Annotated in this window: 81 protein-coding genes and 3 pseudogenes; 49 read left to right on the plus strand and 35 right to left on the minus strand. The window is 59.4% G+C overall.

The genetic code is table 11. From position 1 onward, the window contains the following. Together J4E53_RS02245 and J4E53_RS02250 are read right to left on the minus strand one after the other, a co-directional pair. Window positions 1–287 (minus strand): annotated as a pseudogene (locus tag J4E53_RS02245) (energy transducer TonB); the annotation flags it as partial. A 325-nt stretch (window positions 288–612) separates the two neighbouring features. Further along, complete coding sequence (locus J4E53_RS02250) at window positions 613–2,952, minus strand: TonB-dependent receptor (RefSeq protein ID WP_060742873.1); 2,340 nt, start codon at window positions 2,950–2,952, stop codon at window positions 613–615. A 155-nt stretch (window positions 2,953–3,107) separates the two neighbouring features. Here J4E53_RS02250 and J4E53_RS02255 point away from each other — a divergent pair, with 155 nt between their 5' ends. Continuing rightward, entirely contained in the window at window positions 3,108–4,052 is a 945-nt protein-coding gene (locus J4E53_RS02255; protein ID WP_103307783.1) for a LysR family transcriptional regulator, read from the plus strand. Between the two features lie 190 nt (window positions 4,053–4,242). Further along, window positions 4,243–5,850, plus strand: coding sequence for an alkaline phosphatase family protein (locus J4E53_RS02260; protein WP_103307784.1), 1,608 nt, complete (start codon window positions 4,243–4,245; stop codon window positions 5,848–5,850). Between the two features lie 72 nt (window positions 5,851–5,922). Here J4E53_RS02260 and J4E53_RS02265 read toward each other — a convergent pair whose 3' ends face one another. Continuing rightward, entirely contained in the window at window positions 5,923–6,828 is a 906-nt protein-coding gene (locus J4E53_RS02265; protein WP_060742876.1) for a TauD/TfdA family dioxygenase, read from the minus strand. A 182-nt stretch (window positions 6,829–7,010) separates the two neighbouring features. On the opposite strand from J4E53_RS02265, the gene J4E53_RS02270 reads away from it, so the two are divergent. After that, window positions 7,011–7,931, plus strand: coding sequence for a LysR family transcriptional regulator (locus J4E53_RS02270; RefSeq protein ID WP_060742877.1), 921 nt, complete (start codon window positions 7,011–7,013; stop codon window positions 7,929–7,931). A gap of 116 nt (window positions 7,932–8,047) precedes the next feature. Here the strand turns inward: J4E53_RS02270 and J4E53_RS02275 are convergent, their stop codons facing one another. Then, window positions 8,048–9,049 (minus strand): ABC transporter substrate-binding protein, encoded by a 1,002-nt coding sequence (locus J4E53_RS02275; RefSeq protein WP_060742878.1) that lies wholly within the window; start codon window positions 9,047–9,049, stop codon window positions 8,048–8,050. A 288-nt stretch (window positions 9,050–9,337) separates the two neighbouring features. On the opposite strand from J4E53_RS02275, the gene J4E53_RS02280 reads away from it, so the two are divergent. From J4E53_RS02280 to J4E53_RS02290, 3 genes are read left to right on the plus strand one after another with little or no spacing between them, the layout of a single operon-like run. Then, window positions 9,338–10,930, plus strand: coding sequence for an ABC transporter permease (locus tag J4E53_RS02280; protein ID WP_103307786.1), 1,593 nt, complete (start codon window positions 9,338–9,340; stop codon window positions 10,928–10,930). After that, the gene (locus tag J4E53_RS02285) at window positions 10,927–11,742 is read left to right on the plus strand and encodes an ABC transporter ATP-binding protein (RefSeq protein WP_103307787.1); all 816 of its coding nucleotides are present in this window, start codon (window positions 10,927–10,929) and stop codon (window positions 11,740–11,742) included. Before J4E53_RS02280 ends, J4E53_RS02285 begins: the two co-directional genes overlap by 4 nt. A 30-nt stretch (window positions 11,743–11,772) precedes the next feature. Beyond that, complete coding sequence (locus tag J4E53_RS02290) at window positions 11,773–13,383, plus strand: arylsulfatase (RefSeq protein WP_103307788.1); 1,611 nt, start codon at window positions 11,773–11,775, stop codon at window positions 13,381–13,383. A gap of 101 nt (window positions 13,384–13,484) precedes the next feature. Here J4E53_RS02290 and J4E53_RS02295 read toward each other — a convergent pair whose 3' ends face one another. Next, entirely contained in the window at window positions 13,485–14,111 is a 627-nt protein-coding gene (locus tag J4E53_RS02295) for a hydrolase (RefSeq protein ID WP_060742882.1), read from the minus strand. A 230-nt stretch (window positions 14,112–14,341) separates the two neighbouring features. Between J4E53_RS02295 and J4E53_RS02300 the strand changes: the two genes are divergently transcribed. Next, entirely contained in the window at window positions 14,342–15,238 is an 897-nt protein-coding gene (locus tag J4E53_RS02300; RefSeq protein ID WP_060742883.1) for a LysR family transcriptional regulator, read from the plus strand. Between the two features lie 282 nt (window positions 15,239–15,520). On the opposite strand, the gene J4E53_RS02305 is transcribed toward J4E53_RS02300, so the two are convergent. Next, window positions 15,521–16,303, minus strand: a complete 783-nt coding sequence (locus J4E53_RS02305) for an EAL domain-containing protein (protein ID WP_103307789.1) — start codon at window positions 16,301–16,303, stop codon at window positions 15,521–15,523. Between the two features lie 195 nt (window positions 16,304–16,498). Here J4E53_RS02305 and J4E53_RS02310 point away from each other — a divergent pair, with 195 nt between their 5' ends. From J4E53_RS02310 to J4E53_RS02320, 3 genes are all read left to right on the plus strand, one after another. Then, entirely contained in the window at window positions 16,499–18,181 is a 1,683-nt protein-coding gene (locus J4E53_RS02310; RefSeq protein WP_103307790.1) for a diguanylate cyclase, read from the plus strand. A 433-nt stretch (window positions 18,182–18,614) separates the two neighbouring features. Then, on the plus strand, window positions 18,615–19,385 hold the full coding sequence (locus tag J4E53_RS02315; protein WP_060742886.1) for an alpha/beta fold hydrolase: 771 nt from the start codon (window positions 18,615–18,617) through the stop codon (window positions 19,383–19,385). 256 nt (window positions 19,386–19,641) lie between these two features. Continuing rightward, entirely contained in the window at window positions 19,642–20,034 is a 393-nt protein-coding gene (locus tag J4E53_RS02320) for an ester cyclase (protein WP_103307854.1), read from the plus strand. Between the two features lie 135 nt (window positions 20,035–20,169). On the opposite strand, the gene treS is transcribed toward J4E53_RS02320, so the two are convergent. Next, window positions 20,170–22,236: a maltose alpha-D-glucosyltransferase gene (treS, locus tag J4E53_RS02325; protein ID WP_103307855.1), complete on the minus strand. Its 2,067-nt coding sequence runs from the start codon at window positions 22,234–22,236 to the stop codon at window positions 20,170–20,172. 446 nt (window positions 22,237–22,682) lie between these two features. On the opposite strand from treS, the gene J4E53_RS02330 reads away from it, so the two are divergent. Further along, on the plus strand, window positions 22,683–23,981 hold the full coding sequence (locus J4E53_RS02330; RefSeq protein WP_103307791.1) for an MFS transporter: 1,299 nt from the start codon (window positions 22,683–22,685) through the stop codon (window positions 23,979–23,981). Window positions 23,982–24,012: 31 nt separating this feature from the next. Then, entirely contained in the window at window positions 24,013–25,668 is a 1,656-nt protein-coding gene (locus J4E53_RS02335) for a N,N-dimethylformamidase beta subunit family domain-containing protein (protein ID WP_103307792.1), read from the plus strand. A 57-nt stretch (window positions 25,669–25,725) separates the two neighbouring features. Here J4E53_RS02335 and J4E53_RS02340 read toward each other — a convergent pair whose 3' ends face one another. After that, the gene (locus tag J4E53_RS02340; RefSeq protein WP_203225768.1) at window positions 25,726–26,703 is read right to left on the minus strand and encodes an AraC family transcriptional regulator; all 978 of its coding nucleotides are present in this window, start codon (window positions 26,701–26,703) and stop codon (window positions 25,726–25,728) included. A 100-nt stretch (window positions 26,704–26,803) separates the two neighbouring features. On the opposite strand from J4E53_RS02340, the gene J4E53_RS02345 reads away from it, so the two are divergent. Beyond that, entirely contained in the window at window positions 26,804–28,051 is a 1,248-nt protein-coding gene (locus tag J4E53_RS02345; protein ID WP_060742889.1) for an MFS transporter, read from the plus strand. Between the two features lie 17 nt (window positions 28,052–28,068). Here J4E53_RS02345 and J4E53_RS02350 read toward each other — a convergent pair whose 3' ends face one another. From J4E53_RS02350 to J4E53_RS02360, 3 genes are read right to left on the minus strand one after another with little or no spacing between them, the layout of a single operon-like run. Further along, the gene (locus J4E53_RS02350) at window positions 28,069–30,033 is read right to left on the minus strand and encodes an FUSC family protein (RefSeq protein ID WP_060742890.1); all 1,965 of its coding nucleotides are present in this window, start codon (window positions 30,031–30,033) and stop codon (window positions 28,069–28,071) included. Further along, entirely contained in the window at window positions 30,033–30,941 is a 909-nt protein-coding gene (locus J4E53_RS02355) for an HlyD family secretion protein (RefSeq protein ID WP_103307793.1), read from the minus strand. The genes J4E53_RS02350 and J4E53_RS02355 overlap by 1 nt, the downstream gene beginning before the upstream one ends. 12 nt (window positions 30,942–30,953) lie before the next feature. Then, window positions 30,954–31,142 (minus strand): DUF1656 domain-containing protein, encoded by a 189-nt coding sequence (locus tag J4E53_RS02360; RefSeq protein WP_060742892.1) that lies wholly within the window; start codon window positions 31,140–31,142, stop codon window positions 30,954–30,956. Between the two features lie 146 nt (window positions 31,143–31,288). On the opposite strand from J4E53_RS02360, the gene J4E53_RS02365 reads away from it, so the two are divergent. Next, entirely contained in the window at window positions 31,289–32,086 is a 798-nt protein-coding gene (locus J4E53_RS02365; protein WP_060742893.1) for a helix-turn-helix domain-containing protein, read from the plus strand. A 186-nt stretch (window positions 32,087–32,272) separates the two neighbouring features. On the opposite strand, the gene J4E53_RS02370 is transcribed toward J4E53_RS02365, so the two are convergent. The 4 genes from J4E53_RS02370 to J4E53_RS02385 form a co-directional block, all read right to left on the minus strand. After that, entirely contained in the window at window positions 32,273–33,562 is a 1,290-nt protein-coding gene (locus tag J4E53_RS02370; RefSeq protein ID WP_060742894.1) for an FAD-binding oxidoreductase, read from the minus strand. After that, complete coding sequence (locus J4E53_RS02375) at window positions 33,559–34,305, minus strand: amino acid ABC transporter ATP-binding protein (RefSeq protein WP_103307794.1); 747 nt, start codon at window positions 34,303–34,305, stop codon at window positions 33,559–33,561. Before J4E53_RS02375 ends, J4E53_RS02370 begins: the two co-directional genes overlap by 4 nt. Then, on the minus strand, window positions 34,302–34,958 hold the full coding sequence (locus J4E53_RS02380) for an amino acid ABC transporter permease (protein ID WP_060742896.1): 657 nt from the start codon (window positions 34,956–34,958) through the stop codon (window positions 34,302–34,304). The genes J4E53_RS02375 and J4E53_RS02380 overlap by 4 nt, the downstream gene beginning before the upstream one ends. A 61-nt stretch (window positions 34,959–35,019) precedes the next feature. After that, window positions 35,020–35,778, minus strand: coding sequence for an ABC transporter substrate-binding protein (locus J4E53_RS02385; protein WP_103307795.1), 759 nt, complete (start codon window positions 35,776–35,778; stop codon window positions 35,020–35,022). A 163-nt stretch (window positions 35,779–35,941) separates the two neighbouring features. Between J4E53_RS02385 and J4E53_RS02390 the strand changes: the two genes are divergently transcribed. Beyond that, complete coding sequence (locus tag J4E53_RS02390; protein WP_103307796.1) at window positions 35,942–36,718, plus strand: IclR family transcriptional regulator; 777 nt, start codon at window positions 35,942–35,944, stop codon at window positions 36,716–36,718. 251 nt (window positions 36,719–36,969) lie between these two features. On the opposite strand, the gene J4E53_RS02395 is transcribed toward J4E53_RS02390, so the two are convergent. Further along, the gene (locus J4E53_RS02395) at window positions 36,970–37,935 is read right to left on the minus strand and encodes a LysR family transcriptional regulator (protein ID WP_103307797.1); all 966 of its coding nucleotides are present in this window, start codon (window positions 37,933–37,935) and stop codon (window positions 36,970–36,972) included. A gap of 294 nt (window positions 37,936–38,229) precedes the next feature. Between J4E53_RS02395 and argH the strand changes: the two genes are divergently transcribed. The 12 genes from argH (at window position 38,230) to J4E53_RS02455 (ending at window position 51,442) form a co-directional block, all read left to right on the plus strand. Then, window positions 38,230–39,657 (plus strand): argininosuccinate lyase, encoded by a 1,428-nt coding sequence (gene argH, locus J4E53_RS02400; RefSeq protein ID WP_103307798.1) that lies wholly within the window; start codon window positions 38,230–38,232, stop codon window positions 39,655–39,657. Window positions 39,658–39,729: 72 nt separating this feature from the next. Next, a complete protein-coding gene (locus tag J4E53_RS02405) occupies window positions 39,730–40,608 on the plus strand; it encodes an amino acid ABC transporter permease (protein WP_060742901.1) in 879 nt (292 codons plus the stop codon). A gap of 10 nt (window positions 40,609–40,618) precedes the next feature. Further along, complete coding sequence (locus tag J4E53_RS02410) at window positions 40,619–41,383, plus strand: amino acid ABC transporter ATP-binding protein (protein WP_008001408.1); 765 nt, start codon at window positions 40,619–40,621, stop codon at window positions 41,381–41,383. A gap of 39 nt (window positions 41,384–41,422) precedes the next feature. Further along, the gene (locus tag J4E53_RS02415; RefSeq protein ID WP_103307799.1) at window positions 41,423–42,247 is read left to right on the plus strand and encodes an ABC transporter substrate-binding protein; all 825 of its coding nucleotides are present in this window, start codon (window positions 41,423–41,425) and stop codon (window positions 42,245–42,247) included. Window positions 42,248–42,391: 144 nt separating this feature from the next. Continuing rightward, the gene (locus tag J4E53_RS02420) at window positions 42,392–43,234 is read left to right on the plus strand and encodes a polysaccharide deacetylase (protein WP_060742903.1); all 843 of its coding nucleotides are present in this window, start codon (window positions 42,392–42,394) and stop codon (window positions 43,232–43,234) included. Then, complete coding sequence (locus J4E53_RS02425; RefSeq protein WP_103307800.1) at window positions 43,227–44,111, plus strand: polysaccharide deacetylase; 885 nt, start codon at window positions 43,227–43,229, stop codon at window positions 44,109–44,111. The genes J4E53_RS02420 and J4E53_RS02425 overlap by 8 nt, the downstream gene beginning before the upstream one ends. Beyond that, window positions 44,111–45,460 carry an MmgE/PrpD family protein gene (locus J4E53_RS02430; RefSeq protein WP_103307801.1) on the plus strand — a complete coding sequence of 450 codons (1,350 nt, stop codon included), beginning with the start codon at window positions 44,111–44,113 and terminating at the stop codon, window positions 45,458–45,460. The genes J4E53_RS02425 and J4E53_RS02430 overlap by 1 nt, the downstream gene beginning before the upstream one ends. Before the next feature lie 69 nt (window positions 45,461–45,529). Next, complete coding sequence (locus J4E53_RS02435) at window positions 45,530–46,708, plus strand: MFS transporter (RefSeq protein ID WP_060742906.1); 1,179 nt, start codon at window positions 45,530–45,532, stop codon at window positions 46,706–46,708. Between the two features lie 319 nt (window positions 46,709–47,027). Next, on the plus strand, window positions 47,028–47,879 hold the full coding sequence (locus J4E53_RS02440; protein ID WP_103307802.1) for a sugar phosphate isomerase/epimerase: 852 nt from the start codon (window positions 47,028–47,030) through the stop codon (window positions 47,877–47,879). Window positions 47,880–47,893: 14 nt separating this feature from the next. Next, window positions 47,894–48,946 (plus strand): isopenicillin N synthase family oxygenase, encoded by a 1,053-nt coding sequence (locus J4E53_RS02445; RefSeq protein WP_103307803.1) that lies wholly within the window; start codon window positions 47,894–47,896, stop codon window positions 48,944–48,946. 74 nt (window positions 48,947–49,020) lie between these two features. Then, window positions 49,021–49,827: an ABC transporter substrate-binding protein gene (locus tag J4E53_RS02450; protein ID WP_371919199.1), complete on the plus strand. Its 807-nt coding sequence runs from the start codon at window positions 49,021–49,023 to the stop codon at window positions 49,825–49,827. A 106-nt stretch (window positions 49,828–49,933) separates the two neighbouring features. Next, window positions 49,934–51,442: an amino acid ABC transporter permease/ATP-binding protein gene (locus tag J4E53_RS02455; protein WP_103307804.1), complete on the plus strand. Its 1,509-nt coding sequence runs from the start codon at window positions 49,934–49,936 to the stop codon at window positions 51,440–51,442. Between the two features lie 83 nt (window positions 51,443–51,525). Here J4E53_RS02455 and J4E53_RS02460 read toward each other — a convergent pair whose 3' ends face one another. Next, a complete protein-coding gene (locus J4E53_RS02460; RefSeq protein WP_060742910.1) occupies window positions 51,526–51,981 on the minus strand; it encodes a MarR family winged helix-turn-helix transcriptional regulator in 456 nt (151 codons plus the stop codon). 59 nt (window positions 51,982–52,040) lie between these two features. Here J4E53_RS02460 and J4E53_RS02465 point away from each other — a divergent pair, with 59 nt between their 5' ends. From J4E53_RS02465 to J4E53_RS02480, 4 genes are all read left to right on the plus strand, one after another. Continuing rightward, window positions 52,041–52,601 carry a PaaI family thioesterase gene (locus tag J4E53_RS02465; protein ID WP_103307805.1) on the plus strand — a complete coding sequence of 187 codons (561 nt, stop codon included), beginning with the start codon at window positions 52,041–52,043 and terminating at the stop codon, window positions 52,599–52,601. Window positions 52,602–52,703: 102 nt separating this feature from the next. Further along, the gene (locus tag J4E53_RS02470) at window positions 52,704–53,708 is read left to right on the plus strand and encodes an aldo/keto reductase (RefSeq protein ID WP_103307806.1); all 1,005 of its coding nucleotides are present in this window, start codon (window positions 52,704–52,706) and stop codon (window positions 53,706–53,708) included. A 120-nt stretch (window positions 53,709–53,828) separates the two neighbouring features. Beyond that, complete coding sequence (locus tag J4E53_RS02475; RefSeq protein ID WP_060742914.1) at window positions 53,829–55,520, plus strand: thiamine pyrophosphate-binding protein; 1,692 nt, start codon at window positions 53,829–53,831, stop codon at window positions 55,518–55,520. A gap of 222 nt (window positions 55,521–55,742) precedes the next feature. Beyond that, a complete protein-coding gene (locus J4E53_RS02480; RefSeq protein WP_060742915.1) occupies window positions 55,743–56,306 on the plus strand; it encodes an NADAR family protein in 564 nt (187 codons plus the stop codon). 347 nt (window positions 56,307–56,653) lie between these two features. On the opposite strand, the gene J4E53_RS02485 is transcribed toward J4E53_RS02480, so the two are convergent. Further along, window positions 56,654–57,568 carry a LysR family transcriptional regulator gene (locus tag J4E53_RS02485; protein WP_081015451.1) on the minus strand — a complete coding sequence of 305 codons (915 nt, stop codon included), beginning with the start codon at window positions 57,566–57,568 and terminating at the stop codon, window positions 56,654–56,656. A gap of 157 nt (window positions 57,569–57,725) precedes the next feature. On the opposite strand from J4E53_RS02485, the gene J4E53_RS02490 reads away from it, so the two are divergent. The 11 genes from J4E53_RS02490 to J4E53_RS02540 all read left to right on the plus strand — a co-directional run bounded on the left by J4E53_RS02490 (window position 57,726) and on the right by J4E53_RS02540 (window position 67,861). Continuing rightward, on the plus strand, window positions 57,726–58,571 hold the full coding sequence (locus tag J4E53_RS02490) for a transporter substrate-binding domain-containing protein (RefSeq protein ID WP_060742917.1): 846 nt from the start codon (window positions 57,726–57,728) through the stop codon (window positions 58,569–58,571). 90 nt (window positions 58,572–58,661) lie between these two features. Beyond that, entirely contained in the window at window positions 58,662–58,967 is a 306-nt protein-coding gene (locus J4E53_RS02495) for a (2Fe-2S)-binding protein (protein WP_060742918.1), read from the plus strand. Continuing rightward, window positions 58,960–60,492, plus strand: coding sequence for an FAD/NAD(P)-binding oxidoreductase (locus tag J4E53_RS02500; protein ID WP_103307807.1), 1,533 nt, complete (start codon window positions 58,960–58,962; stop codon window positions 60,490–60,492). The genes J4E53_RS02495 and J4E53_RS02500 overlap by 8 nt, the downstream gene beginning before the upstream one ends. Continuing rightward, window positions 60,485–61,651, plus strand: a complete 1,167-nt coding sequence (locus J4E53_RS02505; RefSeq protein ID WP_103307808.1) for an FAD-binding oxidoreductase — start codon at window positions 60,485–60,487, stop codon at window positions 61,649–61,651. The genes J4E53_RS02500 and J4E53_RS02505 overlap by 8 nt, the downstream gene beginning before the upstream one ends. Then, the gene (locus J4E53_RS02510) at window positions 61,648–62,361 is read left to right on the plus strand and encodes an ABC transporter permease (protein WP_103307809.1); all 714 of its coding nucleotides are present in this window, start codon (window positions 61,648–61,650) and stop codon (window positions 62,359–62,361) included. The genes J4E53_RS02505 and J4E53_RS02510 overlap by 4 nt, the downstream gene beginning before the upstream one ends. Then, window positions 62,361–63,056, plus strand: a complete 696-nt coding sequence (locus J4E53_RS02515; RefSeq protein WP_103307810.1) for an ABC transporter permease — start codon at window positions 62,361–62,363, stop codon at window positions 63,054–63,056. Before J4E53_RS02510 ends, J4E53_RS02515 begins: the two co-directional genes overlap by 1 nt. A 29-nt stretch (window positions 63,057–63,085) precedes the next feature. Continuing rightward, window positions 63,086–63,892: an ABC transporter ATP-binding protein gene (locus tag J4E53_RS02520; RefSeq protein WP_103307811.1), complete on the plus strand. Its 807-nt coding sequence runs from the start codon at window positions 63,086–63,088 to the stop codon at window positions 63,890–63,892. Window positions 63,893–64,122: 230 nt separating this feature from the next. Beyond that, a complete protein-coding gene (locus tag J4E53_RS02525; protein ID WP_103307812.1) occupies window positions 64,123–64,923 on the plus strand; it encodes an AraC family transcriptional regulator in 801 nt (266 codons plus the stop codon). 57 nt (window positions 64,924–64,980) lie between these two features. Further along, entirely contained in the window at window positions 64,981–66,405 is a 1,425-nt protein-coding gene (locus tag J4E53_RS02530; protein ID WP_103307813.1) for an FAD-binding oxidoreductase, read from the plus strand. Continuing rightward, entirely contained in the window at window positions 66,402–66,743 is a 342-nt protein-coding gene (locus J4E53_RS02535; RefSeq protein WP_072405124.1) for a cupin domain-containing protein, read from the plus strand. The genes J4E53_RS02530 and J4E53_RS02535 overlap by 4 nt, the downstream gene beginning before the upstream one ends. Window positions 66,744–66,787: 44 nt before the next feature. Continuing rightward, complete coding sequence (locus J4E53_RS02540) at window positions 66,788–67,861, plus strand: polyamine ABC transporter substrate-binding protein (protein WP_103307814.1); 1,074 nt, start codon at window positions 66,788–66,790, stop codon at window positions 67,859–67,861. Between the two features lie 56 nt (window positions 67,862–67,917). Here the strand turns inward: J4E53_RS02540 and J4E53_RS02545 are convergent, their stop codons facing one another. Together J4E53_RS02545 and J4E53_RS02550 are read right to left on the minus strand one after the other, a co-directional pair. Then, the gene (locus tag J4E53_RS02545) at window positions 67,918–68,979 is read right to left on the minus strand and encodes an HD-GYP domain-containing protein (RefSeq protein WP_103307815.1); all 1,062 of its coding nucleotides are present in this window, start codon (window positions 68,977–68,979) and stop codon (window positions 67,918–67,920) included. Beyond that, window positions 68,964–71,864, minus strand: a complete 2,901-nt coding sequence (locus J4E53_RS02550) for an ATP-binding protein (protein ID WP_103307816.1) — start codon at window positions 71,862–71,864, stop codon at window positions 68,964–68,966. Before J4E53_RS02550 ends, J4E53_RS02545 begins: the two co-directional genes overlap by 16 nt. A 232-nt stretch (window positions 71,865–72,096) precedes the next feature. Here J4E53_RS02550 and J4E53_RS02555 point away from each other — a divergent pair, with 232 nt between their 5' ends. Together J4E53_RS02555 and J4E53_RS02560 are read left to right on the plus strand one after the other, a co-directional pair. Continuing rightward, window positions 72,097–75,093 (plus strand): PAS domain S-box protein, encoded by a 2,997-nt coding sequence (locus J4E53_RS02555; protein WP_103307817.1) that lies wholly within the window; start codon window positions 72,097–72,099, stop codon window positions 75,091–75,093. Further along, the gene (locus J4E53_RS02560) at window positions 75,090–75,719 is read left to right on the plus strand and encodes a response regulator transcription factor (protein ID WP_060742930.1); all 630 of its coding nucleotides are present in this window, start codon (window positions 75,090–75,092) and stop codon (window positions 75,717–75,719) included. Before J4E53_RS02555 ends, J4E53_RS02560 begins: the two co-directional genes overlap by 4 nt. Window positions 75,720–75,731: 12 nt before the next feature. On the opposite strand, the gene J4E53_RS02565 is transcribed toward J4E53_RS02560, so the two are convergent. The 12 genes and pseudogenes from J4E53_RS02565 to J4E53_RS02615 all read right to left on the minus strand — a co-directional run bounded on the left by J4E53_RS02565 (window position 75,732) and on the right by J4E53_RS02615 (window position 87,204). After that, a complete protein-coding gene (locus tag J4E53_RS02565; protein WP_060742931.1) occupies window positions 75,732–76,808 on the minus strand; it encodes a chemotaxis response regulator protein-glutamate methylesterase in 1,077 nt (358 codons plus the stop codon). After that, complete coding sequence (locus J4E53_RS02570) at window positions 76,808–77,317, minus strand: chemotaxis protein CheD (RefSeq protein ID WP_060742932.1); 510 nt, start codon at window positions 77,315–77,317, stop codon at window positions 76,808–76,810. Before J4E53_RS02570 ends, J4E53_RS02565 begins: the two co-directional genes overlap by 1 nt. Before the next feature lies 1 nt (window position 77,318). Then, window positions 77,319–78,122 (minus strand): protein-glutamate O-methyltransferase CheR, encoded by an 804-nt coding sequence (locus J4E53_RS02575; protein WP_060742933.1) that lies wholly within the window; start codon window positions 78,120–78,122, stop codon window positions 77,319–77,321. After that, window positions 78,119–78,643, minus strand: a complete 525-nt coding sequence (locus tag J4E53_RS02580; protein WP_060742934.1) for a chemotaxis protein CheW — start codon at window positions 78,641–78,643, stop codon at window positions 78,119–78,121. The genes J4E53_RS02575 and J4E53_RS02580 overlap by 4 nt, the downstream gene beginning before the upstream one ends. 74 nt (window positions 78,644–78,717) lie before the next feature. Beyond that, window positions 78,718–79,230, minus strand: coding sequence for a chemotaxis protein CheW (locus J4E53_RS02585; protein WP_060742935.1), 513 nt, complete (start codon window positions 79,228–79,230; stop codon window positions 78,718–78,720). Window positions 79,231–79,233: 3 nt separating this feature from the next. Beyond that, a complete protein-coding gene (locus tag J4E53_RS30935; protein ID WP_371919201.1) occupies window positions 79,234–80,313 on the minus strand; it encodes a methyl-accepting chemotaxis protein in 1,080 nt (359 codons plus the stop codon). 33 nt (window positions 80,314–80,346) lie between these two features. Further along, window positions 80,347–81,624: pseudogene (locus J4E53_RS30940) on the minus strand (methyl-accepting chemotaxis protein); the annotation flags it as partial. A gap of 21 nt (window positions 81,625–81,645) precedes the next feature. Further along, complete coding sequence (locus J4E53_RS02595; protein ID WP_103307818.1) at window positions 81,646–83,775, minus strand: chemotaxis protein CheA; 2,130 nt, start codon at window positions 83,773–83,775, stop codon at window positions 81,646–81,648. 16 nt (window positions 83,776–83,791) lie between these two features. Then, entirely contained in the window at window positions 83,792–84,109 is a 318-nt protein-coding gene (locus J4E53_RS02600; RefSeq protein ID WP_103307819.1) for a lipid asymmetry maintenance protein MlaB, read from the minus strand. A 32-nt stretch (window positions 84,110–84,141) separates the two neighbouring features. Then, window positions 84,142–84,510 (minus strand): response regulator, encoded by a 369-nt coding sequence (locus tag J4E53_RS02605; protein WP_013692986.1) that lies wholly within the window; start codon window positions 84,508–84,510, stop codon window positions 84,142–84,144. Window positions 84,511–84,521: 11 nt separating this feature from the next. Then, window positions 84,522–85,124 (minus strand): annotated as a pseudogene (locus tag J4E53_RS30945) (methyl-accepting chemotaxis protein); the annotation flags it as partial. Between the two features lie 826 nt (window positions 85,125–85,950). Beyond that, window positions 85,951–87,204 (minus strand): HD-GYP domain-containing protein, encoded by a 1,254-nt coding sequence (locus J4E53_RS02615; RefSeq protein WP_103307857.1) that lies wholly within the window; start codon window positions 87,202–87,204, stop codon window positions 85,951–85,953. Between the two features lie 247 nt (window positions 87,205–87,451). Between J4E53_RS02615 and J4E53_RS02620 the strand changes: the two genes are divergently transcribed. Then, complete coding sequence (locus tag J4E53_RS02620) at window positions 87,452–87,574, plus strand: OprD family outer membrane porin (RefSeq protein WP_256587119.1); 123 nt, start codon at window positions 87,452–87,454, stop codon at window positions 87,572–87,574. A gap of 38 nt (window positions 87,575–87,612) precedes the next feature. Here J4E53_RS02620 and J4E53_RS02625 read toward each other — a convergent pair whose 3' ends face one another. Beyond that, entirely contained in the window at window positions 87,613–88,578 is a 966-nt protein-coding gene (locus J4E53_RS02625) for an AraC family transcriptional regulator (RefSeq protein ID WP_177431662.1), read from the minus strand. Between the two features lie 188 nt (window positions 88,579–88,766). Here J4E53_RS02625 and J4E53_RS02630 point away from each other — a divergent pair, with 188 nt between their 5' ends. Further along, entirely contained in the window at window positions 88,767–89,951 is a 1,185-nt protein-coding gene (locus J4E53_RS02630; RefSeq protein ID WP_103307820.1) for an aldo/keto reductase, read from the plus strand. Window positions 89,952–90,198: 247 nt separating this feature from the next. Next, entirely contained in the window at window positions 90,199–90,891 is a 693-nt protein-coding gene (locus tag J4E53_RS02635; protein ID WP_177431663.1) for a hypothetical protein, read from the plus strand. Window positions 90,892–91,184: 293 nt separating this feature from the next. On the opposite strand, the gene J4E53_RS02640 is transcribed toward J4E53_RS02635, so the two are convergent. Further along, window positions 91,185–91,640 carry a hypothetical protein gene (locus J4E53_RS02640; protein WP_060742941.1) on the minus strand — a complete coding sequence of 152 codons (456 nt, stop codon included), beginning with the start codon at window positions 91,638–91,640 and terminating at the stop codon, window positions 91,185–91,187. A gap of 279 nt (window positions 91,641–91,919) precedes the next feature. Here J4E53_RS02640 and J4E53_RS02645 point away from each other — a divergent pair, with 279 nt between their 5' ends. Continuing rightward, complete coding sequence (locus tag J4E53_RS02645; protein WP_103307821.1) at window positions 91,920–92,642, plus strand: hypothetical protein; 723 nt, start codon at window positions 91,920–91,922, stop codon at window positions 92,640–92,642. A gap of 379 nt (window positions 92,643–93,021) precedes the next feature. On the opposite strand, the gene J4E53_RS02650 is transcribed toward J4E53_RS02645, so the two are convergent. Next, on the minus strand, window positions 93,022–93,255 hold the full coding sequence (locus J4E53_RS02650; protein WP_146042590.1) for a hypothetical protein: 234 nt from the start codon (window positions 93,253–93,255) through the stop codon (window positions 93,022–93,024). Between J4E53_RS02650 and J4E53_RS02655 the strand changes: the two genes are divergently transcribed. Beyond that, on the plus strand, window positions 93,221–95,032 hold a 1,812-nt coding region (locus tag J4E53_RS02655; RefSeq protein ID WP_207268101.1), incomplete at its 3' end, for a condensation domain-containing protein. The two genes, J4E53_RS02650 and J4E53_RS02655, sit on opposite strands and share 35 nt — an antisense overlap.

The following is a 95,032-nucleotide window of genomic DNA, read 5'->3' on the forward strand; positions in this document are numbered from 1 at the left end:
GCGGGCTGGGAAAATTCGATGGTCATCGGTGGGATTTCCGGCGGCACAATCGGCAGCACCGGGGTGGGCTTCTGACTCACCCAATAAATCACCGCACCGTGCAGGGCCAATACCAGCAACCCCAGCAGAATCCCTTCGCGCCGACTCGAAAAGCGCTTGGGGGAACGCTGCAAGCGCAGCTGCCCCAACGGCGCACGGTGCGGCCGGCCAAGGTCGACCAACTCACCACCCGGTGCCTGGCGCCATTGCGCCTCGTGTGCACTGGCGGCGGCCTGGACATTGCCCATTGATTCACTCCCTACGGTTTTTGAAACAGAAATCGACAGGCCTGCATGGAAGGCCGTCGAGGGCTAAATGATCGGGGCTAGACGCTTATCCCTTAAAGTAATCTTTGAAGTTATAAATAGATCAAAAATGAATAATTGAAATTCACGCATACGCTAAAGCCGCGGCCCGCGTGGCCTGGCGCCATAACAAGGTTTTTCGATGCTTTTTCAGGCATGCAAAATATTCATTAAAGGCATGGCTTGGCAGGACGGTTCGCGGCAAGGCGACGGCGCTGACGATGCTGCGGGTGACGCGGGTGTTGAACCCGGCCACCTATCCCATGGGCTAGAAGTCATAGCGTCCGGTCACCCCTAGCGTGCGCGGGCTCCCCAGCAGGCCTTCGTAGCCGCCGTTACCGCCGGTCCACAGGGTGGTGTAATAGGTTTTGTCGAAGGCGTTTTTCAGCCACAGCGACACGTCCCACTGCCCCTGCTCATAGTTGCCGCGCAAACCGGTGGACAGGTTGACCACGGCGTAGGCAGGAATCTGTCCGTAGTCGGAATCCTCCACCGTGCCCACGGCCTTGGAGCGGAAGGCATAGCTGCCGGTGACGTAGGGTTCGAAACCGTTATCCAGGTTCCACTTGTACTCGCCGTTGGCATTGGCGATCCACTTCGACGCCCCCACCACTTGGTGCCCGCTCAGGTCGCAGGAAGCCGGCGCCCCTGGGCGCAGACTGACTTCCGGTGGGCACGGCGCGTCCTTGTAGCTCAGGTAACGCACATCGTTGAACGAGCCGTTGAGGTTCAGCGTCAGGCCCTTGATCGGCAGCCAGGTACTTTCCACTTCCACACCGCGCGAGCGCACGGAACCTGCGTTGGTCAGGTACTGCACACGATTGTCCGGATCATAGGCGTTGGTCTGGTAACCGTTGACCTGGGTCCAGAACAGGTTGGCATTGAGCTGCAGGCGCCGGTCCCACAATGTGCTTTTGAAACCCAGCTCGGCGTTGTTGGCGCGCTCGGTGCCGACCAGCAGCGAGTCCGCCCCGGCAGTCGGGGCGGAGCCGACCACGAGGTTGACCCCACCGGACTTCTCGCCGTGGGACAAGGTCGCGTAGCCCAGCAGGTTGTCGTTCAAGCGGTAGCTCAAGTTGAGCAAGCCCGAAGGGCTGGCGCTGTATTGCGTGAGGTCGCCGGAGTCATAGGCGCCGGTGCGGTTACGTCGAGCCGTCGCGGCAGCCCCCGTGACGGCCGCACCGCCCACTGGGCTGTTACGCGTCACCCAGGCGCTTTTTTCTTCATAAGTACCGCGCAAGCCTGCGGTGAAATCCAGGCGTTCGGTAAGGTGCCAGGTGCCTTGGGCGAACAGGGCGAAACTGTCGGTGCGGATGTGCCCGTTACCCACGGTGCTGACGTTGGCCAATGCGCCTGCAGGCGTGCCGTTCCAGATATCCGCCTGGGGTCCGTAGGAGACGAAGGATTTGTTGTCCAGCGAGTTGCCGAAGTAGTAGGCACCCAGCACGTAGTCGAAGAAGCCACCGGTGGGCGATGCCAGGCGAAATTCCTGGGACCACTGCTTGTCTTCCACCGACACGCCGCCGTTATACGATGCCGGCACGTTAAGGCCGTCATCGTTGCGCGGGGTGAAATTCCAGAAGCGATAGGAACTGACCGAAGTCAGGGTGAAATCGCTGGGCAACGTCCAGTTGGCTTCCAGGGAGGTGCCGCCCTGGAACACGGTGACGTGCTGGTCGCTGTCCAGGTTGACCTTGCGATGGGTGCCGTCGACCAGGGTTGCCCCCGCAGCGGCCGCCCGCGACTGGTAGAGGTTGGTGCCATTGATGGTCGGCCCGGTGCTGTACAGCACGCGAGTCCCGGCGCTGGAGTCCTCTTCGTTGTAGTCGCCGATCCAGCGCAGGTTGAACGCTTCGTTGGGCTTGTACAGCAGTTGCCCGCGAAAGCCCTGGCGCGAGCCGCCGTTGAGGTCATGGCCGTCGTATTCGTTCTTGATGTCGCCGTCGCTGCGCGTGCGATAGGCCGAGAAACGCCCCGCCAGTTCATCGGTCAGCGGGCCGGAGATCGTGCCCTTAGTCTGGAAGTAACCGTCCTCGCCCAGCGACGTTTCGATGCTGCGCTCCGGAGTGAAACTCGGCGCACGGGTGCTGATATTGATCACGCCGGCCGTGGTGTTCTTGCCGAACAACGTGCCCTGGGGGCCACGCAGCACCTCGAGCTGTTCGATGTCCATGAGGTCGAACACCGCCATCCCCGGCCGGCCAAGGTACACGTTGTCGATATACAAGCCCACGCTGCCTTCCAGGCCGTCGCTGGCCGGGTTGTTGCCCAGGCCGCGAATCGACACGCTGGACTGCCGCGCGTGCATGTAGGCCACGTTGACACTGGGCACCAGTTGCTGCAAATCCTGAATCCGATAGACCCGCTGGCTTTCCAGGGCCTGGCCGCCGATCACACTCATCGGCGTGGGCACCTCCTGGGCGCTTTCCGTCCGCCGCCGGGCGGTCACCGTGACGGTTTCCAGTTGGCCGCTGGCGCTTTCACCCGAGGGTGCCGGTTCGGCCGCGTGGCTGGGTGTCCAACTGGCACTGCCGGCCAGCAACATGGCCAGGGGCAGGCGTTTGAGCTTCCAGGGAGAGCAAGGTACAGCGGGCTTCAACAGACTCATAAGCGGCTCCGGAACCCGGAAATATCCATCATCAGATATTCCATAAGGTTATTTATTTATGTTTTTACGAACATTTACTGCATAAGAGATAGCCTTTATAAGGAGTCGACCTAATGCATAGCCAATGCATTTCCCCGATATTTTTGATGTGAAAAATGCATATCGATCTGCGCCAACTCCGCCACTTCATCGCCCTTGCCGAACAACGCAGTTTTGTCGCTGCGGCATTGACGGTGAACCTGTCGCAGTCGGCGTTCAGTCGCAGCATCCAGGCCCTGGAGCACAGCGCCGGATGCCAACTGGTGGATCGCGGCCGCAAAGACCTGGCGCCCACCAAACAAGGCCAGGTAATGCTCGAACATGCCCGGCGGCTGGTCAGTGGCGCGCAGCAACTGGCCAACGAGATCAGCCAATTCAATGGTCTGGAAGCCGGCGAATTGCGCTTCGGTTGCGGTCCGGCGCCGGCGGCGGGGTTGATACCACGGGCCATTGGCAGTTTTATCGGGCGCTACCCCAAGGCCCGCGTGCAGTTCCAGGTGGATGACTGGCAAAGCCTGGGCAAGCGCCTGCTCAGCGAAGAATTCGAATTCTTCGTCGCCGACACCCGCCACTTTGAAGCCCACCCGGACTACCACACCTACCGCTTGCGGCCGCGCAAGTGGTATTTCTGCTGCCGCGCCGGCCACCCGCTGGCACAGCAACCCAGCGTGACGGCCGCGCAACTGATGAGTTACCCACTGGCCGTGACCATCCGCCCGCCGAACCTGCGCAAGGTCATCGTCGACCTCAGTGGGCGGCCCGATTACCTGCCCAACGTCGAATGCGAGAACGGCTACAGCCTGATGGGCGTGGTGCTGCGTTCCGACGCCATCGGCATCGTCAGCGCCAACAGTGATGTGCTGCACATGGCTCGCGGCGATTTGGTGTGCCTGACGATCGATGGCCTGGCCGAAGACCTGGAGGAGCGCTACACCCGCTACGGTATCGTCAGCCGTGCGGGGTATCGCTTGTCGCCGTTGGCGGAGGCGATGATCGAGCAGATCAAGCAGATCGATGAGCTGGATAAGGAGGTGTGCGCACTGGAGAACCTCGCTGTGTGAACCGGCGCTTTCGCGAGCAAGCTCGCTCCCACATTTGGAATGCGTACAAATGTGGGAGCGAGCTTGCTCGCGAAAGCGCCGGCAGCAACACCGATGCATTGACTGCATCAAACCCAGTCCCCAAATGCACTTGCCAGCCCACCCTCCGAACGGCGAAAAACCTCACCTCTCCTCCGCTTGGTGAAGCCCTATGCCTGCCCCCCAAACCGTCCGCAACGTGCTGTACATCATGTGCGACCAACTGCGCCGCGATTACCTGTCGTGCTACGGTCACGCCCATCTGCATACACCGAACATCGACCGCCTGGCCGCCACTGGTGTGCGTTTCAGCCGCGCCTATACCCAGGGCACCATCTGCGGCCCCTCGCGCATGTCGGCCTATACCGGGCGCTACGTCAGCAGCCATCAGGTGGCGTGGAACGCGGTGCCGTTGCCCCTGGAAGAACTGACCATCGGCGACTACCTGCGCCCCCACGGCATCCGCACGGCGCTGGTGGGCAAGACCCACGCCACGCCCAACCTGGAGGCCTTGCAGCGGCTGAATATCGACCCCGACAGCGTGCAGGCCGAGCCGCTGAATGAAGTCGGTTTCGACGCCTACTTTCGTCACGATGGCATCTACCCCGACAGCCCGCTGTTCGACGACAAACGCGAGTCCGCGCCCTATACCCATTACCTGCGCGAGCAGGGCTACAGCGGCACCAACCCGTGGCACGAATGGGCGAACGCGGCAGAAGGTGAAAACGGCGAGGTGCTCAGCGGCTGGCACATGCGCAACGCCGGGCGACCCGCGCGAGTCGCCGAGCAGCACTCGGAAACCGTCTACACCACCGACCGCGCCATCGACTTTATCCACGAACAAGCCGAGCGACCGTGGTGCCTGCACCTGTCCTACATCAAGCCGCACTGGCCCTACATCGCCCCGGCGCCCTATCACGCGTTGTACGGCGCCGAGCATATCCAGGCGCCCATACAGCCTGGACAAACCAGCGATCACCCGGTGTATCAAGCGTTCCGCCAGCATCAGGAGAGCCTGAACTTTTCCCGTGACGAGGTGCGGCTCACGGTGATTCCCACCTACATGGGGCTGATCAAACAGATCGACGATCAACTCGGGCGCTTGTTCGATTTTCTGCAAAGCAATGGCCGCTGGGACGACACGTTGATCGTGTTCACCAGCGACCATGGCGACTTTCTCGGCGACCACTTCCTGGGCGAGAAAGAATTTTTGCTGGAGCCTGCGGTGGGCGTGCCGCTGATCGTGCGTGACCCGCGGGCCGCTGCCGATATCAGCCGTGGCACGGTGGACGCACGCCTGGTCGAAACCATCGACGCCCTGCCGACTTTCCTCGACGCCTTGGGCCTGCCCGCTGCCGACCACCGCCTGGAAGGCCGTTCGCTGATCCCGCTGCTGCACGCTCAAGACATCACTTGGCGCCGCTACGCCATCGCCGAATACGACTACGCCTTCCAGGCCCCGGCCCGCGAGCGCCTGGCACAACCCATCGACCGTTGCCGCATGACCATGGTGCGCAGCGAACGCTGGAAGTACTTGGCCTATGACGGCTTTCGTCCGCAGCTGTTCGACCTGGAAAACGACCCGCAGGAACTGCACGACCTGGGCAGCGACCCGGCCTATGCCGAGGTCCGCGAAACCCATCTGGGGTATCTGTTCGAGTGGCTGCGCGGGCTGAAGCGGCGCACCACCATCAGCCACACAGAGATCGATCTGCGTGGCCAACGGTTTCGTTATGGTGAGCCGGAGGCGGAAAAAGTGGTGCAAATCGGCGTTTGGTAAACGACGCGAATCAATGGGGTGAGACTCCTGTGGCGAAGGCCACATTGCCCACACAGTCGAGTCTGCGCCGGCTTAGAGACCCTTGGTGGTCTTGCTCGACTGCCCTTGCACGCCCACCGGCACATCGCCCTTGAGGGTGACCCGGCGCACGATACGCTCCTGGGTACCGTAGTCGTCCACGGCGTAATGTTGAGTGGCGCGGTTGTCCCAGATCGCCACGTCACCGCTCCTCCAGCGCCAGCGCACGGTGTTTTCCAGACGCGTGACGTGGCTTTGCAACAGGTTGAACAGTTGGGTCGAATCCGCCTGCGAATACCCTTTGAGGCGTTTGACGAAATGCCCCAGCAACAGGGTTTTCTCGCCGCTGACCGGGTGCACGCGCACCACCGGGTGTTCGGTTTCGTACACCGTAGACGTGAACACCTTGCGGTATTCCTCGAGCCGCTCTACTGACACATCCGGCTTGATCGCGGCGTAGTCGTATTCGTTGCTGTGCACCGCCCACAGGGTATCGGCCAATGCGCGCAACTCCGCGCTGAGGTCGTTATAGGCACTGGAGGTGTTGGCCCACACGGTGTCACCACCGGACTTGGGCGCCAGCACCGAACGCAGCACCGAGGCTTTTGGGTAGGCGTCGACGAAGGTCACGTCGGTGTGCCAGGAATTGGCGCGCTGGCCGCGCGTACCGTCCAGTTCCATCAGGAACCGCGTACCGTCGCGTACCGGCACCGTCGGGTGGGCAATAGGCTCGCCGAGCAGATGGGCGAAGGCTTCCTGGCTCTGGTCATCGAGGTGGGTCTGGTCGCGGAAGAAGATCACCTTGTGCTGCACCAGCGCCTGCTGGATGGCTTCGACGGTGGCGGCATCCAAGTCACCGGACAATCTGATGCCCCGGATCTCGGCACCGATGCGGCCAGCGACCGGGTGAATGTCCAGTGCCTGGGCAATGGGTTGAACAGCTAATGCGGCGTTGCTCATTGTGGTGACCCTCATGTGCCTGCTGATGGTGGGAACGTTTCCCGGCAACGCTCTATCAATATGCAATTTTGATCTAGCAAATTAACGGATGCATCGTTGACGGAATAAGAGCTTGCATTTAAAACCTCTGCTCCCTTGGTCGCAAATGCCTTCGACCTATTTTTAAAATGCAGGGAAAGCATATGGATCTTCGCCAACTGCGCTATTTCATCGCCCTTAACGAACACCGCAGTTTCGTACGCGCGGCCGACGCCATGGGCATCACCCAGCCAGCGTTCAGCCGCAGTATCCAGGGGCTGGAACAGGAATTCGGCTGCGTACTGGTGGACCGTGGTCACAAGGATCTGCGCCCTACTCCCGAGGGGCAGGTGGTGCTACAACACGCACTGACCCTGGTGCATGGCGCAGCCTTGCTCAGCAGTGAAGTGACACGCATGACCAAGCTCGACGCCGGCGACCTGCGCTTCGGCTGTGGCCCGGCACCCGCCGTGAAGCTGGTGCCCGACGCCGTGGCGCGCTTTATCACCGCCCACCCGAAAATCCGCACTGGTTTCCAGGTGGATAACTGGGAAAAACTCAGCCGCGCCCTGAGCCGCGAAGAGATCGAATTTTTTATCGCCGACATTCGTCAGTTCGAAACCGACCCGAATTTCCAGACCCGCGCGCTGACGCCCAAGCGTGGGGTGTTCTTCTGCCGGCCTGGGCACCCGCTGTTGGCCAAGGACAGCCTGTCGACCAACGACATGTTCGATTACCCACTGGCGGCGCCGCTGATCTCCCAGGGCATTCGCAAACTGCTGGCGAACCTCAGCGGGCGCATGGATTTCTCACCGAGCATCCAGACCGAACATTTCCCGGCGCTGGTCAAGATCGTGCTGCAGTCCAATGCCATCGGCGTGGGCACCGAGGAAGCCTTCGCCGACGACATCGCCCAAGGCACGCTGGTGCTGCTGCACTGGCGCAACCTGCCACAGAACATGGACACCCTGAGCGCCCGCTGCGGCATCGTCAGCCGCACCGGTTCACGCTTGTCGCCAGCGGCGAAGGCGATGATCGAGACGTTGCTGGAGGTGGATCAGCAGGCCATCGGCGTGGCGGTCTGACCGGCCTCTTCGCGAGCCAGCTCGCTCCCACCTCCGACCGCGTTTCGTCAGGATGAATGTAGTCGAATGTGGGAGCGAGCTGGCTCGCGAAAGCGACACCCCGGACACCACCAGACTCAGAGCCCTGCCGAGGCCAGGTTCGGCGCCACCCAATCACTCACCTGGAACGGCCTGCGAATCAGCTTTTCCTTCGACGCCAGGTCGACCGCCCCCTGTAATTTGCCCAGGAACACCGGGTCCAGGGTCGACGGGAAGATCTCGCTGAGGGTCTGGTCTTTCAAGTCATTGGTCAGGATCAGCGGTGGGTAACTGGCCCGCCCCGACACCAGTTGGATGTAGGCCTGCTTGTTGTTGTCATCGGTCAGCCATTGCACCGCTTGCTGCTGGGCCTTGAGCAGCTTGGCCACCGCGTCGGGGTGCTCGTCGACGAACTGTTTGCTGCCCACCAGCACCGCCTGCACGCTGCCGGCGCCACCGAGGTCCTTGGTGGTCAACGCTATTTCCGCCAGCCCCTTGGCTTGCAATGCGGTCAAGTTCGAGCCGCCCCAGGTGGCGTCAATCTGCTTGGCGGCCAAGGCGGCACCGGCTGCGTTGTAATCCAGGTTGATGATTTTCAGATCCTTTTCACTCAAGCCCTGACTGGCCAACGCGGCGTCGAACGACAACTGGCTGGCCGTGCCGCGAAACACTGCGACACGCTTGCCCTTGAGGTCCTGCAAGGTCTTGATACCCGAGCCCGGCACCACGCCGAGGTACTGCTTGATGTCCCGTGCGGTGGCACTGAGCAGACGGGTATCCAGGCCATTGGAGCGACCGATGATCGCGGCCAGATCGCCCAGGTAGGCCAGGTCCACCTGGCCATTGGCGAAGGCTTCGTTGATCACCGGGCCCGCGCCCTTGAAGTAATTCCACTGAATCTTGATGCCCTGGTCGGCAAAGGCTTTCTCGAAGATCTGCTGCTCGCGCAACACATCCGTTATGCCACCGCCACTGTGCTGGCTGCCGGCACTGAGGTCGGGCACGGCAATGCGGATTTCCTTGAGTTCGGCAGCATGCACCAGCCCGGCCAACGCAGTGCCCGCGAACAGAGTGATCAGACGTTTAAAAGGCAATTTCATAAGCGCAGCTCCTTGTGGGCGAGGGTCGCCTGGGGAGCTGAAAGTAGGCACACGCAGAGCAAAACTTTAAATACTATAAATTCACACTTTAATAGCTTTTAGATCTATGCAAGTTAAAACGCTGGCCCCAGAGGACTATGCATGAACAGCATCGAAAATATTCTTCGAATGCATTGGATGCGTGCAGGGCAGAGGCTTTAAATGATTTTTCTTATCCCTCAATCATCTTGATTGCATTTTTATAAGATCAAAATCACATAACGCCATTGGCGACAACGGAGGTCTTCCATGGCCCGAATCTCACTTTTGAGCCTACCGCTCGCGGCCCCCAGCGCCAAGCCGCACTGGCCGGTAATCAATGAACGCCTGCTGCCATGGCTGCTGCCTTTGGCGCTTTTCGCGCTGTGGTGGCTGGGCAGCCGCCATCACTGGATGAGCGAACAGATTCTGCCACCGCCGTCGCTGGTATGGAGCAGCGCGGTGGAACTGGCCGGCGGCGAGCTGTGGAGCCATCTGGCAATCAGCTTGCAACGCCTGTTCTGGGGGCTGCTGGCGGGCATTGGCAGTGGGGCGTTGCTGGGGGCACTACTCGGCTTCAGTGCGCGCGCCGAGCGCCTGGTGTTTCCGACGTTCAGCGCGTTGTCGCAAGTGCCGACGCTGGCCTGGATCCCGTTGTTCATGGTGTTTTTCGGCATCGGCGAGACCCTGAAACTGGTGGTGCTGGTGAAGGCGATCGTGGTGCCCGTGACCCTGCATACCCTGGTGGGCGTACGCGACGCCCAGCCCCATTTACGTGAAGCCGCCCGCGTACTGCGCCTGCCCACCCACCTGTTGATCCGCCGCCTGATCCTGCCCGCCGCACTGCCGGCATTCATGGCCGGCGTACGCCTGGCCCTGGCGGCCGGCTGGACCTCATTGCTGGCGGTGGAGTTGCTGGCCTCCAGCGAAGGCATCGGCTACCTGATGGTCTGGGCGCGCCAACTGTTCATGCTCGATATCGTCTTCGTGTGCATCGTGATCATCGGCGTACTCGGCGTGGTGATGGATCGCGGCATTGGCTGGCTGGACCACAAATGGGTGCACTGGCCGCACCCGGCCACCGCGCAGATTCGACGCGGCCCGCGCTATCAAGGCTGGCAGCGCCTGCAACCGTGGCTGCTGCCCCTGCTGCTGTTGAGTCTGTGGCAGGTGGCGACGCAACAGGCTTGGGTAGACGCAAACATTCTGGTCAGCCCCTGGCTCGTGCTGCACACCACCGTCGCCGGCGCACTGGACGGCAGCCTGAGCGGCGCCTTGGGCACAAGCCTGAAACGCACCCTGGGCGGGTTGCTGCTCGGCGGCGGCCTGGGCTTTGCCATGGGCCTGTGGCTTGGGCTGTCGCGGCGCAGCGAACGGGTGCTGGGACCGACCCTGGCAGCCCTGCGTCAGATCGCGATTTTCGCCTGGGTACCGCTGCTCACCGCCTGGTTTGGTCTGGGTGAATTGGCCAAGTGGGTGTTCATCGCCCTCGCGGCGTTTTTCCCGCTGCTCATCGCCACCCAACGCAGCGTGCTGAACCTCTCGCCACAGCTCAGCGAGGCCGCTCAAGTGCTGCGCCTGAGCCTGCCCCAGCGGCTGCGCCGTCTGATCTTGCCAGGCGCTGCCGCGGGGATTTTCGCCGGCCTGCGCCTGAGCCTGATCTACGCCTGGCTAGGCACCATCGGTGCGGAATATTTCATGCCGTCCAACGGCGGTATCGGCAGCCTGATGATCGGCGCCCAACAACTGCTGCGCATGGACCTGATCATGAGCGGCATGCTCCTGGTCGGCCTCACCGGCGCAGCCCTCAACTTGATCGGCCAACGCATCGAAACCCGTGCTACCCGCTGGAGACACGCATGAACGCACCGATTGTCAGCTTCAACCATGTGGGCAAGTCCTTCGATGTCGACGGCTTCGAGTTGGAGGCCATTCGTGAATTCAACCTGGACATTGCCGAAGGCGAATTCGTCGCGATCGTCGGCTCCAGCGGCTGCGGCAAATCCACCCTGTTGCGCCTGCTGGTGGGGCTCGACACCCAGTTTAGCGGCGAGATTCGCGTCGACGGCCAAACGGTCAGTGGCATCGGTGGCGAGCGCGGCATCGTGTTCCAGGAGCACCGTTTGTTTCCTTGGCTGACCGTCGCGGAGAATATCGACCTGGGGCTGGTCAACGAGCCCATCGGCCAGGCTGAACGTAACCGGCGTATCAGCGATTTTATCGAGCTGGTGGGCCTCAGCGACTTCACCCGTGCCTATCCTCACCAGTTATCCGGCGGCATGGCGCAACGGGTGGCGATTGCCCGGGGCCTGGTGGCCAGCCCGCGCATCCTGCTGCTGGACGAACCCTTCGGTGCCCTCGACGCCCTGACCCGCCAACAGATGCAGGACGAACTCCTGGCGATTCGTGACCGCGCCAAGATCACTACAGTGCTGGTGACCCACGATGTGGAAGAAGCGATTTTTCTCGCCGACCGCGTGGTGGTGATGGAGCCGAGGCCTGGGCGAATCAAGCAAGTCGTCGACGTTGCCCTGCCCCATCCACGCCAACGCAGCAGCTTCGAATTCCACCAGTTGCGTGAAGAGCTGCTGCACGAGTTGACCAGCGATGACCATTACCAGCCGCCGGTGCGCGAACAGATCCGCGACCTGCCCCTGGCCTTTATCGCCTGCTAAAAAGACTGCCTGCCAACGAGGAGCACCTTGATGCCGCAACGTCCCAATTTTCTAGTGATCCTGGCCGATGACATGGGTTTCTCCGACCTGGGTGCGTTTGGTGGGGAAATTGCCACGCCGCACCTGGACGCCCTGGCGCTGAATGGCCTGCGTTTGACCGATTTCCACACCGCGCCCACCTGTTCGCCAACGCGCTCGATGCTGCTCACCGGCACCGACCACCATATCGCCGGCATCGGCACTATGGCCGAGGCCCTCACCCCCGAGCTGATCGGCAAGCCCGGCTACGAAGGCTACCTGAACGATAAGGTGGTGGCGCTTCCAGAGCTGCTGCGCGAAGCCGGTTACCAGACGCTGATGAGCGGCAAATGGCACCTGGGCCTGACCGCCGAACTGGCGCCTCACGCTCGTGGTTTCGAGCGTTCGTTCTCGTTGTTGCCAGGGGCGGCCAACCACTACGGTTTCGAACCGACCTATGACGAGCACACGCCGGGCCTGCTCAAATCCACGCCGGCGCTGTATATCGAGGACGATACCTTCGTCGAGCAACTGCCCAAGGACTTCTATTCCTCCGATGCCTTTGGCGACAAGCTATTGCAGTACCTCAAGGAGCGCGACCAGGCCCGGCCATTCTTTGCCTACCTGCCGTTTTCCGCACCGCATTGGCCGTTACAGGCACCCGCCGACATCGTTGAAAAATACCGTGGCCGCTACGACGCCGGCCCCGAAGTATTGCGCCTGGAGCGCCTGGCAAAACTCAAGGCCCTGGGGTTGATCGATGCCGATGTCGAGCCCCACCCGCTGATCGAATTGAACACCCAGTGGGCCGCCCTGACCGACGAGCAGCGCCAGGTGTCGGCCCGTGCCATGGAAGTGTATGCGGCGATGGTCGAGCGCATGGACTGGAACATCGGTCGGGTGGTGGAGTACCTGCGCCAGCAAGGGCAATTGGACAATACGTTCATTGTGTTCATGTCCGACAACGGTGCCGAAGGTGCGCTGCTGGAGGCCTTCCCCAAGTTCGGGCCGCAGTTGCTGACCTACCTCAACCAGCATTACGACAACAGCCTGGACAACATCGGCCGCGCCAACTCCTACGTCTGGTACGGGCCGTCGTGGGCCCAGGTGGCAACGGCGCCGTCGCGCTTGTTCAAGGCATTTACCACCGAGGGTGGGATTCGTGTGCCGGCGCTGGTGCATTACCCCCAGCTGTCGCTCAAGGGGCGCATCAGCCATGGGTTCGGCACAGTGATGGACATTACACCGACCATTCTGGACCTGGCCGGCGTACGCCATCCCGGCACACAGTGGCGCGGCAATCCCGTGGCGTCATTGCGCGGCAAATCGTGGCTGGGCTTCCTGTCGGGCGAGACCTGCGAGGTGCACGACGAACACACGGTCACCGGCTGGGAGCTGTTTGGCCGCCGCGCGATTCGCCAGGGCCAGTGGAAAGCCGTGTACATCCCCGGTCCCGTGGGACCGGCGACCTGGCAGCTGTATGATTTGGGCCAGGACCCGGGCGAGATCCATGACCTGGCGCTGAGTCAGCCAGACAGACTGGCCACTTTGATTGGCCATTGGCAGCAGTACGTCGACGAAACTGGCGTGGTGCTCAGCGCATCGCCATTTCAGCCGGATTGAATGTCCAACCTAAAAAACTCTACGCGGTCTGAAGGTGGCGGCTTTCGCAAGCCCCACCCCCATCCCATCTGCAGCGTTGTGAGTTGTGCCAGGGGCGCCTGCTAGAGCGCCTTCTCGGCGTTAAAACCGTCGAAGTTTTCGAAGACCCCCATAAAGCCCGGGACAGTCGACTCCCGTGCCCAGTCGCGCTGGAGCTCGCAGTACATCTGCACACGGCTGATGAGTTTCGCGCCCGCCTGTTCGATTCGACGAAGAGCGGCCTCGTGCGCGGCGACTGACGTGCCCCCGACCGCATCGACCGGCACATACACCTCATAGCCTTCCTGGATCGCGTCCAGTACTGGGAACGTCAGGCAGGCTTCGGTCCAGAGCGCGGTCATGATGAGCTTGCGACGGCCGATGCCCTTGACCGCCTGCTTGAACTCAGTGTCCTCCCAGCTATTGATCGAGGTGCGGTCATAAGTCGGCAGATGGCCGAGCACGTCCTGCAACGCTTGGATCGGCGGTTTGTTGCGACCGGTCGCGACGTTGACCGTCGAATGAATGACAGGAAGGTTGTAGTTGACGGCCGCCTTGGCAACGCTCGTGATGTTGAACACGAGCTCGTCACGGGGCATCGAGCGAATCGAGGAGACCTGGATCGGCTGATAATCGATGATGATCAGCGCGCAATTCTCAGGCGATAAGAGGTGGTCGGTATGGGGGTTGCGAATAGTCTCGCTTGTCATTGTCTGGTCCTGTTCTCAGTTGTAATACACGGTGCCAGAGAGCCAGCGCGCACTTGGATAGACGGGCATGGCCCTGACGAAGTGTCTACTGATGTTGTCAGTGGATTTGGGTTTCCAGGCAACCTGCGCCACTGGCGACATTGCCCGGAAGCAAGGATTATGCTGTTCCCATTTTCGACGCAGTAGTCGCAACACGAGGCTAGCTGTGTCGCACAAAGAGGAACGCTGACTTGGATATAGAAGAGCTGCAAACATTCGTGGAAGTGGCTGACGCAGGGGGCGTTTCGCCTGCGGCGCTCCGCCTTGGGGTATCCAAGTCGATCGTCAGCCGCAGGCTCGCCCGGCTTGAGGCGGAACTTGGCATCCAGTTGCTCGCACGAACCACCCGCGGGGCCGCCCTCACTGAAGCCGGGGCCACGTTCCGAGATTACGCGGCCAGGGTCTGCGCCGAAATCGAGGCAGCCAGAGAAACGATCCTGCCGACAGGCGCCCTTCGTGGTCGCTTACGCGTCGCGGCGCCGCTGTCTTTTGGCCCTACCCATTTCGCGCCCATGCTCGCGCAAATGGCACACCGTCACCCCGAGCTTCATATCCAGACCTGTTACAGCGATCGCTTCGTTGATCTCATTGCCGAGGGGTTCGATTGTGCGATACGCGTCGGGTACCTCCCCGATTCCAATTTGATCGCGAGGAAAATCGGCCCGATCTACACGAAGCTCGTCGCGAGCCCAGGCTACATAAAAGCCCATGGGGCACCAGAGACACCGGACGAGCTCATGGCCCATGAGGCTCTCCTGCAGGGTACCGAAGCGTGGCAATTCATGGAGGGTGACAAGGTCATCACGGTGCGTCCGCAGGGCCGCTTCAAGGCGGACAACGGCATTGCGCTCGTGGCGGCCGCAACCGCGGGACTCGGCATCGCGTACCTGCCGGATTGCCTGACTTATGAACATGTGAACTCAGGGGCGCTCGTGCCGATCATGACCCGGTATCCACCACCCCCGGCAGGTGTATACGTGGTCCGTCCGCCAGGCCAGCATCCGGCACGGAAGATACGGATGCTCACAGAGCTGCTGATCGAGTCATTCGGACAGTCTCCGCACTTCGCGGGGCCTGCTCGTATTTGATCGCAGCGAAGATCACCGCTGGCCGGCCACTTCGTGACTCAAGCGATTGAGGGCTACTAGTCGCCTGCCTCCGCTGACAGCCCTGAACTCAATGGCCTACGGCGGGAGGTGATGCCAACCTGCCTGTACATTTTTTGAGCGCCCGTTCAAACCCCCTGCCCACTTGGCATCAGCGCGGTTATCCACAGACATACTCACGGATTTCTTGGATAACTGCATGGGATCGTGAAGCACGCCTGCCGTAGCGAACCTATGGATTCGAGCCCGCCTTTACCGCACACTTTACTGCACACCGTCATCGAAGCATCCAGCCGGCAGATGACCGACCGCGGGCCTTGCATACAAATATCCCTGCATCAGTTCGATACCCATGCCTAGCAGCGTCGAGCTTTCTTCACGGGTCTCGACACCTTCGGCGATGACCAGGATATCCAAGCGCCTGGCGACCAGGATGATGCCTTCGACGATCGCTTGTTTGACCGAGTCCCGATCAATGTTTCGGGTCAGTGCCATGTCAATCTTCAGCACCTGCGGCTGGAACATGGCCAGCAGGTTAAGGCCCGAATAGCCCGCGCCAAAATCGTCGACGGCGGTAATGAAACCCTGGCGCTCGTACTCCATGAAAATCGATTTGAGGTGCTCAGGGTCTACCACCTTCTCGCCTTCGGTCACTTCGAACATGAGCCTTTCTGGCGGGAAATGGGTCAGGCGCGCCGCTTCCAGGGTGGCCCGGATACACGTCTCTGGCCGGTATACGGCGTTGGGCAGGAAATTGATGCTCAGCAAGCAATCGGGAATGTCCAGCAGCCCCAGCCTTGCGGCTTCTTCGATGGCCTTCACCCGGCAAGCCTGGTCGAATCGGTAGCGGTTGCTGTCGTTCACGAGCCCCAGGATGTAGCCAGCCGATTCGCCATTGATGCCTCTGACCAACGCCTCATAAGCAAACGCAGCGTGTGTCCGGACGTTGAAAATAGGCTGGAAGGCCATGGTGAAATCAAACCCCAACGCCTCATGGTTGCGGCATTCGGCGCAGCCGAGCGATTGGAATGGAGGGCGTTTCGTCATGATCAATATTCCGTGGCGGTCGTGATACTTCCCTGCGGATACAAGGAACTGTAGCCGACACCACCTGAATCGGCGCGGGCCGAAGTTTCTGATCAGCGGATATACAATCTTTTGACCGTCTAACGGTTTTAGCGTGATACACCTACGCCATTAACCTTACTCGCCGATAAGATGTGAATCCCATTGGAGCTGACGATGCCCCATCGCACACCCAGACTTCTCCTCGCAGCAGCTACTGCCACATTGGTCATGTCCGTCACGGCCGCAGTAGGTCCGTTTACCCTGTTCTGGACGAACGAAACGCGTAACGACCGCAACCTGGTAGAAAAGCAGCTGGACGGCATCCGCACGGTACAAGGTTTGCTCGTGGATGCGGAGACAGGCGAACGCGGGTATGCATTAACGGGGATGGAGACATTTCTTCGCCCTTATTACATCGCCACGTCGCAGCTTCCCGACGCGATCAAGCTGCTTCGTGAAAACTATCGAAACGATTCGGCCGCTGAAATTGCCAAGGTGGAGGACTTCATCGAGAAGTCCGCACTGAAGCTGGACCACCTGGACATGGTGATCAAGCTGCGCGGCACCCAAGGTTCCGCAGCGACGGTGGCCGAAATCGCTACGGGTAACGGCAAGCACCTCATGGACCAGGTCCGCGACCTGGGGAGCGAGCTGATTCAAGCAGAAATCGAGGAGGTGGCTGTTCTGGACAACCAGCTTAACGCCAACCTGCGTTGGGCCGTCGCCGTTTCCATTGCAAGCTTCCTGCTTACGCTTGTGCTGGGCCGTTTCATCTACGTGTCCATGCGCCAGACCATAAAACGCCAAGCCGAATCGACGGCTAGCGCGCTTTCTTCAAGCACCCAACTGAGCAAAAGCCTGAAAAACCTTGAGCGGCGCAATGCAGAAATAGGTTTGCTCGCAGAAATGGCTCGCCTGCTACAGACCGAGATGAGCCAAGAGGAAACGCTCCAGCTGGTCAGCACTTATTGCCAAAAGTTACTGGAGGGCAGTAGCGGAACACTGTACCTGTACCGCAATTCGGCTGATGCTTTGCAACCGGCCGCAAGCTGGGGCCACGTCGAGGCTCAATCAGATGCCCTTATCGGTCCCAAAGACTGTTGGGCCATACGTCGAGGCCATTCCCATGTGGTTGAACATCGCCATGAGCTGCGCTGCGCCCACTACTCAGAAAAATCAGAGTTCGACGATGGTGACATTCACTGGTGCCTGCCGCTGATAGCCTATGGAGAAACATTGGGACTCTTGCATATCCAGCATGCTGGCGGAACTGACGATAAGGAAGTCAGCCGCCAGTTTGCGGAAGCCGCCGCGGAGCAAACCGCGCTGGCACTGGCGAACGGCAGGATGCGCCAGGTCCTGCAAGTCCAGTCGATCAAAGACCCGCTGACGGGTCTGTACAACCGGCGCTTCATGGAGGAAACACTCAAGCGCGAACTCTCCAAAGCCACTCGAGACGCAGTGGACCTGAGCGTCATCATGCTCGACCTGGACAACTTCAAGAAACTGAACGACATCCATGGTCATTCTGCGGGTGACGCGGTGTTGCGAAGCACGGCATCCTTGATCATGAAGTCAATCAGAGCCACCGATGTCGCCTGCCGGTTTGGTGGAGAAGAGCTGATCATCATATTGCCGGATTGCTCCATTGAAGACGCTCTCCTGCGAGCCGAATCCATCCGGGATTCGCTGGAAAGCATGAGCCCTACGGATGGAATGCAGACGTTCAGCGTTACCGCATCCTTTGGCGTGGCCTCGACGACGCGTAGCGGGACCGATCAAACCTTATTGCTGCAAGCAGCGGACGCCGCGCTGTATAAGGCCAAGCGCGAGGGGAAAAACCGCGTAGCCTCGTAGTCGGTCATCGAAAAGGCAGAACGTAAGCAGCCTTGGAACAACAGGCAGCCAAGGGGCGCACCCTCTTTCTCCGATCACCGTCGCAACGCCTGTGTGGCCATGGACGAAGCGCCGCGGCCCCCTCCCAGCCCATCTGGAAGCAACGTCAGCACCAAAACACCCGATGAAGTCACCGCAACGGTGTGCTCCAGAGGGTTGATCACCTTTCCCCTTTTCCCTCGTAGTTCGGGGGATTCGATCGAAACCCACCACCCATCTACAATTAATTCATTTAAATACAATCACCTACATCAATATCGATTTATTTTACAAAAATATCTTGCGCGCAAACATTTTAGGCGATAACTTTATCGCAACTGATTAGCGCACAAGTATTTATCGCTCATCAAAAGCACTTTGCAACCGTCCTTTCTTCTCTTACAGGTAGTCACTCATGAAAAAGATTCTTTCTGGCCTGGCCCTCGCCACCGCTCTCGCAGCCACCGGTTTAGCAAACGCTGCTGACGTCAAACCCACGGTGATCTTGGTCCATGGTGCTTTCGCCGACTCGTCGAGCTGGAACGGCGTAGTCAAGATTCTGGAAAAAGACGGCTATCCGGTCATTGCGGCGGCGAACCCGCTGCGCGGCGTCAGCAGTGATGCACAATCGGTGGCAAGCATTGTCAAGAGCATCAAGACTCCGGTAGTACTGGTCGGCCACTCCTATGGCGGTGCGGTGATCAGCGAGGCGGCGTATGGCAATCAGAACGTGAAAGGCCTGGTGTATGTCGCGGCTTTCACTCCGGAAACTGGCGAGACTGCGGCAGAATTGTCTGGACGATTCCCGGGGGGCACCCTGGCCTCGGCCTTGTCGACCCCGGTCGAACTGGCCGATGGCGGCAAGGATCTCTACATCCAGCAGGATAAATTCCACGACCAGTTCGCAGCCGATGTGCCTGAGGCTGAAGCTCGCCTGATGGCGGCCGGCCAACGCCCCATCACCGTCGCCGCGCTGAACGAAGCCGCCACGGATCCTGCCTGGAAAACCATTCCGTCCTGGTTCGTATACGGCGACAAGGATAAGAACATTCCCCCTCAGGCCATGGCGTTCATGGCCGAGCGTGCACATTCCAAGCAGACCGTCGTGGTCAAAGGCGCCTCCCATGTCGTGATGGTTTCCAACCCGAAAGTGGTGGCAAACCTGATCGAAAAAGCTGCGCAATAAATGCAATTGGCAACACGAGGCCCGCGCATGCGGGCCTTTTTCCGTTGTCCGTGAATTGAGTTTTTCGCCAGCCTGGTGGCAACGCTCATCGCTCGGAGAAAAAGGCCTCCCGTGCCGACGGCTCCTCAGCGACGTGATGACCGCTGTCAATGCCTGCGCCAGTGACTTTCCGTTCTGCCCACTGCCTTGATGAGACGTGACAATAGGGCCTAGGATCGCAAAGACGGGAACAGACATGCAGAGGAGAATCACCCCCATGACCTCTAACCTCGCAGATCTTTATAGCGACTACATCGCCTGCCTGAATGCACAGGACTGGGAAAACCTAGGCCATTTTGTGCACCCAGATGTGGTTCACAACGCGAGACCATTGGGGTTGCACGGCTATCGAAGCATGCTGGAAGCGGATTATCGGGCGATCCCCGACTTGCGCTTCGCCATTGAATTCCTGGTGATCGACCCACCGAAGTTGGCAGCCCGCCTGGCCTTCAATTGCACGCCGGTTGGGGAGTTCCTGGGCCTGGCGGTGAATGGGACACCCATCTCCTTCGCCGAAAACGTCTTCTACGCGTTCGAGGACGGCAGGATCCGCGAGGTCTGGTCGGTCATCGACAAGGAAGCGATCGAAGCTCAGCTCCGATCAGCGTAGCGAATGCCTCAAGGTTGCAGGTTATCCAGGCCAGCTCTTCCCCATGGGTGACGGAGCAGAGCATAGACAAAGCCTGACCAGAACTTATGACATGGGTGGATGATTGAGCGATCAACCACCTCGATCTCCCTAGCCCTAGATCATGGGTGAGGTACTCACCACCCGCAACGCCAACCCCTCGAACGCATCCAGCGTGATGGTGAATTCGCCCTCAGGCGTGAGATCACCTTCGACCCGCTCATTGATGATGTCGACCACCGGCCCCGGTGCGATATTGGGCAGGTGCAGGGTTTCAGTGATCGGCGTCGAACCGAAGTTCAGCGCGGTGATTTGCGTACCTTTGCCGGCCGGCAATTCGTGAACCATGATCAGCAGCCCCGGATGCTCGACGTCCGGAATCAGTATCTGGCGACTGGCGGCGATGTCATAGGCACGGCGCGCAGCGAGGATCTTGCGCAACTGCGAGACGAACGAATCCGGGTCTTTCAACTGGCTTGGCAAGCTGCCGTACAGGGTCTTCGGACGCGGCATCTGGCCGGCCGACAATGCCGCCTCTGGGTTGAGGTCCACCAGATCGTAGGCACCGCGATGAATCCAGCGTGTGTCGCCGTCGCCCATCAGATGCTCGACCTGTTCGGCCGGCAACGGCAACGCGCCGACCAGGTCCCAGCCAGACAATGCGAAGACGCCGGGTTGCATCGCGTTGTACATCACCAACAGCAGATGAACCTGGCGAATCTGCTGGATATCTGCCGTCGTAATGGTTTCGAGATCGCGAATCCCCAATGCCGCCGTGATGATGCTCGCGGTGGTGCAGGACACGCCGTTGGTGACGAATTTCAGATTGTAGGGCGCATGCTCGCCAGTGAGGCGCTCGTACATCTGCTCGCGGATGTGCTCGCGCAGGATGCTGCCGGGAAAGGTCTGCCCCTGATAGAGGTAAGTATCGTGGGCGTGCAGGGTCCAGAAATGCACCAACTCCAGGGTCAACTCATCATGATTCTGCAACGCATGGATCAGCGAGCCCGGATCGATGCCGAGGGTGTGCATCTGGCGCAGCATCAAGCGCAGGAATTCGGCATCGCCCATCAGCAAGGCATGCTGGTAGGCGGGTCGGGTGATGAAGTCGTAGGAGAGATCCGCCCCTCCGTGGGACATGGCGGCGATATCGTCTACGGTCAGGTTCAGCTCCTGGAAACTGAAGCCGCCGGCCTTGCGAATCGCTCCAGCGAGCAACTGGTTTGCGGTGATCGATAGCGGATGGCTTTCGGACCAGGCGGTACCCTCGAGCTTGCGCTCTACGCCAAGGAAGCCGTTGGCGTCCAGACGCAGGATTTTCGCCCCCGAGACGTCGATGGCATGCAGTGCGTCCCCGATGATCATCTGTTGAGCGGCAAAGGTCGGGTCCAGCCAGTTCAGCGAAGGTTGCCCTTCCTTGAAGTAATGCAGGTAGACCCAACGACGCGGCTTGCCGTCAACGCCCATCACCACCGGTGTCGCACTCCAGTCGGTTTCCTTGACGCCTGGTTCGAAGAAGATCACTCGCTGCAACTGTCCGACGATGTAATGCTTGTCCCGCAGAACGTCGACCTGCTGCGGGGTGAGGTTCTGCGCATCACGGCCCTCGGCAATGTCGGGCAGCAGCGGCCAATCCTCCTCGCGGATTTCCACCATGTGGTAAAGCCCCGGATAATCTTCATACGCCATCTCGGCCAAACGAAAATCCGCGCCTTTGCCGGTATGAGACGGGATGACATCCTCGATGACGACCGCATTGTGCGCGGCGGCCATTCGGGTCAACGCTTGCAGCTGCGCCTCGGTGCCCAATTGCGGGTCGAGCTCGAAACTGATGCGGTCAAAATTGCCATCGATCGTTGGTGTGTAGTCAGTGCCCGAAAGGCCACCGGACCTTTTCAAAGGGCCATTGTGGATGCCCTGGATACCGATTCTCGACAGCGCATGCCATAAGGTTTCATCCCCCAGCGCTTCAAGCACAGTGCCATTTTCGCGGGTAACGATGGAGGCCGGATACGCGGTGAACCACACCGAAGCCAATGCCGAGGCGTCGCGAGGCCGAGTATGCGCATAGGGCTGCTGCCACATTCGGCCCTGGCCCGAGTAGAGCTTGGCGCGCTTCCTCGCAGCATTGAGCATCGATTGTTCGACCAGCCAGTCGACATGATTTTTCTCAGCTGCCGTCATGGACACAATCACCTCCGTCATGAAAAACCGCAGTCGCCCCTCTCCAACCGAAGCGCCGCTCGTTTTCATATGAGGCCACCACGCGGCATTCGTTGCATCGAATCAGGAGAAAGCCTGCGAAGCACAATCGGCTGCAAAACCAGCAGCGGGGTTTCGGACAAAACATCGAGACGAAGGATCATAGATAGCCAGGATTCACCCGCATAGACTCCGGTTCGAATTGAACAACAACGCGTCCAAGGGATGCTTTGTCGTGTGTGATTCCACTGCAACCTCTTTTATCCCTGCGCAGCGGATGCGGAGCCACGTCTCCCATGTCGGCGGGATTGATCGCCTCGTCAAGCGTGCGATAGACGTTCCGCTACAGGACATGGGATTTGACGATGTGCTGTCTCCCTGATGCAGCCCCTCCTCTCTGCGCCCGATACCCATCATTGGAGAATGACATGAATAATTCGACGTCCCATCAAGGACGCCTTAGATCCTTGCGCGCGGCCGCCGTGGGAAATGCCCTCGAGTGGTTCGACTGGACGCTCTATGCAACTTTCTCTGTTTACCTGGCCCGCAATCTGTTCGACAAGACCGATCCCCGCTCCGCGATGCTCGCCACTCTTGCAGTGTTCGCGGCTGGATTCATAGCCCGGCCTCTGGGCGGTTTTTTCTTTGGACGCCTCAGCGATGTCCTTGGACGCCGGGCCATCATGGTCATCACCATGATGCTGCTGGCGGCCAGTAGCCTGGGTATCGCCCTCATTCCGAACTATCAGGACATTGGCCTCTACGCTTCGTCGGCCCTGCTCGTCTTTAGACTCATACAAGGCCTTGCCCACGGGGGCGAAACGGGCGTTTCCTACACTTATGTCGCGGAGATTGCCCCTGCCAAGCACCGTGGTCTGTGGTCAAGTTCGGTGTACGTAGGCGTCACGTTGGGCGTCATGGGTGCGACGGCAGTCGCCGCCGCCCTGACCTGGCTACTGGGTACACAGGCCATGGGAGACTATGGCTGGCGTATCGGTTTCGCCATCGGCGGGGTACTGGGTATTTATGCGCTGTTCCTGCGCCGCAGCGCCCAGGAGTCGCATGTATTCGAGCAGCAACGACAGCAGGCTCAGCCACCCCGCAAGTTGTCCAAGGGCGAAGTCCTGCGGATGACTCGCAACATCGTGATGCTGGCTGCGGCCGCTAACGTGACCTATTACGCCTGGGTGACGTTTGGTGCTGCCTCGGCCATCGCCCAGGGCATGGATGCGACCGGCGCCTATCTCGCCAGCCTGCTCGCCCAAGTCATCTGCGTGTGCTGGTTGCCGGTTTGCGGAATGCTCTCTGATCGGGTGGGTCGCAAACCCATGGTGATCGCCTGGGGGATTGGAGTGGTCGTGCTGACCTACCCCATCTCCATCATCGTCACCACCGAACCTTACACCTTGTTTCTCGCACAAGCGCTGGCGCTGCTCGCCTGGGCTTCGATTGCAGCGATCTTTCCCGCCGTGCTTTCGGAACAAGTGCCGACCCAAGCGCGTGCACAAAGTGTCGGGTTTGTCTCATCGGTTTCGGTGGCCATTTTCGGCGGCACCGCGCCGTATCTGCACAGCTATCTGGTAGGCGCCCACCTTGAGTATCTGTACATCGGCTACCTGATAAGCCTGGGCCTGGTCACGGTCGCGGCAGGTTATTTCATCGAAGAAACCGCAGGGATCGATCTCGCTGAAATCCAGGCACCTGGCGCCGGCTCAGCGGCGCTCTAGAGGAACCCACCCCCATGCATAAGGGCACTTTATGAACGCCAATGATTCCAAGCCAACGGCCGCTCGCGGCGAACGACCCGGTGCGGATTTAACCGCCGCCGTGACCTCAGGCCCACGCCAGGGCGCGCGGGAGATCTGGGTTGAAGTTCCCAGTGAGAAAGGCTCGGCAGCCGCATGGTGCTATTCCGACCGCCGCGCCTACAGCCCAGGCGAAACAGTCAACCTGCACCTGTCCTCGAACAGCCTCTGGGTTACGTTGAAAATCTATCGTGACGGCACGCTGCCTCATACCGTTCACCAAACCGCCCCCCTCGCGGCAAGCTTTCATCCATTACCCGAACGCGTCTACGAGGTCGGCTGCCAATGGCCAGTGTTCGCGCTATGGCCAATACCCTTGGACGCCAAGCCAGGTGCCTATGTGGTGGAAGTGCGGGACGGTGCTGATGCCGTACTCGGTCATCACCTGTTCATCGTGAGGGCGATGCGCAAATGCCCCGACGCACTGGTGCTGGTCGCTGCGACCTCCACATGGGCCGCCTACAACGACTGGGGGGGTGCCAACCATTACTTCGGCATCCATCCCGGCACACCCCGCGGCCGCTCGCCTCTGCTGTCAGCGCAACGCCCTTGGGCGCGCGGGCAAGTCTGGCTACCTGAAGACGCGCCGCGCTCGATCAATGCTTCGAGGCCGGGCAAACCGGGGCCGGCGCGCTATGAATTCATCGAGTGGGCCTCTCTGTACGGCTTCAGCAAGTACTACGCCCTGGCCGGCTGGGCATCCTATGAACGTCCGTTCGTAGTGTGGGCCGAAGAACAGGGCTATACGGTCGACATCCTGACTCAGGATGATCTGCATAACGACCCCGAGGCCTTGGACGGGTACGCCTGCGCAGTCTTTGTCGGTCACGATGAGTACTGGACGCGTGAAATGCGCGACAACGTCGAGGCATTTGTTGAAGCAGGGGGAAATGTTGCGCGTTTCGCCGGTAACTTCATGTGGCAGATTCGTCTGGAGAATCGCGGTGAACGCCAAGTGGCCTACAAATACGACGCCGCTGAGCTGGATCCCGTCGCGGCAAGTAATGACATCACGCTCACGAGCGCCTGGGAGGATCCACGAGTGGGTCGGCCTGGGGCCAGCACCTTTGGCGTCAATGCACTGCGCGGGATATACGGTAGCTTTGGGGGCATGGCCCCGCGCGGCCCGAGGGGCTTTACCGTGTTCCGGCCACAGCATTGGGCTCTGGCCGATACCGGGCTGGGCTACGCTGATCTGTTCGGCGATACGGCTAACATCTTCGGTTACGAGGTGGATGGCTTGGACTACACCTTCATCGACGGCCTTCCAGAACCTCTCGGCACGGATGGCGCACCGCCAGGGCTACAGATCCTTGCCATGGGCTGGGCGACCATCGCCGAGCACGGCCGGCCGCAGGATGCGTACTCATTCATGCTGGGGGATGCAGACGCCAGGTTTCGGGCGTCACTGCTGGCGCCCGACATGAGTGATGCCAGCGTAAGCCAGCACAGCCGGGGGACTGGCATGCTCGTGCATTTCCAAAAAGGCAAAGGTGAGGTGTTCACCGCTGCGTCCTGCGAGTGGGTAAACGGACTCAAGCTTGACGAGTACTCCACCGTGACCATCACCCGTAATGTGTTGGATCGTTTCTTACCAGCAAAGGCTTGATCTTGGCGGGCTCATCGTAGATGCCGTTGCAGTTCGGCCGGACCTACCAGGTGCCGTTCACTCCACGGGCTCACTGCTTCGACGTGCCTGTCGACTGGCCCCTGGTGGCTGGCCATTGATGCGCTTGAATGCACGGCTGAATGCCGCTTGTGAGGTATAGCCCAAGCGTTGTGCGACAGCATCGATCGACAGGTTGTCCTGCGTCAGCCATTGGCTGGCGATCCGCATCCGCAGTTCGGTGGCGTATCGCAATGGAGGTACGCCAATGGTGGCTTGGAACCGTTGGGCGAACACGGAGCGCGAAACGTGGGATTCGGCCGCCAGCTCGGCCACCGTCCACTCGCGCCCGGGTTGGCGATGCAACGCAAGGATAGAGCGTGCCAGGCGCGGATCTCGCAGCGCAGCCATGAGCCCTTGCGCACTTTCCGAGCCATGCTCGACCCAACCCCGTACGAACAAGGAGGCAGCGACTTCCGCAAGCCGAGCCATGATCCCGGCATACCCGATGCGTCCGGCGCAGATCTCACGCTTGATTGAATCGAGTATCGCTCCCAGCCCTGGATAACGTTGACCACCGGTGTCCGCCACCATGACATTCGGCATCAGCTTGCCTAACGCCCGCATGCCCCCCAGGTCGAACTCCATGCAGCCATAGAACAGGATCGTACTGGGCGTGGAAAGTGTGCTCGGACAAGTGTTCACACCGCTGACAGCCTCGCCCAAGGGAGCGGCATCAAGTTGATCGATAGGCTGGACCGTGACATCCAGGGCGGATAGCAGTTCGTGCCCATGGCCTTGCGGCACCAGTACCGCGTCACCTGCCGAGAGGTGATGTATCGCGCCATCGCCTGTACGCAGGATGGCCGTACCCACCGCCAGATAATGAAAGTAGGCATGGGCCGATTTGTGTTCGAAACCCAAGCCAAAGCTCGGACCCGTTTGAATACGGCGGTACTGAACACCGCGCAGCCGCATCCCCGTGAGCAGTTCGCTAATCAGCTCAGAAGACAGAGCGAATTGTCCTGATTCCGTCATGTTAGGTGTTTCGATCAAAAGACTAAGACTTAGCATCATAGATCATCCTGACGCTCAGCCCTAGAGTGTGTCTCACAATCACTTTCCAAGGATTCTTGAGATGAGTAGCGATGTTCTTGACGCTGCACCTGGCAGCGTTGCTGGAGTAGAGCCGGCCACCCCGGCCTGGACGGCGGTTTTCTCCCTGACCATGGGGGTCTTCGGCCTGCTGACGGCCGAATACCTTCCTGCCAGCTTGCTAACCCCCATGGCCTCTGATTTGAACGTGTCCGAAGCGCTGGCCGGACAGGCCGTGACCGTCACCGCTGTGGTTGCGTTGTTTGCTGGACTATTGGTGCCAGGTCTGACCCGCACGCTTGACCGGCGCACCGTCTTGCTCGGTTTTTCCGCGCTGATGATTGCCTCCAACTTGCTGGTGGCCCTGTCGTCGAGCCTGGTGGTCCTGTTGTTGATGCGAGTGCTGCTTGGCATTGCGTTGGGTGGGTTCTGGAGCATGGCGGCTGCCGTGGCCATGCGGCTGGTACCGGCCAAGTTCGTACCTCGTGCGCTGTCTATCATCTTCAGCGGCATTGCCGTGGGAACAGTGGTTTCCGTTCCGCTGGGCAGCTACTTGGGCGGCCTCTTCGGCTGGCGCAGTGCCTTTTACGCAGCCGCGGCGGTCGGCGTGCTGACGTTGATCTTCCAATGGTTCACCCTACCCCGCATGGCGCCTCGGAAAATGGCACGCACAGCCTCCGTGCTGGAATTGCTCCGCCGTCCTGGCATTGCCATCGGCATGGTCGGATGCGTGCTTGCACACACAGGTCAATACGCATTGTTCACCTACATCCGCCCCGCACTTGAAAGCGTTGTACCCATCGACACCGATGGCCTGGCTTTAATGCTATTGGGCTTCGGCGCCGCCAATTTCGTTGGCACGCTCGTGGCGGGTTGGCTGATGGAGCGTAGCTTGCGCCTGACATTGATCCTTATGCCTGCCTTGGTGGCCGTGGCCGCGTTTGCCATGATCTCGCTTCCGCTCCAGGCGCCGGGACTCGCGCTCGCAGTCGCCCTCTGGGGCCTGGCTTTCGGCGGGGTGCCGGTTGCCTGGTCAAACTGGGTGGCACGTGCGGTTCCGGATCAAGCCGAAACCGCAGGTGGGATGGTCGTCGCTGCGGTGCAGTCGTCAATCGCCGCGGGCGCAGCACTCGGTGGGTTGGTCTTCGGCTTCGGCGGCGTAATGGGCGTCTTCATCATCGCAGGCGCAGTGATGCTGCTGGCCGCCCTGATGATTGCGCTTCGTGTGCGAGTGGAATTGCCGAAGCCTGCGGGAGGCGAACTATCAGGACATTCCCGACTTGCGCTTTGAAATCGAATTTCTGCGAGTCAATAAGGGGAGCGTGCCACGTTCGCGTATTGCTCCAACAGCCAAGCCAAGTCCTGGTAACAGATCGCTAGATGATGTGCCCCGAGTCTGCTCATCGACCTTGATGTGCGCCGGGCCTGGGCGGCGCTGATCGCCGGATGATGAGCATATCGAGCGATCCGCCGGGCGCCGGTTTGTGAGCATTGGCCGACGGGCGATTCAGGATCGATACCACTCGCGTTACGCTGTAGCCGGCTCAATTGTTTACTCAGCTGCAGCGACAAATAACCCGTGTGGTAATCCTGCGTGTTATCAGCGCCAAGCAAACTTTTCAACGCGACGAGCCGGGATTGTTGTTTCGCTTGCCATTTTGAGTGATCGATATGGCTTGCACGGCGAAGTAGCCGGCGTATGTCCTTATGGAGCGAGTGTTTCAATGCCCGAACATGTTTAGCCGGATCCTTCGGCAAGACCTGGAACGCTAATAGGCAGACAAGCATTGCAACGATCCAGGCCAGCGCTTGGTTGGCGAAATCGACGAAATTGTAGAGGGCGGTATCGCCGGTACTCACCAAGGTATTGAACCCGATCAGGTAGGCAATCCCTTGCAGGGCGTAGCGCGGTTGGCTCGTCGCATGGATCCCGAATGACCAGAACGCAGCCAGTAACAGGAATAACAAAGGGAAGCCGTTGATCTGCGGCATCAACAGGAATTTGCACAGCGCTGCCGCCAGAATGGCGTAGAGCGTGCCCCGAATAAAGCTGGCGAGGCCTTGGGCAGGCGCGGGGGCCGGCGCCAGCAATGTGCAGCACGGGCCCAGGACCGCCAGTAGCGCGGGCCCTTGATCCCAACCGCTGAGATACCAGACCGCACCCGCGGCCAACGTGGCGAGCAGTGCCCTGATGCCGTTTCGCGCCGCATCAGCGTAATTGCGCGGATACACCACGGCACGTACCTGCTCGGGGCGAGCATGGTCGAGGCTGGTGAAGTTCAGCAAGGCCTCGCCCAGATCCGTCAGTTGTTCGTCCAAGCGTTCGCTGAGCAACCGCGAGTGGTGGTTTGAGTCAGCGAAATCATTCACCAGGCAACGCAGTTGCCCCACCGTATCGGCGGCGGCGAGACAGTCGCAGCGGCTGTCGCTCATCCGTTCGCCCAGTTGCCGCAATGCCGCGCTTATCCGCGCGAGCAACCTGGGGTCGATCCCGGGGTATGGATCGTCGCTGTGCACATCGAGTACAGCGGATTGCAAATGCGCCAGGCCCGCCTGAATCGCCAGCTGCCGGGAGCGAATCCGCGACGATTCGCCCCGCCCTATTCCCAATTGGTCGTCCACCTTGCCGATATCCATGGCGAGCTGGTGGCGTTGCGTCGCCAGCTCCGCGGACTGCTCGCCTGAGAGCCTCGCGGCGAGCAACCGGGCACTGCGGACACAGACATCGACCAGCGAGTTTCGAAGCTTCTTCTCCATCGTCTTGGAACTGAACAGCGTTACCACCAGGCTCAAGCTCAGCACCCCGAGCGCTACCGCCGTGCCGCGAGTGATGATGTGATCGAAGGCCTGTTCAGGCGCGACGATGGCAGGCCCCAATGCCAGGCAGACCGTATAACCCGCCACCACTGCCGCGGTAGCTTGGTAATGGCGCAAGACACTCATTGCACTGACGCACAGGCCCAGCCACATACCGATGCCGAGTATGAACAGCAGCATCTGTTGAGCGAACAGCCCTGTCAGCACGAAAGCCGCGACCAGGCCTACCAGGGTTCCCAACATCCGGTAGAAGCCTTTTCCCAGCACCGCCCCTTGAATGGGTTGCACCAGCAGCAACACAGTGGATGCCCCCGAGAACGGCGATTCCAGATGCAGTTGGAAGCCGAGCCACAGCGCCAGCCCCGCCGCCAAGACACTGCGCAACACGTAGAAGAAACTGGCGGGCGTCCAGGGCAAGGGGATGAGCGCGAACAGGCGTGTCGCCAGGCGAGTCATCACATGAACGCCTGCAGCCATTGGGTGAGTCGCCAGCGCGGCGCGGCGTTCGGCTGCGTCACTTCGACACTGGCGGTCATGCCCGCCGCCAACTCCACCCCGTCCGGGACCCTGTCCAACTGGATGCGCACGGGTACGCGCTGTGCCAACCGAATCCAACTGAAGGTCGGGCTCACCTGAGGCAAACCGCTGTCGTTGCGCAATTCATTGGCATCGGCGATGCCCCTGCCCATGCTTGCCACATGCCCTTCCAGCAGCGGGGCAAACCCCATCAGCTTGATCGACACCGGCGCGCCGATACGCACACCGGGCAGCTTGGTCTCTTCAAAATAACCCGTGATCCAGAAACTATGGCCATCGACCACGAATAGGTTGGTATGGCCAGCCTCCGAGTAGTCACCAGGCTGCAGCCGCAGTTGAGTGACGTAGCCGTCCACCGGCGAACGAATCGTCGTGCGGTCCAGGTCGAGTTGCGCTTGGGCTAACTGGCTGCGTGCCGCGTCCAGGCGCGCTTGGGCCACAGCCAAGTCACGCGCCGCGTTGTCAATCTCTTCCCGGGCGATGGCGTCGGCCAATTGGGATCGCCGCTTCAATTGTGCACTGCGCTGCTCGAACACACTGCGCGCTTCGGCGAACTGCGCCGCACGCTGTTGCAGGACCAATCGATAAGCACGCGCATCGATGCGATACAGCAAATCGCCCTTGGCGACCCATTGGTTGTCGTTGACCGACAGCTGATCGATTTGGCCGCTAATCTCTGGCGCAATGCGGATGACCTGCGCGCTCACCCGTCCGTCCCGCGTCCAGGGCGCCAAGACATAGGCCCGCCAAAGTTGCAGGCAGAACACCAGGGCCAGCACGCCAAGCCCCAGGGTGGCGGCAGGTTTGAGGATTTTGACGATAGACATGGCCGGCCTCACTCAGCAATTGACGACCATCGCCGACACGACGATAAGCGAGACAAAAAAACGCGCCAGCGCCGGGTGCCACGTCTCGTCCAGCCAACGCCGGGCCAGGCGCTCAATGAGTTTGTAGGCCAGGACCGATGCACCCAGGTAGATCAACAAGGGGGGGACGTAGAGGTTGGCAATGGAGATTTCGCTAAGCATGGCAAGCACCGGGGTTCGGAGGGGGTCCAGGATTCGCCCGCGTACTGAAGGGGGCTTGGTGATGATGCTAAGGAACTACCACCGCTGCCGATATTGAGTACACTGCCAAAATATAATCAAATTCAGACAGACGCCGACGACACGCCATGGCCGAAATCCACCGTTTCCACGTCGATCAATTCGAGTACGACAACCTGTCGCAACCTGCCGTGGCACTGATGCTGGAAACCCAGCGCAACGACAGTGAGTCCGCCGAACACAAACATCGCAAGGGGCAACTGGTCGTGGCTTATTGCGGAGGCATTGTGTGTACGGTGGAAGATGGCGTGTGGATGGTCCCGTCAGGGTTCGGCGTCTGGATTCCGGGAGGGGTCGCCCACAGCAACCGCGTCACGGCCAACGGGCAGGTCTGTTTTTTATTCGTGGAGCCCGGCGCCGCGTCGCTTCCCGATCGCTGCTGTACGCTGGCGCTATCGCCGTTGATCCTGGAACTCATCCTTCACCTGAGCGACCAGGTCCAGGATTACCCCGCCAATTCGCGCATTGCACGGCTGGCCAACGTGCTGCTCGAAGAACTCGAACTGGCGCCCACGGAACAGCTTTACCTGCCTTTGCCCGCCTCGAACCAGCTTCGCACAATCGCCCGGGCGCTGGCGCAAGAGCCTTCCAACCGCGCCACCATGGCCAGTTGGGCACGGCACGTAGCCATGAGCGAACGCTCGCTGGCCCGCCTGATAAAAAGCGAAACCGGGCTTACCTTCGGTCAATGGCGCAAGCAATGGCAGATCATCGTCGCGTTGCAAAGCCTGGCCGAAGGGCAGTCGGTGCAAAGAACCGCTGAAGCGCTCGGCTACGAGTCAGTCAGCTCGTTCATCACCATGTTTCGCAAGACCTTGGGCACCTCACCGGCACGTTATCTGCGCAATACCACGCTACGGCAATGAGCCGGGGGTTTGGAATCGCTCACATACCCGAACAGCGACTTGATCTCCAGGTACTCGTCAAACCCCAGCTCACCCCATTCACGTCCGCGATCACACGCGCACCTTTCCATATGGCAACCTGCGCCGCTAGATACCCGACTCCACCGACAACGCCCAACCGGTGCCAGCGGCTTCTTCAACAAGCACTCAAAACAAGGCATCCAATACCCGGTAATAGCTGATCCCGGCCGCAAGATAAAGCCGCTGCAACGCATGAAACGGAATTCGCCGCAGTGGCATGACCGGGAACGGGAAGTCCTGCGTCGCCCCTGAGAGCTTCGCGGCCAGATGCTTGCCTAATGCCGTGGACAGGGCGATGCCGCGGCCGTTGTAGCCGAGCAAGACTGACAGCCCCGGTGCCGGATCATGCACATGGGGAAGAAAGCTTTGCGTCAGGGCGACCCGACCACTCCAGCGGTACTCGACAGGCACCTCCGCCACTTGCGCAAACAGCGCCCCCAGCGAACGCTCCAAGTGCGCCCAGTCACGCTGCCGGGAAGGCTCCGAAAACGGCCCCCGCCCTCCCAGAAGCAAACGCCCCTGGGCATCCAGCTTGAAGTACAGCAGCAAACGGCGTGAGTCCGAACAGACCTCGCCACCGGGCAGGATGGTCTTGCGGATCGCCGGCGGGAGCGGACGGGTCGCAATGATGAAGCTGTTGGCCGCGACGACGGTCTGGCGCAACCCGGGCCACAGGTCGTCGGTATAGCCATCGGTGGCCAATAACACCCGTTGCGCACTGACCTTGAAGCCTTGCGCAGTGGACAACAGCCAGCCTGATCGCTGCCGCTGCAGCCCCGTGACGCGGCTGTGGCCGTGGATCATTGCGCCCTGCCCCACTGCGGCCTTCGCCAGGCCACGGGCGTAACTCAATGGATGCAAGCTGCCAGCCCGAGGATCGACCCACCCCCCCAGGTAATTCTCGGTACCGATACGTTGGCTGACCGCGGCCCGGTCCAACAGCTCCACCTTGACGCCCCGGCGTTGCCATTGCGCGGCGCGCTGCTCGATGGTCTTCATAGCGGTCGTTGAACAGGCCGGTTGAATCCAGCCTTTCTGAGTGGCATCACACTCGATCCCGTACTGGCGAATCAGCGCAAACACTTCGTCAGCGGCTGACCCGGCCGCCTCGATCATCGCTTCGGCACGGGCTGGGCCGAACTTGGCGAGCAATTGATCCGGGTCGAACTTCAGCCCGGGGATCACCTGCCCGCCGTTGCGCCCCGAAGCCCCCCAGCCGGGCTCCCCGGTATCCAGCACACAGACGCTGACACCCGCTTCGGCCAATCGTAAAGCCGTCACCAGACCGGTATAGCCAGCCCCCACGATGGCCACATCCACTTGCTTGTCTTCGGCCAAGGCCGGCGTTTGCACCGCCGGTGTGGCAGTCGCGGCCCACAGCGAGGCCGGCAGTTGCGGGGCGAAAGGTGCATTCATGCCGGCACCTCCCCGCTGTGGTTGAGCAGTCGGCGAAGAAAATCCTGTGTGCGAGGATGCGTCGGCGTACTCAGTACTTCCCCGGCGGGTCCTGACTCGACGATCTTGCCGCTATGAAGAAAACAGACCTTGTCGGCGACGTCTCGAGCGAAGGCCATTTCGTGGGTCACCACGATCATGGTCATGCCCTCATTGGCCAGATTGCGCATCACCGCCAACACTTCACCGACCAACTCCGGATCGAGGGCCGAGGTCGGTTCGTCGAAGAGGATCGCCTGGGGGTTCATCGCCAACGCCCGGGCTATGGCGACACGTTGCTGCTGCCCCCCGGACAGTTCGTCCGGGTAGGCATTCATCCGATGGGACAAGCCGACCTTTTCCATCAGCGCCTCGGCATTCTTGCGGGCCGCCTGAGGGTTCTCCTTCTTTACGTAGATCGGCCCTTCCATGACATTTTCCAGGGCCGTGCGGTGCGGGAACAGATTGAAGCGCTGAAAGACCATCGCCACCCGAGTGCGAATGTCGTGGATGTTCCTGGCATTGCGGTCGACACGTTCATCGCCGACCAGGACCTCGCCCTGGTCATAACTTTCCAGGCCGTTGATACAGCGCAGCAACGTGGACTTGCCCGACCCCGAAGGGCCAATCAGGCACACTACTTCACCGCTCTGGACCTGCAAATCGATGCCTTCGAGGACCGGCACGCTGCCGTAACGCTTGTGAATACCCTTGATCTCGATCATGACGTTCTCCGGGTGCTGAAGCGTGCTTCCAGACGACGCAACGCAAAGGACAGCGGCAGGCTCATCGCCAGGTAGAGCAATGCCACCAGGGTGTAGACCGTCATGTTCTCGAAGGTCGAAGAGGCGATCAGTTGCCCCGCGCGAGTCATCTCGGCCACGGTGATGGTGGAGACCAGCGACGAGTCCTTGAGCATCATGACCAGGGTATTGCCGTAAGGCGGCAAGGCGATGCGAAATGCCTGGGGCAGCACCACTCGCCGCATCACCATCGCACCGCGCATACCCAAGGATTCCGCCGCCTCGATCTGCCCTTGCTGGATCGCCTGGATACCGGCCCGGAAGTTCTCCGCCTGATAGGCCGAATAAGCGATTCCCAGGCCAATGACGCCGGCCTGCATCGCAGTCAGTTGAATGCCGAATTCCGGCAGGACGAAATAGATATAAAACAGCTGCACAATGATCGGCAGCCCCCGGATGATGTTCACCACACTGATGGCGAACAACGCGACCGCACGTATTTTCGAGACCATCATCAGGGCCAGGAGCAGGCCGATCAGCGAGCTGAGTACAAACGACCCGGCCGTCACTTGAAGAGTGACCACCGCCCCTTTGAGCAAGATAGGGAGGAAGTCCAACGCATTCTGGAGAATCATAAAAGCTACCCACGGAACAATGAGTGGACCCGCCCGCTACCGCAGGCGGTCGACAAAACCATCAGTTGAGTTTCCACTTCTCGATGATCCGTTCGAGGGAACCATCAGCCTTGATCGCAGCGATGCCTTTGTTGACCTGCTCCAGTGTTGCGTTGTCGCCCTTGCGCACGATCAGGCAAACGTCCCCCATCACCACCGGCTGATAGCTCTGCACCAGGTGCACCTTGTTCTGCGTGCCCTGGGCCAATTGGTAGGCGACGATCGGGCGATCGGCGAAACCCGCCTTGATACGGCCGAGGGCCAGGTCGCGCATCAGATCGGGGATCGAGTCATAGCCACGGACTTCCTTGAAGACACCACGCTTGTTCAGCTCATCGATGAACACGGTGCCGACCTGGGCGCCGACAACTTCGCCGGCAAAATCCTCCATGCGGGTGTACGCGGTCGGGTCGTCGGCCTTGACGATCAGACCCTCGCCATAGGTGAAGACCGGATCGGAATACTGCACCACCTTTTCCCGCGCCGGCGTCCGGAGCATGGCGGCAGAAATCAGGTCGATCTTGTTTGACGTCAGTGACGGGATCAGTGAAGCGAAGGTGGTCTGCTGGATCTCCACCTCGAAGCCGCCAGCCTTGGCCACTGCCTGCGCAGCGTCGATCATCATGCCCTGGATACTCTGGCTCTTGACGTCGAGAAAGGTGAAGGGAATCCCCGTTGCGGTTGCGCCGACCTTGTAGACGGGCTCGGCGGCGGCGTTGGCTGAAGCGATGCCAGCAGTCAGGGCAACAACGAACGTGAGTGCACGAAAGCGAGTAAGCATGGCGTATCTCCCATTGGACGCTTTTATTGTCTTAAGTCCGGTAAGGGTTGCCCCATATGGATGGCAGGAGGCTCAAAATGACTGTAAAGCGATTTACAAAAATCGTAAAGAGATTTATAAGTATCGAATATCGATATTCAAAGCGCAGAATATAAGGATTTCCATGAGCGATAACCCTCATCCGCTGTTCAATCAGTCATTGGAAAAAGGCCTGGCGGTGCTGCGGGCGTTCAACGCAGCCCGGCGCACGATGAACCTGGCGGATATCGCCCAAGCTGCAGACATCAACAAAAGCTCGGCGCAACGCATGATCCATACCCTCGAAGAGCTGGGTTATGTGCGCAAGCATCCGCAGACCAAACGCTTTCAGTTGACCCCGAAGGTCATGGAGATCGGCTACAACTACCTGGCCGCCGACACACTGGTGGACGTGGCCAACCCGTTCCTTGCCGAGTTGGCACAGGCTACCGGGGAGACGACCAACCTGACCGAACCCGACGGGCTGGACATGGTGTACGTGGCACGCTTCGTGGCGCCGAAATTCATCCCTATCCACATGCCCATTGGCAGCCGGATCCCGATGTACTGCACCGGTTCCGGACGGGCCTTCCTGAGCGCCCTGCCCGACGACGAGCTTGTTGCCGCACTGCAAGCCAGCGAGCGCAAACGCCATACCCAGTACACCCTGACCGCGGTCGACGACATTATCGAGCAGATCGAGGCCACACGGCGCAGGGGCTACGCCACGAACAAGGAAGAGTTGTTCCTTGGCGACATGTCCATTGCCGCGCCGATCATTGGCAGCCAGGGCCTGCCGGTCGCAGCCGTGCATGTGGTGGTGCCAACGAGTCGCTGGAGCCTGGAGGAAGCCGAGCGCAAGCTGGCGCCCGCGGTGATCGAGTGTGCACGGGCGATTCGCTCGTCAATACGAACCCTTTAGCAGATTGCCCCAGTGGACAGCCACCGTTTCCCTTGCACAAATCCAATTATTACCACCGTCACTTAGAGGGTGGGACTGCACATACTGGATGGGGTGATTGAACCCTAGGCTAGTTCAACTGGGCGCCCTTCCAACGGAACACGCCGGAACAGGTCGCGGTGTTTGAACGAAAACAGCGCCAACGGTTTGATGGTGCAACTTACCTATCACTCCGGTTGCCGCCAAGGTTCGTGAGTGATCACACATAAACATCAAACCGGAGCCTTCAGATCCACCCCCAGCGCCTGGGCAAAAGCCTTGACCAAGGGGCTGCGCACAGTGTTGTGACGCAGTATCAGACTGAATGGCGTGACGATGTTGATCAGGTCCGGACGTACTGCGCGCAACTCTCCCCGCGCCACCATCGACGCGGCGTAATGCTGGGGCAGAAACCCGAGGAAACGCCCCGTCTTGATCAGCAACGCCACGGCTTCCACCTGGGTGGCCGAGGCGGAGAAGCTGTCGTAGTGCGCAAATTTCAGTTTGTCGCGATGAATCGCGTAGCGATGGTTGACGCACTCATACTCCTTGAGCACATGTTCCCCCATGTCCGCGTCCGCCATGGAGAACAGCGGGTGGCCGAGTGCGCAATAGACCTGCGAACGCTCTTCATAGAGTTCGTAGTAATCGAACTCTTCGCGTTTTTGATAAATCGGTACGATCCCCGCTACCAACCGTCCTTCGACGACACCTCTTTCGACTTCATCGAGTTGCGAAGCCTGAAGTTGAAACCGAACCTTGGGCGACTGCTCATTAATCTTCCTGAGTGCAGCAACTAACGGGGAATTATCATCCGAGATAGTATTATCAATAACCCCCACACCAAGATCACCAACAAGTTCGTTTTGCGCCGAACTAAGGCGATCACGAAAGTTGTCGACCGAGGCAAATAAGTCTATCGACGCCTGATACACCAGACGCCCTTCTTCCGTCAGGTGAAAGCCCTCGCGCCCGCGCGTGCAAAGGCGCATCCCGATACGGATTTCCAAGTCGGAAATCTGTTTGCTGATGGCCGCCAGCCCCACATTCAGCTCATTCTGTGCGGCACTAAAGCCTCCCGCCTCGACCACGGCCTTGAACACTTTGAGCAATTTGAAATCCAGCCCGCTGAGGGCCAACGGTGCCCTTTGCGGGGTTCTTGGCGGCGGGTTTCCGGAATTGGAAAGTGGGGTTTCCATAATGCTTATTTACCTCTGGCGCTCTATTCAACAACCTGTGCCCAACAACAAAAACAAGCTGGCCCAATAATAATGAACACAGAAAACCAAGCTTGGCAACCGACAATAAATTCCGAACATCAGCGCCAAAACGCTGGTCGCGAAACATCAAAAGCTGACAGTTCGATCAGTTCTTTCACCGATGCAACTGCCCTCTTGAAAACTGCTCTGGCCTGACTTCGCTCGCTGATTTCGTAGCGACGCCGTGGCCCGGAGTACCCGTTTCAGTTCGCGTAACCGACGAGGAAAACAACAATGTCTCAAACCACCGACCGACTCTGGGGTGCTCGCTTCAAATGCGGCCCTTCCGAAGCCTTGGCGGCCCTGTCCCGTTGCCCTGAGCGCTACTTCCGGCTCACCCCGTACGACCTCGCCGGCTCCAAGGCCCATGCCCGGGAATTGCAGCGCGCCGGACTGCTGACCGAACAAGAAACCCAGACCATGCTCGACGCCCTGGAACGCATCGGCGCGGACTATCGCGCCGGCAGCATCGCCCCGACCCTGGATGATGAAGACGTCCACACGTTCATCGAGCGCCTGCTGACCGAACGGCTTGGCGCCCTGGGTGGCAAGCTGCGGGCCGGCCGTTCGCGCAACGACCAGACCGCCAATGACCTGCGGCTGTTCCTGCGTGACCACGTACGCACCGTGGCCGTTGAAGTGTTAGGCCTGCAGCAGGCGCTGGTGGAACAGGCCGAGCAACACATCGAAAGCATCTGCCCCGGCTTCACCCATCTGCAGCAGGCGCAACCGATCGTGTTCGCTCACCACCTGCTGGCCCACGCCCAGTCGATGCTACGCGACGTACAGCGGTTGGTGGACTGGGACGCACGGACGTCGCTGTCACCACTCGGTGCGGCGGCCATGGCGGGCTCGGCGATCGCTCGCCTACCTCAGCAATCGGCAAAGGAAATGGGCTACAGCGGCGTTTGCGAAAACTCCATCGACGCCGTGGCCAGCCGCGATCACGTCGCCGAGTTTCTGTTCATCGCCAGCATGCTCGGCATCAATATCTCGCGCCTTGCCGAAGAGTTCTGCCTGTGGTCGTCGCGGCAATTTCGCTGGGTCGCACTGGACGATGCCTACGCCACCGGCAGCTCGATCATGCCGCAGAAGAAGAATCCGGACATCGCCGAACTGGCGCGAGGCAAGGCCGGTCGCCTGATCGGCAACCTGACCGGCCTGCTCTCCACGCTTAAATCCTTGCCACTGTCCTACAACCGTGACTTGAGCGAAGACAAGAACGGTGTGCTCGACAGCGTCGACACGCTGCTACTGGTGCTGCCCGCCATGGCGGGAATGGTGGCGACCATGAAAGTCAATGTCGAGGAATTGCGCCGCCAGGCACCGCTGGGCTTCACCCTCGCCACCGAAGTTGCCGATTGGCTGGCGGTGCGCGGCGTGCCGTTCAAGGAAGCTCACGAAATCACCGGTGCGTTGGTCCAGGCGTGCGAGAAACACGACATCGAACTGTGGGAGGCCTCCCCCGATCTGCTGGCGGAAATCGATCCGCGCCTCACCCCAGAGGTACGCGAAAGCCTGACCCTCGAAGCCGCCATCGCTGCACGCAATGGCTGGGGCGGGACCGCACCACAACAGGTACGCGAACAGATCGGACGCTTGAAAACCGCCCTCGCCACCCAGCAGCAATGGACCGAGGACTATCAGGGCTTTCGCCTCTGAGCAACACACCGAACTGTGGGAGCGAGCTTGCTCCCACAGCGATAGCGCCGAAACCGAGTACGGAGAAACAACATGAGCCAGACACAGGCAGAACGACTCCAGGCGGAGCGCAAGCTGGCGGAAAACCAGTTTGACATTACCCAGTACGATCATGTGCCCCGGCGCTACTACGGGCGGATCTTCTTCGCCACGCTGATCGTCATCGCCCTTGTTGGCCTGGTGCGTGCCTTCGCCGAAGGCAAGATCGAATGGTCGTACATCGGCCAGTTCCTGACCTCCGAAGCGATCATGTGGGGCTTGCTCAACACCATCGTCATGGCCGTATTGGCCATGGCGCTGGGCATCGTGTTCGGCGTGATCACCGCGATCATGCGCATGTCGGCCAACCCGATCCTGCGCTATGTGGCCGTGACCTATACCTGGCTGTTTCGCGGCACGCCGCTGATCCTGCAACTGCTCCTGTGGTTCAACCTGGCGCTGATCTTCCCCACCATCGGCATTCCCGGCCTGTTCGAAATGGACACCGTGAGCCTGATGACCCCGTTCGCGGCGGCCTTGCTGGGCTTGAGCATCAACCAGGGCGCCTACACCGCCGAAGTGGTGCGCGCCGGCCTGCTCTCGGTGGACACCGGGCAATACGAGGCTGCCAAATCGATCGGCATGCCACGCCTGCAGGCGCTGCGCCGGATCATCCTGCCCCAGGCCATGCGGATCATTATTCCGCCGGTAGGCAACGAGTTCATCGGCATGGTGAAGATGACCTCGCTGGCGAGCGTCATCCAATACTCGGAATTGCTCTACAACGCCCAGAACATCTACTACGCCAACGCCCGCGTGATGGAGCTGCTGATCGTCGCCGGCATCTGGTACCTGGCCACCGTCACCGTCCTGTCCTTTGGTCAGAGTCGCCTGGAGCGTCGTTTCGCCCGCGGCGCCGGCAAGCGCTCTTGAGGAGTTCCACATGAGAAGCATCGTCAAGGCCGTGAGCCTGAATAAATACTACGACCAGTTCCACGCGCTCAAGGACATCAACATCGAAGTCGAGCAAGGCGAAGTGCTGTGCATCATCGGCCCGTCCGGCTCGGGAAAAAGCACCTTGCTGCGCTGCGTCAACCAGTTGGAAAAAATCGACAAGGGCGGCCTGTGGGTCGACGGCGAACTGGTGGGCTACCGGATCGTCGGCAACAAGCTGCACGAACTCAACGAAACCCAGATCGCCCGCCAGCGGCTGTCCACCGGCATGGTGTTTCAACGGTTCAACCTGTTCCCGCACATGACCGTGTTGCAGAACATCATCGAAGGGCCGTGCCAGGTGCTCAAGCGCTCCCCCAAAGAGGCGAATGAAGAGGCCCTGGAGTTGCTCGCCCGTGTCGGCCTGGCGGACAAGCGCAACAGCTACCCGATCGAGCTTTCCGGCGGCCAGCAGCAACGCGTGGCCATCGCTCGTGCATTGGCCATGCGCCCCAAGCTGATGCTGTTCGATGAACCCACTTCGGCACTCGACCCGGAACTGGTCGGTGAGGTGCTGTCGGTGATGCGCGATCTTGCGCAGACCGGCATGACCATGATCGTCGTCACCCATGAACTGGGCTTCGCTCGCGAAGTTTCCAATCGCATGGTGTTCATGGACGGCGGGCAGATCGTGGAGGCTGGAAGCCCCGAAGAAATACTAATAAGTCCGCAAAACCCTCGCACCCAAAGCTTCATTTCTGCCGTTCGAACCTAAGCGTCCGTTGACGCTCACAACACTCATAAGAGAACGACCATGAAGAACTTCTTTATCCCCGCAGTACTCGCAGGCGTCATGGCATCCGGCTTTACCTTCGCGGCCGAATTGCCGGCCAGCATCAAGGCCAAGGGCGAAATCGTCGTGGCGATCATGCCGAACTACCCGCCGATGGATTTCAAGGACCCGGCCACCAACACCCTCACCGGCTTTGACTATGACCTGGGCAATGCCCTGGCCGAGCGCCTGGGTGTGAAGATCAAATGGCAGGAAACCGGCTTCGAGCAAATGATCAACGCCCTGACCACCGACCGCGTGGACATGGTGCTGTCGGGCATGACCGACACCGTCGAACGTCAGGCCAGCGTAACCTTCATCGACTACTTCACCAGCGGTCCGCAGTTCTACACCTTGCAGAAAAACAAGGACACCAACGAGATCCTCGACCTGTGCGGCAAGAAAGTCGGCACCAGCCGCCGCACCACCTTTCCAACGGAAATCGCCGAGTGGAGCAAGGCCAACTGTGAGGCCGCCGGCAAGCCGGCGATCAACGTGGTCGGCACCGAAGGCTCGGCCGATGCCCGGGCGCAACTGCGCCAGAGCCGCATCGATGCAGCCATGCAAGGCAGCGAAACCCTGCCTTACCTCAAGACCCAGGAAAAGGACATGTACAAGACCGTGGGCCTGCCGATCTCCGAGCAGTACACCGGCATGGGCGTGAGCAAGAAGAAACCTGAGCTCAGTGAAGCGGTGAAGGTCGCACTGCAAAGCATGATCGATGACGGCAGCTACCAGGCGATCCTGAAGAAATGGGACCTTGAACTGGGGGCGATCAAAACCGTGACCATCAACGCCGGAAAGTGATCGCACAGGCCATTTGATTCCGATGTGGCAGCGGGCTTGCTTGTGAGTGATCCAACATCAATGTTGCCTCACTCGACGCCATCGCGAGCAAGCCCGCTTCCACAAAAGGGTCTGGTGTCTACGAATAAAGATGGAGCACTACCGATGCCCTCCTCACCCACCTGGCCCGCGCCGCACAAGGCTTGCCTGGCCCTTGCCTTCGACCTCGATGGCCCGACCGGTGATGCCATGCTCAACGGCTCGATCTGGCGCAAACCCGAGTACTTCGGGTTTGGCGGCTATGGCCCTTACCGGGCACTGCCACGCCTGCTCGATCTGCTCGACGAGTTCCGGATCCCGACGACATTCTTCGTCCCCGCCTGGGTCGTGGAGAACTGGCCGAGACAATGCCAGGCGATTGTCGAGCGCGGGCATGAAGTGGCTTATCACGGCTACAAACACGAATCCTTTTATGCCCTGACACTGGATCGGCAAAAAGAGGTGATGCAGATCTCCCGCGAGGTGTTCTGGAAACACCTGCACATCCGCGCAGAAGGCTTTCGCACGCCGTCCGGCGACTGGCGCGCCGAAACCCCGGCCATGCTGGTGGAAGCCGGCGTGACCTATTCCAGCAGCATGCGCGGCGACGACCGACCGTACCTGGTGGACGTACCGGGTTTCGATACGCCGCTGGTGGAAATCCCAGGCCGATGGGAAATGGACGATTACGCGTCCCTCGCCTATACCCGCGCGCCGAACTTTCCTTCCGGATTGGACCGTACGGCCAGTTACGCGCTGACCCTGGACAACTGGTGCCGCGAATATGACGGCGCGATGGACGAAGGGTTGTGCCTGACCACGCTCTTCCACCCAAAGATCATTGGTAAACCGGGGCGCATCCTGCTGCTGGAACAGCTTTTCGAGCACATGCGTCGGCGCGATGACGTGTGGTTCGCCACCTGCCGCGACGTCGCCCACTTCTGGTTGAAGGAGCACCGCCATGGCTGATTCCCCCATCTGGCCGGAAGGCTATCGCTGCGCTGTGGTACTGACCGTCGATTACAACGACATCCACGGCATCCTCACGCAAGCCCCGGAAGTTGCCGGGCGTGACAAAACCTTGTCGGTATGGCGCTACGGTACCCAACGCGGCGTGGCACGCTTGCTCGGCCTGTTCAAGGAACTCGGGGTCTGCAGCAGTTGGTTCGTCCCCGGCATCGTTGCCGAGGAAAACCCGGGGCTCATCCAGGCGATCCAGGGCGACGGTCATGAGATCGCCTGCGCCGGCTACCGTCATCAAGATTACGACGCGCTAGACCTGATCGCCCAGATCGAGGATGTCGCCAAAGGCTGCGAGACCCTGGCCAGGTTGACCGGCAAGCGCCCGGTCGGCTTTCGAATCCCGGCGGGCAATGGTGCACCGGGCTTGATCGGCGCATTGAAGGACCAAGGCATCCGCTGGTCCTCGTCATGGCGCGGCGACGACTTGCCATTCGCTCACCCGACTGCGCCCGGCGTCATTGAAGTGCCGCTGCATTATGAGCTGGAAGACGAGCCTTACTTCGCCTTCAACTTGAGCCCGGCGGTGCCACCGGCACAATCACGGATCGCCTCCTACAGCCACACCCTGGGCAATCTGCAAATGGATTTCGCCGGGTTTCACCGATTCGGCCTGTGCTACGTGCTTCGCCTGCACCCGGAAATCATCGCCACGCCGGGACGGATAGGCGTGTTGCGCGAGCTGATCGAGGGCATTCAACAGCACGATGACGTGTGGATCGCCACCGGCGCCGAGGTCGCGCAATGGTGGGCAAACAACACGGCGCCGGCGGCCGAGGATCATCCCGCATCGGTGTACGAGCGCCATTATCGGGATTACGTCTGATGAGCGAACGTTTGCAACGGCTGGCGCAATTCTGTGTCGATCTGCGGTTTGAAGATCTATCGCCTGGGTTGGTAGCCCAAGCCAAGCGGCACATTCTCGATACGTTCGGCGCAACGTTGGCCGGCGCCGCGAGCGATATCGCCAAACAAGCACACAAGGTGTTCGCCGGTGAAGCGGGCGAGGTACCGGTTTGGGGAACCGATCTGCAGGTCTGCGCGGGCCCGGCAGCGATGCTGAACGGCATCGCCGCCCATGCGCTGGAGCTGGACGACACCGGTGGTTGCGATCACTCCGGGGCCGTCGTGCTGCCAGCGGCGATGGCGGCGGTTTCGCTGCGCGCACGGCCCGTGAGTGGTCGTGAATTCATCAGCGCCGTCGTGATCGGCTATGAGGTTGGTCGTCGAGTGCTCGAAGCCTGCGGCGGCTATAGCGCCCACAATGGCGCCGGCTGGCACTCCACCGCGACCTGTGGGGTGTTCGGCGCAGCCGCCGCCAGTGCGCGCATCCTGGGTCTGGATACGCGGCAAACCCTGGCGGCACTGGGCATTGCCGGCAGCTTCAGCGGTGGCCTGTGGGCCTTCATTCACGACGGCTCGCACAGCAAGAAACTGCACAGCGGGCGCGCCGCAGAAGGGGGGCTGTTGGCTGCGCGGTTCTCCCAACAGGGCATCAGCGGGCCGATGCAATTATTCGATGACGTCTGGGGTGGCTTCCTGAACACCCTCGCCCCAGCGACTTCGAGGCCCGAAGCGCTGGATGCGGAGCTCGGCGTGAACTGGAAGCTCGCCCGCTGCTCAATCAAACCCTATGCCTCCTGTCGCGGCACCCATTCGGCCATCGATGCCCTCGGCCAGCTATTGGAGCAGTTGAAGGTCTCCGTCGACCAGGTCGAAAACCTGCACGTCGGGCTGAGCGGTTTTCTCCACGGCATGTGTGGCGGCCGGGATGTCACCCACCTCGCCGCCGCGCAAATGAGCCTGCCGTATGCCCTCGCCGCGCGGTTGGTGCATGGGCATTGCCGACTGCACGCGTATGACGATCGGCAACGCAACGATCCGCTGGTGATTCAGTGCATGTCGCGCATCCATCTTGAAGTGGACCCGCGACTGGATGAGGATGGCGAGCCTGTGGTGACCCTGCGGACCGTGGACGGCCGGCAGGCAAGCCTGTGCGTAGAAGTGCCCTTGGGAGCGCCGGGCAATCCACTTGCCGATGAGGCCCTGGATGAGAAGTTCTTCAGTTTGACGACGCGGGTCATGCCGCAGGAACGGGCTGCGGAACTGCTGAAGCAATTGCGACGCATGGAAGACCTGGAATCGATACGTACGCTGGAACGGTGGCTGGGTTGATCAGGGTATTGACGGCTCGGGCGTCATCGCGGTGTACGCCAACAATCTGAATAAGGACATTTGCCCCCCGTGGCCACTTACTCCCTCGTTATTCGACGCTTGATGATCGCTTCGCTGACCATCGTGGTCAGCCGTGCCATCACCAGCCCGTTGCTCACGCTGTTCCTGAGCAACAAGCTGGGCCTCAATCAACAAGATGTCGGCTTACTGCTGGGCATCGCGGTGTTCATCGCCACCCTGCTGGCCCTGTACGGCGGCTACATCATCGATCGCCTGGAAAAGCGCCGGTTGCTGATCCTGGCGATGCTCTCCAGCGCCGTGGGTTTCGTCCTGCTGACCTTTGCCGAAAACCTCTACCTGACCACCCTGACCGTGGTGATCACCGAGACCGCGTCGGCCCTGTTTCTGATCGGTTCCAAGGCGATCCTCAGCGAAAACCTGCCCATCGGCCAGCGCGCCAAAGCGTTTTCCCTGCGCTACACCCTGACCAACATCGGCTACGCCACCGGCCCCATGCTCGGCGTGGTGATTGCGGGGGTCTACCCGATCGCGCCATTCCTGATCGCCGCAGGCATCGCGTTCTCCAGCATCTTTCTGATGATGGGAATCCCCAGCGATGGAACGCCGACAGCGGCCATTGGCCCACCGCCCAGTTTTCTCAAGACCCTGAAGACCCTGAAAAACGACCGCACCCTGATCATGTTCACCTGCGGCTGCCTGCTCAGCACCGTGGTGCACGGACGCTTCACGCTGTATCTGTCGCAATACCTGCTGGTCACCCACGACGCCAAACGTGCACTGGAGATCATGGCCGCCCTGCTCGCCTGCAACGCCATCACTGTGATCCTGCTGCAATACCAGATCGGTCGGTTCCTCGATCGCGAGAAGCTGCGCTACTGGATCGCTGCGGGCACCAGCCTGTTCATGCTTGGCCTGATCGGTTTCAGCCTGGCAGACGATATGCTGAGTTGGTGCGTGGCGATGTTCATATTCACGCTCGGTGAAATGATCATCTACCCGGCCGAATTTCTCTTCGTCGATACCCTGGCCCCGGAAGAACTGCGCGGCAGCTACTACGGCGCCCAAAACCTGGCCGCCCTCGGCGGCGCCCTGAGCCCGGTGATCTGCGGGTACCTGCTGATACAAACCCCGGCACCGACGATGTTCTACGTCTTGAGCGCCTTGACCGCGGTGGGTGGGCTGCTGTGTTTCATGAGCGGGCGCCGGGTGGCGGTGGTGCGAAAGTGATTCATGGAGCGGCATCTTTGCTGCAAGACGGCTCGGCGGTGTGATCAACGCGCCAGGTCCGGAGCACCGGATCGATGACTGACGATCAGGGCCGCGGCCAGTGATCAATAGTTTAGAAATCTCTGAACTATCTTTTTGCGCTTCCCTATTCTTTCCGCCAACCACCCCTCCCTACTATTGACGGCAACAAAGGAGCCTTTCCATAGAGATGCGGCCCGAAGATTGCCTTTTCTGATTGTCACTGCCGTTCGTTGTGCGTTTCGGTTAGCGCCGCAACGTCGCCGTGTCAATCATGCGAAGGAACCTTTGGAGCAGATCGATGAAGCTGGAAATATTCCGAACGTTGTGGGGCTACACCGCGAGCAAGGCACAAGCGCTCGATGAGTTGCTTGAAGCCGGGTTCGATGGCATGGAAGCCCGCCTGCCCATGACCGCCAGCGAACGTGCCGAGTTCGCAGCCTTTCTACGCATCAACAAAGTCAGCTATATCAGCACCGTCTTCAGCGCCTACGACGTTCTGCCGGAACAGTCGGCAACCATCGACGAACACCTTCTGGACCTCGACAAGAAACTCGGTTGGGCGGCTGAGTTGGCGCCGCGCTTCGTCAACCTGCTGGCTGGCAACGACCGCTGGCCACTGGCACAACAAGTCGACTTCTTTGGCCGCGCGCTGGACCTCGCGCGCAAGCATGGCCTGGTGTGCGCCTTTGAGACCCATCGCGCGCGCTCGTTATTCAACCCCTGGGTCACCCTCGAGTTGATTCGTCAACTGCCCGACCTGCGCTTCACCAGCGACATCAGTCATTGGGTCGTCACCTGTGAGCGCCTGCTCAACGATCCGGAAGACGACCTCAGTGCCTTCGTCGAACGTGTTCACCATATCCAGGCCCGAGTCGGCTATGACCAGGGACCGCAAGTTCCCCACCCCGCCGCCCCCGAGTACAGCCAAGCGCTGGCCTTCCATCAGCAACATTGGGAGGCCATCTGGCGATCCCAGGAAAAACGCGGGTATCAGGTCAGCACGCTGACACCGGAGTTCGGCGCCGACGGCTATCTGCATCACCTGCCCTTCACCAACGTGCCGGTGGCTGATCTGTGGTCGCTGAACGTGTGGATGGCAAACACCGAGCGCGAGCATTTTCGGCGTTTCGCCTGCACCTCAACCCGATAAGGAGCGCCCCCCTCATGCCTGATAAAACGCCCACGACCGCCAACTTCAATCGCATTCCGGTGGTGGATATCGCCGGGCTGTACAGCGACGACCTCACCCAGCGCCAGGCAGTGGCCGAAGAACTGGGTAACGCCGCCCGCGCGGTCGGTTTCCTGTACATCAAGAACCATGGCATCGAGTCGTCACTGATCGACGGCTTGCGTCAAGCGGCGAAGGACCTGTTCGCACAATCGCTTGAGTACAAAATGCAGCACTACATCGGGACTTCACGCAGCCACAAGGGTTTTGTGCCTGAAGGTGAAGAGGTCTATGCCAAAGGCAAACCGGATCACAAGGAGGCTTTCGATATCGGTTTCGAAGTGAGCGAAGACGATCCGCTGGTGATTGCCGGCACGCCATTGATCGGGGCCAACGAATGGCCGGACCTGCCGGGTTTCCGTCCCGCCGTCGAAGCCTACTATGCCGCGGTGTTTGCATTAGGTCGGCGCTTGTTCAAGGGTTTCGCCCTCGCTTTGGGCCTGGAGGAGGACTATTTCGAGGCAATGGTGACTCGCCCACCGTCGAAACTGCGCCTGATCCACTACCCATTTGACCTGGCGGCTCAAGACGCGCCCGGCATTGGTGCGCATACCGACTACGAATGCTTCACCATTTTGCTTGCCGACAAGCCAGGCCTCGAGGTGATGAACGATCTGGGGCAATGGATTGATGCGCCGCCCATGGACGGTACGTTTGTGGTCAACATCGGCGACATGCTGGAGGTCATGACCGCAGGCACATTCGTCGCGACGGCTCACCGAGTGCGAACCGTCAGCGAAGAGCGCTACTCGTTCCCACTCTTCTATGCGTGCGACTTCCATACGCAAATCAAGCCGCTGCCGCAGTTTCTTGAAGGCGGTAAGGATTACGAGGAAATCACCATCGGCGAGCACATGTTTGGCCAAGCGCTGCAAACCTATCAATACCTGCGCCGCAAAGTCGAACGCGGCGAACTCAAGCTGTATGAGCGCGCACGCAAGCCATCGAGCTTCGGTCACTTGAAGAACCAGACGCAGGAAGCGTCCTGATGCCCCCCGACCCGTTCCAAAACAGCCCTGTTTCAAAACCAGCCCAACCCTACTTTTTCGACGTGGAGTCACCGATGATGCGCAATCCAATGAATATCGCTGTCCGCTTGTCCCTGCTGGCCTTCGCGATCCTCGGTGCGGCAGGAGCCCACGCAGCCACGACGGTGACACCCGGCGCCCTCAAGGTCGGCATGGAAATCACCTATCCGCCCTTCGAATCATACGACGAACAAAAAAATGTCGTCGGCTCCGACCCCGAACTGGCGCGATTGCTCGCCAAACATCTGGACCTCAAGGCTGACTTCGTTGACACCAAATTTTCCAACCTGCTGCTGAGCCTGAACGCCGGTCACTATGACGCGATCATCTCGGGCATGTACATCACGCCTGAACGGCAGACCCAAGCGCAAACCATCGCATACGCCAAGACTGGCGCAGCGATCATGGTGCTCAAGGACAGCCCGCTGAAACCGAAAGTACCGGAAGACCTCTGCGGCCTGAAAGTCGGCCTGGAAAAAGGCACCACTTGGGTGACGCAATTCAACAAACTCTCGACCGATTACTGCGTCCCGAACAACAAGGGCGCGATCATGGTCAGCGAATTCCCGTCCGCACCTGAAGTGACCCAGGCGCTGCTCTCCGGCAACGTGCAGGCTCAGGTGGAGATCGACGGCGCCGCCGGCATGATCGCAGAACGCACCAAAGGCCGGGTTGTGATCAGCACCGAGCACTCGATCTATCAACAGACACTGGGTATCTACGTCAAAAAGGACAACGACGCGCTCTATCAGGCGCTGCTCAAGGCCTTTGACGCGACGAAAGCGTCGGGTGAATACGCCGCCCTGTTGAAGAAATACAACCTGGAAGAACCGACTAACTGACTCAGTGCAGCCCTGTGGGAGCGAGGCCGCTCCCACAGTCGGCGGCGTTCGCTTGACTGCCCGGCATAGGTGAAGCCTCCGTCGACGCCAGCAGTTGGAGGTACACATGCAATTTGAATGGCCCTACTTTTTTTCTCTTTTTTCGGTCGCGGACTTCTGGAAAGCCTGCATTACGGTGGTGGAACTCAGCACGCTGGCCTGGTTCATCGGCATGCTGCTGGGCTTCCTGCTGGCCTCGGCCAAGCTTTCGGCCACGCGTTGGATCAGCGTGCCGGCGTCGGTTTATATCTGGTTCTTTCGCAGCGTACCGCTGCTGGTACTGGTGGTGTTCGTCTATAACCTGCCGCAGATGTTCCCGGTCACCCGTGGCGTACTGTCCAACCCGTTCTATTCCGGCCTGTTCGCGCTGGTGGTCACCGAGGCGGCGTACATGGCGGAAATCCATCGTGGCGGCTTGATATCCGTTGCCAAAGGCCAGAAAGAAGCCGGCCGTGCGCTGGGCATCGGCCTGATCGGTCTGCAGCGCCTGATCGTGATCCCACAGGCGTTCCGTATTTCCCTGCCGACACTGATCAACGAATACATCACCGTGGTGAAACTGACCTCCCTGGTCTCGGTGATTTCCTTGACCGAGCTGTTGACCGTGGGCCAACGCCTTTACGCGCAAAACTTCCTGGTCATGGAAACCCTGTCGGCCGTGGCGGTGTATTACGTGTTGATCGTGACCGTGCTCGGCTGGCTGTTTCATTGGCTGGAGCAACACCTGGAGCTCAACAACCGCAAACCACAAACGCTGGATGACATCAGCCTGCGGCGTCTACGCGCGTCACAGGCGGCGCCTTCTCCGGCAGACGCTCGTACAGCGCCGGGGCCTGGCTCGGCACCCGCCCTGCAACTGGTCAACATTCACAAGCGCTACGGCCAGCACGCCGTGCTCAAGGGCATCAACCTTGATGTCAACGTGGGTCAGGTGATTTCCATTATCGGTCCGTCGGGGTCGGGAAAAACTTCGCTGATTCGGACCGTCAACGCCTTGGAAAGCATCGACCAGGGCGAGATCATTCTATTCGGAGAAAGTTATATCCACGCCGGTGACAACCCCAACACGCAACAAGTACGCCACGGGATACAGCGTATCGGCATGGTGTTCCAGAGCTTCAACCTGTTTCCCCATCGCACCATTCTCGACAACGTCACCCTCGCGCCGCGCTATCACGGCCGCGACAAGTCCATCAGCGAGCAGCGCGCCTACGCCCTGCTGGACAAGGTCGGGCTGCTGGCCCACGCGCAAAAGTATCCGCATCAGTTGTCAGGCGGCCAGCAACAACGCGTGGCAATCGCCCGCGCATTGGCGATGGATCCCCACATCATGCTGTTCGATGAGCCTACTTCAGCCCTTGACCCGGAACTGGTCGGCGATGTGCTCAAGGTGATCAGCGACCTGGCAAAAGAAGGCATGACCATGTTGATCGTGACCCATGAAATGGACTTCGCCATGTCAATTTCCGACAGGGTGGTTTTCATGGAGGACGGTCTGGTCAAACTGGATGCGGCGCCTGGGATGATCCGAGCTGATCAGTGCGGCGAGAGAATCAAGAAATTCATGAGGGTTTGAACTCGGTCTGATTGGGTCCTGACACTCGAGATGGGATATCCGTCAAACACACTCACGTTATCCGTTGCGAAGCTGCTGGCGAGTCATTCTGATGGGGATTCATCAAGATCGTCGTCAAGGCTCGCAATGCATGCGTCGAGCAATTCGTGCAATACAGCCACGCGCTCCACGCCGAGTAGACCATTGAGCGCGCGCTGTGCCTCCTTCCAGGCCCGCTGGCCTTCGGCTTGCTTTACGCGTCCTGCCTCGGTCGCTTCGACAAGGCGACTGCGGGCATCGCCTCCTGCACCAATCTCCAGCCACCCCTGAGTGGTCAGGGACTGCATGTTTCGAGTCAGGGTCGAATTATCCATCTGCATTTGCCTGGCCAGGTCACTCGGCCGAATAGGCCCCAGCCTGACGACATGCGACAACAGTGCGTACTGCGTGTTCTTGAGGCCGGACTCGGCGACGTAGCGGTCGTAATGACGCGTCACCATGCGATTGAGCTGGCGGAGCTTCAGATTGGTGCAGCCCTGTGGCTTGATAGTATTTTTCATGGGGTATATTGTACCTGCAATATTTGCATATGCAATTATCTGGAGAGAAGGAAATGCCGATGGAAGTCGATCAGGTCGTTGCTCACTGGAACGCGGAGGAAAAATCGATTCGTGCGCGCTTGCTGGTCGCCGATACCGCGCCGCAGGATCAGATCGCCGGTCGAACAGGCATGGAAGTGTTCGAAGCGATCTTTGCTGGAGAACTGCCTCCCCCACCCATCGGCGACACGCTCGATTTCGTGCCGATTCACATGGAGCCCGGCATTGCCGTCTTTCAAGGTCGCCCACAGCGCAGGCACTACAACCCACTGGGCACCGTCCACGGCGGATGGTTCGCTACGCTGCTCGACTCGGCAGTAGGTTGCGCCGTGCACTCGACCTTGCCCGCAGGCAAGGGCTATACCACGCTGGAGCTGAAGGTCAACATGGTGCGCCCCCTGAACGACCAGGTCCCGTTGGTGCGTGCCGAGGGCAAGGTCATCCATGCGGGGCGTACAGTGGCGACGGCCGAGGGCCGGATCATTGGCCCCGACGGCAAACTGTATGCGCATGCGACGACCACCTGCCTGATCTTCGATCATCCGGCAGCCACACAGGGGGCCTCTCATGGCCAAGGCTGAGACCGATCCTGGCGCACCCGTTACCCGCGAAACACGCGACGCCCAGGCCTTTGCGCCGACACTGTCTGACAATATCTTCCCGACTTGATCAATGGTGAAAACATGAAATATGCATCCTTCGGCAAAACAGGACTGAGTGTGTCCCAGGTCGTGCTCGGGACAGGCAACTTTGGCACAGGCTGGGGTTACGGCGCGGATCCCGATGTCAGCACGGCAATCTTTAATGCGTACGCGGAGGCCGGCGGCAACTTCATCGATGGGGCCGATATCTACCAGTTCGGACAATCCGAGGAACTGCTCGGGACCCTTCTGAAGGGCCGACGCGAGAGTTTCGTCCTGGCGACCAAGTACACCCGAGGCGCACAGCCCAATGCTGATCGCCTCGTCACCGGCAATAGTCGTAAAGCCATGGTGGCCTCGGTAGAGGCAAGCCTGAAGCGACTCGGAACCGATCGCATCGATCTCTACTGGGCGCATTGGCCGGATGATGTCACGCCCACCGAAGAAATCGTCCGTGGGTTCGAGGATCTCGCCCGCGCGGGCAAGATTCTTTATGCCGGCCTCTCCAATTTCCCTGCTTGGCGGTTATCGCGTGCCGTCACCCTCGCCGAACTCACCCACTCGGTGCCGATCGCCGCGGCGCAATTCGAGCATAGCCTGGTCCACCGCGAGCCCGAGGCTGATCTGTTCCCGGCTTCGCATGCGTTGGGATTGGGTATCGTCACTTGGTCGCCACTCGGCGGAGGCATGCTGACCGGTAAGTACCGCAAGGGCGAGAAAGGACGCGCCGAGGGCCTCGGTGGCAAGGTGTTCCAGGCAGAGAACAGCGAGCAGCGTACACAGGTCCTCGACACGGTTATCGCCATCGCCAACGAACTGGGCGTCAGCCCCGGTCAGATCGCTATCGCCTGGTCCGGCACGCACGGGTCGTTGCCCATCATCGGCCCGCGCTCGGTCGAGCAGTTGGCCGACAACCTCGCAGCCCTGTCGGTTGAACTGTCAGCCGAGCAGATTCATCGGCTCGACACCGTTAGCAGCTTGTCTGCTTCGATGCCAGCAAGGACAGCAACCCCTTGGGCTCGCGCAGCAGCGCAGATCGTGGCTTGAACGTAGGAGGCTGATACAAGCCGGCGACAAGAAGAACGAGCCTGCTCGCTCACATTTGGCAATCCGATAGCCACAAAAGCGGGGTAAAGTATTTCTTCCAACTGAGTGAGGTTTCGCCCCATGCCTTCAACTCCCTGTGTCCCGTCCAGCATCCGTGGGCAACGCGGCGCGGACCTGCTCGTAGAAGTACTGCGCAGCGAAGGCGTTCGCCATGTCTTCGGCAACCCGGGAACAACGGAGCTGCCGTTGCTCGATGCGCTCTCGGGCGTCTGCGACATTCACTACGTGCTCGGCCTCCAGGAAGCCACCGTCGTGGCGATGGCCGACGGTTATGCCCAGGCATCCGGCCGCCCCGGTTTCGTCAACCTCCATACAGCAGGAGGCCTTGGCAATGCGATGGGCGCCACCCTGAACGCGAAGATGGCGAACACGCCGCTGGTGATCACCGCGGGCCAACAGGATACCCGCCATGGCGTGACCGACCCGCTGCTTCATGGTGATCTGGTCAGCCTGGCCCGACCGAGCGTCAAATGGGCGGAGGAAATCCAGCATCCCGAACATATCCCGATGCTGCTGCGTCGCGCTCTTCAGGACTGCCGCACGGGGCCGACCGGCCCGGTTTTCCTTTCGCTGCCGATCAACGTGATGGAGCAGCACACCGATGCCGATGCTGGCCAGCCGTCGCGAATCGAACGAGGTGCGGTGACCGCGGCGATTGCCCCGTTGGCTGACGCCTTGGCGACGGTTACCCCCGGCCGCCTGGCGATTATCGTCGGGGAGGAGGTCTTCCAGTCGAATGCCCAAGCGGAAGCGGTGAGACTCGCCGAAGCACTCGGCGCGCCGGTCTTCGGGCCATCCTGGCCCGGGCATATCCCCTTCCCCACCGCTCATCCTCAATGGCGCGGAGCCTTGTCGCCCAAAGCTGCCGATATCCGCGAAACGTTCGCTGACTTCGATGCGGTCTTGCTTCTCGGCGGCCATTCGCTGATCAGTTACCAATACTCGCAAGGCCCGGCGATTCCCCCTCATTGCCGTCTCATTCAATTGACCGGCGATGGCCACCAACTGGGCAGAGTGCATGGAACGGCGTTGGGATTGATAGGCGACATCAAGCTGTCCTTGCAGTTGTTGCTGCCGTTATTGGATCAGACACTGGCCCCACACCGCCAGGCCATCGCGACGCTGCGAAATGTCGCTGCGCACGAGCGCAGTACTCGCCGAATCGAAGTGGCCGAGCGCGCGAAGTGCGAATTCAATACGCCCGTGACCACGCCTTTCGTTGCGGCCCATGAAGCTGTCCGGGCAATCGGCCCTGATGTGTGGATCGTCGACGAAGCACCGGTCACCATCGCTCATGTGCGTGCTTGCCTGGATTCGCATTCGGCCCGCCAGTACCTGTTTACGCGGAGCGCCATCCTCGGCTGGGGCATGCCGGCGGCTGTCGGTACATCCCTTGGCCTGGACCGCACCCCGGTGGTCTGCCTGGTCGGCGATGGCTCGGCGATGTATTCACCCCAAGCGCTTTGGACAGCGGCACACGAGCGTTTGCCCGTCACCTTTGTGGTCATGAACAATGGCGAATACAACATCCTGAAAAACTACGCGCGTAACCAGGCGCACTACCGAAGTGCCGGTACGAACCAGTTCATCGGCATGGACATCCGGGACCCGGCCATCGACTTCCAGGCCCTCGCCTCCTCCCTGGGGGTTGCGTCGCGCAGGGTCGAGCGCGCCGGCGATATTGCTGAAGCAGTCGAGGATGGCATTCGCTCAGGCCGCCCCAATCTCATTGAATTACCGATCATGGCTTGAAGCTAGCGGGCCTTTCGAAAACTGAGTTGCACTGGTTAATGTGGCCCAAAGCATCGGTAAGCAAGCCAAAGTTCGCAAAGTGTTTGGCATCGGTTGATCTTGATCAGGTTGAAGAGATGCAATTACTCCCCAATCTGTGGACGTTCGATCTACCAAGCTTCGTGGTTGCCTCGGTCAGCACAATAGCTGTAGCTTCGATCTTCAGTTAGCGAGGATATGTAATTGAACGACTCTGAACATCTGAAACAACTGTGCGCCCGTTTCAACTCTGGAGAGTGTCTGAGCTTCACGTTTTTCTGGGGGCACCAACGCAGTAAAACTGGCGTCACGGCTTCGTGCTTCAGCCAATGGTTCGAGGCCGGGTTCATTGTCGACGGGCAACATTACCCGACAGCCGAACACTACATGATGGCCGAGAAAGCGGCCTTGTTCGACGATCAGGATATTCGTGCGCAGGTGCTCCACGCTCCGACTCCAAATGCCGCCAAAGCGCTTGGCCGCAACGTGCGCGGATTCAATGATAAGGTTTGGCTGCAACACCGATACGACATCGTCGTTCGAGCGAACCAGGCCAAGTTCTCCCAGAATCCGCAGTTGAACGGATATCTTCTACAAACCGGTTCGCGGGTTATTGTCGAAGCCAGCCCGGTTGATAACATCTGGGGTATAGGGCTCGCACAGGACAGCGCGGATGCGAACAATCCGAATCTCTGGAAAGGCTTGAATCTGCTGGGATTTGCGCTGATGCAGGTGCGGGACGGGACTGGTATGCCGGCCCCAAGGTGAGTGATGGCCAGAAAAATAGTTGGTCCATCAGGTGACGTTGGCGCTCGATAGCAGCCCAGTGCGTTCAGGTGGCGCACCGCGACAGCGGCCAGTTCCCAAGCAGTGCCCTCACCTTCGAGGGTGATCGCCTCTTCCGCGCCAAAGCATTCAGCGCCCGAGAGAATCTGCAGTTACTTGAGCGGCAGTGCTTTTTCACGAAGCGCATTAGGCACCATGGGGTTGTTCCAGGCCCACATCCAACTATCTGCGTCGAAGTCAGTGAAGGCTTTGGACCAAACCGTACGCCTCGGGCTTTGGCAGCCTCCGGCCAGGAGCGGACAGTGGCCATGCATCCAGGTGAGCCATGCTCACTCTGCTGCTACGACGGTCAACATCTTCATCGAGCGCTGGGCTGCTTCATGGAGCGCTTGCTCCAACCTCAGTACTGCGGCGCTGCGAGGTTGATTTGCGGGATGCTCAAGATAGTAATTCCCTGGTCCGGGAGTCACGGGAATGAGCGGGCATATCTCTAACCCAAGCGAATCCGCTAAAGGCAGACAAACTGGAACGGGACCAATAGCGAGTCCTAGTCCTTGGCTCACCATCATGAAGGCTAGAGGGGTCGTATCTACGGGTTCCAACTTCAGACTGTGAGCACGCATTGGGCCAAAATTGTGATTGAGCAGCCCCATCCATCCCATTGAATGCGGCACCATTTCCAGCAGCCGATATTTCAGCAGGGCTTCCAGTGATGTCAGTCCAGGCACGTCGGCTTTGCGGCACATGGCTACGTAGGAAAGTCCCATCAGACGGCCAGGATGACGCACTAAATCAGGATCTTCACCGAATTTTATCGCTAGATCAGGTTCCATGTTCCGTTGTTGCGCACCTTCCATCCAGAGTTCGACCCGAATACCGGGGTTACCCTGCTCAAAGTCCGCAAGCACTTGAGGAAGCCAGCTCATCGACATCAGATGGCTGGCCTGCAACGACACACGTTGAATACGTTGAGGGGAAAAGAGCGCCGCCGCCTTGCTTTCCATTGCACTGATGGAGAGTTGTACGGTGGGAAGAAAATCCCTGCCTTCTGGTGTGAGCAGAATTCGGTTCGCCGAGCGCTCGAACAAAGGACGGCCAAGACTGGCCTCTAGTGACTGGACCTGCTGGCTTACCGCAGCACCCGTCATGCTCAACTCTTGCCCGGCCTTCGAGAAGCTTTGATGTCTGGCAGCGGCCTCAAAGACACGAAGCCAATTCAGTGAAGGAATAAGTGATCTGCTCATAATCCAAGCATAAGTTCAGCTTTCGCTCAGGTCAACTAGATGACGTCTGTAGCACCTCCTGATCCGTGGGTATAGTGAATCCACAACGACTAGTAATTGATTCAAATCCTTTCGCTATCTGCCCTTTTAATAACCTGAATAAAGCAGGGAGATGGAAATGTTGAAAAACCGTGCGTGGCTCGCTTTGGCGCTAATGCCAATGTTTGTAGGTATAGCCAGTGCTCAGGCTTTGCCAAGCGAAATCAAAGTTGCAACAGAGGGCGCCTACCCTCCTTGGAATTATACGAATGCCGATGGCTCGCTGACCGGTTACGAGATCGAGCTGACCCACGTGTTATGCGAACGAATGAAGGTCAAGTGCACCATCGTCAGCCAAGAATGGAACGGAATTATTCCTGGCCTGACAGTTGGTAAATATGACGCGATTATCGCTTCGATGGGCGTTACTGCCGAACGCAAAAAGGTCATCGCGTTTTCTAAATCGTACGCCAAAGCACCTAATGGCTTTCTCACGACTTCAGACAATGAGCTGAAAAGCCTGGCAGATGCGGGCAATAGCTACGATCTGACTGACTCGCCAGCCAGCGCACAAGCTGCGATTGATGCGCTAAAAGCCAAACTCAAGGGCAAGGTAATCGGTGTCCAGACCGGGTCGACTGCGTCGAATTTTGTACGAGAGTACTTCAAAGGTTTGGACATTCGTGATTACCCGACATTTGAACAACTCGCGTTGGATTTGGCTAATGGCCGTCTGGATATCGGCGTAGCGAACGTCACGACCTTTAAGCCCGTCATAGAGGTAAACAAAGGCGTATTGGTTGCTACCGGGCCGACCTTCGCTGGCGGCGTCTTGGGCCAAGGGACGACCAACATAGCGCTGCGACAAGGCGACGAAGCCCTTCGTCAAGCATTTGATGCCGCCATCACCGCAGTCAACAGCGACGGCACCAACAAAGCGCTGACCGAGAAATGGTTCGGCACGGACATCTCGACAAAAGACTGATCCAGAAAACCTCTCTCGGCAAACGGGAGAGGTTTTCAGCCGCTTGCCCATCAAACGCAATTTCACAATTTCATCCTGGCAGGTACAGGCATGTTTATCCCCGTGGGTGCCGTCGAGGCAACAATCACCATTTATTTTAATGACCAGGCGATCACCGCTCGCACAGGCGAAACGCTTGCGGCGTGTTTGTTGAGGGCTGAGATATCGGCATTTCGCACCACCCCTGTCACAGGTTCAGCTCGCCTGCCCTATTGCATGATCGGTCACTGTTTCGACTGTCTGGTCGAGATCAACGGCATTGGCAACCGGCAGGCCTGTCTCCAGATCGTTGAAGACGGCATGAGAGTCACCACCCAACAAGGTGTGGCATCAATTGAGTGGGGGTGTGATGCCTGATTTATCGCAAGAGTCTCGTGCTCCAGCAGCAGACAACCCTCGTGCTCTAGATGCGGATGTCATTGTTATCGGCTCAGGTCCGGCGGGAATGTCCGCTGCAATCGGAGTCGCTAAAGCTGGCCTGAAGGTCATTGTGCTCGACATGCAGCCAACGCCTGGAGGGCAGATTTTTCGCGCTCTCGAATCCAATCTTCTCGCCCGCCCATCGACTGACAAGCTGCTGAATGCCTTGGGTCCTACCTATCTCGCAGGACAAGCATTGATAGAGGAGTTCCGCTCCGTAGCTGCCATCGATTACCGACCCGAAACAACGGTGTGGGAGCTTCGCGCGGAGGCAACTGTAGGATGGCTACGCGGTAACTCTGCCGGGTATCTGCGGGCGCGACAAGTAATCGTAGCCAATGGCGCCATGGAACGCCCGATGCCGTTTCCAGGTTGGACCTTGCCAGGCGTAATGACAGCAGGCGCCGTACAAACGTTGCTCAAGGCTGGGCGGTTACAGCCAGATGGCCGAGTGGTATTGGTCGGAACTGGCCCACTCATTTTGCTGTTGGCCGAGCAACTGCGCAGGCTTGGCGTCAGACCTAGTTTGATTGGTCGTACCGACACGATACGCGACAAGCTCGCTGCGGTTGGCTCGATCAGACTCAGTGCCATGGCTCCTCTCGCCAAAGGGTTTGGATGGCTCTCTCGCCTCAAGCTCGCTGGTATCACCATGCGCACAGGGGTATCTGATCTCAAGGCCTACGGACGTGACAAAGTTGAATCGGTCAGCCTGTCTGTCGCCGGGCGCACTATTGAACTGCCTTGTGATCTTTTGGTGGTACACGACGGCATCGTACCCGCGACCGACGTTGCCCACTGCGCTGGGCTGGCGATGGAATGGCTACACGATGACACGAGCTGGAAACCTAAAACGACTGAAGATGGTCGAGCAGAGTTAGCCGCGGGCCCTTCGCTGACGGAACGTCCCTGTGCCATCTGGATTTCCGGTGACGCTCGACGCATTGGAGGAGCCGACGCGGCAATCGCCCATGGACGACAGGTTGCTTCCTGCATCGTGGCCGAGCTTCTTGGAGTAAACCTAAGAAGTGAGCTGGTTAAAGGGGCTTCTCACGTCGCTCGGACACTCTCCGCTCGCCCATTCATTGATAAAGCCTTTCCTCGCGGTATCGCCGCGCAACTTCCTGAAGACTCCACGATAGTCTGCCGCTGTGAAGAGTTGACCGCCGGTGATATTCGGTCAGCGATTCATAACGGTGCTACTGACATGAACCATCTGCGGGGCATCATGCGTTGTGGGATGGGACCATGCCAGGGACGTAGTTGCGCAGTGACCGTCGCCCGCCTCCTGGCTGAAGATTCCGGTACTGCCTCCCCAAGCCCTTTCAGGGCTCGTCCCCCTCTGCGCCCTCTGCCCCTTGTCGCACTGGCAAATCTCACAGGTGTGGATCCCGATCTAGCGCAAATCGTCTCCTTGGAAGATAAGCCTGTCGACGGAGTTGAGGTGCACGCCCATGAATAAGCGAACAGATGACGTTCTGATCATCGGTGGTGGACTGCAAGGGTGCTCAATTGGTTTGTTCCTTGCCCGGTCGGGTTGGAAAGTGACCCTCATAGATAAGGGCTTACCGGGTCGCCATGCTTCAGGTGTCAACGCGGGCGGACTTCGCCTTTTGATGAGAGATGTTCGGGAATACCCGCTTTCCATTCGTGCCATGGAGATGTGGAAGGATCTCGGAAGCATCGTTGGGCATGAGCAAGCACTAGCCTGCGAGGTGCAACTCGGCTCTTCCCAGATTGCTCTTGCGCTCGACGATGCGGAGATGAAATGGGTGCGTGACCGGCATCAAAAAATGATGCGTCGGGGCTACACCAGCGAAGAGTTCATAGACGCTCATGAACTGCATCAGATGCTTCCTGGCTTAGCCAACTCCGCATTGGGAGGCCTCATTTCCCGGGGTGATGGTCATGCCAATCCTGCCAGCGCTTCACAGGCGTTCCGGCGAGCGGCGGAAACAGCCGGGGTGGTGATCCATGAGAGATGTGCAGTCAAGGCGCTCGATCAATGTTCCAGTGGGCGCTGGGCGGCGCGAACCGAACGAGGACTCATTGAGGCCAATTGGGTTATCAACTGCGCAGGGGCTTGGGGTTCGCAAGTTGCGGCGTCATTGGGGGACGAGCTTCCCATGAGGGTGTTGGCGCTCAGCATGATGGTGACTGCTCGGGTAAAGCCATTTATCGAACCCGTGGTGATAGGCATTGATCGACCACTGTCATTCAAGCAAAGCGCGGTGGGGTCATTGGTCATCGGTGGCGGCATATCTGGCAAGCCCTGCCTGGACGACGGGACGTCCTTCACCGTCATGGATCGCATGGCATCCAGCGCCGCCGCGACGCTTGAGGCCTTTCCTGTATTGGCAGGTGTGCCTGTGCTTCGCACCTGGACAGGGCTCGAAGGAGCAACGCCGGACGGCGTCCCCTACATAGGGCCGAGTGCCACGCACAAAGGGCTATGGCACGTGTTTGGCTTCTGCGGGCACGGTTTCCAATTAGCACCGGCTGTAGGTGAAACCGTCGCTCATTCGTTGATCAGCGGTTCAGTCCACCCGCTGATCGAACCTTTCAGCACGACACGATTTACCTCTTCTCCCTCTGCGCAACTACAAGGCCAAAAACAATGACGCTGAGTATTTTTGAATTGATTGGGTTCGGCCCCCATGGGTGGGGTTTGCCATTACTGACTGCCGCTAGTATCACCCTAGCGGCTGCTGTTAGCGGATTCGCCCTCGGCAGTTTGCTAGGGGTCATCGGTGCCGCATTGAAACTTTCGAGAAGCAGGATTCTGCGTGCTGCGGGTACGTTTTATACGACAGTTTTTCGCGGCATCCCGGAGATCCTCATCGTTTACCTCTTTTATTTTGGCGGCAGCGTAGCGTTCACCAAAGTCATGAACATGAGTGGGTTCCCTGGCTTTTTCTCCCTACCGGCATTTGCCATCGGCGTATTGGCGGTGGGAATAGTATCCGGCGCTTATCAGACCGAAGCTTATCGCGCAGGTTTTCTTCGACTTGATCGCGGACAGATAGAAGCGGGGTTGTCGTGTGGTATGTCCGACTTCTTGCTGCTGCGCCGAATCATCGCCCCTCAAGCTTTGCGTTTCGCATTGCCTGCATTGGGGAACGTCTGGCAGTCGGTATTGAAGGAGACCGCTCTGCTATCGGTAATTGGTCTGACCGAGTTACTTCGCCAATCAATTACTGCTGCTGGGTCAACACGTGAACCGTTGCTGTTTTACGGCGTGGCAGCTGCGATGTTCTTCATCATTGGCCGTTTAACTGGATCACTGCTGAGCCGCACGGAAAAACGTCTTGCCAGACCGTGGAGTCGTTGATGATGGATTGGAATTTTCTAACGGATGTATTTCAGCAGTTACTGACAGGCTTACCGCTGACTCTTCAGCTTTCGGCAATGGCGCTTGCAGTGGGCTTTGCGTTGTCGATCCTGGTGGCGGCTGCGGCAGGGAGCAGCTTTCGGCTGTTTCGGTGGATAGGCAATGCCCACATCGAACTATTCCGAGGAACCCCGTTGTTAGTGCAGATCTTTTTGATCTATTACGGGTTAGGTCAGATTCCTGGTTTGCGTCAGTCGTTTCTCTGGCCTTTTTTGCGTGAACCCTATTGGTGTGCGGTTTTGGCGCTTGCGCTCAACACTTCGGCATATACAGCAGAGATCATCCGTGGGGCATTGCAGGCTGTTCCCCTTGGAGAGATCGAAGCTGGCCGGTCCTGTGGGATGTCCGGGCTGTTGCTGCGGCGCAGGGTCGTATGGCCAATCGCGGTTCGCCAAGGGCTTGCGGTTTACGGCAGTGAGGTGATTCTCATGCTCAAAGCCACATCGCTCGCGAGCATCATCACTCTGACAGAGGTGACCGGGATTGCTTACAAGCTGATCTCCTCCTCCTACCGCGTCATGGAAGTGTTCTCCGTCACGGGAGCGCTCTATCTGACGCTGACCTTCCTCATCAGTCTGGCGTTTTCGGTCATCGAGAGCCGACTCAATAAACATCTTGCCTATCGCCGCAATTAACCCTGCCGAGCGCTGGGAAGGAGCATTTAATGTCTGTTGCTGTTAACGCGTCATCGGCTCGCGCCACTGCTATCGCGACTCAGGGGCTGCGTAAAAGTTATGGTGAAATCGAAGTGTTGAAAGGTATCGATTTTACTGCTCGCGAAGGCGAAGTGGTTTCGATTCTTGGAGCCTCTGGATCGGGTAAGTCGACGTTCCTGCGCTGCCTTAATTTGCTGGAGCTTCCCTCCGCAGGATCACTTGATGTTTTTGGAGAGCGCGTAAAGCTGAAACAAGGCGCTTCGGACGCCCATATTGCTGACCGCAAACAAGTGGACCGTTTAAGAACCCAGGTCGCCATGGTCTTCCAGAACTTCTGCTTGTGGAGTCATATGACCGTTCTGGAAAATCTGATGGAAGCCCCTGTTCATGTCCAAGGGCGAAAAAAGGCTGAGGTCCGTGACGAAGCGCTGTCGATTCTGGAGCGCGTTGGCCTGACACATCGAGCCGATGCATACCCAGCACAGCTATCGGGTGGGCAGCAGCAACGAGCGGCCATTGCACGCGCTCTGGTGATGAAGCCTCGCGTGCTGCTGTTCGATGAACCGACGTCAGCTTTGGACCCGGAACTGGTGGGTGAGGTGCTCAAGGTCATGCGCGATCTCGCGACTGAAGGTCGAACAATGCTGATCGTCACGCACGAGATGGCTTTTGCCCGCGATGTTTCTAATCGGATTCTGTTCCTTGACCAAGGGCGCATCGAAGCCCAAGGGCAGACCCAGCAACTTTTTGCAGGAGGGGTCAATGAACGGTTCGATCAGTTTGTTCGCCGCTTCAACGAAAGCGCAGCTCATTGATTAAGTAGATGACGTATTCGTGCCAGGCAGTCGCCCAGCGAGACTGCCTGGTGCGCGGGGGGCGTGAGGGAAATATGACAAAAATCACCACACGATCCGCTCACCATAGCGAGTAACGTTCGGAAAGTAGATATACCGTTGGCGGGCTCAGGTATGAGGCGGCTGTATTTGTTCAGTGAGCCACTGCAGGGCTAGACTGGCGCTAGCCCAGTCTCTACGCCGGTCAACCAATGCCTCTCCTTCCGCCAGATACCGCCGAACAGACAACGCTGACCCTGGAAGTGGTGCTGCGTTACCACATGGCATGGAAACGCCGTGACTTGGAGGCGATTCTCGCGTTGTATCACCCGCAAGTGCAGTACAACGATTTCTTTCAGAACCGCAGCATGGGCCTGACCGAGTTGCGCGCTTACATCACCAGCACGTTGCCGCGCCATCCCGACGAGTATCTTGAACACAACGACCGCATCCGTGCAGATGGCTGTACCGCATTCATCCAGTACCAGACAGCGCTCAAAGGCAGTGGCGAGCGGGTGGTTTTTCGCACCAGTGAAGCCATCACGGTATGTGATGGCCTGATCCTTCGCATAAACGAATATGCCTCACTGGTGCGCGACAGCGAGCCCCAGACTGGGCGCCACGCGCCCGCCATCAGTAAACTGGGGCTCTCGGCGCGTCAGCTGACGTTCATGGCGCGAGACTTGGCCGACTATTTTACGCGCCAGCAGCCCTTCCTCGACCCGGATCTGGACCTTGCACGGATTGCCAGCGCCACCGGGTACAGTCGCAATCAGCTGTCTTACCTGCTGAATCAAGTGCTGGGACAAAGCTTCTATCGCTACGTGACCCAAGCCCGGTTGACCTACCTGCTTGAGCGCCTCGTCAATCACGGTGAAAACGCGCCCATCGATGCCCTTGCGGCGAGTGCCGGATTCAATTCCACCTCGGCGTTCTACAAGGCCTTTCGCAGTCATACCGGCTGCACACCCAAGGCGTGGTTGAAAGCCAATTGCGCGCGTGCCCGCAGATAACACAGCCCCCGTCGCAGCGCATTAATCTCTGTCGGCAATCAACCGATGGAGCATGGGATGTCTGGCTGGGGTGGTGTGAGTTTGTGGATGGAGCAACTCGGCGAGGCGCTGATGCCGCGCCCGGCGTTGTATCAGGATCTGCAAGCAGACGTTGTGATTATCGGCGCCGGTTACAGTGGCCTCTGGGCGGCCTATTACCTTAAACAGCAAGCACCGCACCTGAACATCGTCATCGTTGAAGCACAGATTGCCGGCTTCGGCGCCTCCGGCCGCAATGGTGGCTGGTTGATGGGCAACCTGCTGGGCGAAGACCGACTCCTGGGCCCTTTACCTGCCGCGCAACGTCACGCGGGCTACCAACTGCTGCATGCAATCCCCGACGAGGTGGAGCGAGTGTGCCGCCTCGAAGGCATCGATTGCGAGCTGCGCAAAGGTGGCGTGCTGTACTGCGCGGCGCGTTATCCCGAGCAAGAACGGCGCCTGCGCGAACAGCTCGATGCTGTCCGTGCGCAAGGCCTGGGTGAAGACGACTACCGCTGGTTGAGCCCTCAGGTTTTGCGTGAACAGTTAAATGTGGCCCAGGCGTACGGCGCCCTGTACTCACCTCACTGCGCGACCATCCAGCCTGCACGGTTGGTACGGGGGCTGGCCGAAGCCGTCGAACGGATGGGTGTACGCATTTACGAGCAAAGCCCGGTGCTCGACTGGAAGCCAGGCCAGGTCCGAACCGAGCACGGTCGGGTGAGCGCCGATTGGGTGGTGCCGGCGGTCGAAGGTTATGCCAGCACCCTGCCCCCGTTGAACAAACATCAACTGGCCGCGCAAAGCCTGATCGTCGCGACTGAGCCACTCCCGGCCGATGTATGGGCCGAAATCGGCCTGACCCGTGGCCAGGCGTTCAGCGAAAACAGCCGACAAGTCACCTACGGTCAGCGCAGCCGAGACGATCGCCTGGTGTTTGGCGCCCGCGGTGGATATCGCTTTGGCGGTCGCCTGCGCAGTGACTTCAACCTCACTCAGGCCGAACGAGCATTGCGGCAACACCTGTTTAGTGAACTCTTTCCGATCTTGCGCAATGTGCGCCTGACCCATGCCTGGGGCGGCAATCTGGGGGTTGCCCGGTCCTTTCACCCGCACATGCTCGCCGACCGTCGCCAACGGATCGCGCTGGCGGGTGGCTACGGGGGTGAAGGTGTAGGCGCCAGCAATCTGGGCGGCCGAACCGTGGCGGCGTTGATTCTTGGCCAGGACAACGAACTGACTCGCCAGCCCTGGGTGCTGGATGATCGGCCCCTGGCCTCGTTGCCACGATGGGAGCCTGAGCCTCTGCGCTGGCTGGGTTACAACGCCATTATCCAGAGCTTCGTTCACGAGGATCAGGTATTGGCCAACCTCCATGCGCCACGCTGGCGTCGCCGGATGGCTGAAGGCCTGGCCGGTTGCATGGAACGTCTGATGAAGTCCAAGGAGCCGTTTGCATGAAGATCGATCATTTTCGCGACACCGCCCGTTTGCCGCTCGGTGAGCCTGGCGCTGTTGGTGTACCGCTGGGCGAGCCGCTTTCACAGGTTGCCACGGCATGCGTCGAACGCGACGACGGCGTCGAGGCCGGCGTGTGGGAATGCACCCCCGGCCGCTGGCGGCGCCAGATCGTGCAACAGGAGTTCTGCCATTTCATTCAGGGGCGTTGCACCTTCACCCCGGACGGTGGCGAGCCCTTACATATCCAGGCCGGCGACGCGTTGATGTTCCCTGCGAACACGACGGGAATCTGGGATGTACAAGAAACCGTTCGCAAGAGCTACGTGCTGATTTTCTGAACTGCCTTCATCCATAACGCCTAGAACAAAGGTTGAGGTCTCGCATGTTGAAGTCGATCGTTCCGTTACTGTTGATCGCGTCTACCGCTCAGGCAGCAGACACCGTCAGGATCTACAACTGGAGCAGCTACATCGCTCCAGATACCCTGCAAAACTTTACCACCCAGACCGGGCACCAGACTCAATATGACCTGTACGACAGCAACGAGGTGCTCGACGCCAAACTGATGGCCGGCCATTCAGGGTATGACGTGGTGTTTCCGTCCAACCACTTCATGGCCCGGCAGATCACGGCCGGCGCACTCAAACCGCTGGACCGCAGCAAACTCCCGAACTGGCACAACCTCAACCCGACGCTGATGAAGGTCCTGGAGGCCAATGACCCCGGCAACCGCTACGGTTTTCCCTACCTGTGGGGCAGCACCGGCATCGGCTATAACGTGGCCAAGGTCAAGGCGGTCCTGGGCGATGTACCGATAGACTCGTGGGACATCGTGTTCAAGCCGGAAAACATGAAGAAACTCGCCCGATGCGGCGTGGCGATGCTCGACAATGGTCCCGAGATCCTTCCCATCGCCTTGAACTACCTTGGCCTGCCGCATCACAGCAAGGACAAGGCCGACTACGAGAAGGCGCAGGCCTTGCTACTCAAGGTGCGCCCCTATGTGAGTTACTTCCACAACTCCAAGTACACCAGTGACCTTGCGACGGGTGACGTGTGTCTGGTCGTGGGATTTTCCGGCGATGTGATGCAGGCCGCAGCGCGCGCCAATGAGGCCGGGAACGGCCAGCAGATTGCTTACGCCATCCCCAAGGAAGGCTCACCAATGTGGTTCGACATGGTCGCCATGCCCGCCGATGCGCCGAATGAAGGCGCCGGCTACGAATTTCTCAACTACCTGCTGGACCCCAAGGTGATGGCTGGCATCAGCAATCATGTGCACTATGCCAACGGCAACACCGCCGCCGAGGGGCTGGTCGACAAGGCCATCCGCAACGACCCGATGGTGTACCCGCCTGACAGCGTGATGAAAAAACTCTTTGTGCTGGAGGCCATGCCATTAGAGAACGACCGGCTGCGCACGCGGGTCTGGAGCCGGATTAAAAGCGGGCAATGAAACCTGTCGCCGATGAAGCAGGCACCCGGATCATCGGCGACATCTCCCGGGTCTCATCAGCCCTCTCGCGCATCGGGCAAGCGCAAGCGATCTATTTCGTCAAAGAGATTACAAAAGACGTCCACCAGGGAAGGATCGAACTGGGTACCGGCTTGATCGGTGATGAAACGCCTCGCACGCTCGACATCCCAAGCCTGTTTGTAGGCTCGCGGCATTCTTATGGCGTCATACACATCGCATATCGACACAATCCTTGCCGATAACGGAATCTCCTTACCTCGCAATCCCTTGGGATAACCGGTGCCGTCCCAACGTTCGTGATGCGCCAGGGCAATTTCCGCTGCCAAATCCGTCAAAGGAGACCCCTCCGGGTCATGCAGGATTTCATAACCGATACGGGCATGTTCCTGCATGATCTCTCTTTCCTGCGGTGTCAGCGCGCCAGGTTTTTGCAGAATGGCGTCTTCAATGCCGATTTTTCCAATATCGTGCATCGGGGCCGCCATCTTCATGAGGTCGCACCATTGAGAGGGCATGCCGATAGCCTTGGCCAACAACGCAGCGGACTCGCCAATACGAACAATATGATGCCCCGTGTCATCGTCGCGATAGCTGGCCGCTCGACTCAGACTGCTGCTGATCGCCTTGTAGCTGGAAGCCAGTTGGGCGGTGCGCAGCTCGACTTTGCGCTCAAGTTCGACATTGACGTCGCGCAGCTGCTTCGCCGCCTGCGCCAGCTCCAGGCAATTGCGTACTCTGAGCAGCACTTCAGGCAGGTCGATGGGTTTGGAGATGAAGTCGTTGGCACCCTTTTCCAGCCCTTTTCGTCTGCTCTGCTGGTCATTCAAAGCCGTTACGATGATGACCGGTGACTCAGTGCGGTCTCGTTTATTGAGCCGATCAAGGATCTCGAAGCCGTCAAGCGCGGGCATATCCAGGTCCAGCAACACCAGGTCCCAGGCGTTCGAAAGCAGCCAATCCAGTCCTTGCACCGAGTCGCTGAAGGTCGTGATGTTGCGCAGGCCTACGGCTCGCAAGCATGAATCCAGAAGCCGGAGATTGGTGGGCACATCGTCAATAATGACAACCCTGCTTTCAGCATTTACTTTGGCGAACATGCATCTGCCCTCTTCGTGGCGAGCGTCAATACCAGATGGCGAATACTCTGCCTCTCCAAGGGAGAAGCCACGATGGCCTGGCACTCCAGTTGGCTAATCGAAGCGTGATCGACGGCAGCACGCACCACGATGATCGACAGGGCAGTTTCTGCGATCCTCGTGCGTAAACCGCGGAAAAAAGTCTCCAGCACAGGCACACGGTCCGCGGTGGCAACGATCAATACGCTGATTGCCGTGGCATCAAGCACAACGCTGGCGTCGGGCAACGTGTTGACCCATTGCAACTCGAAATCACCGGCCAGTGCCTCCCGGACCACCTCATCATCCTTGGGGTTGCTGCTTACCAACAGGACGCGTGGCAACGCTATCGTCGACAGGTTGGACTCCCTCCCGGGTGCGGGAAAAGCCGACGAGTACATGTCGATCCAGAAAGTCGACCCCACATTGACGTGGCTTTCAAAGCCCATGCTGCCGTGCATCAGAAGTGCCAGGTCCCGACATAGCGCCAAGCCAATACCCGTGCCCTGGATGGAAGAGTTCTCTTTACCCAAGCGCTGGAAGGGCCTGAACAGCTCGTCCTGCAACGCCGGGGGAATGCCCACACCGGTATCCGTCACATAAAGACGCAGCCGGGTTCCCCCCTCGACAACCATGGCCCCCAGGGTAATGTCTCCACCGGGTCGGTTGTATTTGATTGCATTGGATAACAGATTGATCAGGACTTGCTTGAGGCGACGCTTGTCCGCCCAGACATGCCATGTATCCAGAGGAGCGGTGGTGTGCAAGGTCTGGCCCTGCGCTGCGATCTGCTGGCGAACCATGTCAGCGCAGTTGGATAACAGGCTCGCCACATGCACCGGTTTGAGATCCAGCAGAGGCCTCTCAGCCTGCAAACTGGAGAGTTCGAGCAGATCGTCCATCAACTGCATGAGGTGCTCGCTGGCCTCGATGATTTCCTGCAGGTTGGCCGTTTGCTGCGATGCGTCGTCAGGCGGCTGCATGAGTCCCAATTGGGCAAACCCGTAAATGGCATTCAATGGCGTTCGCAACTCATGACTCATGCTGGAGATGAACTTGGATTTGGCTGTACTGGCGGCCTCTGCCTCCAGGGTTTTCTCCCGCAGATCCAACTGGGTCTGCTTGAGCGTCGTGATGTCGACACACGCCACGACCACGACACTGGCATCCTCAAGCCGCGAGGGTTCCAGCATGCGCCCCCGGCAAAGGATCCAGATCAACTTGCCATGCACGTCCCGGATCCGGAACTCCGCTTCCGGCGCCACGCTGGCAGTACCCCTGGCCTCCTCCAGAAACCGCATGAAGGTCTGCCGGTCTTCAATGGGTATGTTCTCCAGCAGTGTCGCCATCGGCACTTCATTGGCGGCAAAGCCGAAACGCTGGCACAGGGCGCCCTTGAGAATAAAACGCTGCCGCTGGGGGTAATACTCCCAGAGCCCTTCGGCAAAACTCTCCATGACCAACTCTAGACGCTGCTGTGTGGAACTGCGAACAAACTCGGCCTGGGCCAACTGCCTGCCCATTCCCAGTGCCTGGTTGGACATTGACCAGAGTTCGGAGATATCGGAGGGGCTCTCCGCCGGTTGCCAGTTACCCCGGCCAATCTCTCGCATCATTCGTGAAACCCCCTGCACCGGCGCGCTCAATTGGCGACTGAGGTTACGTGTCCGCCACCACATGAAGGCAAAGAACAAGGCGTAGAACAGGACCAGCCCCGCGACCAACAAATAACCCACATCGCGGTAATGACTGGCGAGCAGATTGGTTTCCTGCATGACCGCTGCTTCGTCCACCACCGCCAGCAAGAACCACCCGGTGGAGGGAATCACATTCCAGGCGACCAGATGAGGCCGTCCATTCAACGTCAGGGCAACAATGCCCCCCGGATGGCCCGGTAAGTTCTGATTGAGGCTGGCGAGGTCCGGATGACGGGTAAGATTTAAATCCGGGGACTGCAGACGCTCGCGATCAACAGGCTCTGCGGCGGGCTGGTTCTCGACTCGCAGGGAGAAGTCACGTTGGCCCGCCTTGGGTACGGCCATGACATCGAGCTTGTCATTGACCAGCATCAGGTAGCCATCCCACGGCATCTGCAACTGTTCGATTCGCTTCAAGATGCCGTCGACCGTGACATCAACTCCGGCGACACCCTCGAGAAAGTCGCCCTTATAGACCGGCGCAATGGCAGACATCATCCACCCCTGGCCGGCGGGGTCCAGGTAGACATCCGTCCAGACTACTTTTTTATCAGGATTGTGCTGTGCATCGGCCAGGTAGTAGAAGTTGTATTGGGTGATGTCCATATCATGCGGGTATTGCTCGAGCGTATTGAACCAGGGGTAAATCCGGTTATAGCTGTCCCAACTGTTGAAATAGATACTGGCAATCAGAGGATCCCCGTCCTTCAACTGCTTCATCATGAAATCCTGATTGGCCAGCAGGGATACCTTGTAGAGATCCTGATCTTGCGGCGCAGTGACATTCGAATAAAACGAGGCGGATGCTCCATCGTTTGCTGCGCTGTAACGGACACCGTCGGCACTTAATGATAGCGATGCTGCCACGAGGTGCTGTTTCTCGGTGAGTTCATGCTCCGTGGATTTGGCATAAAGATCGATCGCCTTGTGGATCTGCTCAAGTTGTCCCTGCACCAGCAATGCATTCTGCTGAACCGACACCTGAATGTCTCGTGTTGCACTTTGATGCAGGTACTCGATCTGAGAACTTCGAATGGACTGGTTGGTGATGAAGTAAGTGGTGATCAGCACACCCTCCACCAAAACAAGCGGCAAGAGGCTGGTACTGGCGAATGCTCGCCAGATCCATCTGCGCAAACTCACCCTCTTCTTCTTTGAAGTTGTTTGCATAAGCACGCTCGTTGCGTTGGCGGCACAAACGATATCACAATGACATCATTGTGAGCCCATCCTCGGTTTCTGTCCAACGGGACTCTCTTCTATCGTTCGCCGTCTACACGACCTTGCAGGTCCCCAGCATCGATCAAAAGCGTGTGGGCAGCCTTATGACCATAGTCGAACACTCGATTTCGGCCTCAAGACTTAAGCTATGCTCAAAAACAGTGATCAGAGGATGGGGCGAATGGATTCAGCCATAGCGGTAGCAACACCGTTCACGCAGGATGCGGATGACGTGGGTGTCGTGTTGCTGGATGCCCAGGGAACGTTGCTCATCATGGATGACTGCGCCAGTCGGCTACTGGGGCTGAGCGAAAGCGTCGCCGCCCTTGTTCCCTCGCCTGCATTGTTTTCTCTCAAGCGTCTGACTTTTGAAAAGCACCTGACCCATGCGCGACTCAAAGGGAACTGGCATTTTCAAAGTGCGTCGGCGAACGGCGACACGCTGAAAGTGACACTCGACTACAGGGCACAACAATCCACATTCCTGGTGAAGATCCGCCACGCCGAACGCATCCACCTTGCCGAACAGGACTATCGCCTGGCGTTCGATTCTGCTGGCACAGGCCTGGCCTTATTGCGAATGAGCGGTGAATGGATCGCGGCCAATCAAATGCTGTGTCAGATGCTCGGCTACACCGAAGCAGAACTTCGCGCCACATCTTTCCAGCGTTTGACGCATCCGGACGACACCGATATCAGTAAGGATGAATTGCACAGACTCATCCTGGGACACCGTACGAGCCTGACGTTGGAAAAACGCTACATCCGTAAGGACGGCAGCACGCTGTGGGCACGCCTGACCCTGGGCATCGCCCGTAACGCTGATGCAGAAGCGCTTTACTTCGTATCGCAGCTGGAAGACATCAGTGAACATCTCGCCTTGCGTCAGGCATTGTTCAATAACGAACAGAAGTACCTCTCACTGGCCAAAAGCTCACAAAACATCATCCTTCGCTACAACCGGCTAGGACAACAAATCTATGCCAATCCCGAGCTTGAGCGCGCCCGGGGTTTTCCCAACACTCACATCACCGAACGCGCCTCGACGCACAATCCGCTGGACGAATACTTTCGCACGCAAGTAGAACTTACGCTTTCAACCGGCGTAGCCAATACGTTCCTGTTGGAAAACAGGGGCTCACACTCACGTCGCTCCGTGGATTTCCTGTGCAACCTGACGCCGGAGCATGACGAAACAGGCGAGCTGTGCGGGGTGCTGGTCACCGCCCAGGATATCAGTGCGTTGCGCCGACAGGAGCGGGCCGAGAATGCGCGCTCCGCCATTTTTCAAAAGATGGTCACTCACGACACCCTCCGGGAGGTGCTGCCACTGCTCGGCGCCTACCTGGATATTCTGACGCCCGGGCTTCACAACGCCATGGCCTTCAAGGCTGTGCCTGGCGACGAATCCCATCGCGCCCCTCCTACGGACACGTCCTCGATTGCAACCTGTCTGGCCGAAGATCTTGATCGACACCCCGAGCGGTTCGAACACCATCACTTCATCGCTGATTTGAAAAGCGACGCCGCGGGCCTCGCGTTCAGCCAGCCCGCCTTGCAGGCAGGCTATCGAGGTTGTTGGGTAGAACCGGTGGTCAATAAGACCGGTGTCGCGATGGGGGCCATCCTGTTGTTCGTCGGTGGGGACGCCCAACTGAGCGAGCAGGATCGCAAGCATGCACAAATGGCCAGTCATATCGGTGCCATCGCCTGGGAGCGCTGCTCGGCCCACAGCCACCTGGCGCAAAGCGAACGCCGTTACCGCGAAGTCTTCGACCATTCGCAAGATATGCTTTGCCTGCTCGCCGTGGATGCCGACCAGCAACTCAGTTGCCTGGAGGCCAATCCAAAGCTATGCGACATGCTCGCCAAAAGTCACTCCGACATGATCGGCCAATCGTTGGGCCAGTGCCTGGAAAAAGAAGCCGCCAGTATCGTCGAGGCGATCTGCCTGCACTGCATCGCCGTGGGAGCCCCCATCGAACTGGATGCACATCTGCCCTGCGGTCAGCGCTCACTCGTTGTCCATTTCAACCTGGTACCCGTAGCCGATTCAAACGGGCGCTTGCATCGCCTGGTGTGCATTGCTCGCAACATTACCGACATCCTGGAGGCCCAGCGCAACGAACTGGCCCGGCAGCAGGAAATCGGCACGCTGGTTGAAAACTCTCCGGACGGTATTGCACGACTGAGTCGAACGGCAGAGCTGCTGTTCGTCAATCCGGCATTGGAAGCCTGGTTGGATCGCCCGCAAATCGATTTACTGCACAAGGACCTGCTCGAGATTCTGCCGAAAAACCTGCAGAGCCAATTATTCCATGCCGCCGTCATCGACGCGGTGGAAAAAGGCCAGCCTCTGGAGCATGAGTATGTGCTCACCGAGCAACATCGATTGCAACGCGTCTATCACATCAGTCTCGTTCCCGAGCAGGACATCCAGGGAAAAATCGCCACCGTTCTGGCTGTCGTTCGCGACATATCGCAGCTACGCCTGGCTGAACTGCGCCTGGCTTCGCTCAACAAACAACTGCGCCAATTGATGTCCAGTCGGGAAAGTGCGCGGGAAGAGGAACGCAAACTCATTGCGCAGGAGATCCACGATGAGCTCGGACAACATCTGACCGCCATACGCATGGGCACTTCGCTGCTGCGCTTCCAGTACGGCGAGCAACTGCCCCAGCTCAGCGAACAGGTGGCACGCCTGCTGCAACTGATCGACCAAACGGTGCAGGTGGTCAGGAACATTTCCACCAGCCTGCGCCCCTCCATCCTCAACATGGGTATCGCCGCGTCACTGGAATGGCTGACCGACACGTTCAAGCAGCAGCAAGGCATCGACTGCAACCTGCAGATCCACCCGCAGAAAATCCATTTGGACGACGCCAGCGCAACCGCTGCATTCAGGATCGCCCAGGAGTCGCTGACCAACATCGCCCGGCACGCCGAAGCCACTCGGGTCGATATCAGGTTTGAGCAAGGCGAGCATGACTGGTCACTGGAAATCACCGACAACGGCAAGGGCTTCGAGCAACGCGAACAATCATCCAGGACCCTCGGCTTGCTGGGAATGCGCGAACGGGGCCTGACCTTGGGGGGAACCACCACCATATCCAGCACCCCGGGCAGCGGCACGACTGTCCAACTACGTGTACCCGCTTCAAGGAGTCAAGACTCATGATCCGTTTAATGGTGGCCGACGATCACACGATCATGCGCGAAGGCCTCAAGCAATTGTTCGCGCTGGTCAAGGATATTGCCGTGGTGGCAGAAGCGGAGAACGGCGCCCAGGTCCTGGAGTTGTTGCGCCATACCGAGATCGATGTGCTCCTGCTCGACATGACCATGCCTGGTTCGAGTGGCGAGGACCTGATTGGCCGTATCCACGCCCATTACCCCAAGCTGCCGATGCTCATCCTGAGCATGCACAATGAAGCCCACATCGCCCAGCGAGCCCTACGCGCCGGCGCTTCAGGCTACATGACCAAGGACCGCGACCCGGAAGCGCTGCTGGCGGCGATCCGCAAGGTGAGCACCGGCGCGCGCTACCTCGATCCACAACTGGCCGAACAAATCGCACTGCAAAGCAGCGGTGTGACACCCGAGAACGCCTCGCAGAGCCTGACCTCCCGTGAATTCCAGATCCTGCGCATGCTGGCCCAAGGGCTGAGCGTCAACCAGATCGCCGAACAACTGGTGATCAGCAACAAGACCGTCAGCACGCACAAGACTCGGCTGATGGAAAAGATGTGCTTTGCCACCAGTACCGATCTGGTGCGCTACGCCTTGAATGAAGGGCTGGTCTGAAGACGCCGCGACTCAGGGCTGATGACCGCGAACGCCAAGGATGGCGGAAGCAATCTGCTCCAGGGGCAGCTCACGCTCGACCGCGCCCAGCTTGAACGCCTCGCGCGGCATTCCATACACCACGCACGACTCTTCATCCTGCCCCAAGGTCCTGGCGCCGGCATCACGCATCTCCTTGAGGCCCCGAGCGCCATCATCCCCCATGCCCGTCATGATGATGCCCAAGGCATTGCTGCCTGCGCTGCGTGCGACCGAACGGAACAATACATCCACCGAGGGTCGATGTCGGCTGACGGGAGGTCCCTGCACAATATCCACCTGGTATTGGGCGCCACTGCGCTTGACCAGCATGTGAGTGCCTCCCGGTGCGATCAGCGCCCGCCCGGGAATGATGCGATCACCCTGTACCGCCTCGCGAACCTCGATCTCGCAAACGTGATTGAGGCGCTCGGCGAAGGCGGCGGTAAACTTCTCCGGCATGTGCTGCACCACGACAATGCCGGGACATACCCGCGACAACCCTTGCAGGACCTGTTCAAGGGCCTGGGTGCCTCCGGTGGAAGTGCCTATGGCAACGATGCTTTCAGTCGTGCGGGCCATGGCTACGGACGCAGGGGACAGGATCGAGTCGGCACTGAGCCGGGGCGGTACGTCGACAGGCGCCCGGGCGCCCACCAGGCGCCGCAGGTTGGCCTTCGCTGCGCCCCTGACGGCCTGGACCAGTTCGTCCGCGTTTTCAGTCAGGAACTGTCGCAGGTTGGACTGTGGCTTGGTGACGATACTGACTGCACCGGCCGCCAACGCCTGCAAGGTGGTCTTGGCGCCCTTCTCTGTCAGCGTCGAACAAATCACCACCGGCGTAGGCTTTTGCGCCATCAGTTTTTTCAGGAAGGTAATGCCGTCCATTCGTGGCATCTCGACGTCCAACACAATGACGTCAGGCCATTGCCTGCTCATCTTCTCCATGGCGTACACCGGATCGACGGCGACGTCGATCACCTGGATTCCACTGGCCTGGTTCAGAACCGCACTCAGCACCTGGCGCACCACGGCGGAATCATCCACGATCAAGACCTTGATATCCGTCATCAGACATTACTCTTGGGCGATTCGAATACTTTGCGTACCGAATCGGCATGATTGAGCTGAAGGCGTCCAGTGCTCACATCGAACACCAAGTGACGATACCCCCGGCCACCTACGTGATAGGCCCGGCATTGCAACCCATGGTCCTGGATCAGGCGCCTGGCGGCATTGACGTTCTGTTGGCCAATCCCGATAGCGTCACCGCGCTCCACTCCGGGAAACATGTCAGCCCCGCCAAAAAGGCTCACCTCGAACTGCTCGGGCCGGGCGCCCGCTTGATGAATGCACTCGAACAGCAGCATCAATGCATCCGTCGCATAACGACCGTTCAGGTGTCCCGCGCCGTGGCCTCCTCGACGAGGCAACATGAAATGACACATGCCGCCCAACAAGCGTTGCGGATGCCAGAACACCAGGGCAACACAAGACCCCAGCACCGTACATAAGCGCATCTGGCGCCCTCCGAACGCCACCTCGCCGGGCTGCAGGAAATATTCGACCACCCGAGCCATCTCAAGCATCCGGTTTGCGATAGATCGAAGGCTTGACCACCTGCAATTCATCGCTGATACCATTCAGGCTTTCCGAATGGCTCACGATGAAATAGCCCCCCGGCCTCAGGTGTTTGCTCAAGCGCTTCACCACTTCGGACTTGGTCTGGTTATCGAAATAGATCATCACGTTGCGCAGGAAGATCACGTCGAACTGCCCCACCGAAGGCAGCGCATTGTTCAAGTTGATCGAAGTGAACGTGATCCGTGACGCCAACGCGCGGTCGACCATGAAAATACCGTTGTTGCAGCCCACACCCTTCAGGCAGTACTTGTTCAACAGCGCCTCGGGAATACCGCGGATACCATCCAGTGGGTAGCGTCCGCCCTGGGCTTTTTCCAGCACCCGGCTACTGATATCGGAAGCGAGGATCTCCCATGGCCGGGTGCCCAGGCTGTCGGCCAGCACCATGGCCAGGGTGTAGGGTTCCTCTCCCGTGGAGCAGGCACCACTCCAGATACGCACTGGGCCATTGCCACGAAGCCCGGGAAGAATCACGTCGCGCAGAAACTCGAAATGCTTGGGTTCGCGGAAAAAGTAGGTTTCGTTGGTGGTCAGCAAGTCCACCGCCATTTGCAACTCGGCCCGGTCCTTCATCAGCAAACGGTAATAGCTGCCATAGGTGGTCAAGTTGAAAAACTGCAGACGCTTGGCCAAGCGGCCACTGACCAGCTGTTTCTTGGCGACGGATAAGCTGATCCCGGCGATTTCATGAATCATTGACCGGAACTGCTGGAACTCGTTGTCGGAGAGAACGGCATTCATGCTTGCAACCCGTCCTCGTTGATGTTCGAAGGAAACAGCGCCGACCAATCATCGCTTCCGAGCATGCGCTCGATGTCCAGCAACAAGACGAAACGATCACTGAGCTTGCCAATCCCCACCACGAACTCAGGGCTAAGGCGCCCCTGGAGTGCCGGTGCCGGCTCGATCTGCTCGGCCGGTATCTCCAGCACCTCGCTGACGGCGTCCACGATGATGCCCACCAGGCCTGTGCCACCGCTGCCGTGGACTTCCAGCATGACGATGCAGGTGCGTGGGTTTTCCAAAGTCTGGGCGCCGCCAAAACACAATCCGAGATCCAGCACTGGAATGGCCGCACCGCGCAGGTTGGTGATGCCGCGAACCTTTGGCGGCGCCATCGGCAACGGGGTAATCGGGCCGTATTCGACAATCTCCCGGACGCACAGGGTACCTACCGCAAACATCTCCTGACCCACGCTGAAGGTCAGGTACTGTGGGGCTGCCGTCCCTGGGGCCGGCGAACGCGATGCGGATATGGACATGTTTCACTCCTCGGGACCCACCGCAGGCGGCGGCCCCCTCTCAAGACAACGTACGCACGCGTGGGCGCGACGACTCAATGCAACTGGCTGGCGATCTCACGGACACACAGCACCTGGTCGAGCTGAAGCACCGTCAGGAACGCCCCTCGTATCTTGACCATCCCTCGAATGAAGTCTTCACGGATCCGGTTCCCGATCGCTGGCGCGGCCTTGATGTCGGCCAGCTCGATTTCGATCACTTCGCTCACCGAGTCGACGACAATGCCCAGCACGTGGGGTTCGCCTTCCTGGATCAACTCCAGGATAACGATGCAGGTCCTGTTGCCTTGCTGCGTGGTGCCCTTGCCAAAGCGCGCCTGCAGATCGATCACCGGGACCACCGAACCGCGGAGGTTGATCACCCCGCGGATAAAGTCCGGCATCATCGGTACGCTTGTCACCTGGCCGTATTCGATGATCTCGCGTACACACAAGGTATCGATTGCATAGACCTCCCTGGCGGACACGAATGTCAGGAATTGCAGGAACTCGCTGTCGCAAGGACTCTGCGGCGCATACTCGAAATGACTCACGACTGCAGCGTCCATGGCTCAACTCCCGAAGCGAATGAAACCGCCTTCCTGGGCATGCTCACTGCTTTGCATACCGCCCAGACTGGAAGAAGCGGCCCGAGGAACGGCAGACACCGCCACCCGACCCTGCAGGGTGAAAAAGCCCATCAACTCCTGCAACTGTTCGGCCTGGCTGCTCATTTCCTCGGCGGTGGCGGCCAGCTCCTCGGAAGCCGAGGCGTTTTGCTGAGTGATCTGACTCATCTGCGACATGGCGGTATTGATCTGCTCGGAGCCGATGGACTGCTCTTCAGATGCAGCGGCGATCTCCTGGACCAAATCGGAAGTCTTGGTGATCGAGGGTACGATTTCATCCAGCAAGTTGCCGGCCCGTTCAGCCAGGGCAACACTGCTTTTGGCCACCTGGCCGATTTCCTGTGCCGCGACCTGGCTACGCTCGGCGAGTTTGCGCACCTCAGCGGCGACGACCGCAAAGCCCTTGCCATGTTCACCGGCACGGGCCGCTTCGATGGCCGCGTTGAGCGCCAACAGATTCGTCTGATAGGCAATCGAGTCGACGATCCCAATCTTCTCCGCGATGGTTTTCATGGCCGAGACGGTGTCCTTGACGGCCTGCCCACCCTCGCTCGCTTCCTTGCTCGCCTTGCCGGCCATGCCATCGGTCACCTTGGCATTCTCGGTGTTCTGCGAAATCGACGCCGACATTTGCTCCATCGACGCCGACGTCTCTTCAACCGACGCCGCCTGTACCGAAGCCGATTGGCTGATGCTCTGGGCCGTGGCGGAGATCTCTTCCGAGGCGCTGGAGAGCGAATCGGCGGAGCTGCGAACCTCGCCGATGATCTGCGAGAGTTTGCTCACCGTTTCGTTGACCGCGTTCTTCAGGTCTTGCAGGCTGCCCTGGTAATCACCTTTGACGCTGCGGGTCAGGTCACCACCGGACAGGGCCACCATGACCTCCATCGCCTCGCTGAGCGGCGCAACAATCGAGTCCAGCGTGCTATTGATCCCCGCCACGATGCGGCGGAAATCCCCTTGATGGCGAGTACTGTCCGCACGGGTATCGAGCCGGCCGACCACCGCATTCTCGCTGAGCATCTGGGTGTCTTCGATCAGCGCCTGGATGTTGCGGCGCAGTTGCTCGATGTTGTCGTTGATAAAGGCTTTTTTGCCGGGGAACTGGGCCAGGGGCGCCGACAGGTCGCCTTCACCGAAAGAACGTATGCAAGCCATGGCCTGTTTTTTCACGCTGATGTGGCCATCGACCATGTCGTTGATGCCTTGGGCGATCTGACGGTACGAGCCTTGGAATCGCTGTACGTCGATATGCACATCGATGTCACCTTTCTCATGCTCGTCCGACATGTGACGCATCTCTTCGATCAACGCCATGATGGTGCTGCGCAGATGCTCGATGGTGACGTTAATGAACGCCTTCTTGCCGGGGAACGCTTGCAGGGGCGCCTGCAGATCGCCCTCGCTGATCGACTTGATGCAGGCCATGGCTTGCTTCTTGACGTTGATATGCCCGGCAACCATGTCGTTGATACCTTGCGCCATCAGCCCATAACTGCCAGCGAAGCGTGCCGCATCGATCTGCACGTCGATGTCGCCTTTATCGTGCTCCGCGGACATCTGGGTCATATCGCTGATCAACTGATTCAAGGTCCCGCTCAGGCGGTCCATGGAACCCATCAGTCCGGTACGTTCAAGGCCATTGCTACTGCCTTGCACGTCCAACTGCCCGGCCACGAACCGCTCCGCCAACAGGCGTACATCGTCGGGCTCGCCACCCAAGGTGTGCAGCAGCCGGCGTACCAGGAAGAAACCGATCAAGCCGATCACCAGCAAGGTGGCGCCACCGACCAAGGCAATGCTGTAGATCGCCGTCTGTTCGGTCGATGCCGCAATCGCTGCATTTTTTCGTCCCAGGTCCAGGTTGTGCTGGCGGATATCACTCAAGGCCGAAGTGACCTTTTCACGTGTCACGTCCAGGTCGAGCAGCACGGTGCGGGCTTCAGGGGCTGCATTGCGCAGGGCGTTGTCGAAACGCTCCACACCCCGGTTGTATTCGTTCACCGTGCTGCGCAAGGCGCTGAGCAGCGTCGCATCACGATCGTCGGAGACGAACTCTTTCTGGTAGCGATCAAGTGCCTGGAGTACCGACTCCTTGTCACTTTGCTGGGAATTACCGGCAGGTCCGGACAGGCTCTGCCATTGGCGGCTGTGGCTATCCGCAAGGGCCAGGGCCACATGATCCAGCAACTGCAGGCTGGGCACGGTATTGACTTGCGCATAGCTGGCGGTGCTCCTGACCCCACCCATCAGATAAAGACTGAGACTGACCAGGACCAGGATGCCCAACAGAGCAGAGGCGACCAGCAGCGAGATATTTTTTTTGACGGTCATGATGCTGTACTCCAGGGAAAACTATTGAGTCAATTCAGGGCTGAGGGTCGTACCGTGCTTCTGTCGGCTGACGACTTGCCCGAGTAGTTTGGGAATATCCAGGATCAACGCGACTGCTCCGTTCCCCAGGATGGTGAAGCCGCCCAGTCCATGAGCTGTACCGAAAATCTTGCCCAGCGGCTTGATCACCGTCTGGAACTCACCCAGCAATTGATCGACGACCAGGCCCACCCGCATCCCCGCGTAATGCACCACCACGATGTTTTCACGGCCATGGTTAGGCTCATCGATGGCGAACATCTCGCGCAGGCGCAGGACTGGAAGCACCGAGCCCCGCAGGTCGAGGAATTCTTGATTGCCGTAGTCGTCGGTCGACAGTTCGATGCACTCCTCGACCAGGTCCAGAGGCACGACATAGGAGGCATTGCCGACCCCGATCAGAAAACCATCGATGATGGCCAGGGTCAGCGGCAGGCGGATACGCACCGTGGTGCCCACGCCCTCCTCGCTTTCCAGATTGACCGAGCCGCGCAGGGCAACGATGTTCCGTTTGACGACATCCATTCCCACGCCGCGCCCGGACAGGTTGCTGACCTGGTCGGCCGTGGAAAAGCCGGGTTCGAAAATCAGGTTGAGAATGTCGCCGTCGGCCAACTGTTGCCCTTCGGCAACCAGGCCGCGCTCCATCGCCTTGGCCAGGATGCGTTGCTTGTTCAGGCCACCGCCGTCGTCACTGACTTCAATGACGATGCTGTTAGCCTCGTGATAGGCGTTGAGGCGAACCGTGCCCTGCTCCGGCTTGCCACGGTCACGACGCAGTTGGGAGGCTTCTATGCCGTGGTCCATGGCGTTGCGCACCAGGTGGGTCAGGGGGTCGCCGATGCGCTCGACCACCGTCTTGTCCAGCTCGGTCTCGGCGCCAAGGACCTGCAAGGCAATGTCCTTGCCCAGTTCCTTGGAGACATCGCGCACCACCCGCTGGAACCGGTTGAATGTGCCGCCAATCTGTACCATTCGCAGGGTCAGGGCACAGTCGCGCACCTCCTCGACAAGACGCGAGAGCGAACTCGTCGTTTCAATCAACTCGCCGATACCGCTTTGGATGGCTCCCAGGTTGGCGCCAGCGCCGGCGATGATCAGTTCGCCCACCAGGTTGATCAATTGATCCAGTTTTCCGGCGTCGACCCGAATCAGATTACCTTCGGCCGGACGGGCCTCTTTTGCCACCCGGCTCTTGGTCGCGTCATCGCGCGTCGCCTGGTCTGGCACCACGGGGGCAACCGCAACGGTAGTCGACTCGTCAGGAGACGAACCGGCCAGCCATGCCTCACGGGTCACGGAACCACAGGCGACAAAGGCCTCTACCATGGCATCGGGCTCAGCTTCGAGACGGCCGATCAACGCCCGGAAACCTGCCAAGTCGCCGTTGCACGGCAACACGCAGATCTGGCTGCCCTCGCGAACAAAGTCGAAGGCCCCTTCAATGGTGGCCTGGCCGGCATCGCTGACAAACCCTAGTTCAAACCCCAGGTAACACGCTTCCGGATCCATCGTCGCGATATCCGGCATGCCATCGGTCATGCATACGACTGCACTGATTTGGCCGAAACTGTTGAGGTAGCGCAGCAACGAAAGCGGATCCATGCCGTTACGCAGGACGTCCGGACACAGGCGAAGGGACAGATGCCAACGCGCGGCACAAGCCGATTGCGGCGGCTCGATCGGTACCTGGGACAGCGCCGGTTCGTGACGGTTTTCCAGGTAACGGTTGAGACGCTCGACCAACGCCGCGCCCTGCCGCTCATGCTCTGCGGTCATGCCTTGCAAGTCACCGTGGCTGGCAAGCAATTCAATCAGCGTGCACAGGTGGTCCCGCACTTCCAGGAACAAGGCACTCAGCGACTCGTCCACCCGCAGTTCATGTCCACGGACTCGATCCAGTACGCTTTCCGCCACGTGGGTAAAGGCAACGATCGGCGTGAAGCCGAACAGGCCGGCGGAACCTTTGATGGTGTGGGCGACGCGAAACAGCGCGTTGATGGTGTCCACATCGTCCGGCGCCTGTTCGATCTGCAGCAGCGCGTCTTCCATCAGGAGCAAGAGCTCCTGGCTTTCGGCGATGAACGTCTGTAGCACGTCGTCCAGATTCATGGGCGAGCTCATGGTTTCAACCTCTCTGCTGACGAGGCGTGGCCGACTCGTCGAAAAAGTTGTGCAGCCCACTCATATCCAGTGCATCGAGCACCGCTGTGCTGGGATTACTCAGCAACAGACTGGAGCCGTGGCGCAGTGATTCCTGCTTGATCACCACCAGCAACTGGAGCCCGGCGGTATCCATTTCGTCCACGCCCCCCAGATCCATTTCGACTTCCTGAGCCAAGGGAAACAGCTCCAGCAACAGGTCTTTGCGTTCAGCGGCGGTGTAAATGGTCAGCGGCCCTTCGAGAACCAGAATCCGACGCAGACAAGCCGTGGTGTTTGTCATGACAACCTCCTTTCCAGGGACTCTGGGCAGCGCTACGGCATGATCAGTTTGGAGACGGCGCCCAGCATCTGAGCCGGCTGGAAGGGCTTGACCATCCAGGCCTTGGCACCGACGGCCTGGCCCTGCTGCTTCATGGCCTCACCGGTTTCGGTGGTCAGCATGATCACGGGCGTGAACTTGTAGGCCGGCAGCTGTTTGGCTGCCTTGATGAAGCTCAGGCCATCCATGTTCGGCATGTTCACGTCACTGACAATCAAGTGGATCTTGCGTCCGTCGAGCTTGGTCAGGGCGTCGCGGCCGTCGACACCTTCGATGACCTCGTATCCGGCGCCCTTCAAGGTGATGCTCACCACTTGGCGAATGGAAGCAGAGTCATCGACAATCAGGATGGTTTTGCTCATGGGGAAACTCCCTAGAAAAAAGTGATCTCGGATGAAGGACTGCTCACCACAGGCTTACCGTGATGGATCGCGTGCTGTTCAGGCATCGTGTAGGTGCTTGCCAATTGCTCAAGCCAGGTATCAGCGATAATCGGGGCAGGCGTACCGCCGGCGAGGGCCAGTTGCTGGCGTTCGGCGATATGCGCATGCAGCTTGCAAAGATCGTTGTTGACCAGGGAAAGCATCTGGCCCACCCGGTCCTGGAACTGCAGGGCGACCAGTACCCCCGATATCTCAGTGGCAACGTTTTCGCTTTGCTGCTGAAGACTGCTGCTGGTATCGACGATGGCCTGGGCGTTGTGCCGGAAGTGCTCGATCACCTGGGACACCAGTTGCTCTGACTGAGCCAGGGTTTGCGAATCCTGCTGCGCCTGATGCCGGGAAAGCTCGACGGTGCGGGAGATGGCAGCATTGACAGTGTTCACCGTTTCACTGATTTTCTGCCCCGTCTCCCCGGATAAGCTGGACAGCTTGCGCACTTCATCCGCCACCACCGCGAAGCCGCGCCCGGCATCCCCTGCCCGCGCCGCTTCAATGGCAGCGTTGAGCGCCAGCAAATTGGTCTGTTGGGCGATATCACCGACGAACTTGGCCATTTCCTGCAACTGCGAAGTGAAGTCGGAAAGGAGCAAGACCTCCTTGAGCTCCGACTCCTTGCGCAAAAGCGCGTCGCGCAGGGCAACCATGATCGAATCCAGGTCCCGCTGGCCAACTTCAAGGATTTCCAGCAACCGAGCTCCCGAACTCTGGCCTGCGCCATGGGAAGCAGAAGCACTGATGTCCCCCGACAACGTCGCGAAGCGGTTGCTCAGCTTGAGGATCGATTCCTCGCTGAGGATGCGCGCCGCTTCGATCTGGTGGCTCCAGATCGGCAGTACCTGCGCGCACACTTCGCCCAGCCCTTCATCGGGTGAAACGGCCAGCGGGAGGTGACTTGGCTGATCGTCTTGCCGGGCGTGCAAACAGCTGCTCGCTAAACGCTTGCTCCACATGCCCATGAACAGCGAGCCCAGCAGGACAAAAGCGCAACTGGCTGCACTGCGCAGGGTGAAGTCCGCGTTGATCAGAATCGCGGCGCAACCGAGCACTCCCGTCAAACCCGCAGGCAGCAGCATCAAGATCAGGGGGGAGGAAATTACCTGTCCTTTCACCTTCATCTCTCCAGTTCAGTGCGGATCCGGCGGGATCCTGCGCAAGAGCATCCACCCTTGGGATGCCCGGTTTTGTTGGCCTGAAGAGATAATGGCCAAGTAGTGGCAGCGAAACTATCGGAGCATCCTGATTTGCAGCTAAGGATTGCGGCTGCGTCGTAGGAGAATTCCTACGACCCACTGACAGCCCCCCAAAACGCAAAAAAAACCAGCGACAAGCGCTGGTAAGAAAACTCAGGCTCGCACCACGCTACCCAAAATGCGCCTCGCCGCCTTGCACCTTGCCGGCCCAGAGCGCTTCAAGGTTCTTGAAACCCCAGGTTTTCTCCGACTCGAAGCTGACAATCCTGTCCTGCCCGCAGGCCAGATCAACGCTTTCGGGCGGCAGCGGCGTGCGACTCGACGCGGAGAAGAAAACCTTCACCATGGGCGTGAGCAAGCATTCGGTGTGCTGTTCCATGACCACCGCCAACCTGCCGCTTTGCAGGCGCACCAACGCGCCCACCGGATAGATACCAATGCATTTGACGAAGGCGTGAAAGACTTTCTGATCGAAATGCCCAGTCCATCCGGCCATTTTTCGAATGGATTCGGCGGGGCACCAGCGATCTCGATAAGGTCGGTCGGACGTCACGGCGTCATATACATCGCACACAGCGGCCATACGCGCGAATAGGCTGATTTGGGTTCCGCACAACTTATGGGGATAGCCAGTGCCGTCCACCTTCTCATGGTGATGCAGACAAACGTCCAGCACCCGGGCCGTGAAATGCCTACTGTCGGCCAGCATCCTGGCTCCCGCCTCAGGGTGGGTGCGCATCGTCGTGTATTCATTGTCATTCAAGGCTAATGGCTTAGCCAGGATGGCCGTGGGTATCGTCATCTTGCCCACGTCATGCAGCAAGCCAGCCAACCCGGCTTCTTCCACCAGCTGCGGTGGTAGATCCAGTTGACGAGCCAAACCAATCATCAACCCACAGACCGCGACGGAATGCATGTAGGTATATTCATCGGCGTTCTTGAGGCGCACCAGACTGATCAGTGCGTCAGGATGACGTAGCAGCGAGTCGGATATTTCACCCACCATGTCCGTGACACGATCGAGCTTAACGATACGCCCCATTCGCAAATCGCCGAACATCTCCATGACCGCAGCCTTGGACCTGGAGCAAAGCTTGAGCGCCCTCGACAACTCTTCACTCATCGACACCCGGGGATGGGGGCCGGCGGCTTGCGCGCAAGATTGGTCAGACGCACAAGGAGGTTGCCGTCCACCATGATCCGCCTGCACAAGGCTTTCATCAGGCGCAGAGGCCGGCACATCCGCCCCCTTTGAAGGGTCGATCCATGCACCGACGATGCCCGAAACAAGGATTTTTTCCAGCACCTCTTCATTCTGGATCAGGAAGCTGTTGTTCCAGAACGGACGTTCTACACAGGAACCGGATAGCTCCTGGACATACATTCCTACGCAAAGATCGGTCACGCCGATATGTTTCAGCACGATGCAGATCCCCTTTCTATCCCCAACCGTCTTCCCTGAATTGTCCGAACTCAATCTCCAAGCGCGGTATGTCTTGGATTGGTTTCAGGATGCCACTCCGGCCTTTGAATAATAGCCATGAGCCACCCTTCATAAAATCAGAGCAGTCCTATTTAGACTAGGAATTGAGGATGATGGCGTAGGGATTTCCCTACAAACACCGAGCATACTGGGAACGATTTTCCAACGCGCCGCGCTACAAAATGTCGTGATCCAGAACGGACCGTTGAAAAACCTGTCATTCCGCCTGCGCCAGGCGACCTATCGCAACTCGTTCAGTGGCGACGTCGACGACGTCAGGTTCATCACTCAGTACCCGATCAACCTGTAAGACGAAGGGCCCGGAAGGCAGTCATCTCCGGGCTCCTTTCATTTTTCCCGTGCGCGCTTGATGTCTCTCGAGGGAGGCGCTCCGAAGCGCCGGGCATATTCGCGGCTGAATTGGGCGACGCTTTCATAGCCTACTCGCAACGCGGCGGTGTTCACGTCTATCCGCTCGGTCAACATAAGGCTACGCGCGGCTTGCAGCCGTAGTGATTTTTGATACTGAATGGGGCTCGTGCCTGTCAGCTTGCGAAAGCGATGATGCAGCGTGGAGCTGGCCATGCCGGATCGTTCGGCGAGGTCGGCCACCTGCAACGGTTTATCGTAGTGATATTTCAGCCATTCAACGGCTCTCACGATGCCGCTATCCCGGTAACCATCGCGAGTGACGCTGCGCAACAACTGCCCCGCTTCACTGAGCAGCAGCCTGCCGTATATCTCCCGCTTGATAAGGCCTGACATCAAGCCTGCTTCAAGTGGCCGTTCGATCAGCGTGGCCAGTCGAACGAACGCATCGAGCATCTCGCTCGTCGCCACACCGGATACGAAGCCCCGCGCCTCAGCAGCCATTTCCTGCTTTGGCGGCTCGAGGGTCAGGATCACCTCATTGAGCATGGAAAAATCGAGCTTCAACACAACGGATAAATAGGGGGTTTGCTCGTCAGCCGCGGTCACGCGAGCCAGTGTGGGGATATCGACCGATGTGACGAAAAACGTCCCTTGCCCGAACTCACAGGCTTGCTCGCCGAACGAAATCTCCTTCGCGCCCTGCAGGATAATGGCCACGCAAGGTTCATAAATGCAGTACGTGGGCGTACCTAGCTCGGCCACTCGATAAAAGCTCAAGCCTGGAATCGACGTCGTGCAAACCTCGTTCAAGCCAATTTGCAGGGTGACTTTTTCGACAAGCCGCTTGAGCGCCTGGGAGCGTTCGGTGGGCTGCACGGGGTCGCGCAAGGTCAGGGAATGCACACGGCTGAAACCGAACTGCGAGAAGGAACCGCTCGTCATCACATGCCCCCCAATTTACGGAATGTTCGAGTCTGCTGAGAGTGCGTGACCAGCACAAGAGCATCGGCAGGATTGTGCAAAAGATATGGCGAATTAGGGTCACTCGGCCAACCCTCGTTGCTCTAACTTCTAGTCCGTGAACCGGCTTCGATGATCCCGTGAAACCTTGGTGGCGAAAGGAAAGTTGGATGGACAGACGAGATTTTCTTACTTATTCGGCAGTGGGTACTGTTGCAGCCGCTTTGCTGCCAGCATCGGGTGTCGCAAGTTCGCTGGCGCCTGCCGCGGTGCCCTCTTCGCTGACGGAGCCCGGAAGCGTGATGCGTACCGAAGGACGGATCGTGCGCGCAGACCTGCCCGTCAATTTACCCTCGCATGCAATGCGATACATGACGCCTCAGCGCTTTGGCATGGGCGGGACGCAGATCGGCAATATCTTTGCGCCGATCAGCGACGAGCAGGCGAGCGCGGTTCTGCAGGCTGCTTGGGAGGCAGGTGTCAGGCTTTACGACACTTCGCCGTTCTACGGGTTTGGCCTGAGTGAATATCGTCTAGGCCGCTTCCTGCGCGGCAAGAATCCAGACGACTATGTGGTGTCCACCAAGGTCGGTCGCGTATTGACGGCCGCTGGTGGCCGGCGCGCGGACCATGCTATCTGGAAGTCGCCGGCGCCCTTCAACTACCGATATGACTACACCGCGGCAGGCGCGCGTCGTTCCGTGGAAGACAGCCTGCAGCGGCTGGGGCTGCCGCGTATCGATATCGTCTTTATCCATGACATCTCGCCAGATAACACCGAACTGGAAGGTGGTTGGGAAGCGGCGTATCGAATTGCGCGCTCAGGGGCGATGGTCGAGCTTGAAAAGATGCGTGATGAGGGCCTCATCAAGGCATGGGGCTTCGGAGTCAATACGCCAAATGCCGTGGTTCAGGCAGTAGCCGGTTATGACCCGACTCCCGACATCGTGTTGCTGGCCTGCCAGTATTCCCTCCTTGACCACAGCGAGGCGTTGCGCAACACCTTTCCGGCGTTGAGCAGCAAAGGCACCAGCGCTGTGGTTGGAACACCACTGAACGATGGATTTCTGGGAGGGCGCAGCCGCTATAACTTCAGCCCGGATCTGCCTGCCGGAGCGGTGGAAAAGCGCGCGCGAATCATGGCGGTTGCCAGAAAACATGGCATCGACATTCATACTGCCGCCCTGCAGTTCGCGGCAGCACATCCGCAAGTGTCCGCGATCATTCCAGGTGCCCGCTCACCGGGACAGATCGTTTCCAATGTGCAGGCAATGAAGGTCGGTATCCCAGCAGCCTTTTGGGAGGAGCTGAAGAGCCAGGGTTTGATCGATGCTCAAGCACCGGTTCCTTCCTGATCAGGGTCTGCACCCGTGCTACCTGCTGATGTGACGCTATCGTCGCTAGCCTCATTCAACCCGAGGCGGGTTTAAAACGCCTCCTCTTGGTTGCAGCAGCGAAGCACTAGAACGTTACCGAAGCGAGCTTGAACGTCTAATCGCGGCAACCACTTGTATCCATAACGTTGAGAATTCAAGGACCTTATTCTTCAGCAAATAAACTGTGCACGCGTTCAAATAAGAACGCTAGCCTAAGGTCGTAATAATGAACAGACGAACGTCACTCCTGATTTTCGGCGGCCTACTTGCATTCTCCAGCAGTGGTCACTTACTCGCGGACACACTTGCCCTTAGCGTTCCGTTGCCTGATCCACTCCCACAGCTAAAGGTGCTGACATTCCTTGTAGGCTTACACCTGCTTGGTATGTGCTTCGGTCTCGGCGGGGCGACGATGCTAGATCTCTGGATCTTGCGCTGGATGCGCAAGGGTAGCCTCCCCGTTGAAATCGGACGCACTTTTCACTTCATCAGCGGCGCAGTCACTCTTGGACTATGCCTCCTGTGGCTCTCAGGCCTTGGTTTCCTTGCCCTTTACGCGATGGAGTCGCCGGAAAAGTTTGAAAACCCTAAACTTTGGGCGAAGGTCATTGTGGTGAGCGTCCTGACCATCAATGGAATAATCATCCACGCGTTTGTATTGCCAGAGGTACTACGCGACATGAGTCGGCCGCTGCTTTTTGGAGTCTCCCGCAGGAGAGCTACCTTGTTTCTCGCATCCGGTGCAGTTTCGGGGGTGTCTTGGTACACAGCTTTCGCCTTCGGCATTTTTCGAGAGTTAAATAATAGTGTCACACTTTCTCTATTGGTCACTATGTGGCTTACATTGATAGTAGCCGCCTCTCTTGCAGCCGTTCTACTTTATACCTTCCTGAAGCCGTTGTTAGAAGTTAGAACCTAGTGGAAGGCAGATAGCGACTTAAGTGAGCTTTAATTCGTCAGTTCGATGATGCCATGCCGTCAGAAACCATGGACGAGACGATTGAAACCCTGAACATGAAGGTCAATCGCGATCAAACGTAAGCGCCTGGCAGATACACCTTGTCTGCAATGCCTTGACCACGCTCAACCTCGATACATCCCCAAAACCGGTGGGCGCCGCTCGTGTTCGATGAGCACGCAAAACTTTCTGGCGCTGAGCTGGACGCGATAATCGGCGGCCGGCTGAGGATGAAACTGCCTCGTCGACAGGACTTACCGTACCTGGTACAGCACAGCAGCCCCTGGCTTGGGCTCGAAAGCCGGCACAGTGCGCTGCTCAAGTGGCATACCCTTGGCATCCCAAACCAAGGTGTCCGATGGATACTCGTCCTTGCGGGTCATGGCGTCGATCTGCTTGGCGATCACCTCCGAGCTTGCAGGCACCTCGGGGTTCCATTGGAATACGCCAACTCGACCGTAGAATACAGCCGGCGCGCTGGCATCGAGACGACGATCGGGACACATCACCAAGCCGCGATCAAGCATGACCCGCAACGCGCCGACAGGCACCGCCTTCACCGTGGGCGTGGTGCGCTCGGCGCTGTGGCCTGGGCAGACATTGGCCGAGCGAGTCACCATGTCCTCGACCACTTGACGATCAGATTGAGCCTGCGCCGAAAAGGCAACGGCAGACAAGGCGAGCACTACAAGATTTGACTTCCAGGGCACACGAAACCTCCTATGGAAAAAAATACTCCAGCGTTTCGGACCGCCCCCATGTAAGAACCGTCCGTTGCCAAGGGGCACTCTTGAAGACTACCAAGCCATTAGTTTGTTCCACTTGCTGATTGATCACCCTAGCGCTGGATGTTCAGGAAAGCATCATATCGCTCTAAGGTTGTTCCCGTTTCCTTGGGATCGGACAGGTCCCTTTGAATACCCCCACCCTCATGTTTTCTCATAGGCCGTCGATACCCTGCTAACTTCAGACGTTCAAGGAATGACGACATGACCCTTTCTATCAATTCCGTATTTATCCGGCCATCAGCCGCTCAGCTGAGCCAAACCAGCCAGCCATTGACCACCAAAACCCTCAGTGAAGACTTGCTGAAAACCACGGTCAACATCAATCCGGCGGCGATTTACCATCCAATCAATGAAGCCCCCGCGCCGAGCCCGGAAACGGCATCGATCGAGAGCATGATCGCGCGCACCCAGTCGCCGGATTACCCGCAAATTGCCGAGGGGCACAAAAGCGCCCATCAATCGCTGAAACTTTCTTTCGAAGAGTTCCAATCAGCGTTGGCTCACACCGATCCGGATCTCGCCAAGAAGAAATTTGGCTTCACCATCGAAGCGGATGGCAGCCTCAAGGTTCTCAACAGTTCAAGCCAGCTCAGCGCGTCCGACATGGATCGGCTGAACGAGCGGCTGAATGCTTCCAGTGAGTTGAAATCGGCAGCGAGCAGCTACCGCGACGCCTCCATCGCCCTGGTGGCCGCCGACGCTACGTGGGGTGGCAACTTTACGGGTGGGTACATCCTGAACAAGGAGAACTTCGCCAACACCATCGATCTGGGTGCCCTATTCCTTAAAAAAGGGACAACCCCAAACGCTGAGACCCTGAACGGCTTCTTCTCCTCCCAGTTGTGGAGCAAGGGCGAGCGGATGACGCATGAAACAGTCACCCAGATGACCGTAGGCGCCAATAAGGTCGACGTGACGGTTTGACTAAATGATGCGCAGACTATCCAGGTAGCTGTCAGGCCAAGTGTGGGTTTTTCATTGCCTATCACCTTGAGTTAGCTGAACTCAAATGTTGGCCGGACGCTTACCAAACAAGCAACGTTGCGCGGGGACAGCCTGGTTCGGCACGTGACGTACGATCTCCAGCGCCTGCACCGTTCGCCGTTCCATCCTATCGCTCGCCCCTACGCTCATGTCTCCATATCTCCCGCCTGCAAGGGGCGGGACCGCCCCCCGGTGAGCGAGCAGGCAACGCACGGGCTCAAGCCTGCGCGGCAGCTCTAGCCCGCGGCGGGGCGGGGAAATGATTCCGATATGACATCGTACAACCATTAAAAAATGCTTCCCATCTGCAAAAGCGCTGTTATTTTAAATGCGCATCGAGCCCGTCCCACCCCATCGAAAGACGCCGGAAATCCGTTTCCAGCGCAGCCATATCCGGCCAGGGGGCGGCGTCGAGGTTTGTCTGCCGTTGTTTTTCTAAACAGGACCGGTCCGTATCGCGCAGGCCACAAGCCTTGCCGCGTCGACCCAGGGGCACGACCCCTGCACAAGGAGGTGTCATGATCGAACCGCGATGCATTTCGTTGAGTTCCACGCAACAATCCGTCTGGCTCGACCAACTGCTATCGCCCGACACACCCTCCTACAACATCGGCGTAACCGTGGAAATCCACGGCACGGTGGACCACGCCCTGTTCGCCGCGGCGCTGCGAGCCGTAGTGGCCCAATTCGATGCGTTGCGGCTGATAATCAGCGACCGCGATGGGCAGGTGCAGCAGCAGGTCGCCGATCACCTACAGGTGCCGTTCACCTTCCACGATTGGCGCGGTGAGTCCGAAGGCCGGGCCATGGCCGCCATCGGGCAATTGAATCGCACGCCGTTCTCGCTCCGCGGGCAACCTCTGTGGGGCATGGAATGGTTTCAACTGTCCGACACCCATGCGCTGTGGAACAGCCGCTACCACCACCTGATCAGCGACGGCACTTCGGTGGCCTTGGTCGGCCAGGCTGTCAGCGCCGCCTACAATCAACTGCTCGTCGGCGAGCCACTCCAACTGGACCCGGTGTTGGCTCAGGGCTATCGCAGCTTTGTCGCCAGCGACCGCGATTACCTTGATTCGGCGCGCCATGCCAAGGCGCGGGATTTCTGGCTGGAGCAGTTCCCGGCATTGCCGGAACCGTTGTTCCAGAGTGCTTCGCCGTCCCGTGATCCGGCCAGCACCAGCGAGCCGCAGCCCAGTGCCCAGGCGATCTGGACCCTGGGCCACCAGCGCCTGGCCCTCATGACCCAGTGGGCAAAAACCCAGGGCGCGACGTTGAGCCATTGTCTGAGCGCATTGCTGGCCGGCTACTTCAGCCGGGTGACCGACCAGCGTGAGCGAATGGTCATCGGCGTTCCGGTGCACAACCGCAGCAATCCCCTGCAGAAACGGACCGTGGGCATGTTCTCCTCGGTGCTGCCGCTGACGGTCGAGGTCGACCCTGCCGCCAGCTTCGTCGAGACCGTGCAAAGGGTAGCCAGCCAGACCCTGCGCAGCTACCGCCAACAGCGCTACCCCCTGCAAAGTCTGCATCGTGAGTTGCGGGCTCGCGCCGGCCATCCCGGCCAGTTGTTCGAGCTGATGCTGTCGGTCGAACAGTACCCCGGCGACGTCAACCTTGCCTCGGCCCGCTGCGCTCTGCGTACCTGGCACAACGGTTATGAGCGCTATCCGCTGGCGATCTATCTGCGGCATTACGAAGCCCAGGTCGAACCCTTCCTGGAATTCAACTACGACCCGCGACTGTTCAGTGCCGAGCAGATGACCACGCACCTGCGGCGCCTGGAGTGCTTGACCGATCAGGTCCTCGCCGAGCCAACCCGGGCCTTGGGCGACTGGGTGCTGCTGGACACAGCCGAACGGCAGCAGGTCCTTGACGATTTCAATGCCAGCAGCCGTGACTACCCGGCCGATGAACCGCTGCCTGTGCTCTTCGCCGGGCAGGTGCAACGGCGCCCCGATGCGTGTGCGCTGCTGGACGGCGCGCAGACCCTGAGCTATCGCCAGCTCGACCAACGGGCCGAGCACCTGGCTGGGCATTTGGCGGCCTGCGGGATTGGCGCCGGTGATGCGGTGGCGCTGTGCCTGGCCCGGGGGGCGGCGTTGATCGTGTCGATCCTGGCGATCCTCAAGCGCGGCGCATGCTACGTCCCCATCGACCGAGAGGCCCCGACGGCCCATCAGGCGCGGGTACTGGCGGACTGTGGCAGCGCCTGGCTGCTGGTGGCGGGTGATGATCGGCCCGCACTGGAAAACGTCCGCTTCATTGACGTTGCAGCGCCAGACCATGCATTGGCTGAATCCCACCCGGCCCGCGAGGCCGGCGATGTC

Origin of the sequence: Pseudomonas sp. FW305-28 (assembly GCF_017351395.1) — a bacterium.
Lineage (GTDB): Bacteria > Pseudomonadota > Gammaproteobacteria > Pseudomonadales > Pseudomonadaceae > Aquipseudomonas > Aquipseudomonas fluorescens_AA.

Coding starts and splice junctions, on each gene's coding strand:
- J4E53_RS02465 (WP_103307805.1), top strand. CDS start 52,041: ATGGAAGTCGATCAGGTCGTTGCTCACTGGAACGCGGAGGAAAAATCG.
- J4E53_RS02580 (WP_060742934.1), bottom strand. CDS start 78,643: ATGTCCATATCCGCATCGCGTTCGCCGGCCCCAGGGACGGCAGCCCCA.
- J4E53_RS02425 (WP_103307800.1), top strand. CDS start 43,227: ATGGCTGATTCCCCCATCTGGCCGGAAGGCTATCGCTGCGCTGTGGTA.
- J4E53_RS02555 (WP_103307817.1), top strand. CDS start 72,097: ATGGATTCAGCCATAGCGGTAGCAACACCGTTCACGCAGGATGCGGAT.
- J4E53_RS02605 (WP_013692986.1), bottom strand. CDS start 84,510: ATGAGCAAAACCATCCTGATTGTCGATGACTCTGCTTCCATTCGCCAA.
- J4E53_RS02475 (WP_060742914.1), top strand. CDS start 53,829: ATGCCTTCAACTCCCTGTGTCCCGTCCAGCATCCGTGGGCAACGCGGC.
- J4E53_RS02635 (WP_177431663.1), top strand. CDS start 90,199: ATGAACAGACGAACGTCACTCCTGATTTTCGGCGGCCTACTTGCATTC.
- J4E53_RS02630 (WP_103307820.1), top strand. CDS start 88,767: ATGGACAGACGAGATTTTCTTACTTATTCGGCAGTGGGTACTGTTGCA.
- J4E53_RS02515 (WP_103307810.1), top strand. CDS start 62,361: ATGATGGATTGGAATTTTCTAACGGATGTATTTCAGCAGTTACTGACA.
- J4E53_RS02355 (WP_103307793.1), bottom strand. CDS start 30,941: ATGTCTATCGTCAAAATCCTCAAACCTGCCGCCACCCTGGGGCTTGGC.
- J4E53_RS02370 (WP_060742894.1), bottom strand. CDS start 33,562: ATGAATGCACCTTTCGCCCCGCAACTGCCGGCCTCGCTGTGGGCCGCG.
- J4E53_RS02430 (WP_103307801.1), top strand. CDS start 44,111: ATGAGCGAACGTTTGCAACGGCTGGCGCAATTCTGTGTCGATCTGCGG.
- J4E53_RS02305 (WP_103307789.1), bottom strand. CDS start 16,303: ATGACGAAACGCCCTCCATTCCAATCGCTCGGCTGCGCCGAATGCCGC.
- J4E53_RS02395 (WP_103307797.1), bottom strand. CDS start 37,935: ATGGAAACCCCACTTTCCAATTCCGGAAACCCGCCGCCAAGAACCCCG.
- J4E53_RS02350 (WP_060742890.1), bottom strand. CDS start 30,033: ATGACTCGCCTGGCGACACGCCTGTTCGCGCTCATCCCCTTGCCCTGG.
- J4E53_RS02260 (WP_103307784.1), top strand. CDS start 4,243: ATGCCTGCCCCCCAAACCGTCCGCAACGTGCTGTACATCATGTGCGAC.
- J4E53_RS02360 (WP_060742892.1), bottom strand. CDS start 31,142: ATGCTTAGCGAAATCTCCATTGCCAACCTCTACGTCCCCCCCTTGTTG.
- J4E53_RS02500 (WP_103307807.1), top strand. CDS start 58,960: ATGCCTGATTTATCGCAAGAGTCTCGTGCTCCAGCAGCAGACAACCCT.
- J4E53_RS02560 (WP_060742930.1), top strand. CDS start 75,090: ATGATCCGTTTAATGGTGGCCGACGATCACACGATCATGCGCGAAGGC.
- J4E53_RS02410 (WP_008001408.1), top strand. CDS start 40,619: ATGAGAAGCATCGTCAAGGCCGTGAGCCTGAATAAATACTACGACCAG.
- J4E53_RS02460 (WP_060742910.1), bottom strand. CDS start 51,981: ATGAAAAATACTATCAAGCCACAGGGCTGCACCAATCTGAAGCTCCGC.
- J4E53_RS02565 (WP_060742931.1), bottom strand. CDS start 76,808: ATGACGGATATCAAGGTCTTGATCGTGGATGATTCCGCCGTGGTGCGC.
- J4E53_RS02625 (WP_177431662.1), bottom strand. CDS start 88,578: ATGACGAGCGGTTCCTTCTCGCAGTTCGGTTTCAGCCGTGTGCATTCC.
- J4E53_RS02310 (WP_103307790.1), top strand. CDS start 16,499: ATGCCCCATCGCACACCCAGACTTCTCCTCGCAGCAGCTACTGCCACA.
- J4E53_RS02265 (WP_060742876.1), bottom strand. CDS start 6,828: ATGAGCAACGCCGCATTAGCTGTTCAACCCATTGCCCAGGCACTGGAC.
- J4E53_RS02375 (WP_103307794.1), bottom strand. CDS start 34,305: ATGATCGAGATCAAGGGTATTCACAAGCGTTACGGCAGCGTGCCGGTC.
- J4E53_RS02365 (WP_060742893.1), top strand. CDS start 31,289: ATGGCCGAAATCCACCGTTTCCACGTCGATCAATTCGAGTACGACAAC.
- J4E53_RS02315 (WP_060742886.1), top strand. CDS start 18,615: ATGAAAAAGATTCTTTCTGGCCTGGCCCTCGCCACCGCTCTCGCAGCC.
- J4E53_RS02600 (WP_103307819.1), bottom strand. CDS start 84,109: ATGACAAACACCACGGCTTGTCTGCGTCGGATTCTGGTTCTCGAAGGG.
- J4E53_RS02595 (WP_103307818.1), bottom strand. CDS start 83,775: ATGAATCTGGACGACGTGCTACAGACGTTCATCGCCGAAAGCCAGGAG.
- J4E53_RS02495 (WP_060742918.1), top strand. CDS start 58,662: ATGTTTATCCCCGTGGGTGCCGTCGAGGCAACAATCACCATTTATTTT.
- J4E53_RS02440 (WP_103307802.1), top strand. CDS start 47,028: ATGAAGCTGGAAATATTCCGAACGTTGTGGGGCTACACCGCGAGCAAG.
- J4E53_RS02575 (WP_060742933.1), bottom strand. CDS start 78,122: ATGAATGCCGTTCTCTCCGACAACGAGTTCCAGCAGTTCCGGTCAATG.
- J4E53_RS02540 (WP_103307814.1), top strand. CDS start 66,788: ATGTTGAAGTCGATCGTTCCGTTACTGTTGATCGCGTCTACCGCTCAG.
- J4E53_RS02405 (WP_060742901.1), top strand. CDS start 39,730: ATGAGCCAGACACAGGCAGAACGACTCCAGGCGGAGCGCAAGCTGGCG.
- J4E53_RS02335 (WP_103307792.1), top strand. CDS start 24,013: ATGAACGCCAATGATTCCAAGCCAACGGCCGCTCGCGGCGAACGACCC.
- J4E53_RS02490 (WP_060742917.1), top strand. CDS start 57,726: ATGTTGAAAAACCGTGCGTGGCTCGCTTTGGCGCTAATGCCAATGTTT.
- J4E53_RS02585 (WP_060742935.1), bottom strand. CDS start 79,230: ATGGACGCTGCAGTCGTGAGTCATTTCGAGTATGCGCCGCAGAGTCCT.
- J4E53_RS02415 (WP_103307799.1), top strand. CDS start 41,423: ATGAAGAACTTCTTTATCCCCGCAGTACTCGCAGGCGTCATGGCATCC.
- J4E53_RS02390 (WP_103307796.1), top strand. CDS start 35,942: ATGAGCGATAACCCTCATCCGCTGTTCAATCAGTCATTGGAAAAAGGC.
- J4E53_RS02290 (WP_103307788.1), top strand. CDS start 11,773: ATGCCGCAACGTCCCAATTTTCTAGTGATCCTGGCCGATGACATGGGT.
- J4E53_RS02570 (WP_060742932.1), bottom strand. CDS start 77,317: ATGGCTCGGGTGGTCGAATATTTCCTGCAGCCCGGCGAGGTGGCGTTC.
- treS (WP_103307855.1), bottom strand. CDS start 22,236: ATGACGGCAGCTGAGAAAAATCATGTCGACTGGCTGGTCGAACAATCG.
- J4E53_RS02320 (WP_103307854.1), top strand. CDS start 19,642: ATGACCTCTAACCTCGCAGATCTTTATAGCGACTACATCGCCTGCCTG.
- J4E53_RS02520 (WP_103307811.1), top strand. CDS start 63,086: ATGTCTGTTGCTGTTAACGCGTCATCGGCTCGCGCCACTGCTATCGCG.
- J4E53_RS02550 (WP_103307816.1), bottom strand. CDS start 71,864: ATGCAAACAACTTCAAAGAAGAAGAGGGTGAGTTTGCGCAGATGGATC.
- J4E53_RS02645 (WP_103307821.1), top strand. CDS start 91,920: ATGACCCTTTCTATCAATTCCGTATTTATCCGGCCATCAGCCGCTCAG.
- argH (WP_103307798.1), top strand. CDS start 38,230: ATGTCTCAAACCACCGACCGACTCTGGGGTGCTCGCTTCAAATGCGGC.
- J4E53_RS02345 (WP_060742889.1), top strand. CDS start 26,804: ATGAGTAGCGATGTTCTTGACGCTGCACCTGGCAGCGTTGCTGGAGTA.
- J4E53_RS02445 (WP_103307803.1), top strand. CDS start 47,894: ATGCCTGATAAAACGCCCACGACCGCCAACTTCAATCGCATTCCGGTG.
- J4E53_RS02275 (WP_060742878.1), bottom strand. CDS start 9,049: ATGAAATTGCCTTTTAAACGTCTGATCACTCTGTTCGCGGGCACTGCG.
- J4E53_RS02270 (WP_060742877.1), top strand. CDS start 7,011: ATGGATCTTCGCCAACTGCGCTATTTCATCGCCCTTAACGAACACCGC.
- J4E53_RS30935 (WP_371919201.1), bottom strand. CDS start 80,313: ATGCTCAGCGAGAATGCGGTGGTCGGCCGGCTCGATACCCGTGCGGAC.
- J4E53_RS02530 (WP_103307813.1), top strand. CDS start 64,981: ATGTCTGGCTGGGGTGGTGTGAGTTTGTGGATGGAGCAACTCGGCGAG.
- J4E53_RS02280 (WP_103307786.1), top strand. CDS start 9,338: ATGGCCCGAATCTCACTTTTGAGCCTACCGCTCGCGGCCCCCAGCGCC.
- J4E53_RS02340 (WP_203225768.1), bottom strand. CDS start 26,703: ATGACGGAATCAGGACAATTCGCTCTGTCTTCTGAGCTGATTAGCGAA.
- J4E53_RS02330 (WP_103307791.1), top strand. CDS start 22,683: ATGAATAATTCGACGTCCCATCAAGGACGCCTTAGATCCTTGCGCGCG.
- J4E53_RS02385 (WP_103307795.1), bottom strand. CDS start 35,778: ATGCTTACTCGCTTTCGTGCACTCACGTTCGTTGTTGCCCTGACTGCT.
- J4E53_RS02505 (WP_103307808.1), top strand. CDS start 60,485: ATGAATAAGCGAACAGATGACGTTCTGATCATCGGTGGTGGACTGCAA.
- J4E53_RS02295 (WP_060742882.1), bottom strand. CDS start 14,111: ATGACAAGCGAGACTATTCGCAACCCCCATACCGACCACCTCTTATCG.
- J4E53_RS02455 (WP_103307804.1), top strand. CDS start 49,934: ATGCAATTTGAATGGCCCTACTTTTTTTCTCTTTTTTCGGTCGCGGAC.
- J4E53_RS02485 (WP_081015451.1), bottom strand. CDS start 57,568: ATGAGCAGATCACTTATTCCTTCACTGAATTGGCTTCGTGTCTTTGAG.
- J4E53_RS02255 (WP_103307783.1), top strand. CDS start 3,108: ATGCATATCGATCTGCGCCAACTCCGCCACTTCATCGCCCTTGCCGAA.
- J4E53_RS02545 (WP_103307815.1), bottom strand. CDS start 68,979: ATGTTCGCCAAAGTAAATGCTGAAAGCAGGGTTGTCATTATTGACGAT.
- J4E53_RS02470 (WP_103307806.1), top strand. CDS start 52,704: ATGAAATATGCATCCTTCGGCAAAACAGGACTGAGTGTGTCCCAGGTC.
- J4E53_RS02380 (WP_060742896.1), bottom strand. CDS start 34,958: ATGATTCTCCAGAATGCGTTGGACTTCCTCCCTATCTTGCTCAAAGGG.
- J4E53_RS02535 (WP_072405124.1), top strand. CDS start 66,402: ATGAAGATCGATCATTTTCGCGACACCGCCCGTTTGCCGCTCGGTGAG.
- J4E53_RS02250 (WP_060742873.1), bottom strand. CDS start 2,952: ATGAGTCTGTTGAAGCCCGCTGTACCTTGCTCTCCCTGGAAGCTCAAA.
- J4E53_RS02420 (WP_060742903.1), top strand. CDS start 42,392: ATGCCCTCCTCACCCACCTGGCCCGCGCCGCACAAGGCTTGCCTGGCC.
- J4E53_RS02450 (WP_371919199.1), top strand. CDS start 49,021: ATGATGCGCAATCCAATGAATATCGCTGTCCGCTTGTCCCTGCTGGCC.
- J4E53_RS02510 (WP_103307809.1), top strand. CDS start 61,648: ATGACGCTGAGTATTTTTGAATTGATTGGGTTCGGCCCCCATGGGTGG.
- J4E53_RS02525 (WP_103307812.1), top strand. CDS start 64,123: ATGCCTCTCCTTCCGCCAGATACCGCCGAACAGACAACGCTGACCCTG.
- J4E53_RS02285 (WP_103307787.1), top strand. CDS start 10,927: ATGAACGCACCGATTGTCAGCTTCAACCATGTGGGCAAGTCCTTCGAT.